The following is a 115,343-nucleotide window of genomic DNA, read 5'->3' on the forward strand; positions in this document are numbered from 1 at the left end:
AAATGCGGTAACAAGATCGTCTTGATACAACACATCGGCAGGAATTTCTTTACGAATAATTTTGCTAAAAATGGTTTCTTCAGCCATGAAGTTCTCCAATTACCAAACCAATAATACTGACACAGGATCGCCAGCACATACTTACTTTAGAAGTATGCACTAAGGTCTATAGAATCACAATTTAAAGCAAAGCCAACATAGCTTGTTGTTTTCATTATTGTTCGATTCTCAACCTATATCTCGCTAGAAGTACTTTTTTGAGATAACACTTCACGCCAAAACCTTGGCTTTTATTACATTTTTGACGAGTGCGTCATAAAACGTAGCACGACAAGTCATATATATTTCAGTTTTTGTTATTTGTAACGATAAAGAGACAAAAGCGCCAAACCTCAATTCCGACCTGATGTTACGAGTGGACGGATAGTGCAAGGTTTAGCGCAAAGCGTCCAGTTAAATTTTGTATGATTTTTGTATTGCTGCAACATTACTAGGGAGAGATATATGCAGGGTTCCGTTATACGGAGGATGTACGCTGGGTTCACGCTCATCGTCATTCTTTTTGTTATCACCATTATGATTATGCTCAGTGGCATGAACCAAATTCATCAGTATTTTGGCTCTGTTTCTAAGTCCTCTCTCCCACTAGTTTCTCTTTCGAATCAAACCAGTGTGCAATTGTTGTCTGCGGACAAATCCTTCAAAGATTTCCTCACTACGCAGAACGAAGAAAGAATGACTATCCGTCGCGAAGAGTTTTCCGCTTCAATGGAAGAGTTTGGTCGTGACTTAGAACAACTCGCTAGCGCTAGTGCCGGTTTCCCCGAACTAGAAAACCGAATTGGCGAACTGCGTGAGGTTCAAGCTCGCTATAGCGAAGAAGCTCAAGAAGCAATGGATAACTATCAATCCATGTTCTCAGCTCAAGAACAGGTTCAACTCTCCACACGACGATTCCAAAAACTCCACTCAGACCTCTCTGTTGGCATGAAAGAGTATGTAGATGACGCTTCGAGTATTTCTGTCAAAGTGATGGCAAAAAGTTACTTTATCAAACTAAAAGACGCCGAACTCATCACTTCAGATGCACTAGCCAGTAGCGATACCGTCTTCGTTCAAGAAGCCGTTAATAAAAACCGCAAAGCCGTCACTCACCTCAACTACGCTTACCGCGGCTTAGTTACACAAATGCCAGAGTTGAAGAAAGTGTTTGAGAGCTCTGTGGAACAATTTACCAAAGATGTCGGCCAGAAAGGCGGCGTGTTAGACCAACATAATAATTATTTGATCGCCAGAGCTGCTCTGTATCAAAACATCGAAAATCTAGCTCTGGAAGTAGACGGCGCGATGGCGACCCTTAACGGCTTCACCGAAACTGCGACAGCCAATCTAAACCAATCTCTTGAACAAGCTGGCACTATCTATGACGAAGGCGTAATAAAAGCCATTGGTATCGGTGTGGTCGTTGTCTTAATTGCAGTTGGTATTGGTTACCACATTGCGCAAAGTGTACGTCAACCACTAAACAGCACACTCAAAACACTAGAAAGCTTAACCGAAGGCGACATGACGCAGCGCATTGAAGTGAAATACAACAATGAGTTCCGCCGTCTAGGCAACCACATTAATACGCTTGCAGACAGCCTGCACAACGTGTTGGTCAAACTGAATGATGCATCGGACAACCTAACAGATACTGCAAGCAACAACCAAAGCACGTCTTTGAGTGCGCAAAGCCAACTTAGTGCGCAGCGTGAGCAAACCGCTAACGTCGCGACGGCAATGACCGAAATGTCTCATTCAGTACAGGAAGTGGCAAACAGTGCGCAAAACTCGTTAGAGAAGGTACATCAAGTCGAATCAGCCTCTGAATCTGGTCGTCAGATCATGAGTACCAATATCAGTACCATCAATCAGTTGGAGCTTCGTCTTAATGAATCGGTTGAAGCGGTTGGCGAACTTCAGAAGATGAGCAGCCAAATTGGCAGCATTTTAGATGTCATTCGCAACATCGCTGAGCAAACCAACCTACTCGCCCTCAATGCCGCTATTGAAGCAGCACGTGCAGGTGAGCAAGGACGTGGGTTTGCAGTGGTGGCAGACGAAGTTCGCGTACTGGCTCAGAAGACCACTGAATCTACCACTGAAATCGAAACCATGATCAGTAACTTACAAACCAGCTCTAAAAGTGCAGGACAAGTCATTGAAAGCTGTATGAAGGATATGGAACTGTCGGTTGAGCAAGCCTCTACCGCTAATGGAGCCATGGAAGAGATACAAGCGTTGATCATTGAAATCAGCCAAATGAGCACGCATATTTCTCAAGCCGCAGGCGAACAAAGTGAAACTACCGTAGATATCGCTAAAAACATCGAGGAAATCAATCATATTGCCGATGAAAGCTATCAAGCTATGTCGCAAATTGCGGCAACAAGTGAAAGCTTAACTAGCCTAGCTAATCAGCAAAGTGAACTAGTACACCGCTTCAAACTTTAGTTTTCGTGTAAGAAACGCGTAAATTCTCCCCCTAAGAGCAGGTTTCATTGAGACCCGCTCTTGTTTTTTACAAGTAACGGCATTATATCTGAATTATGGCTTGCTTCACTTTTCCATGACCTTTGATTTTGAAAGCCCAAGTTTCGATATCAATGACGAATGTCATGCTCTCATTTTCTTCAGCAAGCCAATAGTTGAAGGAAACTATAATGGCCGTTCACGTAGGCATAATTGATCAAGATCCCATTCGTTTGGTAACTCCTTTACTGGATGACCGAACCGTTAGTCGTCACATCATCTTTATTGGTGACGAATCCCAATTTGAAATGTATGAGCGTTTGAGCTCAGTATTGGCGGAGCGCGACATTACTGCAGAATTTTACGAAATTCCCAATATCGTCAATACGTCTGTTATCAAACAATCCATTCTCGGTTTAGCTAAGCAACTTAAAGAAAAGAATGTCGAAGTTAAATTGAATGCCAGTTGCGGCTTAAGACATCGACTGCTTTCTGTCTATGAAGTATTCCGTACCTTCCATTGGCCAATCTTCGTTGTTGAACCGAACAGCGATAAGATGTGCTGGTTATACCCGGAAGGCGCAACTGATGCGCAAGTACAAGATCATATCACCATCGGTGATTACCTAACGATTTTTGGTGCTCGTGGTGAATTTACTGACTACGATCTTCCCCCACAGCTTGACAGAAAACTTTATGAGCTGGGTGAAAAATGGGCGAGTAACGCACTGGAACTGGGTCCGGGTCTAGCGACGCTAAACTACTTGGCAACCACATGCCGAAAAGAACAGAAACTCGATGTTGAGCTTTCCGAAAAACAACAAGGTTATCGCGAACTCAATATGCTACTTAGCGATTTGGTAGAATCTGAAATAGCGACATATGACAACGGCATTTTGACCTTTATCAGTGAAGACGCACGTCGCTTTTCCAATGGGGAATGGTTAGAGAACCTAGTTCATAGCACAGTCAAACAAATCCAAGACGACTTACCGACCATTCAAGATCGTTCTTTGAATGTTCAAGTATACCGTCAGCTTGGTGAGCGAGAAGTTCGCAACGAACTGGATGTCGCATCCGTCGTAAACAATAAATTACACATTATTGAATGTAAGACCAAAGGCATGCGCGACGATGGTGACGACACTCTATACAAACTGGAATCGCTGCGTGACTTGTTAGGTGGCCTGCAAGCCCGTGCCATGTTGGTTAGTTTTAGACCACTACGTCACAACGATATTACTCGTGCAGAAGATCTTGGCTTAGCACTTATTGGACCGGATGAGTTGAAGGATCTAAAACTGCATCTAACCAAATGGTTTAAAGGTGCCGGCGGTATCGATGAGAAAGCTCACCTTTCTTAAGCAGATAGAAACAGAAAAAGCTTGGCCATCGCCAAGCTTTTTTACTTTGATTTTGCGTTTACGCTGCAGCTTGTTGCTGCTTATGCTTTACCGACGCTTTGTGTTTCGCGCCAACAATGACAATACATACATATGCAGCAATCGTCAGGGCTAAAATAGCAAATGGCAACGCTGCCCAACCAAACCCATCTACAGCAACACCACTGATAACGCTACCAGCAGCAAAACCTAATGAGATGAAGAACATCATTAAGCCTTGAGTCAGACCACCACCTACTACGGTCAAGCGAGCAGCAATCGCTGGTGAAATCATATCGGTGATAGTGATACCTTGCAGATAGATTAGGAACAAGCCTAGGGTAATAATGTAGTGCACACTCATTCCGGCTTCAGCTATCACATAAAGCAAACCAATCACGACGATAGACGCAATCGCTGACACTTTGAATAAGCTAAGATTGCCGTAGCGTGCCACAAAGCGCTCAGCCGCGATTAAGATAAACAGACCTACAACTGACGCCACCGAGAGATTCGCAGCTGATAGAGATTGCGCGACACCGTAAGCGTTTTCTAGTAGGTTCGGATATTGAGCCTGAAATGCCCCCTGTCCAGCACATAGCAAACCAACAGCCAGTAGGAACAAACCGAAGTTTGAGAATAGTGATTTTGCTAGACCAACGTCTTCTTTACCATCGACATCCGCTTCGGCACTCGCCTCAGCGTTATCCAGTACTCGTTGAGCTGCTGCTTTATTGGTAAACATGGTTATAACGAACAGTACAGCAACAATGGCCATCATAACGCCAAAACGTTGTTCGTAAGACCACCCTAAATCAGTGATATATGCCAAGGCTACACCAGATAGTAAAGCACCAATAATAAGGGTTTGAGCCATACGACCAAGCTTCATCGCTTCAGTTTTTGTATCGTAGCCCGCAAACGTAATAAAAACTGGGTTTAGCATAAGAAGAATAGCTGAGCCTACACCGAAACATGCAGCACCCACCAGCATCATTGGGAAGCTTTCGCCCGCGACGACGAAACTTGCTCCAGCAAGCAGATAACAGATCATACCGAAAAGCTGCGCATGTCGATGCGCTTTATACTTATCAGCTAGGCCCCCAATAATTGGAGCGGCAAGACCCGCCATACCAAATACAGCCATTGCCAGACCCGCTTGAGTCGCACTACCAGTGCGAGCTAGAATAAAGGAAGGCATTAACATAGGAATAAACACGATTTGCACAATGCCATATGCAAAGTGCGCCGCAAACCAGCCCTCTAAGCCAAGTTTTTTCAACATGATCACAGACCTCAATAGATCATTACCCTTAGTGTTGTGGGTAACAAATTAAACCACAGCAAAAAGATCCGTTTTCTACTGAGCGAATAGCCAGCCCACGCCAAATCTAGGTAAATAATCAACCGAGTAAACACTCTGTTTGACCCGTTGTTAACCATAAAAATACTGGGCTTATTTATAGTGATGATAATATCAGCCTACCTACAAAGTCGTAATAGCCTAAAGTCTCCAGTGTTAAGCCCACACTTCTCTCAGCGTCAAGTTTGTTATACTCTAAACATGCTGACAGAAAGAATAGTAGTCATCTACCCAGACGTGTTGGGTATATACTTTGCCGCTAATTATTAAGGTAGGAGTTTGCCTTATGAATCTCACCAAACTTAGAGTGTTTGCGTTAACTGCAGAGCATGGTTCATTGACCAAAGTTGCTAATATTATGGGTAAAACGCGCACCTCACTAAGTATGGCGCTATCCAGTTTAGAAGATGAATTGGGTGTTGAACTGTTTGAACGGACTCGTAATCGTCTGGTATTAAATGACGCGGGAAGTGCTTTACTGCCCGATTGTCGAAACATCCTCAATATGGCAGAAAGTCTGTACTCAAAAGCCGAGCAGTTTCGACAAGGTGACAGTGACAAAATACGCATCGCCTATGACGACACACTACCGTCTTCATTCTGGCGCAAACAACTTGTTGCTTTGTCTGACGAGTTTCCACATGTCTCCCTGACCGTAATCAAAGCCTCCAGTGCCGATATCCCGACACTCGTTCGTGAAAACCACGTAGATCTTGGCTATGGTTTGGTCTTTAGCTCAGGCGATGACCCACAAGTTAAGGTTCGTGCTCTGCATCGTATTCGAATGATGGCGGTATGTTCCCCTAAGCATGAATTGGCTAAACTCACCAACGTTACCAGTACCGACATTAGTGCCCATCGGCAAATCGTGCTGTCTCACTTGTTTGAAGAGATCCATCAAGACTTTCGCCCCATTTCAAGTAGCACAATGAGCTTTTCTAATTACCAAGAAGTATTGGATGCGGTTATCGATAATTTAGGTTGGGCGATCATTCCTGAGACATTGGTAAAACAAGAGTTACGCCAAGAACATTTAGTGGTCGTGAAGCATCCGAACGGCATGTATTTTGAGAGCTTTGGCGAGATGTCACGCCCGAACGATCATGCGGTAGAAACAAGACAAGCACTGATCGATGGCATCGAAGAAGGTATCTACGACTTGTTTTAACGATCCGCTTTCATAAACGAGAAAAGCCGAAGCAAATGCTTCGGCTTTTTCGTTTCTCGATTGGGGTAAATCGATTAAACGATGCGCAGACCGCCTTGAGCGATTGCGAAACGACGTGCACGAGTGAACGAGTACGCGTTTGTAATACCTTCACCAGTTGGACCAGCGATTGTGAACGTTGAAGTACCTTCAGCGTTGTAACCTACACCAGATAGTGTTGGACCGTTGTGTGCGAAGATAGTTGTGTTGATAGCACGACCGAACTTAGTTACGTTCTCGATGTTGCCAGAGTAGATACATGCAGAGTGCTTATTACCACGCTCAGCTGCAACAGCACGCTCGATAGCTTCGTCGATGTTCGCACAACGAACAACTGGAAGTACTGGCATCATTTGCTCTACGTGCACTAGTGGGTGATCGTTCTCAACAACCATAACCGCTAGACGAGTCTCAGACTCAACGCCGATAGACTTAAGGATCTCACCAGCATCTTGACCAACGTGTTGCTTAACTGGATGCCATACGCGAGCAATTTCTTGTGCAGTACATGGCTTAGCACCGTCGATTTCATCCATAGTTAGGATTTGTGCAGTTAGCTTCTCAGCTTCTTCTGCAGAAAGAACGTAAGCACCTGTTGCTTCTAGCTTAGCTAGGAACTCGTCAGCTACTGAATCTTCAACGAAGACTTCTTTCTCACCGATACATAGTAGGTTGTTATCGAAAGATGCACCGCCGTAAACGCCTGCCGCAGCTAGGTCTAGGTTAGCAGAAGCGTCAACGATTACAGGTGGGTTACCTGCGCCAGCGCCTACACCTTTTTTACCAGATTGTAGGATTGCTTTCACTAGACCTGGGCCACCAGTACCAACTAGCATGTTTACTAGTGGAGATTTAGCGATTTCGTTAAGAGTTTCTAGCGTAGGCTCTTTAACCATAGTAACTAGGTTAGCTGGGCCGCCTGCTTCAACAATAGTCTTGTTGATCATGTCGATCATTACCGCAGAAACAACTTTTGAAGATGGGTGAACGTTGAACGTTACCGCGTTACCAGACGCTAGCATAGAGATAGCGTTGTTAACGATAGTTTCAGTTGGGTTAGTTACAGGAGTAACAGCACCGATAACACCGTATGGTGCACGCTCTTCTAGAGAAATACCGTTGTCACCAGACCATACTTTAGTTTCTAGAACTTCAGTGCCCGGAGTCTTAGCAGCAGTTAGCTGGTGCTTAGCGATCTTGTCTTCAACACGACCTAGTTTAGTTTCTTCACGAACCATTTTCGCGAAGTCTTCAGCTTTAGCTAGAACCGCACCACGGATAGCAGTAAGGATAGCTTCACGGCCTTCTTTGGTAGAGTTAGCGTAGAATTCAACTTGAGCTTTGTGAGTTGCTTCGATTGCTGCTTCAACAGTTTCGAATACACCTTGTGCGTTATTGATATCGAATGACATTTTAATTACCTTCTGTAAAGTATTCAGTGGCGAGCCACTTCTACAGAGCAGGTTCATGACCTGCCCAAATCTTTAATTCATTAAGCGTATGTTTTCGCCGCTTCTTCGCCGTTAGCCACACGCAGTGTGCCTAGTACAAGTGCTTCTAGTTCAACTTCACCTGGGAACTTAGTTACCGGAGCAATGAACTCAACGCGCTTAGTGATTTCAGCTGTGATGTATTTGCTGTAAGCGATACCACCTGTTAGCAGGATTCCATCAACTTTCTCACCACCGAATACCGCGCCCATTGCCGCGATTTGCTTAGACACTTGGTAAGCCATTGCATCAGTGACTAGTTTGAACTCAGCGTCGCCCGCTTCCGCTTTCTCTTCGATTTCACGCATATCAATGCTACCTGTGTAGCTAAAGGCGCCGCCTTTACCTTGGATGAATGCTTTCATCTCAGCATGCGTGTACTCACCGCTGAAGCAGATGTCAATTAGCTCACGAGTTGGCAGGTCACCAGAGCGCTCAGGAGTGAAAGGGCCTTCAGAAACCGCGTCGTTTACGTCAACAGTACGACCGCCCATGTGAGCACCAACAGTGATACCGCCACCCATGTGACACACGATAACGTTCACGTCTTCGTATTTCTTACCTTGCTGTTCAGCAAACTGACGAGCGATCGCTTTCTGGTTAAGCGCATGGAAACGACCTTTGCGTTTAATGGCTTTGTGACCAGAGAAAGCCGCTAGCTCAGATAACTCATAAGTCACTGGTGCGTCAGTGAAGAACGCTTCAATACCGTTCTCGTCTGCAATCTCTTTACCGATGATGCCTGCGAGGCTTGCTGGGTGTTGAATTTGTGCTTCAAGAAGATCAGCGATGACTGCATCGTCAACTTTGTAAGTACCACCAGTGATTGGCTTAAGAACACCGCCACGACATGCAATAGCACCTAGTTCAGACGCTTTAACACCAGCTTCTTCTAGTGCCGCTAGGATCGCTTCTTTACGGAATGCTTTCTGGTGAGCAACAACCGCGCCAAACGGTGCCAACTCTTCAGCACTGTGACGTAATGTTTTCTCGAACAGCTCAGTAGTGCCTTCGAAAACACCGATTTTTGTAGAGGTAGAGCCAGGGTTGATAGCTAGAATTTTCATCACTTATAAACCTAATTTAGTTATTGCTATTTATGATTAAGCAGACGCTTCTGCGGCTGTTTTCTGTTGGCTCATTGCAGCAACAGAACAAGCAAGCGCGATAGAGACTGTCTTCTCTGCTTCGCCGTCAGCGCGAGACACAAGAACAACAGGAATACGAGCACCAAGTAGAACACCCGCCATGCTAAAGCCAGCCATGTACTGAAGTGCTTTCGCAAACACGTTGCCTACTTCGATGTTTGGAACCATTAGGATATCGGCGTTGCCCGCTACTGGAGACTCATAACCTTTTAGGTTTGCAGCGTACTGAGATACCGCGATATCTAGAGAGATAGGACCAGAAACGATACAACCTTCGATTTCACCGTTTTGGTTCATTTTTTGAAGCTCTGCCGCGTCCATCGTCGCTGGCATCTTGTCGTATGGCTTCTCTTTCGCACATAGATTAGCGACTTTAGGCTCTTCGATACCTACAGAGTGCGCTAGGCTTACAGCGTTTTTGATGATGCCCGCTTTTTGCTCAAGCGTAGGCATGATGTTCATCGCTGCGTCAGTAAATACGTGGAAGCTGTCGCCACCTTCTTTGAATAGAACGCCAGCATGGCTAAGCACATTGCCAGTGCGAAGGCCGTGCTCTTTCTTTAGGACTTCTTTAAGTAGAACAGAAGTGTCAATAAGACCCTTCATTAGTAGGTCGCCTTTACCTTCTGCAATAGCTGAAACTGATGCGGTTGCAATTGCTTCAAGACCGTCGGCTTCGATGATCTCAAAGTTGGCTAGGTCAACATTTGCTTTCGCCGCTGCTTCGTTAATTAACGCGCGCTCACCAACAAGAATGACGTCTGCCATGCCTTCTTGGAATGCATTGTTTGCTGCATCAAGCGTTGCATCATCGTGCGCTGCCGCAACAACCATACGTTGTTTCTTGCCGAATTTTTTAGCTTGCTGAATAAAGAAATCTTTATTGTACATAGGGGCGATACCTTTTAATTAAGAAGAAGGAAACAACCTTCTTTTTATTTTCGATAAATATTCATCAAAGGGAGTAATCAATTATTGTGGAGCAATAAATTGAGACTATTTTTAACCCTTTCAAAGGATGGAATTAATCTATCTCAGGTATCGTCGAAATAAACTTCACTCAGAGTCAGGTTTTTTGACCGTTTTACGGTAACAATGATTTGACGATGAATAATTGAAGCAATGAAGTATCAACCAGGGCTATAACTGGCGATCTTCATCACAAAAACAACTTATATTTTCGCGTAGAAAAATAGACTTTTTACTGTCCTAGCCTTAGGTAACACTACAAAGTAACCGAGTAATTTACTTTATAGCGAATAGGTAACAATTACTGGTTATTGCCTTTATTAGTGGAATTTATGGATTGTCACGCTCTAATAACCACTTCAACACCAAAGTCAGAAAGCCATATTCATTCATCAGAGGAATGATTTTGCTTCCTGATGCAAGTTGTTATTTTTCGCTAGCGTAAGTTTTTTTGACGCTGAGTGATGTGCTTGGGGACAACTTCCAAGAATATACTCAACAGCAACAAATCAATACCGCATTCGAGCCTTTGTAGAGTCCAAAACTCAGTAAATAAATCGAATGTAACTTCATGATAATCATTGACTAAATAGTAAGGGTCGAAGATGACAATTCAAAACCGCTTAGAAGAAAGTGTAAACAACCTTAGCGTTGTTCTTGAAGAACAAAAACAACTACTTGCAGAGCACAAAGCTAACCAAAACTACGCTGAACGTCTAAACAACCTATTGACTCCAACTGACGAGTTAACCACACAGGGCGACGATCTATTGATTGGTGGTTGTAAAGCGACTGACCTTATTGAACAATATGGCAGCCCGCTATTCGTTCTAAGCGAAGACACTCTGCGTGGTAACTTACGCCGTGTGAAAAACGCCTTCGGGAACTACTGGCCAAAACCAGTAAACGTTATGTTTGCTATCAAATCGAACACAAACTTTGCGGTTCGCGCTATCTGTAATGAGGAAGGTGTTGGTGGCGACTGTTTCGGTCCAGGTGAAGTTGAAGCAACTCACATTGCGGGCGCTGATCCAAAAACTATCGCACTAAACGGTACAGTGAAACCTGAGCTTGCCATCCGCAAAGCCATTGAATACGGCTACGCTATTCACCTAGATTCTTACGAAGAGATCGAGATTGTTGAGCGTATCGCTCGTGAAGTGAAGCCTGCTGAGAAAGTACGTATCGCGGTACGCCTAAAAGTCATCCCTGAAGATTTCTTCAACGACTTCGAACCAGACGCCTACCCGTTCCCTAACTTTATCGGTGCGATGAAGTGGATTAAATTCGGTCTACTTAAAGAAGAAGCGAAAAAAATCATCAACCGCGTTAAAGAAATCGATATCTTCGAATTCTACGGCTTCCATACTCACCTAGGTCGCTTCTCTAAGCAGCCTGAAGGTTGGGATGCGCTATACCGTGAGTATGCACGTAACGTAATCGAGATCTCTCGTGAATGTGGTGTACAACCTTTCCAAGTGGACCTAGGTGGTGGTTGGCCTCGTGAACGTGAGCCAGAGTGTCGTAGCAAAGAGCACATGATGAACTCCAACACTATCGAAGATTACGCAAAAATCGTCTGTGAAGGTATGCTAGAAGAGTTCACTAAAGAAGGCTTCGAAGTTCCACAATTATGGCTAGAACCTGGCCGTTACATTGCAGGTAACATTGGTACTCTACTGACATCTGTATACGTCGTAAAAGACGATCAAGAGATGGATTACACTTACACTATGGTTGATGCGTCAACCTATCTAGCAACGCTAGTAGAGTCTCAAGAGTCGAAGAACCCTGTACTACCAGCCAACAAGATGACACAACCTCTTGTTAAGAAAACAACAGAAATTGCGGGTCCAATTTGTATTCCGTCAATCTGGGAAAGCGGTGCAACAATGCCTGCATTAGAACCAAAAGACGTCCTAGCAATTATGGATGTGGGTCACTACGCTGAATCTCAAGCGAGTCAATTTAACTCACTGCCACGTCCAGCAACCGTGCTTGTTAAAGACGGTCAAGCTGAACTCATTAAGCGTGCAGAAACAGTTGAGGACGTATTCGCTACTCAAATCCTTCCAGAACGTTTTAAGAAGGCTAAAGCAGAAATCGCTAAAAAGAAAACCGCTAAAGCGTAAGCTTTAACGTATCGGGAATAGAAGCCTCTTAATTGTCATATGGGGTGTTCTATTTAAAAGGCTTAGCTTATTGCTAAGCCTTTTTATTATCTACACTTCCCCTCTACTAATTACATAAGCCTACATTACTTTTCTATTGGTTAGGTTTTTCCATTAATTATAACCAGCCGTTTCCATCCGATCATTTAATAGAACATACTTTAATCCAACTTAGTATTACATAGATAGAGCCAGTACCTAATATTGAAAGCAATTTATACAAATTAACATTTCAAAAACATCATAGTTAACAAATAAACAAAGCTATTTGCAATTAATTATCGATACTATTTTAGGAAAATAATATTGAGACATAGAGCAATATATAACACTACTTTGTACCTATTTAAGGTATATCCAAAAGGAGTATCTCTAGCTAACTTAAGTAACAGTTATCAAGTGAATGACTATCATCCTATTAGGTGTTTTTTGTTAATAATATTTTTAACAAAAGATTTTTATTAATTTTAATAATTCACTTCTTGAAAACTCATCAGTGTGATTGCAGCTACGATGGCTGAAATATTAATTAGAAGGATGCGGGTTGAAATTTTATCTTCTTTCGATTGAACGAGGGAAGCTAAATGGGAAACGCAGATTGATTATGCTAAAAAAACTATGTAATAAACTGGGTATTGAGCTTTGGTTCTCCGCTCACCTTGCCTATGGCTTTGTCCAACTTGTGTTTATCCCGATCGTAATGCCTGCGTTTGTCGCAGAGCGAACCGGCAGTTTTGCCAATGCAGGCTTAGCGATGGGATTCTTCGGTGTAGCGGGTCTTGCAGCTCCTATTATTGGCTTACTAGCAGACAAATATAAAGCACATCGATTAGCTCAGTTTTTAGGCATGGTGGCATATGTGATTGCCGGTTTCTGCTATATCGCTTCAGGCAGTGACTTTAAGATGATGGCGATTGGCTCTATTTTCTTTGGCCTAGGTTCTGCAACATTATTAATGTTAAACCCCGTCTTTATTGCTTTCGCCGGTTATGACAATAAAACGGAAGCTCTCAAGCTGGGTCGAATGGCACAAGCCGCTATTATCGGTACTTTGATTGGCGGTGGCGTGTTAGCAGCTTTAACCGATGGAGGGTTTGGCTATGAAACAAGCTTTTACACTATGATGGGCACCGTCGCTGTTTTAGCCTTGATCACCTTTATGACTAATAAACAGGCTGGTCAGCGAGTACTTGATACCGCAAAAGCTCGCGAAGAAGCAGCGAAAGCTGAGTCTCAACAAAAAGTGAATCTGTTGAGTGTGCTGTTTTCTAAATTCGGTCTATTCCTTTTTGCTGTCGCAGCGTTATGCGCAGGTCAAGGCGCGTTTCAAGCTCAATTCCCAAACTTAATGAAAAATGCGTTCTCGGTATCTGAAGCAATATCCGCCACCAGCCTATCAATTTCAGCAGTGCTTGGGTTAATCGTCGTCGTTATGGCCGAGCGCTTCTCAGCTAAATTTGGTCCAGCAGCACTATTTAGACTGTGTACGGTAGCGTCCATTGTGGTTGTTGCAGCACTTTACTTTATTGCTGAGTTCCAACTCATACCAACCATTGTTTTCCCAGTTGCGTTAGTCATCATTTATTTACAAGGTATTACTGTGACAGACATGTGCTCTCCAGCCGTCGCTTCCCGCTTAACAAGAGTTGGCGCAGGTTATACGCAAGGGCTAATGATGTTCTTCATTTCCATCGGTTTTGCAACTGGCAGCGCGATCAGCGGCTTTACTGTCGAATCGTTTAGCTGGAGCGCATTACCCGTCGCCATTGGTGTACTAACAACAGTTGCTTTTGTATGTATTTGGGCCGTCACTCGTGACAACAAAGAAGCAAAACACCAAGCCTCGACAAAACATGCTTAGAAAATTCGGCGATTTTTGACTAAAAAAAAGCCTCCATAACAGGAGGCTTTTCTAATTGAATCAATGCTTAAAGAAGCTTACGCGCAGCCTCTACAACCACTTTGATAGAGCGAGTTTCCGCTTGCTTCAACGTATCATGGTCAGGTGTTTCTTTCTGAGTACGGTTGATGATAACACCCGCAACACAGCCAGCTTTAAGACCAGAACTTGCACACATAGTCAGTAGCGTTGCCGACTCCATTTCAAAGTTCAGTACGCCCATTTGTTGCCACTCTTCCATAGAACCTTGGAAACGACGAACAACACGGCCTGAGAAGGTATCGTAGCGCTCTTGACCAGGGTAGAAAGTGTCGCTTGATGCCGTTACACCAGTATGCACTGTAGAACCCGCTTCAATTGCCGCTTCTTTCATTGCCGTTGCGACATCGAAATCGGCTACCGCAGGGAATTCCATAGGAGCAAAGTGCAAGCTTGCACCATCTAGACGAACAGAACCCGTCGTGACAATCATGTCGCCAACGCTTACGTCAGATTGAATCGCACCGGTCGTACCAACACGCAAGAAAGTGCGAACGCCCAATTGAGCCAGTTCTTCAACAGCAATAGAAGTTGATGGACCACCAATACCTGTCGAACAAACAACAACCGTCTTACCGTCTAGTTTTGCACGGTATACTGTGTATTCACGTTGGCTAGCCAAAAACTCTGGCTCATCCATTAACTCAGCGATCTTTTGAACTCGAGCTGGGTCACCTGGAATAATCGCTAGTGTAGCGCCTTGTAGATCTTCTTTATTTACTCCGAGATGGAAAACAGCTTGGGACATGGGGGACTCCTTTTGTCTCTTGGATATGTGATAAAGCTTATAAGATCACGCCCAACATAAACGTACACAGATCACACTTTGCCAATGTAACAATGCCAACATTTCAAATAAAAACGGTTTGCATCACACTTTATTGTCATATTGGTCTATAAATTACACGAATAACTCTTTGCTGTTCACAAAAAAACCGCCCTACAGAGGGGCGGTTTATTGATGGGATTATTTATAAATACAGCGAAGCTGAATACTACATTCAATCAAATTTAGATTTATGACGCAGTAATCTCAGTGCGTTGAGGGTCACGATGGCGGTAGCGCCACTATCTGCTAAGACAGCAACCCATAACCCTGTAATACCTAAAAGACTAGTGACTAAGAATATGCCTTTTAAACCTAATGCTAACGTAACATTTTGCTTAATGTTACTGAGTGTTGCTCTTGAGAGCTCGATCATCACAGGAAGCTCACTCAAGCGGTTATGAGTCAGAGCTGCATCAGCTGTTTCCAACGCAACATCAGTCCCCCCACCCATAGCAATACCAATATTCGCCGCTTTCATCGCAGGTGCATCGTTGATGCCATCGCCGACCATAGCGACGCGACGACCTTGAGCTAGCTCATTTACAAAGGTGACTTTATCTGCAGGCAACAAACTTGCTTTATAATCCATACCCAGTGGCGTTGCTATCGCATGTGCGCTTCGCTCATTATCACCCGTCAACATGATGGTATCGATACCGAGCTTAGCGAGTTTTTCCACCGCTTCTGCGGTATCCGCTCTCACTTCATCCTGCCATGCGATAATGCCTTTCACCGTGTTTTCTGTCGCCAGTACCACCACCGTTTTTCCGCCATTTTCCAGCTCAACCACTTTATCCATCACCTCGTCAGCAATGTCAAAAGTGACTTTAGATGGTGCGCTTAATATCCACTTACTACCATCAACAATACCTTCGATACCAACACCAACCAGTGCTTTTTTCTCTTGGGCTTCTGGAATAGTAATGCCACGCTGCTCTACGTACTTAATCAATGACGTTGCTAGAGGGTGATTTGAACCTTGTTCAATCGCGCCAGATAGCGCCAACACTTGCTCAGTATCCAAATCTGCTGTCACTACTACGTCAGTAACATGAGGTTTACCTAGCGTCAGTGTACCTGTTTTATCAAATGCAATGGCTTGAACGTTGCCTAACTGCTCTAACGCTGCGCCGCCTTTAATCAGTGCACCACGTCTTGTTGCCGCGGCAAGGCCTGACGTAATCGCTGCTGGTGTTGAGATCACAAGCGCACAAGGACAAGCGATCAGCAGTAACGCTAAACCACGATACACCCAGGTTTCCCATGGCTGTGCAAACATAAGAGGCGGCGTGATAATTACTAGTAGCGATACCAACATCATTAATGGTGTGTACCAACGACTAAATTTGTCCAAGAATCGTTCGATTGGCGCTTTTCTCGATTCCGCTTCTTCTATGAGGTGAAGAATGCGGTCAATAGCGTTTTCACCCTGTTTGGACGTTACCGTGAGTCGTACTACTTTGTCCGCCAGTACCGCGCCAGCCATAACAGTCTCACCGACATGGCGTTCGACAGGGAGCGATTCGCCTGTCAATGCACTTTCATCAAAGCTGGCGTTAGCATCCAATAACGAACCGTCGGCTGGCATACGATCACCAGGTGCAACTTCGATAATGTCACCGGGCACAAGTGCCGATGCACTCTTGGTTTGACGCACACCATCTACAATCACTGTAGCTTCTTCTGGAACCAGGGACATTAGCGCTTGGACACCACTGCGCGCTCTCGAAGCAGCAAACGCTTCCAATCGCTCACCGATAAGAAACAGTAACAGAACCATTGCTGCTTCTACCGTTTCACCGAGATACAGAGCACCAATCGCCGCCACACTCATTAGTGTTTCAATGGCAAAAGGAGTACCAGATTTGGCCAGTTTCAATGCCTTTGAGGCAATAGGGATAAGACCAAGAATACATGTAAGCGTGAATAGCCATTCGCTTAACTGCGGCAAGCTGCCTTTAAACGCAGCAGCGATCGCCATACCTGTAGAGATAGCAAGGATATGAAAGTTGTCTTTTAATGTTTTTTTCCAACCTGTTAGTTGGTCTTGCGGCGCTGTATTATTGCTGCCATCTAAAGCGTTCAGAGTAAAGCCAGCATCAACAACGGCTGCTTCAACTTGAGTAAATAACGCAACATCATTAACTCGAACCACCAACTTTTCAGTGGCAAACAGAACTTTAGAGCTCACCACACCAGCTAACTTATTGGTTGCTGATTCCACTTTTCTAGCGCATGCGGGACAGTCCATCCCGACAACTTTCCAAGATTTTAATAGTCCAGAATCAGGTTCACTTTTCCCACCGGAGGCGGCAGGTTCATCAGGTTCCGACGCACAGCAACTGCTCTCTGAGTCGCAACAATCCGCAGATTGCTCGCTAGAAATAGCCGTTACTTGTGCGATTTTTGGCGCGTTGCACGCATCACCCGCGGGACGAATGGCGTTGATAGATTGTGAGCTGCACGCTTTATGTTTTGTACACATGGGATTCTCCTTTGCTTATCCTACACCCCAAGTGTAAACCTTGGAGCTAGCTCCAAGGTCAAGAAGAATTTTACCCTGATAGTGTTGGCGACTCTAACTGCTCCTCAACTTTCGACACATCATTAATCATAACCGGGTCTGTTGTACTGAATGGTTGAGAGTTAACACAAACCAAACTTGGGTCTTCTTCTGTACTTTGACATTCGCCAGTCTTACGCAGTTCAGAGATATGGAATTTAAGAACAATGTAACCTAACACCCCAAACACGATATTACCCACCGCTTGTCCATACAAGACGCCCAACGCACCAAACCATAATGAGCCTAAGTACACAAATGGCAAAGTACCTAATGTCGCCTTACTCAGATTAAGTGCGGTAGAATACAGTGGCTTACCCAAATTATTGAACGACGTATTCGCAACAAACAGCACACCATTAAACACAAAGGTAATTGCTACATAAGTCGCAAATGCCGCCACGATCAGCGATGCATCACCGGTTAACGAGAACATGTTAATAATCGGCTGTTGGAGAAGATACAATAAAGCGCAAACCACTAATGTGTAGATGGTCGTCACGATGAGTGAGTTCTTTAGCGTTTCCTCCACACGATCAATTCTTACCGCTCCATAGTTTTGCCCCACGATAGGCCCAACAGCCCCAGACAGCGCAAAGATAAAGGCAAAACAAACTGGCGTCAGACGACCTATTACCGCAAACCCAGCAACAAAATCCTCACCATACTGGGCAATAGCAGTGGTCACAATCGCATTACCAATAGGCGTTGCGGTATTAGTAATAATGGCAGGAATAGCGATCGCCAACATCACTCTGGCATCACTAATGACATTCGAATATGTAGGTTTGGCTAGTAATTTGTGAACACGTAATAACGGTGCAAACGAGAAATAGAACACAGCAAATCGTGCGACCACCGAAGCGGCGGCGGCCCCTTCCACATTCCAGTTAAAACCGAAAATGAAAATAGGATCCAATATAGCGTTAACGATCCCACCCGCAAGCGTTGCCCACATCGACCGTTTAGCATCACCCGCAGCTCGCAAACCTGCACCACTAGCCATACCTAAAGCAATCAGAGGCGTACTCGGTAATAAGATCCAAAGGTAGGCTTCTGCCCTCTCGTGTGCTCTCCCTTCTGCACCGATGGCCGTCAGCAGTTCTGGAATGTAGGCACACATTATTGCCGTTACAATCGCGCTAATGATAAATGCGATGACAAGAACACTAGAGCCTATCTGCCTTGCATAATCTACGTTCTTAGCTCCAATCGCTTTGGACATTAATGCACCCATAGCGATGGAAGTTCCTATAGAAACGGAGGTTGCAAAAAAGGTTAACGTACCAGCGAACCCAACCGCAGCAGCCAGTTCGGCTTGACCCAACATACTGATGAAGAGCATATCGAGTAAATCGACAATGAATATCGCCATGATTCCGACAGTAGAGGTTCCTGACATCACCAGGATATGCCTCATGGTTGATCCTTCAACGAATTTAGCCGATTGGTCCGCCATATCAGTCCTTTTTATTTACACGCAACAAACAATAAAGGGCGCCGAAGCGCCCATAGGGGAATATTGTTTAGTTTACACAGGATGTTTGAAGCACGCTTCAATATTTTTGCCGATGGCTCGAAGTACATCGCGGCGAGTAATCGTTCCTACCAATCTTCCATTGTCGATAACAGGATAGACTTTCGGTTTACCGACCTTCATCATATCGGCAAGTTCAATGATTGACGTTTCTGGTGTCACTGACAACACCTCTTGATGCATACAATCCCCAACAGTATGCGTGTCTTGACAGTGATAGCTAACTTTAACCAACTTATCGAGCAAGTCTTGTTCCGAAATGAAGCCAATTACTTGTTCTCGTTCATCAATAACTGGACCACCAAGGTGGTTAGATTGCATGACTTTATCAAGCGCAGCGCTCAATGACATGTCTTGTGTAAAGGTCACCGTTCTTTGAGTCATGTAGTCTTTAACTTTTAGCGATTCCATGGCGATCTCCTTCAGCCCCAATAACTTAATCTTGATAAGTTTATTGTTGTCCAAATTTTCAATATTGCTAAATGGGATTCTACGATTCTTGTAATAGACATTACCTATCAATCCATGATGTTAGGTAAGAATTGTTTGTCCCGTTTAAATTAAGCGTAAGACGAATTTTCTTGTTTTGCCTATCTTATTGTTAAGATTTTTGTAACAATCGGTCGCCTTATTGTCTGTTAACTCAATGCACTGAGTCATTTTCATGCTAAAAAAACTTCTCAACTCTCTCGCGAATGCGGTCGAATTTCGCTCTCGCATTTGGGTAGTCCATGTTTCCGAGTCCATACTCAAAGACCAGTCATATGTGGTCAATGAAGATCAGTTCTCGTCTCCGCTATCTTGGATGAAAGGCAAAGGCTACGATCAAGAGATGCTGAGTAAAGTCGAGTGCATGAAGCGTTCACAAATCTTAGTGTTCGAACTCGGTCGCACTAAACACCAGCTTATGCGCGTCAAGTAAACAGCTATTGAATCAGTAACAGCATCAACTCGATGGCGGCTAATAATGCAAGCAACGCTGTCGCTCCCTTCCAAAAGAGCAATGGGTGCTTTTTAATGAACGGACTCGTCTCATATTGTTTCATTAACGTTTTATTCGGCTGACTCAAATCCAATAAGAACTCTCCCAACGCTTGATAACGATGTTGCGGATTGTGATGACAAGCCTTCTTTAAGGCCATGTCCAACCACAGCGGGAGTTCAGGATTGGTAATTTGAATACTCTGATACTTCCACTGTTGATGGCGTGCATTGTCGACACTGCGTGCGATCACCGCTTTATAGGGAAGCGTGCCAGACAGCATTTCATACGTCATTACCGCAACAGAAAATAAATCGGATACGGTTGTCGCTTCATTGCCATTCAAATACTCAGGGGCAATATAATTCGCCGCGCCTTTAGGCATTTGAACACCTTGTTCTTGTCTTGCTTCGTCTAAGCCCTTCACCGAAACAGACCCCAAATCAATCAAGGTCACTTGCAGCGACTCTGATATCATTACATTTTCCGGCTTTAAGTCGCGATGTACCATATCTAACCGTTGCAACACTCGCACCGCTTTCACTATCTCAGAAACAATGCTCCTCACAGAGTCTAAGCTCGGCGTTGGGTTATCAAGCATCCATTGCCTCAACGTGCTCCCTTCTATCGGTTCACATAGTAAGTAGAGAAAGGGAGAATTAGCAGGTCGTGGATAAGTACGCATGATTCGATGGCTATTCACATGCGTTCCCACCCAATACTCATTACTTATGTCGAGTAGAGCCTGTTTATCTTCCACATGCAGTAAAGAAGGCGCTTTGAGAATATACTTCCTATCAGTCTGTTCCTGCCTCACCTCATAAACATGACTTCGAGTTCCAGCATGAAGTACTTTTGTCACCGTGTAACTATCAATTCTGTTGTTCACTTTAAGCGGGGGTGGCACCACTTGGTTAAGTGATTGTTGTTGAAACTCATGCAATGTTAGGTTGGGAACATGATCGATGGAAACCAATAAGCTGGTGACATTGTCTTGGCTACCATTTTCTATGGCGAGATCCGTCAATGCTTGGCTTCGTGTCTCAAAGCCTTGGTGCTGATTTTGGATAACGTTGACCAACTGTTCATCAGTGGTGAAATCATGTACCCCGTCGGTTGAGAGCAAGAAAAGATCGCCAGTTTCAACGGCAAAGGTCTGAAAATCGACCTCCAATTTGCTATCCATGCCTAAAGCGCGAGTTAGGTACGTCGCTTTACCGATGTTGGTCCGCTGATGATCTCTAGTTAACAAACGGAGTTTGCCTTGTCTAAGCAAGTATATCCGGCTATCACCCACATGAAATAGATAAGCCGTATTGGATTTGACGACAATGGCACTAAAGGTAGTTACCAGTCCATTATGCTTCAGCGGTTGCTTCAGACTCTGCTCATATAGCCAAGTATTCAATGACGTCAATACCTGAATTGCTGAACGCCGAACACTCCAACTTTCTGGCGTTGCATAATAATCGGCGACAAACTGCATCACACTAGTGTGACTGGCTTTCTGCCCGTGTTCACTGCAGCTCACACCATCGGCAATGCAAGCAAGCATACCCTTGGTTTCCAACTCACTTTGCAGTCTTGGCTCTCGAACCACAAACGCGTCTTGGTTTTCGCTTCGAGTACCTGCAGAAGACACGCCGCCGTATGATGTCGTCAGAGCTTGTGGATGGTTAAGCGGTAAGCCCATAATCATTCCCTAATTAAACCTTCGGAGAACAAAAGCCCTGTGCAAGCAGAGCTTTTGAACGAGTGAGCACGCTAAGTGCTCACTCCCCGATTACCATTAATGAGATACGTTGATTAACGTTACGCTACCATCTTCGTTTACCTCAGCTATTTGACCACTGGGCTCTTCCATAAACATCAAGGTTGCAAAACCAAGAACCGCTGTACCCGCGATAACATAGAAGAAGGTTTGATAGTCCACGAACGACAGAACCGTCAGATAAACCACAGCACCGACATTCCCGTAAGCGCCTGTCATTCCAGCGATTTGACCTGTCATGCGGCGCTTGATTAATGGCACCGTCGCAAACACTGCACCCTCACCAGCTTGAACAAAGAACGAACAAACCATGGCAGCACATACTGCAAGCCACAACGGCCACTCACTGTTGACTTGACCCATCATAAAATAACCCACAGCCAAACCTGCTGTTAGAATTAACAATGTCGATTTACGACCAAATTTATCTGAGATCCAACCGCCGCCAGGACGCGACATTAAGTTCATAAAGGCATAAGCCGAAGCCACCATACCCGCTAAAACAGGCGTCAGTTCAAAAGTCTCAGAGAAGAACAGAGGTAACATCGAGACCACCGCCAACTCCGATCCGAACGTGGCAAAATATAAAACGTTCAACACCGCTACTTGCTTAAACTTATATTGATGCATCTCCGGAACTGGCTTAGAGAAGATAGATTTGTTGACCTTCCAGACTTGAGAAACTTCGTATCCGTATAGGACTACTAAGCCCACATAGAAGGCGTTAACCACAGTGTCACTCAACATGCCAATATTCGATGGAGCAAGTTTCCAAGCAAGTAGAGCAAGCGCGGCATACATTGGGATCTTCATGATCAACAGGAAGAAAAAGTCCCCTTTCGATGTCACTTCCATCGCTGCTAAATGTTTAGGTTTAAAGTAAGTCGATCCTTTTGGCGTATCTTGAACGTTACGATAAAAAATGACTGAGAACACCAAGCTCATTAGGCCCGTCACACCAACGGCATAGCGCCATCCGTCGTCACCACCAAACATCAGAGCCAAGGTTGGTAAAGTGAAAGCCGCCGCCGCTGAGCCAAAGTTGCCCCAACCACCATAAATACCTTCCGCAGTACCCAGTTCATCATGTGGGAACCACTCAGATACTAAACGAATACCAATAACAAACCCTGCACCAATAAAACCTAATAGGAAACGAGCGATAGCCGCTTGAATAAATGAATCTGACAACGCAAAAACAAAACATGGAATAGAACATATTGCCAACAGTGCGGAGTAGACCAGACGTGGACCATATTTGTCGGTCAACATACCAATGATTACCCTCGCTGGTATCGTCAGCGCCACGTTGAGGATAAGTAAGGTTTTGATCTCTTGCGTTGATAAGCCCAATGACGTTTTTACCATTTGAAGTAATGGTGCAAAGTTAAACCAAACCACAAAGGTAATAAAAAAGGCCATCCAGCTTAAGTGCAGTGTTTTCATCTTCCCTGAAAACGAAAACAAATTAAATTTAGTGCTTTCCATAACAAATTCCTTTTACTGATCAATGTGTTGATCAGGTTTCCTTGTACACGAAGAGTTAAGCTGCAAGTGGCAACTTGAGTTGAACATCATTACCACTGACTCGTACATCAAACCGAGTCAGTTGGACCTCTGGCTCTTCAATGCAGACACCCGTATGTAAGTTAAAGTGCTGCTTGTAAAGCGGTGAAGCCACACAAGGTTGGCCATCTAGCGAGCCCATAATGCCGCGAGACATCACATAGGCATGGCCAAAAGGATCATAATTGCAAAGCGCGTACAGTTGGTCGCTACGCTGACAATAGAAAATAGCGACCTGTTTATCTTCGACTTTAGCACACACTCCGGTATGTGGTACTAAGTCATCAGTTGAGCAAACAGTTAACCACTGACTCATATTCTTCTCCTTAACTATCAAATTTCATTCGCCTATAGCGAGGCAACGTCGTTAAACTTCAACAACATCAATACGTTGCTCCAAAATAAGCGCTTGTTTCTTATTATTAGTTGGGAATCTTTGTTGGCGAATATTGACAAACTGAAGGTTACCATCCAGTTCATCGGTATTAATAAAGTGTTGGAATCGTTTTAGTTTCTCTGGGTTTTCGAGTGTGGTTTTCCACTCACACTGATACTTGCCGACATTGGTAGCCATGTCCTCTTCCAGCTCATCGGCGAGTTGCAATTTGTCATCGACAATCACTTGTTTGAGGTATTCAATGCCGCCTTCTAGGTTTTCAAGCCACACAGAAGTTCGTTGTAAACGGTCTGCAGTGCGGACGTAAAACATCAATAGACGGTCGATATAACGAATCAGTGTGTGTTCATCAAGATCAGTGGCTAGCAAGTCGGCGTGACGAGGACGCATGCCACCATTACCACACACATACAAGTTCCAACCTTTGTCGGAGGCAATCACACCAATGTCTTTCGACTGAGCTTCTGCACATTCACGAGTACAGCCTGAGACAGCGAACTTCAGTTTGTGAGGCGATCTTAGCCCTTTGTAACGATTTTCAATGTCGATAGCTAAACCTACACTGTCACCGACACCATAGCGGCACCATGTGCTCCCGACACACGATTTCACCGTACGTACCGATTTTCCGTAGGCGTGTCCGGTTTCAAATCCTGCTTCCACCAATCGCTTCCAAATCAAAGGCAACTCATTGAGTTGTGCCCCAAACAAGTCAACGCGTTGACCTCCGGTAATCTTGGTATATAGGTCGAAATCTTTAGCTACCTGACCAAGTACAATCAATTTATCTGGTGTAATTTCACCACCAGCGATACGAGGAACCACCGAATATGTTCCATCTTTTTGCATGTTACCCAGATAGATATCGTTGGTATCTTGGAGCTCCACGTGTTGCTCTTCCAGAATATAGTCATTCCAAAACGACGCTAAAATTGAGCCCACTGTTGGCTTGCAAATCTCACAGCCCAACCCAGAGCCATGGCTAGATAGTAATTCATCGAACGTCTTAATTTGGTTAACGCGAATAATGTCGCTGAGTTCTTGACGGGAATAGGCAAAGTGCTCACAAATATCGTTGTTCACTTCAACGCCGAGGTTCATCAACTCACTATCGAGTACTTGTTTTGCTAACGCTGAACAGCCACCACAACCTGTCGATGCATTAGTGGTATCTTTTAGCGCAGCCATCGTGTTACAACCGCTCGCCACCGCTTGTTTGATATCACCCTTTGTCACATCAAAACAGGAGCAGATCACCGCAGAGTCAGGCAGAGCATCCACACCGAGTCCTGCTGAGCTATCGTCAGCCACGTTAGGCAGAATTAATACCGAAGGGCTGTCTGGGAGAGCTATGTCGTTTTGTTTGAGTTGCAATAAGCTGCCGTAGGCGTCAGCATCCCCTACCAAAACAGCACCTACAATTTTACTGCCATCCTCAGACACAATTAGCCGCTTGTAGACTTGCTCAATTTCGTCATTGTAGGTGTATGACTGCGCACCAACTGTCTTTCCGTGAACCTCACCGATACTCGCAACATCAACGCCCAACAATTTAAGTTTGGTGCTCATATCGGCACCAGTAAATGCCAGTGGCTCCAATGAATCGACAATTTGGCTAGCTGCGACTTTTGCCATTTGATAACCCGGAGCAACAAGCCCGAAGATCTGATTTTGCCACAAAGCACATTCGCCAATTGCATAGATATCCTCGACGCTGGTACGGCATTGGTCATCAATCACTATTCCGCCGCGCGGCCCTATCTCAATATCCGCTTGACGCGCTAACTCATCTTGAGGACGAATGCCAGCCGAGAAGACAATAAGGTCGGTCTCAAGGTAAGTACCATCAGCAAAATTCATTCGATAGCGAGCCTGCTCACCTGCAATAATTTCAGTAGTCGCTTTATCGGTGTGCACCGATACACCTAAATTTTCAATTTTCCTGCGCAGTAATGCGCCGCCACCTTCATCAAGCTGCACCGCCATAAGACGCGGGGCAAACTCCACCACATGTGTATCTAAACCAAGGTTTTTAATCGCGTTAGCGGCCTCCAAGCCGAGTAATCCACCTCCGACAACGACGCCTGTTTTACTGACTTTACTGCCCGACTCGATGGCATCTAGGTCTTCAATGGTGCGATAAACATAACAGTGTTCTTGGTCATTACCAGAAATGGGCGGTACAAAAGGAAATGAACCCGTGGCAAGTACCAACTTATCGTAACTCTCCTGACGCCCACTTTCGGTTGTCACCTGCTTTTGGTCTGTATCAATCGAGACAACTTTGTCATTTAAGACATAGTTAACCCCATGATTCTGATAGTAAGTTTCATCGGTTAGCGCAAGATACTCAGCACCTTTATCGTCATCAAAATAGCTGGTAAGCTGCACGCGGTCATAAGCAAGTCGCGACTCTTCTGAAAACGTGATAATTTGCGCAGACTCATCGTTTGCAGCAATCACGCTATCAATGAACTTGTGGCCTACCATCCCATTGCCGACCACCACAATCCTTTGTGTTTTCATAATGCTTCCTTTCATAATTACGCTGTCAGCTGTAATTTGTGTTGTTGATTTTGTTTTGGTGATTCCATCAATACTCGTTCGTTGAGCTGCGACAGCCACTGCATTTGCTCGGCCACTTTAACCACTTGGCCAATTACAATGAGAGCAGGCGACTGAATTTGATGACTATCTCTTAACTCGACAAGCTCATCCAAACTGCCCAGCACCGTTCTTTGTGCTGGGCAACAGCCGTTTTCAATTAACGCTACAGGGGTAGACGCCGATAAACCTGCGTCTATAAGAGAGCTCGCAATCATCTCCGCTTTGCTTAATCCCATGTAGATAACGAGAGTTTGATTCAGGTCAGCCAGTGCTTTCCAATGTATGTCCAATTCCTTTTCGGCATGGGCGGTGATAAAAGTACACCCTTGAGCTAAACCGCGATGAGTAAGCGGGATATCAGAGTATGTGGTGCACCCCGAAGCAGCCGTAATGCCAGGAATAACATCAACATCAAAGCCTTGTTTTTTGAGTAGTAGCATTTCTTCTCCGCCACGACCGAATATAAAGGCATCGCCCCCTTTAACTCGGCAAACTCGTCCACCTCGATGGGCATAGTCGATTAAGGTTTGGTTAATTTGCTGCTGGGTATAGCTATGGCAACCCTTAGCTTTGCCAACATAAACCTGCTCGCTGTTGGATGGAAAAAGTGCCTTGATCTCTTGGCTAACGAGATTGTCAAAGATAATGACATCAGCAGATTGGATTGCTCGAAGAGCCTTAACCGTGAGCAAATCAGGATCGCCCGGTCCAGCACCCACCAATGAGATATGATTACTTCTCATACTATTTCCTTGCATGGCATTTCTCCTTATAGACAGGCGAAATTTTTTTATTCGCTTGCCAACTTAGAGGCAATAAGGATGCCAGCGATGATAATAGTCTCGTTATTTTTTGAATAAACTCTTTAAAAACAATGAAATATAATTTCAGCCTTTGATTTAGAAACACAAAAACAACACCCACAAAAATCCAATTAGAGAAGATTTTGAGCATTTTTAGTGCGATAAATCCCAAAACAGTGCAAATAAACAATAAATAACTGATATTTTGTCAAAAAAGCCTATATACCACTTTAGTGGTATATAGGCTAACCATTTGTATTAATTGACTATATTAGGGATAAATACATATTTAACCCAACAACGCCCCAATGGCGCGCGTTTTGCTTTCAACAACAATTAACGGAAATTATCAGCAAGGATAAAGGTTATGACTAAAGAAGGCTGGATTAAGACAACATGTGCCTATTGCGGAGTCGGTTGCGGTGTTGAAGCGAGACCAAAAGCAAACGGTCTTCTGGAAATAAGAGGCGACAAACAGCATCCCTCCAATTATGGCAAACTGTGTACCAAAGGTATCGCACTTGGGGATACGGTCATTACCGACGGTCGCCTTTTATCACCGATCCATCGCACTCGCAGCATTGATTCTTTAGAGGAAAAGTCTATGACTTGGGATGAGGCGACGTCTCTTGTCGCTGAGCAATTCCAGAAGGCCATTCAACAACATGGTCCTGACTCTGTCGCATTCTATGTATCAGGTCAGTTGCTCACTGAGGATTACTATGTCGCCAACAAACTCATGAAGGGCTTTATTGGCAGCGGCAATATCGATAGTAATTCCAGGTTATGTATGGCCTCGAGCGTCGTAGGCCATAAACGTGCTTTCGGCAGCGATACTGTCCCCGTGGTCTATGAAGATGTCGAACTGGCTGACTTGGTTGTCATTACTGGTTCTAACTTGGCGTGGTGTCATCCGGTCCTTTTTCAACGCTTAAAGACTGCTAAGCAGAATAATCCAAATATGAAAGTGGTGGTAATTGACCCTCGTCAAACCGCAACTTGTGAGCTTGCCGATCTACACCTCGCCATTCAATCTGGCAGTGATGTTGCTCTGTTCAACGGACTATTGAATCATCTCTCACTGACGGGACAGCTCAACGCAAACTACATAGAACACCATACGCAAGGGTTTGATGACGCGTTGGCCGTTGCGAAGCAGACGGTCGACGTTGGTTCCATCACAGGGCTAACTCAATCGCAACTTGAAGAGTTTTACACTCTATTTGCTAACACCCCAAAAACCGTCACCATCTATTCGCAAGGCATTAATCAATCCAGCAGTGGCTCGAACAAAGTCAACAGCATTCTAAATTGCCATCTAGCTACAGGTAGAGTTGGACAGCCAGGAATGGGGCCCTTCTCTGTCACTGGGCAACCTAATGCAATGGGAGGAAGAGAGGTAGGTGCACTGGCAAACACATTAGCAAGTCATATGGAGTTTGATAATCCACAGCATCACTCATTAATTAGTGAGTTTTGGCAAACCTCCACTCTTGCCACTAAGCCTGGTCTTAAAGCGATCGACCTATTTGACGCAGTCGAAGCAGGAAAAATCAAAGCGATTTGGATCATGGCAACTAACCCCATGGTGAGTCTACCTAACTCAGAAAAAATAAAATCAGCGCTACAAAAATGCCCGTTTGTGGTGGTCTCAGATTGCATTAAGGAAACCGAAACAGCCCAACTAGCTGACGTGCTTTTACCCGCACAAGGTTGGAGCGAGAAATCGGGCACAGTCACCAATTCTGAGCGCCGTATTTCAAGACAACGTCGATTGCTTCCCAGCCCTGGCATGGCTAAACCTGATTGGTGGATAGTAAGCAAAGTGGCAATGAAAATGGGTTTCACCAACGCTTTTAATTATTTACATGAGGGGCAAATCTTCAACGAGTATGCTCGCATGACGACCTTAGGTAATGAGGGCGGTCAACAGCGTGATCTGACATTAAGTGGGTTAGCTCAGTTGGATGACAAAGGCTATAACACGCTGGTTCCGCAACAATGGCCAGTGTTAACGTTACAAACCGATATCGTCAACCAGCGGCTGTTTAACCAACATCAGTTTTATACTGCTGACCAAAAAGCACACTTTGTCACCACGGGTTATGAAGCCCCGCAACAAACAGCAAGCAATGCGCTGCCTATCTTGCTTAACACTGGCCGGACGCGAGATCATTGGCACACCATGAGCCGCACTGGATTGTCACCTAATCTGGCCTCTCATACTCCAGAACCGTTTGTAAACCTGCACCCTGATACGGCGCTCATGTGGGGACTTAAATCCGGAGACATCGCAGAGCTCTCCAACCCACACGCCAATATTCACATGCGGGTGGCGGTAGATTCCGGCGTGACTGCTGAGCACGCCTTTGTACCCATTCACTGGAACTTGGCAACCGCCAGTAATGCCAAAGCGTGTCAACTTATCTCGCCCAATACTGACCCTTTTTCTGGCCAACCCGAATTCAAACATACCCCAGTATCAATAGAGCTTTGGCCAAAACAGTGTGAAGCGCTGCTCATCAGCCGCACCCCGTTAAGCCTCATTGACATGGATTACTGGGTGAAACAGAAGGTTGAATCCGGCTACTTGTATCGTATCGCCTCGAAATGTGATGCCATGTCGCTCATCGTACAGCTCACAAACATCATTGCTGTAAAGAACAACAAAACGCTGTCATTTGATGGAGGTATTACGGATTTGGAACATCGCAAAGCAGTCATTAGCGCCAATGTTATGCAACGAGCCTTTATCGTAAAAACCTCGATACAAGAACATGACCTAGACTGGTTGACATCTTTGTTTGAGCAATCAGTCAACGACCATCTGGAAAGCCAGTTTATGAGTCGAGCCTAATCTCCTCAACATAGCCGAATCGAATAGAGCATTGACCTGTCTACGTTTTAGGCGCTTAATGTATATTTACGTGAACCGCTGTTATTGTCAGATAACACTGAAATTTTTATCCGATAATTAATACTATATTTAAACAACAGCCACCTAGCGTTAAGCTCCGAATGCATAAAAACAAAGTAAGCAGGTAGATATTATGAAAGCAGTGACCAAACAATACGCCGTGATTGGTTTAGGGCGTTTTGGAATGAGTATCTGTAAAGAGTTATCTGAAGCCGGTGCTCAAGTTCTTGCTATCGACATCAATGAAGATCGTGTAAAGGAAGTGTCTAAAATCGTCGCACAAGGCATTATTGCCAACTGTACGATAGAAGAAACCGTTGAAGAGCTCAGACTGAATGAGTTCGACATGGTGATGGTATCCATAGGTAATGACATCAATGCCAGTATTCTCACCACACTGGTGCTTAAAGAAGCCAAAGTGAAGAAAGTGTGGGTTAAGGCGAATGACAAGTTCCAGTACAAAATCTTGCAAAAGATAGGCGCAGATAAAATCATCATGCCTGAAAGAGATATGGGTATCCGAGTAGCGCAGCGTATGCTTGATAACCGAGTGATTGCTTTCAATGAACTAGGAAGTGGCTTAGCGCTAACCGAAATCGTCGTTGGCAATAAGTTAATGGGCAAAACTTTGGCTGACGTCGCTATTTGCCAAGCTAGCAATATTAAAGTGCTGGGATTCAAGCGCGGTCCTGAGCTAGACGCCAACCCTAAAATGAGCCAAACACTTGAAATTGGTGACATGATCATTGTTGCTGGCCCAGAAAAAGACCTGCACGAAAAGATCAGATTGTCATGAATCGTCGTTTCCAGAAAGGTCTGATTTACCCAATTAAACTCAATAAGAAATCAGCGGTACCGTCAGAGCCTTACCTTATTGTAGCGAGTTTTCTGGCAGTTTTAGTGCCCTCTGCTTTGCTACTGACACTGCCCGTATTTTCGGTTACTGGATTGAGCTTTAGCGACGCATTCTTTACGGCGACATCCGCTATCAGCGTGACTGGACTTGGCGTGGTCGATACTGGCCAGCATTTCACGACTTCAGGAAAAGTGTTGCTGATGCTATTGATGCAAATTGGCGGCCTTGGGCAAATGACGCTTTCAGCGGTTTTACTCTACATGTTTGGTGTTAGATTAAGTCTGAAACAGCAAGCCTTGGCTCAAGAGGCGCTTGGCCAAGATCGCCGTGTCAATATTAAAGGGTTAGTAAAGAAAATCATCATTTTTGCCTTCATTGCGGAAGCTATTGGTGCGGCTGTCTTAGCAATGCGCTGGGTCCCCGAAATGGGCTGGTCACAAGGGGTGTTTTATTCGATTTTTCACGCGATTTCCGCCTTTAATAACGCCGGCTTCGCTTTATTCTCAGACAGTATGATGAGTTTCGCGTCAGAACCAATCGTCCTGCTGGTTTTGTCTGGGTTATTCATCTTCGGTGGGTTGGGCTTTACCGTGGTCAGTGATCTTGCCATCAACGGTAAGAAAGGCTTTTCTCGACTGGGGCTACATACAAAAATCATGCTCACTGCAACACCCATCTTGTTGTTGGGCGGCACACTCTTTTTCTTCTTACTGGAACGCACCAACCCAGACACTTTAGGGGCTTTACCTCTTGGTGGACAATGGCTCTCCGCATTCTTCCAGTCGGCAAGTGCTCGTACTGCTGGCTTTAATAGCGTTGATATCGCTCAGTTTGGGCAACCTGCACTACTGATTATGATTATCTTAATGCTGATAGGTGCAGGCTCTACATCGACAGGTGGTGGTATTAAGGTATCGACATTCGCAGTTGCCTTCTATGCCACATGGGCATTCTTAAGGCAGAAACAATACGTGGAGATCTTTAATCGCACTGTTAGTTGGCAGACCGTCACTAAGTCGCTAGCAATCATAGTGGTGAGCGGCGCTATTTTGACTATCGCCATGTTCTTACTTATGGTCACCCAACAGGCAAAATTTGAACAAGTGTTGTTTGAAACCATATCGGCATTTGCTACCGTCGGACTAACAGCAGGTTTAACTGCTCAGCTCAATACCGAAGGTAAGTGGATTATGATTGTCGTGATGATTATTGGTCGTGTTGGACCACTAACCTTAGCCTACATGCTAGCCAGACCAAAACCGACATTACTAAAATACCCTGAAGACAACGTCCTGACAGGTTAATAACGGTAAACTAAAACAGGCGCGGTCAATGGCTGCGCCTGTTTATTACTTAACAACTTGAGTGTGGAGTCTCGCAATAACCATTCCAGTATTGGTTTGCTTTCTCGGATGCTTGTTGCCAATCCCCTGAAATTGAAAACAGCGCTGCCGTCAATGTGGATACAACGGTATTTGCCATCAACTGCATTTCTTCTTGCGGTGTCTGTAATGGACAGTGTTGTGGAAGCGCTAGCTCGGCCATACTTTCTTCAACGTACTCAGAATGAATCGTATCGGATTCGACCCACCACACAGTTTGGCTTACTTTCGGATTGTATTCCGTTTCACCACCTTGTCCCTTGAACGATAGCATTCGTTGATAGTCATTGTTGTCTCTTCCATGTCGAGCGAGAAGATGTTCGACTTTGGCGTGCAGTTCTTGGAAACCCGGGTGAAAACTTCCTCGCATACCAAAAGGTGCATTCGCTGGATTCAGGGCTCGAATAACGGTATTGATCGGTGTTCTTAAACCGTAGCGATGCTTCCAATCCAACATTTTCTTGGCGAGTGGACAAAAGTGGTTCAGCGGTAAATAGGCAATATTATCGCGGTCAAGAAGTTGCTGTGCATGCGCTAAATCCTCCGCTTTGGAAATATTCAGTGTACCCAAACAGTCTTTTGCATGTAAGCGATCACTTTCTTTATCCAAGTCGCCATGCAACACCACCCGTACACCATGTTCCGCCAAAATGCTCGCAGCAATAAGATGCCAAGGTTTTCCCGATGACTGCCCTACTCTTTTACCCGCATATAATGGCCAATCGAAATCAGCGCTAATATCTGGGTAATGAGGTTTCAAACCTTCCACGAAGCCCGCGATTTCCTCTGGGGTTTCGTCGCGGACGCGGATAAGCATCATCAACATAGCCATTTGATCATCACCGATCTGTCCATCGATAAACTCTTCCATCACTTGCTTAGCTTGTTCCTGAGTTAACGGACCACGTCCACGAGACCCACGGCCAACCGTGCGAATACACTCTTTAATAATCGACAAACTTAATCCTTTTTATATGTACTGACTCACCCATTGTAATCCAAGAATTAGCCATCGCCACAACATATCCCTTACTCAATAGAAAAAAGGTGCGCCTCGAATGAATGAGAACGCACCGTCGCCAACTGATTATTAGTGAGACACTTTATGTCACGCTTCTTATTTAGAAGTCTTCATGTCACTGCAAGAACATTGCCAGTTATTAAAGTCACTAAATATCAACAATTTGTATCTATTTCTTTGTATTTACCACGTCTTACTGTGATCTATCATCATGCAGTTGCACCAATAGTGTGATTCTTAACTTTGTTGTTTCTCAAAACTGTTACAACGCTCTGATGGATTGTCAGTCGTCCACAACTACTATAAAGAGCGGGCCATAACAGCGATTTCAGCCCGAGGTGAAAGCTCTAAGCCAATGAAAGGACTCGATAATGAAAACAACGACTACAACACTTGCCATGGTGTGTCTTGCCACTTCTGCCGAGGCTGGGAAAGCATTTGACGACCCGCTGATCTCATTAGACACCAATCGTTGGTTTATCGCCGACGGGTGGGAGAACGGTTATCCGTTTTTAAATCGATGGCAGCACGACCACGCAGAATTTAGTCCACAGGGGTTGGCACTCAACTTATCCAATATCATCGACAATCATGGCTATCCAGATATCGTATCAGGAGAGATACGCACTCAAGGCTTTTATGGGAACGGCTGTTTTGAGGTAGAGATGAAGCCTGTCAAAGCAGAAGGTGTCGTCAGCGCGTTCTTCCTGTTTGCAGGTCCCTACGATCAGTCTGAAGGTGGCAATGGAACCCATAACGAAATTGACATTGAATTTATTGGCCTGAACACCAACTTGGTACAGTTTAATTTTTGGAGTAACGACGATAGCTACGAGCAGCGTAATGAATATATTCACTACCTAGATTTTGACGCCGCAGATGAGTTTCATAAGTACGCCATAGAATGGAATAAAAACACCATAAAATGGTACATCGACGATGAACTGGTATACAAAGTGCGCAATACTAAAACACAACCTATTCCTAGCCAAACCGACACGAAACTAAGAGCGATGATGAATATCTGGGCCACCGCGCCAGAGTTCTCAAACTGGGCTGGGTTGTATGATCAAAGTACTGGCGCTCACCATTCGGCCCACTATCGAAATTTCCGTTTCACACGTTCGAAATGCAATAACTAGCTATCTCTTAAGGTGATTTTGAGTGTGATAAGAACCCATTCACCCAACAACTAAACCGTCTGTCGTCAACGTGACTAAGTCATTAACTAAGATTCCAGTTATTTACTTCACCATCGCGTCGATTTACGTATACTGCACACGTCTCTTACCATTTGAACAGCGATAATATATGCACAGTACAATCAAGTTTATAGCAACGGACATGGATGGCACACTGCTAGACCCAAACGGTCAACTGACTCCAGATTTTTTCCCTCTCTACGAGCGTATTAAAGAGCAAGGTATTCACTTTGCACCAGCTTCCGGCCGTCAGTACTACAGCCTTAAAGACATGTTTTCTTCTATTCAAGATGAGCTGATTTTTATCGCCGAAAATGGCACGCTGGTCATGCAAAACGATGAGGAGCTTTACAGCTGCACATTAGATACGGCGGCCGTAAAAGAGATCATCAAAACAGCCCGATCTATAGATAGCACTTATATGGTTCTATGCGGTAAGCACTCAGCCTATATTGAAACTCAGGATCCTAGAGCGCTTGAGGAAATCCGTAAATACTATCATCGATGCGAATATGTCGAAGACCTACTCTCTGTCGAAGACGATTTTATCAAGGTCGCTATCTGCAACTTTGACGGCGCTGAGCAACATGTCTTCCCAACCATCAATGATCATTTTGGCAATGAATATCAAGTGGTGGTAAGCGCAAAAATATGGTTGGATGTCATGAATAAAGAAGCCTCAAAAGGGGCTGCTATTCGTTTCTTGCAACAGCATTTAGGGTTTAAGTTTGAGGAAACGATGAGCTTCGGTGACTACTTCAATGACGTTGAAATGTTAAAAGAGAGCTACCACTCTTACGCTATGGACAATGCACATCCTGAGATAAAGAAACTGAGTCGCTTTATTGCTCCAAGCAACAATAAAGCAGGTGTATTGAAAGTGGTAGACAAGTACTTAGCCACCATAGAGTGATACAAAAAGAGCATATCATCGACATGCTCTTTTGATTTAGATTATTTTTCTTGCCAGCGTGCCGCCGCTTCAGCGTCGGAGTCTCGTGACTCAACCCAACGCGTCGACTCTGTGGTTCGCTCTTTCTTCCAAAACGGAGCTTTGGTTTTAAGGTAATCCATTATGAATTCGCAAGCTTCAAACGCAGATCCACGATGAGCACTAGATACTCCAACGAATACGATTTGGTCACCGGCATCCATATCACCCACGCGATGAATTACACGAATACCATTTAACATCCAACGCTCTTCTGCTTCATCACAGATCTTTTCCAACGAACGTTCTGTCATTCCCGGATAGTGTTCTAGTGATAAACCGGTAACATTGTCGCCTAAGTTCATATCGCGAACTTTGCCGGTAAACGTGACAATTGCACCCGACGCTGTACCTTCAGCTAACGCATCGTATTCAGCGCCCACTGAAAAGTCTTCGTGTTGAACGGATACTCTTAAGGTCATGTTAACCTCCCGTTACCGGTGGAAAGAAAGCCACTTCATCGCCGTCTTGAACTTTCTCATCCAGAGCAACAATATTTTGATTAAGAGCAGCAAGCAACTTACCACTTTCAAGAGCTAGTTCCCACTTACCTTGCTGAGCGGCAAGATGGGCTCGAATATCTTCGATTGTGGCAAACTCAGCAGCAAGCTCCACACTGTCTTGACCAATCAGCTCACGAGTTTGTGCAAAGAAAAGTACTTTAATCATGATTCCACCTTGAAGTGTCCTGATTTTCCACCCGTTTTTTCGAGTAGACGAACGTTTTCAATAACCATGTCTTTTTGTACCGCTTTACACATATCGTAAATAGTCAAAGCCGCCACAGACGCAGCTGTTAACGCTTCCATTTCTACGCCAGTTTTACCTGCTAGCTTACAAACAGACTCGATACGTACTTTGTTTTCCGCTTCGATAGCTTCCAGCTGTACTTCCACTTTAGACAGTAACAACGGATGGCACAAAGGAATAAGATCCCATGTTTTCTTAGCCGCTTGAATACCTGCGATACGTGCAGTAGCAAACACATCACCTTTGTGATGGTTGCCTGAAGTAATCATCTGCAGAGTTTCTGGTGCCATGTGAACAAAAGCTTCGGCCCTTGCTTCACGCACCGTCTCGGCTTTAGCCGACACATCGACCATGTTTGCTTCGCCAGAGGCGTTGATATGGGTAAATTCGGACATGACTTTCCCTAGATGATTACTTACTTAGATGAGGCATGAAGTTACATGGGCGGTGGCTAGCATCAAGTTGCTGCTTGATGATCTTTGTCCAACCTGTGCGACATGCTCCAGTCGAGCCTGGCATCGCAAAGATAACCGTGTGGTTTGCAAAACCTGCGATTGCACGAGATTGGATAGTTGATGTGCCAATTTCCTCGTAAGAAACTGCACGGAATAGCTCACCAAAGCCTTCCACTTGTTTGTCGAATAGTGGAACGAGTGCTTCAGGCGTGCTGTCACGAGAAGTAAACCCCGTACCGCCAGTGATCATTACCGCTTGCACACTCTCATCAGCGATCCATTTCGACACCACTGCGCGAATTTGATAGATATCGTCAATAACGATTTGCTTATCCGCCAGTGTGTGGCCTGCTTCTTGTAGATTCTCGACTAAAAAGCGACCTGACGTGTCATTTTCTTCGGTACGTGTATCCGATACGGTTAGCACTGCGATATTTGCAGGCACGAACTTGCTTTCTGCGTGACCCATGATTATTCACCCTATAAAATTTTTACGTATTTTTTCGCGGTCTATTAGCCGCCGATAGATGCCAAATGCGGCGTCATCCCTGAATTACCGTCATGCAGGAAATGACTGACTGATTTGGTCTGTAATTGTGCTTGAATTCGTTCGATCAGAGCGCTCTCTTGAGCGTCTTCTTGAAGTAAGTCGCGTAGCTCTACACCATGGTCACCAAATAGACAGAGGTGCAGTTTGCCCATTGCCGACACACGTAGACGATTACAACTTTCACAGAAGTTTTTCTCGTATGGCATGATAAGGCCGATCTCACCTTGGTAGTCCGCATGAACAAAAACTTGAGCTGGGCCATCATTTTGACTTCGAGCTTTCAAGATCCAACCGTTGGCAATCAGTTGATTACGAATGTCAGTGCCGGAGACATGATGCTTGTTAAATAGCTCGTCCATTTCACCAGTTTGCATCAACTCGATGAAACGCAATTGAATCGGACGATCTTTGATCCAGTTAAGGAAGGCAGGAAGCTCTTTGGCATTGAGATCTTTCATCAATACCACGTTGACTTTGACCTGCTCATAGCCGACTTCAAACGCTCGGTCGATGCCAGACATCACTTCAGTAAATTTGTTTTCACCGGTGATCTGGTGGAACATTCTTGGATCGAGACTATCTACACTTACATTGATATTGGTAAGGCCAGCTTGACGCCATGTATCAACTTGTTTAGCCATTCGATAACCATTGGTCGTCGTTGCTACCTTCGTAATACCCGGTGTATTCGCTACCGTTTCAATGATCTGAGGGAAATCTTTGCGCAAGCTCGGCTCACCACCAGTGATTCGTACTTTGGAAGTACCACAATCTGCAAACGCGGTAACCACGCGTTTGATTTCTGGAAGCGTCAAAAAGGCTGGTCTTTTGTGACCAGGCGGTTTGTAGCCATCAGGGAGGCAATATGTACACTTGAAGTTACAGACATCTGTAACCGAAAGACGCAAGTAATAGAACTTGCGATTAAATTTATCTTCGAATTGTTGCGCCACGGAACACCTTTCCAAACACGGGAGGCACAATCATTTCCAATTATGCCCTTGTGACAAATTGTCACTGGCTCTAGAAGCTTATCTTTGGTTCGACTTAGCGCGTAGAGCTCGGAGTTATGGCAGTTACCGCATAATGAGTCGGTAACAGCTTTTGAGTAAAATACTCAATAACGGTATGGTTTTCCAGCCTTCATGTCAAAAAACCTTACATATTCGTCATTTTTATTATAGTTGAGTATCTCAAATGAACAATTTAACCTATGTTACAAAGTTCAGATAACTCAAAAGAAGTATAAGATGAGCATATATTCATCAAAGAAAGTCGTGGCCATTGGTGGTGGTCATGGGCTAGGTCGTATGTTGGCGGCTTTGAAGGAATTTGGCGGGAATGCTACAGGTATCGTAGCTACTACAGATAATGGTGGATCTACTGGGCGCATCCGAGAATGTCAAGGCGGCATCGCTTGGGGTGATACTCGTAACTGTATTAATCAGCTTATTACCGACCCGTCTATTGGCTCCATGATGTTTGAGTACCGCTTTAAAGGTTCCGGCGATCTCAACGGTCACAACCTTGGCAACTTAATGCTCACTGCGCTAGATAACTTGTCCGTTCGTCCACTTGAAGCCATACATTTAATCCGCAAGCTTCTCGCGGTTGATGTCAATATCATTCCAATGTCAGAGCATCCATCTGACCTAACAGCACTTTCAGTCGATGGTAAGTGGGTGACTGGTGAGACATCCGTTGATGAGATGGAACAAGATTTACAAAGATTGGATCTCGACCCCGTCGTGCCCGCCACCAAAGAGGCGGTAGAGGCGATTACTCAAGCCGATTGTATTATTCTCGGACCGGGCAGTTTCTTAACCAGTATTATGCCACCGCTGCTTCTCGCTGATTTGAGCCAAGCTATCTGCCAGAATCAAACTGCTAAAGTCGTATTTGTCGAAAACTTATCACCCGAATATGGCCCAGCCGGCCGCATGACATTAGAGCAGAAGCTGGTGTGGTGTGAACGTGCACTTCAAGGCAGAAAACTGGACGTTGTTTTAGGTGAAGAAGCACACTCTGATATTTGCAGTCAATGGAACTGCGTTACCCTTCCTCTGGCATCGCCAAATAGAGATTGGCGTCATGACCGAGTAAAACTAAAGCATGCTATCGAGTCACTGCTTTAATAATTGATGCAAAAGAAACGGGGGCGCCAAATGGTGCCCCCGTTTTGCAACTCGGTGATGACATTATTTAATCGACTCTAAGAATTCTATATAGCAAGAGTGTGTTTCCGAAAGATTCGCCAGCATACTGTCGACCTGGGCTTGATCTTCTCGTAATTTGCCACCTTTCACTTGAGCGTCGATATCAATAGCAAACTCACACAGTGACTCAGCTCCGAAGCTAGCTGCACTGCTCTTAAGCGCATGGCAGATTTCCTTCATGTGCGACATTTTTTCGGTTAAGTCACCTTCACTTAACTGCGCCTGATAAGTCACCAACTCTCCGGTGAAAATCCCTAGAAGAATAGGAATGTTATCTTGACCAATCTCGCGAGTGAGCTGCTCTACTTTTTCTCGATTCATAAACTTCATGCTTTCTTCTCGCTTGCATTCCATGCCTGTATTTTGCGGTAGATTGTCGAGGGACTCACGTCCAAGTGTTTCGCTGCTTGTGGAATGTTACCGTCACACGCTTCTATCGCTTGCTCTATGGTGGTTTTTTCAGTTTTCCACAAAGGTTGGATGTCCTGTGGCCCAAATGATACTGATACCACATTACTTGAGTTTGCGGGCTTAACCGCTGGCTCATTCAAAGGCGGCGGCAACATACTTAACTCTATTTCTTTACCCTGATTCAATACCACCACATTGCGCAATACATTCTGCAATTGGCGAACATTACCTGGCCACTCGTACTGAATGAAGCGGTCAATGACGTCTTGAGCAAAGCGCACAAAACTCTTACCTTCTTCATGCGACATAAAGCCTAATAACGAGTAGGCAATTTCAATCACATCTTCTTCACGCTCTCGAAGCGGTGGCAAATGAAGAGGGATAACATAAAGTCGGTAGTATAAATCTTCTCTAAATCGCCCTTCTTGTACTTCTTTCCAAGGATCTCGGTTGGTCGCACATACGAAACGTACATCCACTTTCTTCATACGTGAAGACCCCACTTTTTGGAAGGTACCCGTTTGAATAAAGCGCAGTAGTTTAGTTTGTAGATCAAGATCCATTTCACAGAGTTCATCAAGAAACAGCGTGCCGCCATCAGCGAGTTCTGCCGCACCTTGTCGGTCACTTGCCGCCCCCGTAAAGGCACCTTTGACATGTCCAAACAGCTCACTCTCAATAAGATCTTTTGGTATGGCGGCACAGTTGATCGCAATAAATGGCTTATCGCCTCGTTTACTCGCAGCGTGGATCGCCTCTGCGCACACTTCCTTACCTGTACCACTTTCTCCAGTAATAAAGATACTGGCCTTACTGGAAGCGGCAGAGTCAATAGTGCGGTAAACCGCCTGCATGGGTTGGCTGCTGCCAATGAATCCTTGGTAGTTTTGGCTACTAGAATCATTAATCTCATTACGTAGCTTAGAAGCTTTGCGGATGGCGTTGGTTACCGTCACGCGAAGTCGATCGGCTTCGCACGGTTTGATTAAAAAGTCCTGCGCGCCATGCTGCATAGCGTCTACCGCAATGTCGATAGAACCATGAGCTGTCATAAAGATGACTGGAACATCGGGATTGAACTCTTTTACAGCGTCCAATACATCCATACCCGTCATGTCGGGAAGTCGTAAATCCAGTAGAATGAGGTCAGGCGTCCGGTGCGCTAAACTTTGAATTGCATCTCTACCGTTTCCAACGATATTGATATCTATACCCAATGGAGATAGATATGAGCGATACAGCGCAGCAACGGAAGCCGTGTCTTCTACCATAAGTAGATAGCGAGACTTGGGCTCGTCGAATAGTTGTTGCATAGTTCCTAGCTAACTGTTGATTATAATTTGGTCTTTATCAGAATATTCGCATTTTGCAATTTTTATCCAATAAAGACCATTTTTATTTTGCTGTTTATATTTGAAACAGCCTATCAAACTCAACCAAAACTTTTAACTATTAGCAATAAAATGCTGTCTAAGTTTTTCTATTTCATCACGTTTTTCTGCGGCTAGTTCAAATTCTAGGTTCTGAGCATGCTGGTACATCTCTGCTTCTAATTTTAGAATTTGTTTTTCTAGATCTTGAGGTGATAGTGCCACATACGCTTGAGAAGGCTCAGCCACTTTCGATAACGGTACTTGTTTTCCTTTCTTGGGCTTACCACCCTTGGCCACGCTGCCAATCTCCATAATATCTTTGATATTACGTTTCAAGGCCATCGGGACCATACCGTTTTCAACGTTATAAGCATGCTGCTTTTCACGACGGCGGTTGGTTTCATTGATGGCTTTTTGCATGGAATTGGTAATGCGGTCACCGTAAAGAATCGCCTTACCTTTTAGGTTACGTGCAGCTCGACCTATGGTCTGAATCAGGGAGCGCTCAGAGCGCAAGAAACCTTCTTTGTCAGCGTCAAGTATAGCTACCAATGACACCTCAGGCATATCCAGACCTTCTCGTAGTAAGTTAATACCTACTAACACGTCAAATTCACCCAATCGTAAGTCGCGTATGATTTCAGTCCGCTCCACGGTATCAATATCTGAGTGCAAGTAACGTACTTTGACGCCATGTTCACTCAAATACTCAGTAAGGTCCTCGGCCATACGTTTGGTTAGTGTAGTTACTAACACACGCTCATCTATCGCGGCTCGAGCGCGTACTTCAGATAGCAGATCATCAACCTGAGTTGCTACAGGACGTACTTCAATTTCTGGGTCAAGCAAACCAGTCGGACGAACAACTTGGTCAGCGACATCGCCATCCGATTTTTCCAGCTCATAAGTACTAGGTGTTGCCGAAACAAAAATAGTCTGTGGTGCAATCATCTCAAATTCATCAAACTTGAGGGGGCGATTGTCTAACGCTGAAGGTAATCGGAATCCATACTCCACCAGCGTCTCTTTTCTTGAACGGTCCCCTTTGTACATGGCTCCAATTTGAGGCACGGTGACGTGAGATTCATCGATAATCAATAAACCGTCAGCAGGGAGATAGTCAAACAGTGTCGGTGGCGGCTCTCCCTCACTTCTTCCGCTGAGATAACGTGAGTAGTTTTCGATACCAGAACAGAAGCCAAGTTCGTTCATCATCTCAATATCAAATTGAGTCCGTTGCGAAATACGCTGTTCTTCAAGTAGCTTGTTATTATCTTTTAAATACGTCTGTCTAGCTGCTAACTCTACTTTGATATTCTCAATAGCATCTAAAATACGAGCTCTAGGCGTCACATAGTGAGTTTTTGGGTAAATCGTATAGCGAGCAATATCTCGCTCAGTAATCACTCCGGTAAGAGGATCAAAGAGACTGATGCAGTCGATTTCATCGTCAAACATTTCCAATCGAACCGCTTCTTGATCGGATTCCGCTGGGAAGATATCAATGACCTCCCCTCTAACTCGGAACTGACCACGCTCAAAGGCCACATCATTTCGAGAATATTGCAGTTCGGCCAGACGCAATAGAATATCTCGCTGGTCAATAACCGCACCTCGAGTAACATGCAACATCATCTTCAGGTAAGAGTCTGGGTCACCCAAACCATAAATCGCTGATACTGAAGCCACAATGATGGCATCCTTTCTCTCTAGTAATGCCTTAGTCGCAGATAAACGCATTTGCTCAATATGTGCATTGACTGACGCATCTTTCTCAATGAAGGTATCGGTGGTAGGTACATAAGCTTCAGGCTGGTAGTAGTCATAATAAGAGACAAAATACTCAACCGCATTATTTGGAAAGAAGCCTTTCATTTCACCATACAGCTGAGCCGCAAGAGTTTTGTTTGGTGCTAACAGAATCGCTGGTCGCTGAGATTGCGCAATCACATTGGCAAGCGTGAACGTCTTACCTGACCCGGTCACGCCGAGCAATGTTTGGTGTGCTAAACCAGAATCCAGCCCATCGACTAGCTGCGCGATGGCGGTAGGTTGATCTCCAGAAGGTTGATAATCCGAAACCAATTCGAAGTGTTTTGCCATAATGCGATTCCTTTGTTAACGAACCTAGTATTTCACCCCTAGCCGACAGAATTTGCAACCTAAAGCTCGCTATCGGGCAGACTTTTTGATATTGTATTCGCCCTGCTCGGCGTCACAGCCTAATAATTATTGTTAATTAATCCACGACTTTTCCCCAATCAATCGATAAAAGTGTCTTATTCACACAATTCTCAATTCTGACATTAATTTTACCTTTCCGTTTAACTCCAGAAAATTCAACAATTTACCATCAAAGCTTAAAACTTATTCACAACCTCTTGTTCTAGCATTTCACCTACTTCTAATTTGATACAGTGTAATTAACACATTTATCCACAAATTTGGTGGATAAGTAAAATAGCCTTATACCCAGCAAGGCATACAGAAAAGTAAAGTTTTTTCTTCGGATTTTTTTCTGCTTTTTTTCTCAGAAAAATATTGACTCTAACAGGTGGGATAGCTAATATTCGCCCCGCTTAAAGCAATTCCCCCTTAGTTCAGTTGGTAGAACGGCGGACTGTTAATCCGTATGTCGCAGGTTCGAGTCCCGCAGGGGGAGCCAAATTCCAAAAAGCCGTGTCGAAAGACGCGGCTTTTTACGTTTCAATGCGACGAAACTCGTACCGAGCTTTATGTCGCATAGCTCGCCGCCCGCGTCCGAGTTCCGCAGAGGCGCTTAACTCCAAAAGAGCCATGTCCTAATATGCGGCTTTTTGCGTTTCAGAAACCCAAAACTTCCCTTTCCTGATTTTAGGCTTAATACCTATACTTTTCGTACAAACAGACAAAACCTTATGTTTCACTGGTTGTTATTCGCTACGCAAAGCAGGATAATAACGGGATCGGAGCTCTTTACACTTATTATTATGACCGAATATTTCTTATTGTTGGTGGGAACTGTCCTCGTCAACAATTTCGTACTGGTAAAATTCCTTGGGTTGTGCCCTTTCATGGGTGTTTCAAAAAAACTCGAGACCGCAATTGGCATGGGGTTGGCCACGACATTCGTGCTGACACTTGCATCCGTGTGCGCGTACTTAGTGGAAACTTACGTATTAGTGCCTCTAGGCATTCAATATTTGCGAACCATGAGTTTTATCTTGGTTATCGCCGTTGTCGTACAGTTCACTGAGATGGTGGTTCATAAAACCAGCCCAACGCTTTATCGTTTGCTAGGTATTTTCCTACCCTTGATCACCACTAACTGTGCAGTTTTGGGCGTGGCGTTACTTAACATCAACGAAAACCACAACTTTATCGAATCCATTATCTATGGCTTCGGAGCGGCGGTGGGTTTCTCTTTAGTTCTTATCTTGTTTGCTTCAATGCGTGAACGTATTGCCGCTGCTGATGTGCCAGCTCCCTTTAAAGGAGCTTCAATTGCCATGATCACAGCGGGGCTAATGTCTCTAGCATTTATGGGCTTCACTGGGTTGGTGAAACTGTAATGACGACAATTCTTATCGCAATTATTGCTCTTGTTATCTTAGCGGCCGTTTTTGGGGCCGTTCTCGGTTTTGCTTCGATTAAGTTTAAAGTGGAAGCTGACCCAATTGTCGACCAAATTGACGGTATTCTGCCTCAAACACAATGTGGACAATGTGGCTACCCTGGCTGCCGCCCTTATGCGGAAGCTATCGCAAACGGAGACGCTATTAACAAGTGTCCTCCCGGTGGCCAAGCAACTATTGAGAAGCTTGCTGACTTAATGGGTGTTGAAGTCGAAGACTCGGCTCATGACGCAGAAAAGTCGATAAAGAAAGTGGCTTTTATCCATGAAGATATGTGTATTGGTTGTACGAAATGCATCCAAGCCTGCCCAGTAGACGCTATCGTTGGCGGAACAAAAGCACTACACACTGTTATCAAAGACGAATGTACTGGCTGTGACCTATGCGTTGCCCCATGCCCTACTGACTGTATTGAAATGATTCCTGTAAAAACAACCGCTGATACATGGAAATGGCAGCTAGATGCTATTCCTGTTGTCAATATTTCCGAAACTCAAACACAAGCTAGCGGTGAGTAGGGAGCGTCATGTTATCACTTATTGAACAAATCAAATCTGGTTCTCTTTGGGATTTCCCCGGTGGCGTACACCCACAAGAAAACAAGAAACAATCCAACCAAAGCTCTATCGCCAAGGCAAATATTCCAAATGAGTTAGTGATTCCACTCAAACAGCATATAGGTAAATCAGGCGATATATTAGTAACTGTGGGTGAGCGTGTCTTGAAAGGACAACCTCTCAGCCAAGTCAATGCAGCATTTATGCTGCCGATTCACGCGCCAACATCTGGAATGATAAAGGCCATTGAACCGCGCACTATTGCACATCCTTCAGGTTTGAGCGACCTATGCATTGTTATCGAAGCTGATCAACAAGACGAATGGTTCGATCTCAACCCATGTGATAGTTATCTTGATGAGCTACCAGAGTCCTTGATAGAGCGAATCCGCTTAGCGGGTATTTCTGGTATGGGCGGCGCAGGTTTTCCAACTGCAAGAAAAATCCAGTCTGGCTTACAACGCACTGAGATTCTAATTCTCAACGCGGCCGAATGTGAGCCCTATATCACTGCTGATGACCGCTTGATGCAAGATAAGACGCAGGAAGTCATTGAAGGTATTAAGATCCTCAATCACATTCTCAAACCAAAGCTGACAATCATTGGTATTGAAGACAATAAGCCTGAAGCCATTAAAGCTCTGGAGCAAGCAGCGACAGATGAAGATATCGTCATTCGAGTCATTCCAACTAAATATCCATCTGGTGGCGAAAAGCAGCTCATTAAAATACTTACCAACCTGGAAGTCCCTGTAGGCGGTATTCCTGCTGATATTGGTTTGATGGTGCAAAATGTTGGCTCGGCTTACGCAATCAAACGTGCTGTTTGCGATGGTGAGCCTTTGATTGAGCGCGTTGTTACTTTAACAGGGAAAACCTTTAAACAACCACGTAATGTTTGGGCATTGATCGGCACTCCTGTGCAATCTTTATTGGATCAATTTGGTTACAAAGCCGATAAAAAATCTCCACGCTTAATTATGGGCGGCCCTATGATGGGCTTCACATTGCCTCATGCGAATGTGCCAATTACTAAAACAGCGAACTGTATTCTAGCTCCGACTTATCGAGAGATTGATCCTCGTTCACATGAAATGTCATGCATTCGTTGTAGTCAATGCGCAGAAGCTTGTCCTGCGTCCTTGTTACCTCAGCAGTTACAGTGGTACGCGAAATCTCAAGAATACGATAAGTGTGAAGAGTTAAACCTCAAAGATTGTATCGAATGTGGAGCGTGTGCTTTTGTTTGTCCAAGTGAGATCCCTTTAGTTCATTACTATCGCCAAGCTAAAGCCGAAATTCGTACTCGAAAACAAGAGTCTGAGGCAGCAGAACGAGCCAAAGTTCGATTTGAAGAGAAGAAAGCACGTCTAGAGCGTGATAAAGCTGATCGAGAAAACCGCTTCAAGAAAGCCGCTGACGACCGCCGCAAACAAATGAAATCATCTGGCGGCGATGATGCCATCGCTGCTGCGATTGAACGCGTAAAAGCACAGAAGTCCACTTCTGCAACGAATGAAGTTAAGCCTGCAGTTGCCGCAGCCATAGCTCGAGCCAAGGCTAAACAAGCGGAAGCCGCTAAACAAGGACAAACAGGTCCAGACAATTCCGAAATGGCCAAGTTGCGAGAAGAGCGTAAACGCTTGGCTAGAGAGCGAAAAGCAAATAAGCCAGCTGAAGCGGATAATGTACAAAACTTAGACAACACTGAGCAAGACCCTAAAAAAGCGGCTATTGCCGCTGCATTAGCAAGAGCAAAAGCGAAGAAAGCTGCTCAACAGTTACAAGCTGAAGAATCATCAGGTGAAGAGTCTCAGACGTCGAAAAAAGACGCTGTTGCCGCTGCAATTGCACGTGCTAAAGCAAGGAAGCAAGCCGCAACTGAAGCCGAGCCGGAAACTCAAGATACCGATGCACCTGCTAAAGAAGATCCGAAGAAAGCAGCCGTCGCTGCCGCTATCGCTCGTGCTAAAGCGCGTAAGCAAGCCGCTGTCGAAACCGAGTCGGAAACTCAAGACACCGATGCGCCTGCTGAAGACGATCCGAAGAAAGCAGCCGTCGCTGCCGCTATCGCTCGTGCTAAAGCGCGTAAGCAAGCCGCTGTCGAAACCGAGTCGGAAACTCAAGACACCGATGCGCCTGCTGAAGAAGATCCAAAAAAAGCTGCCGTTGCTGCCGCTATTGCTCGTGCTAAAGCGCGTAAGCAAGCCGCTGTCGAAACCGAGCCAGAAACTCAAAACACCGATGCGCCTGCTGAAGACGATCCGAAAAAAGCTGCCGTTGCTGCCGCTATTGCTCGTGCTAAAGCGCGTAAGCAAGCCGCTGTCGAAACCAAGCCAGAGATTCAAGACTCCGAAGCTCCTGCTGAAGACGATCCGAAAAAAGCTGCCGTTGCTGCCGCTATTGCTCGTGCTAAAGCGCGTAAGCAAGCCTCTGTCGAAACCGAGCCGGAAACTCAAGACACCGATGCGCCTGCTGAAGACGATCCGAAAAAAGCTGCCGTTGCTGCCGCTATTGCTCGTGCTAAAGCGCGTAAGCAAGCCGCTGTCGAAACCGAGCCAGAGATTCAAGACTCCGACGTTCCTGCTGAAGACGATCCGAAAAAAGCGGCAGTTGCAGCCGCAATTGCACGCGCAAAAGCGAGAAAAATTGAAAAAGAACAAAATAACAAGGAGAACAACTAGTGTCTTTCTTTATTGCTAGCTCTCCACATGCGCACAGTCGTAAACGCACTCCAGATCTAATGAAAGGTGTGGCGCTTTGTGCGTTGCCAGGTCTGATAGCGCAAACATACTTTTTTGGTTGGGGCACCGCTATTCAACTGTGTTTAGCGATCATAGTCGGCTTGATACTCGAAGCGATCGTAATGCTGTTTCGTAAGCGCTCTCCAATCTCTGCTCTTCGTGACTATAGCGCGCTCGTCACGGCTTGGTTATTGGCAATTGCTATACCGCCACTCTCTCCTTGGTGGGTATTAGTCATCGGCTTAGTATTTGCAATCATCATTGCTAAGCATTTATATGGCGGCCTAGGACAAAACCCGTTCAACCCAGCGATGGTAGCCTATGTTGTTCTGCTGATTTCCTTCCCGGTTGAAATGACCAGTTGGATTACGCCTCATTCACTCTCCAGTGAGCCTGTTACTTTCACCGATGCATTCTCGCTCATTTTCTCGGGTTTTGATGCTGACGGGTATTCATTACAGCAAATTCGTACTGGTATTGATGGTATTACCATGGCGACACCACTTGATGCTTTCAAAACGGGTATTAAAAATGGCAACACTATTGCGGAAGTCGTTCAACAGCCTATATTTGGCGGTCTAGCAGGTATTGGTTGGGAGTGGGTGAACCTTGCTTATTTGGCGGGTGGCCTTATCTTACTTAAGCTACGAATCATTCAGTGGCACATTCCTGTTGCGATTCTTGCCTCGTTAACCGTAATTAGTGGTCTATTCATGCTGTTTACACCAGGCGCGACGGCATCACCAATATTACACCTGTTATCTGGTGCAACAATGCTTGGGGCATTCTTTATTGCTACTGACCCAGTATCAGCCTCAACAACAGTAAAAGGCCGATTGATATTTGGTGCATTTATCGGCGTGATGGTCTTCGTGATCCGTACTTGGGGCGGCTTCCCTGACGGTGTCGCCTTCGCTGTTCTGCTAGCGAATATGTGCGTTCCCCTCATTGACTATTACACTAAACCAAGAACATATGGACATTAATCACCATGTTGAATGCAATTAGAAAAAATGGCTTAACTTTGGCTATCTTTGCCTGTGCTTCAACAGGGGTAGTCGCTGTTACGCAGTATCTAACCAAAGATCAGATCGTTCGCCAAGAGCGAGCACAACTTCAAGCGACGCTTAATGAAGTTATCCCGCATGAACTGCATGATAATGAACTTTACGCATCTTGTACTTTGGTGAGTGATCCAGCTCTTGGAACAACACAGCCACAGCCGGTCTATATCGCGACCATTAATAATGAACCCAAAGCCATGGCTATAGAGTCAATAGCACCTGATGGCTACAATGGCGCAATTAAGATCATTGTTGGTATGGATATCGAAGGCACGATCTTAGGTACTCGGGTTCTGGCCCACCAAGAAACACCTGGACTAGGCGATAAAATCGACCTAAGAATTACTGACTGGGTGCTTGGCTTTACAGGCAAGCAAGTCACAGAAGATAATCAGTCACAGTGGGCCGTGCGAAAAGACGGTGGTCAATTTGATTCTTTCACTGGCGCCACAATTACACCACGTGCCGTCGTTAAGGCCGTGAGGAATACAGTAAACTACGTGAACACCCATCGCGATAAGATATTAAACCAACCACTAAATTGTGGAGGTGAAGAGTGAGTACTTCTAAAGAGTTGTTAAAAAATGGCCTATGGAATAATAACCCCGCGCTAGTTCAGCTTCTTGGCCTATGCCCTCTCCTTGCAGTGTCATCCACAGTGACGAATGCGTTGGGTCTTGGCCTTGCGACTTTAGCGGTGTTAGTCGGTTCCAACGTGACCGTTTCTCTTATCAGAGACTACGTCCCCAAAGAAGTTCGAATCCCTGTCTTTGTAATGATCATTGCCGCGCTAGTTACCTGCGTTCAGTTATTAATGAATGCGTACGCTTATGGACTGTATTTATCCCTCGGTATTTTCATCCCTCTTATTGTGACCAACTGCATTATTATTGGGCGAGCAGAAGCGTTTGCCTCCAAAAATGCGGTGCTACCAGCGGCACTTGACGGTTTGTGGATGGGGCTAGGCATGACTTCAGTACTGGTCGTTCTTGGTGCCATGCGCGAACTTATCGGCAACGGTACTCTATTTGATGGTGCTGATTTGTTATTGGGGCCGTGGGCGGCGGCACTTCGTATCGAAGTATTCCAATTTGATAGCCAGTTCTTACTCGCCTTGCTACCACCAGGCGCATTTATCGGGGTTGGCTTTCTCATCGCTCTGAAAAATGTTATTGATAAGCAAATAGAGCTTCGTCAACCGAAACAAGAAAAACAGCAGATAGAACGCGCTCGTGTAACGAACTAATCACCATCTATAACAAGCCCAAGACTTTGCTAATCTTGGGCTTTTAATCACCGGAAGAACCCACTACTTTTTGGGAAGAGCTAAGTCAGCCAATGAACAATATAAAAAGAAAAGAAATCCTCGAACGACTTCGAGAAAACAACCCAAAGCCAGAGACTGAGCTCAACTGGAACTCCCCATTTGAGCTACTTATCGCCGTTTTACTCTCTGCTCAAGCAACCGATGTTAGCGTCAATAAAGCGACCGATAAGCTCTATCCCGTCGCTAATACACCTGAAGCAATGCTCGAATTGGGTGTAGATGGCGTAAAGGAGTACATTAAAACTATCGGCTTGTTTAACTCTAAAGCAGAGAATGTCATCAAGACTTGCCAAATCATAGTTGACCAACACAATAGCGAAGTCCCAGAAAACCGCGAAGCATTAGAAGCTCTGCCCGGTGTTGGGCGTAAGACCGCTAATGTAGTGCTAAACACTGCGTTTGGCTGGCCTACCATTGCTGTAGACACCCACATTTATCGTGTCTCAAATCGAACCAAATTTGCGATGGGCAAAACGGTGGATGATGTAGAACACAAATTACTAAAAGTTGTACCGAAAGAGTTTAAACTAGACGTTCACCACTGGCTGATCCTTCACGGACGTTACACATGTGTCGCTCGAAAACCGAGATGTGGTAGCTGCATTATTGAAGATCTTTGTGAGTTTAAAGAAAAAGTCTATCCAGAGAATTAAAAACAAAGGAGCAATGTTATGTCTAACGGTCGTATCCTTCACACCATGCTACGCGTGGGTGATTTAGACAAGTCAATTTCTTTCTATACCGACGTTATTGGAATGAAGTTGCTACGTAAAAACGAAAATACTGAATACAAATACACGTTAGCGTTTTTAGGGTTTGGTGACGAGTCAGAAGGCGCAGTAATTGAGTTAACCTACAACTGGGGCGTGACTGAATACGATCTAGGCAGCGCTTACGGTCATATCGCTATTGGTGTCGATGATATCTACAGTACTTGTGATGCGATTAAAGCAGCAGGCGGTAACGTCACTCGAGAGCCAGGTCCTGTGAAAGGTGGTACCACTCAAATTGCATTTGTAAAAGACCCTGATGGCTACATGATTGAGCTTATTCAAAACAAACAAGCAAGTGCAGGTTTAGAGGGGTAACCTCTACTCTTTCACCATGCCTCTAGTAAAACGCCAGCTTAGTTCGCTGGCGTTTTTTTCCTATCAAAACTAAACTTCGGTACGCCCGAAAGAAATCACCACGCGCTGATTCTTCGCTTTACCTATTGGGGAAGAATTGTCTGCAACAGGACGACGTTTCCCATAGCCTTGAACTTGAATACGGTCTTTAGGTAGTCCCAGTGACTGGAAATAGTCTTGCAGAATCGATGCGCGTTTATCAGAAAGTTGTTGGCTCTCACCTTTGGAATCCGAAGAATCCGTATAGGTCGAGACAAGAACCAAATCGATATCTTGATTGTATCGAACGTACTCGGCGATTTGCTCAAGCCTATGTTGGGAAGTCTTATTCAGCTGTTCACTATTACGGTCATAATGTAAAATCGTGAATGAAATGTCTTCGAAGCTGTAAGGTAATAGATTGGCGATACAGTCACTAAAGACATTGTATTTGGCTTGGAATAAAACCGAAGACAACGAGACCTCGATTCGCTCATCTCTACTTTGCCAATCTTGATAACTGAAAGTTGGATAGCGTCCTTTTTCTAGCTCACTCAATATACTCCAAGCAGCCTGTCCACCGACATACCCATCAAACTGCTTAAAGAACTGTAGGTTAGTAATTCTGTCGGCACTGTCACCCGGTCTCCATGGAGGCGGTAAAGACACCAAACTCACATTTCGAGTTTCGCCCATAGAGCGGCGCATTTTTAATTCAAAATCCAGATTCATCTTCTTGCTTGCACGCGCGATGAACTCAGCGTCACCGAAATTAGGAATCGGATGAACAAGTCGGCATTCTAGTGGAGAATTACTGACCATTTCCCATTGTGACTGTGTTGGTGTTGCCACATAACGTTTCTCAATTGCCGCATTGGCCGCAGTAGCAGTCATAATAGGCAACAGTGATAGTGTTAGTAAGGCTTTTAATTTCATACAGTTAAGTAACTCTTTTGCAATATACGCGACGGCACAGTTTTGCCGCTCTACGTGCTAGATGGATCTCCATATCAGTTACTGCAAAAACCTCGCCATGTTATCGGCTCAATTCACCAACATACGTTTCCTCTGCGTCTTTGTTCAACTTGTTCCCTTTAATGTTTTGATAAATAGTCATGAATCATAGCCAAGCATGATTTTTCAAACTTTGTCTGCGAAAATTAAATGGCTCGTCTGGTTTTTTATAGTTGGATAATCTGCAATAATGTTGCCTTCGTCACACTAGAAAACTCTGAAATGACCGTAGAAAACGAAGCACTCACCCTAAAAAAGCGATTCCGTGGCTATTTTCCCGTCGTCGTTGACGTTGAGACCGCAGGTTTCAATGCTAAGACCGATGCGTTATTGGAGATTTGCGCAATCACTTTAACCATGGACGACCAAGGAAATTTGCAGCCAGCTTCCGTCTTGCACTTTCACATAGAGCCATTTGAAGGCGCTAACCTAGAGAAAGAAGCACTGGAATTTACAGGGATTCGCGACCCATTTAGTCCGCTTCGAGGTGCTGTGCCCGAACAGGAAGCACTTAAAGAAATCTACAAAGTCATTCGCAAAGAGCAAAAGCAACATGATTGCAGCCGAGCTATCATGGTGGCTCACAATGCTAATTTTGATCATAGTTTTGTTAGTGCAGCGAATGAGCGCGCTAAACTTAAGCGTGTTCCCTTCCACCCGTTTGCCACTTTCGATACAGCCACTCTAAGTGGTTTAGCTTATGGTCAAACGGTATTGGCAAAAGCTTGTAAAGCCGCAGGTATGGAGTTTGACAATAGAGAGGCTCACTCTGCCCTTTATGACACTCAAAAGACGGCTGAGTTATTTTGTCGAATCGTCAACAAATGGAAAGCGCTTGGTGGCTGGCCTATTGTTGATGAACAAGCCCAAGAATAAATAAACACAACTTTTAGAGATTAATATGAATCCTGTCGTTATTTCCGTTTGCATCATGCTGGTTTTGGCCTTGATGCGAGTTAACGTTGTCGTTGCGTTAACATTCAGTGCCATTGTTGGTGGCGTCGTGTCTGGTATGTCATTGACTGAAGCTGTGAGCGCCTTTGAAGGTGGCTTAGGTGGTGGTGCAACCATCGCGCTAAGCTACGCAATGCTTGGTACCTTTGCGGTGGCAATTTCAAAATCTGGCATCACTGACCTGTTAGCTCAAAGTGTTATTAAGCGTATTCATGGCAAAGAAAGCTCTGCTTCAACTACTGGCCTAAAATATGCGGTACTTGCAGCGCTCATTCTCGTGACTATGTCTTCGCAGAACATTATTCCTGTTCACATCGCCTTTATCCCAATTTTAATTCCACCTCTATTGGGCGTTTTTGCTAAGTTAAAGCTCGACCGTCGACTGGTAGCATGTGTGTTAACTTTTGGTTTGGTGACTCCTTATATGGTGTTACCTGTTGGTTTCGGTGGCATTTTCCTAAACAACATTTTGCTAAAGAACCTTCATGACAACGGTTTGGAATCAGTGACAGCGGCACAAGTACCAATGGCAATGCTTCTTCCTGCTGCCGGTATGATCACTGGCCTTCTATTTGCTATTTTCTTTAGTTATAGAAAACCTCGTGAGTATGCTGAAACAGAGATGACTCAAATCGATGAAGAGCCAACACATATTAATAAGAAAAACATAGCTGTAGCCATTGCTGGTATCGTCGCAGCGCTTGCTGTTCAGTTAACGTCTGGTTCTATGATCATTGGTGCACTTGCAGGTTTCATGGTGTTCACGTTTGGTGGTGTTATCGCTTGGAAAGAAACCCAAGATGTGTTCACTAAGGGTGTTCACATGATGGCAATGATTGGCTTCATCATGATTTCAGCTGCTGGATTTGCCGCAGTAATGAAACAAACGGGCGGCGTAGAATCTTTAGTGGCAGCGCTATCAACAAGTATTGGCGACAATAAGCCACTAGCTGCATTGCTTATGCTTATCGTCGGTTTGCTAGTTACTATGGGTATCGGTTCTTCATTCTCAACCATCCCAATTATCGCTACTATCTATGTGCCTCTGGCACTGGCATTTGGCTTCTCACCAATGGCAACAATTGCTCTAGTTGGTACCGCTGCGGCCCTTGGTGATGCAGGCTCTCCAGCTTCTGACTCAACCCTAGGTCCAACCTCTGGATTGAATGCCGACGGCCAACACGAACACATTTGGGAAACTGTTGTTCCAACCTTTATTCACTACAACATCCCACTGATTATTTTCGGTTGGATTGCAGCCATGGTTCTGTAACAACATCAGATACGAAAAAGGCTTGGTCATTGACCAAGCCTTTTTTATTTCTCTCATCACTCAATAAAGAGAAATGATTGAAAACAACGCGTTACGCTTCTTCTTCACCAGCGTTACGTGCAGCCGCTTCTTTGATTAGAGGTTGTAGTTCACCCTTTTGGAACATTTCCATAATGATGTCACAGCCACCAATTAGCTCACCTTCAACCCATAGTTGTGGGAACGTTGGCCATTGTGCGTACTTAGGCAGTTCAGCGCGAATATCTGGGTTTTGTAGAATGTCTACGTAGGCAAATTTTTCACCACAACCCATTAGTGCTTGAGCAGCTTGAGAAGAAAAGCCACAGCTAGGCAATTTAGGTGAACCCTTCATGTAAAGAAGAATTGCGTTTTCTTCAATTTGCTGTTTGATTTTATCGATAGTTTCCATTGCTTCCTCGAAATGCTTTTACTGCGGATATGGTCACATTCTAGCGAATCGCCACAGAATAAAAAGCACAATAATTATGTGGTTATACTATTGTAGCTAAGATGTGATGCAACCGACTCTAATCTTAGCTACCTGAGTTTGGTTTTTAATAAGTCATAACAATAAATTTTCTTGAGAACTCTTTTAATAAAGTAAAAACTTGCTAAAATAGCAAGCAGTCAGTCAACACCCGACTCAATAATAAATATCTTGGAAGCAATCAGGGTAAAAACCCGCTAATAATCAATGGAGAAGCGAGCAATGGCATTCGAACTACCAGCACTTCCTTACGCAAAAGATGCTCTAGAACCACATATCTCAGCAGAAACTCTGGACTACCATCACGGTAAGCACCACAACACTTACGTTGTTAAACTAAACGGCCTAATTCCAGGTACTGAGTTTGAAGGTAAAACACTAGAAGAGATCGTTAAGACTTCAACTGGCGGTGTTTTCAACAACGCAGCTCAGATTTGGAACCACACGTTCTACTGGCACTGTCTAGCGCCAAACGCTGGCGGCGAACCAACAGGTGCGGTTGCTGATGCAATCAACGCTGCATTCGGCTCGTTCGAAGAGTTCAAAGCTAAGTTCACTGATTCTGCAATCAACAACTTCGGTTCTTCATGGACTTGGTTAGTTAAGAAAGCTGACGGTTCTCTAGATATCGTGAACACTTCAAACGCAGCGACTCCACTAACAGAAGAAGGTGTGACTCCACTACTAACTGTAGACCTGTGGGAACACGCTTACTACATCGATTACCGTAACCTTCGTCCAGACTACATGAATGGTTTCTGGGCTCTAGTTAACTGGGCATTCGTAGAAGAAAACCTAGCTAAATAATCGGATCGATAACTGATTACTCTAAAGGCCTGCTTTCGCAGGTCTTTTTTTATGGTAACCGCCAATTATTGCTAAAGCCCCCTGTTCTCATGCCGATAAAGAAAGAGTCATGAGGGGTATATATGCAAATTCATAGCTTAGACAAAGCGAATTTAATCAACGAACTACAATGTGGTACGTCGCTTTGCCGTGCCGTAGAACAAGGTAGACGCGCTGACTTCGCATTAATGCTATCTATGTTTAGTGATGACTGTCGTGAAACCAGCTTTATTGAGGATATCGATACTGCTATAACGGACGAAACAGTATTGCGCCAACGCTTCAATGTTCCTACTGCTCAGAAACTTCAGGGAGAGTTGGATGACTATCAAACCTCGGCAGCAATTGCTAATCATTTCCACCGAGGTGGTCTGGCAAGCGCAAAACTTCAGCATTACAGCACACCTGAACCTCTAAACTACCAACCAACAGATACCATAGGTCTCAGTGAAGAAGTCTATCAAAATCTGTCAGGACATACGCGCCGACAGTTGGCTCAGGGGTCTGTTAATACTCCAAATATAGATTACTTATATAACCACCTTTCCACCGCCTACCGTAAAGATACGTTAGCCATCCAAGCTTAACCACAATTTATAAGTGGTTACTAATGTAATCTTGTCCACTTTTTCCGTACACAATGTGATATGTGGCAGAAATAACCCTTTCGTTTAGCACTTTTCTAGAAAAGTTTGAAGTTATTCACATTTGATTCACAGTTTTTCTACCAAGTTATTAATTCAGGGGAATGCCGTTTTGGCTAAATCTATCCGAAACCAACACTTTCGGGGTAACTATGATCATTAAAAATTCAGTTGTACTTATTACATCCGCAGGGACTAGCTTGGGAGCAATGATTGCGTTGCACTTTGCTAAACTTGGTGCCCGTATTGTTCTGTGCGATGTGAACCCATCTTCACTGCTGGCTACTTATCGTCGCTGCCTCGAACTCACCGAGCTTGTCGATATGGTGGAGATTGAGGACATATCGTTAGATTCTGTAGAATCTCTGTTCAATGTAATTGAGTCAAAAACTGGTCGATCTCTTGATGTTCTGGTTAACCATTGGACGTCACTCCCGCAACAATCCTTAACAGGCAGTTCATCGAACTCAAGCTTTATTCAAAAATTCTCTATGCTCGCCTCTAGCCTATTTATGTTTGGACAAGTGGCAGCGGAGCGCATGGCTATTCACCAATCCGGGGTGATCGTCAATGTGGTCGCGCAAGAGCCAGATCAGCATCATAGTGATTTGGATAACACGACTTCGATGGTGACCGGGTTTACCAAAAGTTGGGCGAAAGAACTAAAAGCACACAATGTACGTGTTGGTGGAGTGATTCCGGTGACAACGCATAACTATCACATTGCTACAAATTGGTCAGAAGTGCAGGACGAACTAACAAGAACGACGGAATACATAGTGAGCAACGATTATTTTAGTGGTCGAGTTGTGAGCACTGAAGCATAGCTATGCACAGGTCTGAGTAGCGCCATAGGCAGTTACTCTTTGAAAGCCGGATAAAAAAAGCCCCTTCATTTCTGAAGGGGCTTTATCATTTTTCCCGATTTAGATTTCGTGCTAGCGAAAATCTACAACTGAATTAAGCTTCAGCTTTCTCTTTTTTAGCTTTAGCTGCTGGCTTAGCTTCTTGGTCTGCTTTCTTCTTGATAACCGTCGTACCTTCGAAAGTTTCACCTTCAACGAATGCTTTACCGTAGTATGCAGCTTTCAGAACTTCTTTAAGCTCAGAGATTAGAGGGTAGCGTGGGTTTGCACCAGTACATTGGTCATCGAACGCTTCAACCGCTAGCTCGTCAAGCTTCGCTAGGAAGTCAGACTCAGCTACACCTGCAGCTTGGATAGAAGCTGGGATGTCTAGATCTTGCTTAAGCTCTTCCATCCATGCTAGTAGACGTTCAATCTTCTGAGCAGTACGGTCACCAGCTTGGCTTAGGCCTAGGTGGTCAGCTACTTCAGCGTAACGACGACGTGCTTGTGGACGGTCGTACTGAGAGAACGCAGTTTGCTTAGTTGGGTTGTCGTTAGCGTTGTAACGAACAACGTTAGAGATTAGTAGTGCGTTCGCCAGACCGTGTGGTAGGTGGAACTCAGCACCAATCTTGTGAGCCATTGAGTGACAAACACCTAGGAAAGCGTTCGCAAATGCTACACCAGCGATAGTTGCCGCGTTGTGTACTTTTTCACGAGCGATTGGGTCATTTGCACCGTTCGCATAGCTTGAAGGTAGGTACTCTTTAAGCATCTTAAGTGCTTGTAGAGCCTGACCGTCAGAGTATTCGTTCGCTAGAACTGATACGTAAGCTTCTAGAGCGTGAGTTACTGCGTCGTAACCACCGAATGCTGTTAGAGACTTAGGCATGTTCATAACAAGGTTCGCGTCAACGATAGCCATGTTAGGAGTTAGTTCGTAGTCAGCTAGTGGGTACTTAGCACCAGTCTCGTCGTCAGTAACAACTGCGAATGGAGTAACTTCAGAACCAGTACCAGATGTTGTAGTGATACATACAAGCTCAGCTTTTTGACCCATTTTAGGGAACTTGTAGATACGTTTACGGATGTCCATAAAGCGCATTGCAAGCTCTTCGAAGTGAGTTTCTGGGTGCTCGTACATAACCCACATGATCTTAGCAGCATCCATCGGAGAACCACCACCTAGAGCGATGATTACGTCTGGTTGGAAGCTTTGCATTGCTTCAGCACCTTTCTTAACAACAGATAGCGTTGGATCCGCTTCTACGTCGAAGAAAGTTTGAACTTCCATGCCTTGAGCTTTAAGTAGCTTCACTACTTCGTCACTGTAACCGTTGTTGAATAGGAAACGGTCAGTTACTAGGAATACGCGCTTCTTACCTTCTAGGTCGCTAAGAGCGATTGGAAGGCTACCACGACGGAAGTAGATAGACTTAGGTAGTTTGTGCCACAACATGTTTTCAGCTCGCTTCGCTACAGTTTTCTTGTTGATTAGGTGTTTAGGACCTACGTTCTCAGAGATAGAGTTACCACCCCAAGAACCACAACCTAGAGTTAGAGAAGGCGCAACGTTGAAGTTGTAAAGGTCACCGATACCACCGTGAGTAGTTGGGATGTTTACAAGGATACGTGCAGTCTTCATCTTGTCACCGAAGTAACGGATGCGGTCAGCGTTAACGTCTTGGTTTGTGTACAGACCAGATGTGTGACCGATACCACCGATTTCAACCATAGTTACTGCTTGAGCAACAGCATCTTCGAAATCGTCAGCGCGGAATAGACCTAGAGTTGGAGATAGTTTCTCGTGAGCAAATGCGTCGTCGTAAGAAACTTTACCTAGACCTTCACCAACTAGAACTTTAGTGTCAGCTGGAACTTTAACGCCTGCCATTTCAGCGATAGCTGGAGCTGGTTGACCTACGATCTTAGCGTTAAGGTTACCGTCGATTAGAAGTACTTTACGTACTTTCTCAGCTTCAGCTTTGCTTAGAACGTATGCTTTGTGAGAAGCGAAACGCTCTTTAACTTCGTCGTATACAGAGTCAACAACGATTGCAGCCTGCTCAGAAGCACAAACTACGCCGTTATCGAACGTTTTAGACATAAGGATAGAAGCAACTGCACGTTTAACGTCAGCAGTTTCGTCGATAACTACAGGAACGTTACCTGCACCTACACCGATTGCTGGCTTACCAGAAGAGTAAGCTGCTTTAACCATGCCTGGACCACCAGTTGCAAGGATAAGAGCGATGTCGTCGTGCTTCATAAGAGCGTTAGAAAGCTCTACAGATGGTTGGTCGATCCAACCGATGATGTCTTTTGGTGCACCTGCTGCTACTGCTGCATCTAGAACCAGTTTAGCTGCGTCGTTAGTAGAGTTCTTCGCACGTGGGTGTGGTGAGAAGATGATACCGTTACGAGTCTTCAAAGAGATTAGAGATTTGAAGATTGCAGTAGAAGTAGGGTTAGTTGTTGGTACGATACCGCAGATGATGCCTACAGGCTCAGCGATAGTCATAGTGCCTAGGTTGTCGTCTTCTTCAAGAATGCCACAAGTTTTCTCGTCTTTGTATTTGTTGTAGATGAACTCAGACGCAAAGTGGTTCTTGATAACTTTATCTTCAACGATACCCATACCAGACTCTTCTACCGCTTGTTGTGCAAGAGGGATACGAGCTTGGTTAGCTGCTAAAGATGCTGCGCGGAAAATCTTGTCAACTTGCTCTTGAGAGTAAGTTGCAAATTCTGCTTGTGCCGCTTTAACGCGTGCAACCATTGCATCTAGTTCAGCCATATTTGTTACAGGCATAATGAATCTCCTAAAATAAAAAAACTAAAAACTTTTTAGTAAGTTAGCTGTTTGCCATCAATAGTTACTCTTCGGTAACTCAACTCTACTTAGTAAATTGCTTTCATGGCTGAGTATAATATTTCAGGACGTGAAAAAAATTGACTCAGATCAGTTCTGAAAAGTAATTTACCTACTTAGTAGTAACCATTAAGGGTAATGCAAGGTAAGTGGTTGTTTTATAATAATTATATTGAGTAAAATACTTAGCTCAAAATTACAGCAATCGAATGATTTTTTTAAATAAACTACAAATTTCTGTAAAAAAGTTTCATTTTTGTACAGATAAATCAAGTAAACCACCCTGCACGTGCTACAGCAAGTATATCCGCAGCCACCTCTAAAACCACCGACATCACATTTTTTTATCAAAAACGTGCTCGCGATAACAAATACGAAACAAGCTTCAATTCAGTTTGCTACTGGTATTGAAATTTATTTTCACATTCTATTCATAAATGCGACCAGCATCATTTGCCATTAGATTTTTTGTGGTTATTGAGTGACATATCGTTAGATTTTTTCATTCGCTTATCAGTAAAGGTTAGCGTACATTAGCGTCCTAAATTTGTGCCCAGCAGGCCATGTTATCCATTAGTTTCGCTAAGAGTATCGAGAAATGAGTAGTATCGAATTCGCTATTTATTTACAGTTTTTTTTGGGACTCGTTGCAGCAGTCAACCCCGTAGGGATTATGCCGGTCTTTGTGTCCTTAACCGGACACATGTCACCAGAAGATAAAAATAAGACCGCAGCCACAGCCAACATTGCTGTCGCGGTCATACTGATTACCTCCTTATTAGCAGGCCAGGTTCTGCTAGACATGTTCAGTATTTCCTTGGATTCGTTCCGAGTTGCAGGTGGCCTACTTTTATTAAGCATCGCCTTCTCAATGATGTCTGGCAAACTTGGTGAAGATAAGCAGAACAAACAAGAAAAGTCCGAGTATGTGAGTAAGGAGCAAATTGGAGTGGTTCCGCTTGCTATGCCATTAATGGCAGGCCCAGGTGCGATAAGCTCGACCATTGTCTATGGTGCTCGCTATCCAAATATGGTCGAAACTATCGGTATCATCATAACTATTGTCACTTTTGCACTGTGCTCTTGGTTACTTTATCGTTCTGCGCCTTTAATTGTTCGTTTCCTAGGGCAAACCGGGATCAACGTAATAACTCGTATTATGGGGTTGATATTGGGTGCATTAGGTATAGAGTTCATGGCTAATGGGTTGAAAGCTCTGTTTCCGGGCCTTGCATAAGCTACTATCACTAAACCAGCCTCCCATATAAGCTTACTAAGATAGATTTATATGGGAATCCCTTCTTTAGCCATCTAAGTAATTCGCCATCTGCTCGCAACATAAGCTTACACCGTTATATTCCACCCTTTATAAAACAAGAATTGTAACACTTCACACCGATATGCAACCTTGTTAGTATCAAGAGTTACCTTACCGATACAGAATTACCAAAATGCGTACTCATCCTATCTTGATGGTCATAGCAATTAGCTATTCATCAGCAGTTCAAGCAAAATGGTGTTACCAAAATCCCGAGGGGCTTTGTATTCAAACTGTCCAAGAAGACGACAGCTCTATTAGAGCGCGATTTAGTCAAGACGATTACTTTAGAACATTGGCCATCGGCTACGACCTAAGAAGCAGTCGCTCTTGGTTTCACATAACTAAAGAATTTGGCAATCAAGCAGTTTTTGAAGTAAGCCGTTATTCTGATTACAACAATGAGAAAAATGAAAGTTTATGGTTTACAGCGTATCAAGCCAAAGGAGCATCGTGTTGGCGGCGAACAGAGGTTCTATACTTTTACGATAACTGGGCGGGTACTAATTTTATTCAGTCACCTAATGACTGGCCCAAATCAAACGCAGCAGAAGTTACAACGCTGGAGATAATAGAAAGAATAAACAACCTAGGGGTCATGTTTGATGACCAAGGACACCTTATTTTGTTTTGTCCTGGAGTGATTCAGGTCTCGCATAGACAATAATTTCGATTTAATTAGCGTCAAGAGAGCGCTAGCCGATACTCATCAATTTTAAAGGAGAGATGCCTGGCTGTTACCATTTAAACCGCCAGGCACTGCCTATCAACCGCTAGTTACTTATCAAAAATATCTCAAAAGAAAAAGTTAGACGATTCTGGCATCCTCACTAATTGTCGTTTCAGGCCAAAAGAACCCCTGCATCAAATCTGCACCAGACGATATCGCCTTTTCAAGCAATTCGAAAGTTTGAACCCCTTCAACAATTACTTTAATATTCTGATCCTGATATGCACGAACTAGGTTTTTAATATCAGGTGCAAACCAGAATACTAGCTTATCTAACTTAACTCCAAACACGTTCAATTTCTCTGCTAGTAAAAGATGCTCTGCACCCACATCATCAAGCCAAACATTTACATTCGTTGCTTGTAGCATTGAAATGTTATTGCTTAGAACATTGAATTCAGCCTCTGTTAGTTGCCTAATATCGTATGAATCTTGAATTTCGATATTGAGACCAGAACCCATAAGTTTTTTCACTACCCAATCACTATCATGGTTAGCAATAATCGATAGCGGAACATTGATAAAATAATTACCCCTAAGACCCTTAAATAAATCCAGTTGCTTAATCAGTAGTTCTGTAAACTGTTTGACACTACATATTTCAAAAAATGACTCGATGTCATTATTCTCGACACCTTTGGGTAAAGTTAACACTTCTCGACCATATTCAGCCAAATTAGATGCTTGATTGAAAATTTCAACCACTGATTGTAACTTATAGATGTCGACGGATATTTTTTCGTTTTGACTGCTGTAAGATTGCATTTTATTTGATTCAATTTTTTAGATAGAAAACGAAACTTCCCTGTCCAAAACCAGCTCAAACCTTAACGGTCTACCCATGAGCACCGTAATTAAACTTTGTAATTTAGACTATTAAAAACAAACACCACTATTCTACAAAACCTTTTTTTGGATGATCATCAAAATCAGATTTAAAAATAGCACCTCTTGGTATCTCCACCATTGAATAGGTATTTTCATCATTACTCCGAGAAAATGCACTCCAAATTTTGGATAAATGATAAATGGACAAACCACTATTTTCCACATCTAAATCCACATCACTTAATGTTACTTTCGTACCAAGATCAATATTATAAGTGTACCCACCCCAATATCCGTAAAGCGATTTTTTTATATACTTCTCTCCCGTTTCTTTATCCCAAACATCATTATAAATCACTCCCTTTTTGCATGTAAGCGAATAGTTAATACGCTCATTGTAGTCGTATAACTCAAAATTACATCCTAGGCCATTTAGAAATGGCTTGATTATATATAGCGTAAGAAAAACACTAAAAAGTATTGCTATCCAATTAGTGTATTTTAATAAAACGCTTAGTATTGTCTTCATCATAGGTGTAACCATAGAAATAATAGCCTTCAGTTAAATTATTAAAGTCACGCACTGGTATTGGCAATACAGAACACGCTTCAACATCTTTATTTTTAATGCAGTTTACATCAGGTTTTCCTGACTCCAGAGCTATATATAGCAAGAGCTGCATCATGTTATATACAATAATAAATATCCAAAAGTATTTACGACTTTTCCTAAACGCCTCTTTGCCATTCAATGCATCTCTCTCGAAGTGAGATTGTCGATCTTTAAGTACCTTTCCAGATTCGCTGTTCGTTATAGCTTCCTCAACTCCCAGTTCATCAGAAGCGGTAGATTGGAACAAAACAGATTTTACGTTCTTAGTCTCTCTTTGATAGATATGTATGTTACTATCAATCAGGACATAACCCTTTCTTGGAACTGTTTTGATATCAATTCCAGCTATCCGTAATCGACGAATAGCCATAGTTAAAGCATTCTCCACTACAATCATTCCTGGCCATCCTTTGGCAAACATATCATCTCTTGAAACGCAATCGCCTCTATTCTCGATTAATAGCTCAAGAACAGCGCTTTCTGCGGCACTGAGTTTAGCGTGTTCCCTATCAGTGCTATCTAGGATCAAGCCTGTGCTTTTCTCTAAAAAATAATCCAACTTCATCCCACCTCTTATTGTCCCTCTATAACATTAGCACTACATGGTTAAAGACTAACAATAATAACTGTATTCAATCTAACTGCGTTACTAACAGAGCCAAGTTAACCTAGGTTCTCAGGGCTACCTCCTCCGTTCTTAACCATATTAACAATAAAGTTTGGCGTATTGTAAAGTCACTTTCAAACTCTACCACTAAATAAAGGTAACAACATATAACCTAGTACTTTCAATAATATAGGTACTGATTATCTAAGCCCGACAAAGAATAACCCCACTACAACCAGGTCTACCTAATCTTATTTTTTGCTATTGAAGATTAATTCTGGGTTACTCTCTTACGTGACGATATTATCTTGTGCTTTTTCTAATGAACCATTCAAAATTCATGTATTAAGTTGCCAATGATTATCTCTACACGACGATTTCGCTTTCTTCCTTCTTTCGTTTCATTATCCGCTCTTGGATGTTGTTCACCCTTACCGACATAGCTGATACGTTCAGAACCTATACCGTGTTGAATAAAATACTCAGCAACGCGAGCTGCCCGGCGATCGGAAAGCCATTGATTATAGGTTGTCGCTCCCGTTTTATCCGTATGCGCAACAATTCGCACATTAAGTTTTGATTTACTTCGAAGTCTCGCGAGAGGTGCTTCTAAAGCTTTGGTTGACAAGAGTGTGCTCGAGTTGGTAGCGAATAGCAGTTCATGATGGGTGACCTTTGAAGTATTCTCACTTGGTGCTGGTAATCTTGTCTCCACATATTCAAGCGGGCTCGAACTCACAGACTGTGTACCTGAAACACGCTGCATTGAGTTATCAAAATAGTAGTTAAACCCCCAATAAAATTGGGTAACATTACTCTTTACTCGCTGTCCACTACCTAAGGCATTAAAATAGTCAACACCTAATTTTGTAGAAAGTCGACAGGTCAAGCGATATTCCGCACCAATGCCTAATGAACCACTAGGTCCATTGCTATTATTATTGCCCAAAAGATAACTGGCACCCACCTTGCCATATAAAGACAATTCATCCGTAATCGGCTCACCGCTCAGCAAACCTAATGATAAGATGTTTAAATTGGCATTTGTTTGTGGGCTCTTAATGACACTAAAGTTCGAATATGTACTGACATAGCGAGTGATATCAAATCCAACGTCGACACTAAAACTAGGAGATGTATTGACCGCGCGCCCCTTACTTTCTCTTACTTGCTCGACGATACCGAAGCCAAGCGCATTACCGAGCCAAAATTTGTTGGAGTCAACCCTCTCCTGGGCAAAAGAAACGCGAGACAGTATAATTAAAATGATGGATATAATATTTTTCATGTTATTGAAAATTCGATTATATGAGCACAAACTTATAATTAACAGAGCGTTATAAAAACACCGCTCGCTATATAAATCAGGAGCGAGCGGTATTTAACTCACAGACATTTTATCAATGCCTTAATTCCATGTCACACTTACGTTGGTGGTAGCTTCCCACGGGCCGTCTCGTAATTGTGATGATTCAGGTTTATCTTCTGCAATAAATTCGACCTTTTGGAATCCTACACCAATAGCTGCCGCAATGTTTTGTTGATCAGTATGGGTACCCTCGAGTAATTGATTAAACCAAGTATAATTAGAATCGCGAATACTCGTATAATCATAATCTTTAGCATAATCCATACTCAAAAGCCATTCGGAAGCATAATTTTTTGCGGCTCGGTTAGTATGTAATAATGATTCATTTACTGTTTTAGACAATACTGCATACTCTCCATTAACTGTTATTTCTAGCACCCCAATTTGCGTTCCGCTCTCAGTGTTTATGGCATCAATAGTGAGTTTACTTTCACACCCCCCTGTACCTTCAAAACACCAGCCCTCCAATACCATATTCTGACCTTCGTTGTTTTGAAAGGACACCTGAGGAGCTAGATTTGACTGACCTGTTGCCGCGGGACCCTTCATAACAGCCTTTAGAACAGTTAGGTCGTCTTCCCTATTAAACAATGTATATCTGCGAGTATCACCCGACTTAGTAAAGCTACTCATGTCAATTTGTATATTATTGAGCTTATCTTTAAATCCTCCGACAAGACTTACCTCCCATTCTGGTGCTGTATCTTTTATCATACCTGTAAATTTAATATCTTCACTAAAATTATTATTAGCATTTGCTAAGCCAGATATTAGCAGACCCGACATAATAATACTCGTGATTAGTTTCTTTTTCATCATAACATTTATCATCCTTTATAATTTAAATTAGCTATTTGCAAATTGATTTTATTTTGCACTTGATATAATACATACAGTTACCTGGATGCACTGGTTTAGCACACATCACGTATGCTAAATTTAGAACACCTTTATATTAATAAAGCCTTCTATTAGAAATGTTGCTAACTAATCGCAACATTTCTTAAAACCAAAAATTATCGTCTATTTATACTTCTTCATCATTTGAAAAATGACTTTTATTGTATGCTGACACTTATTGGTAACGTAGCCTTCCAAGGCCCCTGTATATCAAAGACACGGATGTAGGATGACTTTAACGTAATGAGCCTAGACTGAGATATTTCCTCCCAACTAGTGGAATTAAGAACATCATCAAGCCATTGAATAGTTGGCGCGACTACAGTATCTAAAGATCGTGCACCTTTATAAACTTCGCTATAATTCTCTTGGTTAAGGCTTAGGATACTTGCTGCATTAATTGATTGTGCTGCTAAATCCGATTGTGTTTCATATACCACACCTTCTTTTTTAGCAGCTAGGGCTGCGCTCGCGGTGTATTTAACTCTAAGCCAACCATCTCTTTTACCACCCCGAAAAACCGCCACGTCAGAAAAACACTCTTGTTCATAACAGCGACTATCGACCATAGTTTCGCCAATGGTAATTGAGGGAACTAACCCCAATTGGCCAATAGTAGCAGGTACTGTCATAAAACCTTCAAGAAGAGGTAAGTCATAGATACCAATGTCAAAGTTAGCGAGTATGCCATCTTTATCGGTCCCAGTACTTCTTAACGTTTTTGCTCCAGTTAATTTTTGCCTTGTTGTATCAGGAATTCTCCATACCCAAGTGGGGTTTTGATCAATAATAACGCCGGACAACTCTACGTTTGAAGTGAATAAGTTATTACTCATATCCGAGAAATTAGCGTTTGCAGAACTTATAAATGTCATACTCGAGGATATCATGATAGCCATCAATGTTTTTTTCATTGTACTTCCTTATTATGTTTTTACCGCTATTACCACCCTAAGATTGACATATTTCAAATGCTTAGCCATTGATAACAACAGTGATACTTTATTGTTATCCCTTACAACAAAATAACGATAACAACGAGAGCTAAATCTGAGCTGAATACATTACCAGTTATCCAACCCCTTCAACTTCTATTGCAAACTCAATCCCTCCTCTATAGCTTTTAGGCATGGTTATTTTTATTGCTTGATTAATTTTAAGTTTGATATTTTTAAAGCGAGGCAATGCTGTAATTTCCACAGTATCCCCTACTTGCTTCCCATTGATACTTACTTTTCTTTCGTCAGCTATTAGCTCTACATTAGCAAATGTGGCTACATCGCTACCAGTTGATGATGTCACTTTTACTAGGACTTCACCTCGATGGTTTTTTAGCAGTGTAGCATTAGCAATTCTCAAATATTTTAATTTCCCATCTAAGTCCGCATCATTTACTGATAATAACACTGGATCTTCTAATGTTTTTTCTATTTGCAATCTATCATTATTCACAACTCCATTAACCAAACCTAGAGATTGGTTTCTTACGTATTTTGTTGTACCCTCAGCAGCTGCTGTATAAGAAAATAGATAACCTACTAATATCATTAATAGCAAGAAAAATAGTCGCATATTAGTCATCCCCTGGACCATCAAGGATATATGTATTCACACTTCCAAAATCATTTAATGCTGAGACGGAGTGTATCTGATTACCAGTTACATTAATCCTGTCTCCTGGTTTAAACATTTTTAGGCCACTATTAGCTTCTTTGCTAAATTCAATAGCTTCCCCCTTAGCATTCTGAACACTCGCGATTGTGAATATATAAGGTGTCGTATTAACTAACCACTGCTCACCAGGTAAATGTTCTACTGTTAAGTTTTTTTCTGCACCAAGACGACCTTCTGCAATGGCTTCGGGTCTGTATATCAACTTAACCCGTGTACGAATTGCGATTGCAAGTCCACTTCCTTTTCCAGCGGGAGGAATTTCTTGCAAATTCAACCAATAAATTGATTCTTTATCATTCGGCATATGGTCGGATACTTTCATTATCCTAAACACCTGTGTACGACCCTTATTTATTTTGAAAAATGACGGAGTCGCGATAAAGGACGGGCGCGTATCATTCTCCACAATATTTTCAACCCAAATTTGCGCGCCATAATCTTCCTTAGAGCGATTATCTACTGTTGCTGAAATAAACTGACCGTCTCCTTTATAGATATAACGTGTAGCGTCTAACGCCAACGAAGCGATGGCCTCATTCGTGAATAATATTGAGCTCAAGGCAAACGTTAATATAAGTTTAATTTTCACACATAACCTCTTGTAATTGTGTTGTTTGTTTGATGGACGAGGTGGGGATTTCGCAATCTCCGACACGAAAACTCTTTAATTCATCGATAGAGTTAACAAATAAAATACCGTTTTGAGTAACGAAACCTAACGGAGTGCCGTCGTTCGATTCTGCCCACGTACCACTCTGCACAAAAGCGCCTTGTTTATTCTTTATTTGAAACAGATATCTAAGTACTTTTACCGATTCAAATGGTAAAAACACTACTGCACCACCGGTCGGTACAACGCGTTTTTCAGTCTCTAATAACTCAATATCCGTAGGCAACGTATCACCAGACAACCTAATACGGTTTTCTCGATAGGCACTCGCAGGAACTACCGCATTACCTTTAGACGTCGAGCGATATGGAGACGAGGAAAACTTGACTCCTTCAGTATCCGCAACATTCGCAACAATGAGAGTGTCTGCTCTCGTTCCGGTAAATATCATGTCGCGCTCTGTAGGCAACAGAATCACCGAACCACTTGTCGACGCTGAACCTGTCGTTTGCCCATTCGATTGAGATAATCTTCCCCGTAATGAAGCACGTTCTGCTTGATATCCCGTACTCACTGAATAGGTTTTGCTATCACTGTCACCTGACCAGTTGATATTTGCGGAGTAATTTGCTTTCTCTCCAATTGACGAAGATACCCCGGTTGAGTAATTGCTACTCCCATTATCATTCGTCGTCACCGTGCTATAAGTTGAGTAATTTGAACCACCTATACTAAAAGGTACCGACAGTGATAACGAACCACTGAGTTCCGAGCCGTTGCCTGATTGGCTATATGATGTCACAAGTGACACATTGAACTTCGGAAATTGTAATGATGCTCTGGCATTAATTCCGGAATTGTCCGCAACATCCTCCCAATAAGAACGCTTCCAACCACGGAACCCTACACTTAGGTTAGTGGTGATTCGGTGGGAAAGTCCTAAGTTATATTGTGACTTCAAGCTGCTGCCATAACGAGCTCCCTCTGCATCAGGAGCAAAGTTTGAAAACTCCGTGTATCCCTGAGACAAGTATTGTGCGCTAGTTACTTGTAACGACGTACTTTTGTTCAATTTCTTACCGTAAGTCATCGATACTCTACCCCCAGTCGCGCTGCTGTTGTCATCATATATCGCATGGGAGTAAGCACTTTGGGCTCCTAAAGTCCCCCAGTGACCAAGCCCTCTTACCAGGCCGGCGCCAAAAGCTACGTATTTGGCATGAAGTAGAACGCTCGTTTTAAGCGTGAAGTTCTCAAAGCCATAACCAACATTACCCGCCCAAAAAAGACCATTTAGGTCGTTGGTACCACTTTGGCGTAACCCTGAGTAAACACTGTATTCGTAGTCTCCAGAGCTAAGCATGTTTGGAATAACCGTTAGTGGGTAGACTTGAGTTAGTACTGAACCATCTTCTTCCGTAATAGTCATCGTTACGTCTCCACTGCTTAATAGACGCACGTCGCGAATTTCAAAAGGGCCTGCTGGAACCGATTCGATATAAATCGTGCTCCCGCTCTGACTTAATACGACTTTGGCGTTACTTTTTGCAATACCCGAAAAAACAGGCGAATATCCGATTTCATTGGCACGCATGTTACTATTGCTGACCAAACCAACACCCATCAAGCTCGCTCCACCAATTAGCGAGTTAGAGGTAAATGTTCTACCTATGGTCAAGTCCGATTTCCAATCATAAAGTGCACGTCTCGCACTGCCTGTTGAAATATTCACATCACTTTCACTGATACTTATGAACGAGTCACCCACCCATTTTCCTGCGTTTGCTAATAGACCCAGAGACCCATAACTGCTTGTTCCAACTTTATTTACATTGGTACTAGCTGAGTAATTCATTCTTAAGGCGGGGATACCATAATCCCATTCCAATACTGCCTTTTGTTTTTTATCAAGCCCTTTTTGTGGTATTTTAAAGTTTATATTCTGGGTCGAAAAGTCCATATTTACCGTTGTATTTATATCATTAGCAATAACATAACATTGACGTTCTTTATTTATATTCTTAGCGTAGAAGTCAGTATTTATATTTATGCCAGCGTCCCTAAGCCACTGCTCGCTTAAACATAAGTCACTCTTGTCCTCAGGTAAAATATTGAGTATGCGTTTGCCGATATGTTTATCGTTCAATTCCACGTCAACCAGAAATCGACCGGGCATAAATTTATTGGTAGAATCATCCCAAGCCTTCATATCAGCTCTATTTCCGCCCCGAACAAACCCCCAATTGAGCTCACCAGCATGAGGGTATGATGTCGTCAGAATAAACAATACACCGCACATCAACCCGCTAAAACAGTTATTCATAGGACACCACCAATGACAAAGAACCGCTATAGGTTCCAGACGTAGCGCTATCTAAGCCCTCGACACGAGCTTTGAAGTTAAATACACCTTGGGTTGCGAAGCTTGACGGATAAGATAGTACATTGTTATCAGCTGTTATTTTTGCAACACTACTCACGTGTCCGGAATCGACAGAAGAGATGGCTATGCGAACACCATCACCAGCTCCACGGGTAACAACACCTCTCGAATCTAACTGGTCAGCCCCTTCATCTCCGAACTTAAACTTCACCAGACCAGAACTTCCAGCTTTAAAGGCGCTGCATCCTGGCTGCTCCGCGCCTGGTTCAAACAAGTTAATAACAATAGATTTCTCTGGCATGCCAGTTCTTGTCGACTTGTTGTACACACCAAAATCAATAACACCTTCAGAAAGACTTCGAGCGCTACCGTCGCTGATTGTTATCGTACATACAGATGCGACAACGTTCCCACTGATGTTAGTTTTTACGCTGATTAGAGAAGCAGCAAAGCAATTACTAGATAAAATAACAAACAGAATAGGTAACATATTTTTCATAGCAGTTTGATACCTCGGGCAGTTAAAAAACTTGGGATTTCGAATTTAAAAAAACGAAAAAAACTAAACTTGCAAACAATTAAACCGGGAAACACCAATTAATTAAAGTAAGCAAAAATAATAATTTATTTTTATATCAATAATAAAAATAAGCTCAGGAGAGCCTTGATCAGATTGATAAAACCTCAACTCTATTAAAGTTAGCCGCGCAACTAAAGGCGCCAATCAGAACATACAAGCCATAGATAAATCGGAATTTTGAGGAATTAATTAATAGATATATAATCCATCCATAAAAATTACATATCACATTACCAAACTGGTTATAAACTTTTACTACTCTCCTAACGCTAGCAAGAAAAAATAATGACATAAGTTAGATATTTTAGAACAATCACATTGCCTATTACGGCTGTTACGATTTATTTTTGATCTCGACACTAATACGAAAAGAGAGCTATTAAGTTAACAGAGGGTATGTCTAGCGTTGTAAGTTTGATATTCTTATCATGTTTTTAGGGGTTATGTTTTAGGTCAGCTACTCTAGTAATAGTAGAACCATTTACATAATGCAGTCTTGAGACTCTGATTTTTGTTTCGCTCGCTGGCTATTCTTAGGGATTAAAAAACGCAATGGATAATAATCGCTTACAACATCAACTTTACGTCATCATTTTTGGGCACTCCACTCGAGCCGGGCGTGCTTTTGATATCACACTGATCATTGCAATTCTTCTCTCGCTCACCGTACTGATTCTTCATTCAATAGAAGGCTTCGCATCGGATTGGGACAATGAGTTCGTAATAATTGAATACATCTTCACTGGACTATTCACTGTTGAATACCTTTTAAGACTCTATTGCTCGCCCAAACCTAAAGCCTACGCAACAAGCTTTTATGGTGTGGTGGATTTATTGGCGATCTTGCCAACCTATCTGGCACTGCTCTTCCCTTCAGCTTCTTTTATGGGTGTCATAAGGTTGCTACGTATCATGCGGATCTTCCGGATCCTAAAGTTGGTTCGCTACCTTCAGGATTCCAATATACTGCTACGTTCTTTACTACTGTCACGCCGAAAGATAATTGTGTTTTTTAGTACGGTCGCCATTTTAGTGACGATTTTTGGTGCCCTGATATTTGTTATTGAAGGTCCCGAGAATGGCTTCACAAGTATTCCACAAAGTATCTATTGGGCTATTGTCACTATTACTACGGTTGGATACGGCGATTTGATTCCCAGCACCCCACTTGGGAAAGCGCTAGCGTCGCTGACTATGTTACTCGGCTACTCCATACTTGCCGTACCGACCGGAATCATCACGGCCGAACTGAATCAGGAGATGAATGCTCACCGTAGCCTAGTTAAGTGCCCAAACTGTTCGAAAGCAGGTCATGAAAGTGATGCTTTGTATTGCAAGTACTGTGGTAGTGAGCTCGCCGAGCCCGATGAACGTGTCGTTATAAAATCAGATTAAAAGAATGATATGTCGCTGAGTAACCGCAAAAAGCAGATACAAAAAAGCCCTCTTTCAAGGGCTTTAGTCTTATCTAATAGATAACAATTAACACGTCTTTTCCGCCAAGATTATGCGCAGCGTACGACGCAATGGCTCCGCCGCGCCCCACAGCAATTGGTCACCCACAGTAAATGCATTGAGAAAATCATCACCCATCGCCATCTTTCTTAGACGACCAACAGGGATAGACATCGTGCCGGTGACTTTCGCCGGAGTCAGTTCTTGAGCGGTAATGTCACGCTCATTCGGGATAACTTTAACCCAGTCATTGTGAGTGGCGATGATCTCTTCGATTTCATCCATTGGTACATCTTGCTTAAGCTTGATTGTGAGTGCTTGAGCATGACAACGCATCGCGCCGATACGAACACAAGTACCATCGATAGCAATTGGGTTGCCATCCGTACCAAGAATCTTGTTGGCTTCAACGCCAGCTTTCCACTCTTCTTTACTTTGACCGTTATCGCGTTTTACGTCGATCCATGGAATGAGAGAGCCTGCCAAAGGCACACCAAATTGATCCGTAGGGAAAGAAGACGAACGAATAGTCTCAGCCACTTTACGGTCGATATCTAGAATCGAACTAGCAGGGTTTGCAAGCTCTGAAGAGACCGCATCATTGACCACACCCATTTGTGAAATTAGCTCACGCATGTTTTTGGCACCAGCACCAGAAGCAGCTTGATACGTCATGGCACTCATCCATTCGACCATGCCTTTTTCATACAGGCCACCTAAACCGAGCAACATCAAGCTCACGGTACAGTTACCACCAACAAAGGTGTTTGTGCCTTTAACTAGACCATCTTGAATCTGACCTAAGTTCACTGGATCTAAAGTGATGATGGAGTCTTTGTCCATACGGAGAGTAGAAGCTGCATCAATCCAATAGCCTTTCCAACCAGCTTGACGTAATGCAGGATAAACTTTTTCGGTGTAGCTACCACCTTGACAGGTAATGACTGCATCAAGTTGTTTCAAGCTTTCGATATCAAAAGCATCTTGAAGCATACCGGCATCTTTGCCGAAGTTAGGGGCTGGGATACCTACTTGAGAGGTACTGTAGAATACTGGTTCGATAACGTCGAAGTCTTTTTCTTCGACCATACGCTGCATCAATACCGAACCAACCATGCCGCGCCAACCAACTAAACCTACTCTCATTGAATTACTCTCCGTGTGAATTTAAAAAAGGCTCCTCCATCTATAAAATTTTCCGAGCCATAACACAAGAGTAAAGTAACAATAAGTGTGTCTTTTTTTAACTAACCCTACCAGTTTTGCTAATTTGAGAAGATTAAGTTGTAAAAAAAGCCCCAATACGGGGCTTCTATAAATTTATGCGCTTGTTTTACTCTCTTTTCTTGCTTGAACCTTCTTACCAAGGATGTAGCCAAGTCCAAGAGGTGCAAAAAAGATCACCAAAATAAACAAGATAAAGTAAACAATAGTGCTTTTAATCAGTTGGATAAGTTTTTCTACAGCTAACGTTACGACATCTTGAGAAATCTTGTCGAGGTCCTGAGCAAACAATTCTCGCTCTTGATTTACGATAAGCGCGATTTCCTTACGTTCACGCTCAACCATTTTAATCAGCTCTTCACGCTCTCTCGCCACCATGTCGTCAAGGGCTTGTCTTTCCGCGCTTAGCTGCGTCAACTTATCTTGAGTCTTGGCATCCAGATCATTGAGTAGTGGCTGCAATTCAATCGCCATCTTCTGCGCAAGGTCTCTCATGTATTCGGGATTATTGTTAACGAAGTCCTGAAACGCGTCTGCACTCAATTGGAAACTTTGGATAGCTCCTCGAATATCATCACCATTTACGTTGCTGTTTAAAGCAATCAGCTGCGCTTTCCACGTCATTAGCTTTGGTGTTTGTTCCGACATAAGAGATAAACGATCCGAGACATCCGATAGAGCTTCTGGCATGGTTCCAAGCGTTGTTGTAACTTCACTTTCGTCGATCCCCTGCGCTTTTAACCACTCACGATAAGCCGGTGTTCTGGAAAAAGTTAGATTTTCAAAAGGGTGTAATGCAGCGAATTTCTCGACAAACTCTTTGCTAGTAGCGTAGTTATCACCTTTGAACAAGGATTTTGCTAACTTATCAATTTCGTTGCTAAGCTGCTGAGACACTTGTTTAGCATCATCACTTGTAAACAGAGCTTGACCATTGCCTTGGTTGAAAAAGTTATTCATCTGGATCGTAAACACCCACGAATCGATCAAACCCGCAGTTGGCGAAACTTGATAAGCAGCTTGCTGTAGACCCTCTTCGGCATGGATTTTCCAAAGTAACACGTACGATTGGTTCATCACGTCATTTTCAGGATACTGAGCTGCAAGTGAGTCCGCTGTTGATTCAACTTGGCTAAAAAACTCACGACTGTATTCTCGCGTCATCAAGCGCATATTCAATTCTTGCTTCGTCAGCGGGGTCGTTTGACTATCGAGCTGTACCTCGAGAAGTGAGCAGCCTGAGAGAGCTACCATGAGCAGTAGCAAAAGAAAATTGCGAGTGGCGCGCAATGCGTTCATCAAAAAAGCCTCTGATCGTGAATAAATGTACAACACATTCATTATACTTATAAAACACAAAGTTCTCGCTAAGTGTCAGTATTTTTGAGTGATTTTGACAAACTCTTTTCTTGGTGCACGTTCAGCCTTAAACCTAAATGCGTGAAAGCCTTAGGCTGTTTTCGCTAATTCAAAGTGCTAGGTCGTCGATTGCGCAATGTAGGCCTGCGCTGACACTATCGCTTGCTGTAAATTATTATCCAGCTCAGCGAGCACGGTTTGAGATAGCGTTTGACTCTCTTTCAAGCTTTTTTCCGCTACTGTCGCAACATTGCGAAGTTCATCAGCAAAAATACTTCCAGAAACGCCTTTCAACGTATGAGCAATTCGCGTGGCTTGTTCAATGTCGTCGGTTAAATGTTGTTGTAATCTTTCTGCGTCTTGCGCGTGCTCTGAAACAAATACTCCCAACAGCAACAACATAGACTCTCGGTCACCGTCAAGAGTGTTCAACATCTTTGAGAAATCTATCGCCTCGGAACTCTCCCGCCTTTGAGCTGGAGCTTGCTGTTCAGTTTCTACCTCAGTCTCCACATTCGGCGCGGTTTTGAGTTGATTAGGCACGGCTTGCGATTCAATTTCCACAGCGAGTGCTAATTCAGGCTCTGAGATGTGCTGCTCCTGCTCAACCGAACTTTCCGTCGCGAATGACTGGGTAGTTGGCTGCAATTGACTATCCTGAGCAACACGCATGGTCCGAATCGCAGTTAGGATGATTAGAGCCATCGCGACAATACTAAGCACTACTATCATTAATATTTGATGATTAACGATAAGCTTAGATTGATCCGTTCTTTGAGAAAGCTCACGCATCACCGGGTGATTTACAACTCGTTCGACTAGGAACTCAGTATTCGCAGATTGTGAGAGTAGAACCGATGCTTGAGAGTTCAGAGCTAATAGCTCCAACCTATCCTCTTCTGGTAGTTGATACGCCGCACGCTGAATTTCTTCTAGACGCAGATAGACTTGTCTTGGCTCGATAGATTCATTAAACAATGTGTCCAATACTACATAAGACAATTGATTACTTAGCGCTTTTGCACTTGCACTAAATGTTGGCGTTTGCTCGCTGACTCGCGCGATAAACTCATCAAGTCGAGTTTCATCAGTTGCAAGCAGTTCCGCTTGCTCAACAAATCGTTCGAGCAAATATACAGTGTGTGATACGTCGGAAAGTAGATCTGAGCTTGTCAGGGATTTTAATTGAATCGTTTGCGCGTGTATCAACTGAATATCAAGCTCTATCTGTTCCGAAAACTTGGAGCGATAAGGTTGAGGGAGGAAGAGAGTCTGCTGCAGCTTATTGATGCTAATGGATATCTCATCCATTAAATGGTTAGTTTGATCTTCTTTAGAAGTCAGATAAACGACAGCCGAAATGGCCAGCGCCCACATCATGCCAATGATGGCAACGACAGTAAAAAGACGTTTATAAGAATTCAACAACCGTTCCCCTTCCTTGGTTCTTGCGATCTAAAAAGCGCTACACAAGGCAGCGCTTTCATTATTTTATCGGTTCCGAGTCAACTGGTCTCTGAGATTAGGAGGAGTTCCCTTGATCGTCAATGTATCAGTTTCTGGATCGTAAAATACGCGCTCACCCAGTAATAGACTATCAAAGCTTAAGTTCAGTCCACCACCCGCACCAACAAATTTTGTTAGCTTGCGAACTGTGGAGCGATCTGCTGGAAAACTGTCTTCAAGATCATAGCCTTGTTCTTGAGTGTAATCTAAAAAGCTCGAGCCTTCATTACTAGGTAGCTCTCCGGACAGTTCTTTTATTTGAACTTCATCACCAGTCTTCAACTGATCACTGCAGTAATCAAAGACCTGTTTCTTGTAACTAACGGTTTCATCTTTATCAAGCTGAGCATCCGCACAATAATCCTCTACCGCTTGCATCAAAATGGTATTTTGCTGTTTAGTGTCCAGCCCCACCTGTGCCTGCAAAAAGTCGAGGAAGAAGTCTGCTACTTTGCGACCTACCCTACCTTTGATGTAGGTAAGATAACGGTTAGAGCTTTTATCTAAGTCATAGCTGGTTAGGTCAATACGTGCAGCAATGTCCATTTTAGCGATATCGAGATAATCAATTGAACCGATGTTCAATCCTTCTGTGATTTGCAAGCTATTGTAAGAAGGCAACAAACCGATGAACAAATAGTCGGTTGCTAAAGACTGATACTGTGCCATTACCAAAGTGCCCGCTTCAGCAAATGGGTATTTAGCCAACTCAGTTTTTAGTCGCTCGGCGCTGTCTTGCGAGAATGCGTAAAAGTCTTTCTCACCTTTTAGCAGCTCACCCAACCAAACTTGGAAGTCACTTTCTTGAGTAAAGGAACCAAATCCTTTTCCTGCTTTCGAATTAAATACGCGATGAAGCTCAGCAACAAGGCTTTCGGTTGAATTATCGTTTGGTAAAAGGGCCTCACGGTAATGAACAACCAGTTCTTCCTGCTCATTTATCGCCAACTGGTGTAAAATAACGTTAGATAGGTTCAAACTCATAGTGAAATTATTATCGTTGCTGTTTCGTTTGTGATGCAGAGTAGGGTATCATAAGCCGCTTTCATTATCATTAGCAGAGTCTTTATGCCAATTACATCTAAATATACCGATCAACAAGTTGAAGATATCCTTTCTGAAGTTGCAGCAGTGCTTGATAAGCATGGCGCAAGTGCAGAACTTTCACTTATGATTGCAGGCAATATCGCAACCAATGTCTTAAATCAGAACGTTGCTCCTTCACAACGCCAAGCAATTGCGGAAAAATTCTCTAAGGCTCTGATTTCTTCTCTAGAAACTAAAGACCAACACTAATCAACTACGGACAGAAATAACGGCAGATGGTAGATAGCGAAAATTCATATGGTGAACGAGTCTCACGACTAGTTGGTTGGGGACACTGGTTTGCGTTCTTCAATATTATCGCAGCTATGTTGGTTGGCACGCGTTATATCGCCGCGTCACCATGGCCAGATACACTGTTGGGGCAGATCTATCTGCTGACCTCGTGGATTGGGCATTTTGGCTTTTTAGTATTTGCCTTGTACCTTTTAGTGCTATTTCCGCTAACGTTTATTGTTCCCTCGCGCAAGCTGTTTAGGCTGCTTGCCGTTTGTTTCGCAACGTTCGGACTCACTGTCCTACTTATTGATACCCAAGCTTACCAATCAATTAACTTACACCTTTCCCCGGTGGTATGGGAACTACTGTTCAATGACGAAAGTAGCCCGGTAAGTTCGGACCTACAACATCTATTTATTGTGCTGCCGCCAATATTCCTAGCGCAGTTGGCACTTTCAGAGTGGGTTTGGAAGAAACAACGCAAACTTTCCCACAAACATGTTGGACGCCCACTCACGGCGGTGTTCTTCTTATGCTTTATTTCTAGCCATCTGATCTTTATCTGGGCTGATGCTTATTTCTATAACCCAATTACCATTCAAAAAGCGAACTTCCCGCTTTCTTACCCAATGACAGCTAAGTCATTCATGGAAAAGCATGGTCTATTGGATAGAGAAGAATACCTTCAAAAATTGAAAGAGAATGAAGGTGCGGTTGACCTTGTTAGCTACCCATTAACAGAGATAGAGTTCAATCGTCGCTCAGAAAATTTAAACGTACTTGTCGTAAGCATTAATAACTTACGCAGTGATATGTTAACTGCGGACACCATGCCAGTCAGTTATGGCTTCGCGCTAAACAACCAAAATTTCACTAATCACTATAGTTCTAGTAACGATGACTTTGGTGTATTTGGTTTGATGTATGGTCTGCCAAGCAGCTATGCAAGTAGCATCAAAGCTCAAGGGACTGCGCCTCTGTTTATGTCAATCCTTCGCGACCAAGGCTACAGCTTCAAACTCTATAGTGGTGATAATTTTGAAGATGATATCTATAGAGATACCATATTCCGCAAATTCCCTATGGTAGATCTAACCGTTCAGCAAGAAGGTGAAACGAACCCACCTATCGTCTCTGACCTCACTGCCATTAAACGTTGGCAAGCTGATATTGAATCAGGGACTGGAAAACCTTGGTTCAGCTACATAGAACTTACCACCGTTGATAACTTCGACGCTTATCAACCACAAGGCACTGACCTATCGCCGGAACAGCAGTTTATTGCTGCTTATTCTGCTGCAGCGACAGCAGCGGATGGTGAGTTTGCTAAAATATTGCAAACAATCGCTGACCAAGGGTTGATGAACAACACCTTGATTATTCTTACGTCTAATCATGGCACTGAATTCAACGAAACAAAGACGCGCAGTTGGGGCTCTAATACCAACTACAGTCAATATCAACTCCGCGTACCTATGGTGGTTCATTGGCCTGGAAAACTGGCTGCAGATTATACCCATATGACGAGTCACCTTGATCTCTCAGCAACCATTATGCAAGACCTAAGTGGCGTCTCCACGAGTGTGAAAAACTACAGCAGCGGTCGTAACTTGTTTGATGAACGTAAACGCAAATGGATTATTGCAGGGGACACGAGAGAGCTTGCATTAATTACGCCGACAGATACTACTGTTGTCGATAAATTTGGTAACTACAGCTTATACGATCACAACTATCGCAAACTCGACGATAAGAATCCGAAGCTGCCGATACTGATGCAAGGCTTCACAGAACTACAACGTTTCTACGCAAAAAGTCAGTAAATCAAGGATTTAATAACTCTGGACTCTTGACCTAGAAAATCCTCTGGTTTAGATTAATCCCATCGGACTGTAGCGCAGCTTGGTAGCGCACCGTCATGGGGTGTCGGGGGTCGCTGGTTCAAATCCAGTCAGTCCGACCATATTCAAGCCCCTAGTGAAAGCTAGGGGCTTTTTACTAAAGAAATGTTTAGTTTATAGACACCCAAACCTATTTTTTAATTCAAGCGCTTATAATTGCAGCAAACAGTTAAAATAAGGGTTTACAAACAGTAAGATGCCTATTATTATGCGCATCAACAACGGAGAGATGGCTGAGTGGTTGAAAGCACCGGTCTTGAAAACCGGCATACGTTAATAGCGTATCTAGGGTTCAAATCCCTATCTCTCCGCCACATTAAGAAAAAGCCGCTACTAAGTAGCGGCTTTTTTGCATTTAGCCTTTCTATATATTTAGTTAACGACACTTCCCAAATATCCGCAGTATGCTTATCTACACCTATAAAGACGTGATGGTTTATACCGGACTCATGGCGTACAGCTAGTATTAATAAAATATGCAGGTCGATTGATGATTCCTATTTCTAAAAACGCACACATAATGTTGTGTGTCTTATTTAAGGAATCTTGGCTTAAGAGTTTCTGGTGATACTTTTTGCACTACGCAGTATTTGAGTTGAAGCTAGAGTTGAATTAATTGATATGGTTGGGGTTGAGCGGTTTTAAACTGCTCAACCAGACTTGCTAAACATTATGATGTTGCCTGTTCAGGCGCATCTAACATTTCATTATTATTTTGTGCTTCTTGCTCCGCTTCCATCTTCGCACGTTCGGCTTTAGATATGTAACGCGGTTTATTCTTCCCTGCGCCATTCTTTTTAGCGTTCGCTTTTTTCATTCGCGCTTTATGAATCTGGTTGATTTTTTTCTTACGGTTCATCGCAGGTACTCATTGGTTCTGTGTTGGTCGTGCATCATACAGAGGTTATTGCCGTTAATCTAGGTGGTTCACATCGTCATTCTCTCCTTGGACATAACTTCCTAAATGGGTCGCAAACTGCTTGGCTTGAATCAGTGGAAGTACCGTAGACACAATGTCAGCTGGAAAGACTTTGTATTGATTGAGATCTTCAACATCAACCCAAGCTACTTGTTGAATGTACTCAGAGTCATTAAGTCCCTCTAGGTTAACTAGAGAAAGCTCTCCTCTCCATGACTCAACTAAATAAAACAACTCAACGTGGTAGCGATCGGATGAGGTCTCATGAAACTCCCGTACACACAATAACGGCCCGACGGTCACATCAAGCCCAGTCTCTTCACGAAACTCTCGCACTAACGCTTGCTTGGAAGACACATCCGAATCCTCAAGGCCACCACCCGGTGGAATCCAGTATTCTCCTGAGTATTGGTCGCGCACACGAAGCATTAGTATCTTATTATTTTGTAACGCGATACCTGCCGCTCTTATTCTGTGCTTCATTTGCCGCTCCTTTGCTGGTATGCCGCATCGATAAGTGACATGTGAATAGGAATTAAATCGCTATGCTCTGTTCGATAACCACCACCAACGACACAAGCGACAGGGATACCTTTATTTCGACAGTAGTCCAGCATCCATAAATCACGCTGGCATACTCCGTCCAAGGTCACTTGTAGATAGCCTAGTTCATCGTCCTCGTGAATATCTACACCCGCGTCATAAATAATCAGATCGGGTTGATGCAGTCGTATTGCTAGTTCAACCACCTGCTTGAAGCTTGCCAAGAACTCTTTGTCACTCGCACCTCGACTTAAAGGCACATCCATATCAGATAACGGCTTTCTCGCGGGAAAGTTCTTTTCGCAATGAAGTGATAGAGTCACTATTTGATCAGTACCTGCGGCAAGGGTCGCACTTCCATCGCCATGATGTACATCACTATCAACAATCAGTACTTTCTCTATCCCATGCTCTATTGCATTTTGCGCGGCGATAATAAGGTCATTGAACAAGCAGAAACCACTACCAAAATCGTAATGGGCGTGATGATAACCGCCACTTAAGTGAATCGCTAAACCATACTCCATCGCTTGTTGTGCTGCTAAACACGTCCCACCAGCTGAGATCAGTGTTCGTTGAATAAGCTGCTCTGTCCAAGGAAAGCCTATTCTTCTTATCTTCGCTGCAGGTAAGCTTCCTGTGACCAAACCCTCTACATAGTCTTTACAGTGAACCTGCTGCACTTGCTCTACCTTCAACGGGCTAGGTGTTTTTATGACAAAAGGAGATTCGGCCAAGCGTAAGTACTTTCGCTCAACCTCTTCATACAGCAAACGGTATTTGTTGATAGGATAACGATGTCCTTCTGGCAATGGTAAATCAGAATAGATAGGGTGATAAATCAAAGGAACAACGTTGTTGTGCATCAGACGCTCTAGATTTCATTTATAATGGGAGCATCTTATCGTTAGGGAGCACATATGAAAACCGTATTCATTACAGGGGCAAATCGAGGTATTGGTCTTGCTCTTACCAAAAGATACCTTCAATCTGGCTACCAAGTACACGCCACTTATCGCAGTGCATGCAGCGCTAAGGAGCTGCTGTCTCTGGAGGTAAGTGAGTCAAACCTGTCTACATACTGCTTTGACGTCACCGATTATCCAACCTATCCGCAACTTCTCGCACAGTTACCCAACCTCGATATTGTAATCAATAATGCAGGCTATTATGGCCCCAAAGGCTACGGTTTCGGCAATACAGACATCGATGAATGGCGCAAGGTATTGGAAATAAACACCATCGCTCCACTTAAATTGGTGGAAGCACTCTACCCCAAAATCCAAAAATCCACGATTAGGAAAATTGCTTGCTTATCTTCTAAAGTTGGTAGCATGACAGAAAACACATCGGGTGGCGGGTACATTTATCGCTCCTCAAAAGCCGCACTTAACTCAGTAGTTAAGAGTTTGAGTAACGATTTAAGCCAAGAAGGTATTACCGTTCTGGCATTACATCCGGGTTGGGTTCAAACCGAGATGGGCGGTCCAAATGCTCTTATCTCAACCACAGAATCAGCATCTGGCTTGTTCAAGGTCATCGAAAACGCTAACTCCAACCATTCAGGCCAATTTATTAACTTCGACGGTCAACCACTTCCTTGGTAGGCCATTAGTCGTTCGATATTAGCTGCGGCTCTTGGTCTTACTAGGCGCTTTTTTTCCCTTACTAAAACGTCGTTTCTTAAATGCCGGTCTCTCAACTTTGGGCAAATTTTTGAGAGAATCCGGCACAGGGCCTGACTTCACTTGTTGCATAAGCTGTTCAAGGCGGTTATTGAGCTCAGCCATAAATGGCGTATAGGACTGCGTTTTCTCAGCCATGCCTTGCAGCTGAAACTCCCAGTGGGCTGTCATATCAGGATAGGTCGATTCATCAGGTAGCGCATGAATTAAACCTCTTCCTGCAGAAGTGCTAATAACTGACTTGCCCTGACGATTAAGCAACTTGCGTTTAAAAAGTGTATCAAGAATACCCGCACGCGTTGCTTCTGTTCCGATACCATCGGTATCACGTAGGATTTTCTTCAGCGATTTGTCTTCAACGAATCGGCTGATCCCAGTCATAGCCTGAAGTAATGTTGCCTCGGTGAAATGTCTTGGTGGCTCGGTTTTCTTCTCTGCGATCACACCTTCGCGACAGATGAGTTCGGTACCAACTTCCAAAGGCGGAACGGCATCTACGCCATCCTCTTGCTCATTAGCAGAGTTCCCTAATAAGACTCGCCACCCTGGCTGCTGCAAGCGCTTACCTTTAGCAATGAAACAGCCACCTTGAATATCGAACTCTAACATGGCTTCGGCGTAAACCGCGGCTGGATAAAACTGCATTAAATACTGACGCGCGATCAACCCATAGATTTTCTCTTCAAACCCAGATAGCACACTGCTGGTTTTCTTTGGTGTCGGAATAATAGCGTGGTGTGCATCCACTTTGCTGTCGTTCCACGCTTTGGACTTACGACTGCTGTCCGCGTCATCGACCGCCTGAGCATGCTCTCTGCTATTGTTCTTTATTGCACTTAGGACATCATTCGCTTGGTAAAAATGATCTTTAGGTAGATATCGGTTATCAGAACGTGGATAGGTAATAAGTTTGTGCTTCTCGTACAGAGCCTGACAAACATCCAACACTTGTTGCGCGCTCATATTAAAACGCTTGGCCGCATCAATCTGTAAAGCAGACAAAGAGTACGGTAAAGGCGCATTCTGTTTTGTCGACTTATGCTCTGACTTAGTGACTTTTGCTGGCTGTCCTTGAATACGACTCGCGACATTTTCCACCAGCTTTTTATTCAGCACTCTTCCTTCTTCATCTTGCCATGGTTGGCAGGCTTCACTTGGTTTCCATTTGGCACGAATGTCAAAGGCCGCGTGCGAATCTTGGTATGGAATCAAGGCGTGTAAAGTGTAATAGTCTTTGGGAACAAAGTTCTCGATTTCTTCATCACGGCGAACCACCAATCCCAACACGGGTGTTTGTACTCGCCCAACAGATAACACACCTTGATAACCCGCCTTTTGTCCGAGAAGCGTATAGGCCCGAGACATATTCATCCCATAAAGCCAATCCGCTCGTGAACGTGCTAATGCCGATACCGAAAGTGGAATAAACTCTTGGTTCATGCGCATAGAATTGAGCGCTTTTTTTACCGCCGGAAGGTTTAAATCGCTAATCAACAAACGCTGAGCAGTATCTTTCTTGGCTTTCGGAACCTTACAGTAGTCGATCACCTCATCAACCAGAAGTTGCCCTTCCCTATCTGGGTCTCCCGCGTTAACAATACTGGTCGCCGTTTTTAGAAGTTTCTTTACCGCAGTGAGTTGTTTTGAAGCACTTTTTCGAGGTCTGAGTTGCCACTGATTTGGCACGATAGGCAGATCATTCAGATTCCACTTTTTATAACGCTCGTCGTAGGCGTCAGGCTCTACCTGCTCAAGCAAATGACCAATACACCATGTGACCACATCACCATTTCCACATTGGATGTATCCTTCGCCTTTTTTTTGAGGGTTTGGCAAAGCGGCGGCAATAGCACGCCCTAAGCTGGGTTTTTCGGCAATAAAGAGACGAGTCATAGAGAAGGGTCACAGGTATCTGAAAAAATAAAGGTAAGCTTAACTAAGCTTACCTTTAAGAATCAAGAAAAACTGTATAAATAGCCAGTTAAATATTCCGTTATAGGAACTTAACGTATTTATTTAAATCACGCTCTGGCGCTTTCATTGGTGTACATCCAGGCGTACCGACGTAGAGAAAACCAACGATTTGATCATCACCCTCAACGCCAAACGCTTGACGAACGTGTTCATCAAACATCCATTTTCCCGAACGCCAAAATGCTTGGAAGCCTTGAGCCACAGCTGCCATTTGCATTGCTTGAACTGCACAGCCAGCAGAAAGATGCTGCTCGATTGCGGGTACCTTGTCATGTTGCGTCACTTTCGCAATGACGGTGATGACTAGAGGAGCACGAAAAGGGGCTTTCTTAGCTTTTTCAATCACCGTCTCCTCACTGCCCGCCTGAGCAGCAGCATCACTTAAGATATCAGCCAGTTTCTGTCTGCCATCACCTTGCGCCAGCACAAACTGCCAAGGAGTCAGTCCTGCATGATCGGGAGCACGCAAGCCCGCTCTAATAATATTTTCTAACGCTTCTCCTTCAGGAGCCGGTTCTGATAGTCGAGCAATCGAACGCCTATTGAGTAACAGTTCTAGGGCATCCATAACACTTCCCTTTTTGTTTGTTGTAATAACGCTCATTATAACAAAACGTTAACGTCATGACAGCAAAAGTGAGAACTGTTCTCAATCTACTCTATAGCTTGGCAGCTAATTCGACACCTTGGCGAATCGCTCTAACCGCGTCCAGTTCACCAGCATAGTCAGCACCACCAATAACATGCAATTTTTCACCAAAGCTTTGCCACTGGTCTTCGAATGGTTTTACAGACTCTTGCCCGGCACAGATGACCACTTTATCTGCGGGTATCAACTGCTCTTCACCTTTGACAGTAATGTGCAGACCTTGATCATCAATCTTGTTATAAGTCACGCCACCTAAAAGATGTACACCTCTCTTTTCAAGGGTTTTCTTGTGGATCCAGCCTGTCGTTTTACCCGGGCCTTTACCTACTCTGCCTTCTTTACGCTGCATTACCCAGACATTGGTATCGGTCACTTCTTCCGGGAATGGGAATAGACCTCCTGGATGCTCGATGGTTTTGTCGATGCCCCATTCGTGTAACCAGTCATCTAACGTCTGACCATGAGGTTCAGTAATCATGCTCGCAACATCGACCCCAATACCGCCTGCTCCCATGATCGCCACGTTGTCACCTACTGGTGTCTTATCGCGAATCAATGTTTGATAGTCGATGACTTTATCTTGGTTATCGATACCTTCAAGCTTGGGCATTCTTGGCTGAACACCGGACGCCATCACTACTTCATCATATTCGCGTAGCAGGTCAGCCGTCGCTTCGGTGTCAAGATGTAGCTTGACGCCGGTCTCTTCAATACGGTTGGCAAAGTAACGGATAGTTTCTCTGAATTCTTCTTTACCTGGGATTTGCATCGCTAAACGGAACTGGCCACCAATGCGATCACTCTTCTCGAAAAGATCCACAGAATGGCCTTTTTCCGCCAACATGGTCGCACACGCTAACCCGGCAGGCCCTGCACCTACAACGGCAATGGTCTTACTATTTACGGCCTTCTTGACGATTAAGTCCGTTTCATAACACGCTTGAGGGTTGACCAAACAAGTGGCGCGCTTGCCTTTGAATGCATTATCCAAGCACGCTTGGTTACAACCTATACACGTATTGATTAGTTGTGACTTGCCTTGCTCTGCCTTCGCGATAAAGTTTGGGTCGGCCAAGAAAGGTCTCGCCATCGAGACCATATCAGCGTGCCCTGATGAAAGTATCCGCTCGGCTTCTTCCGGTGTATTTATTCGGTTAGTCGTGATAACAGGCACATTGAGATAAGGACGGATTTTTTCGGTTACCCAGGTGAAAGCACCGCGAGGAACTTGAGTGGCAATCGTCGGTACTTTCGCTTCGTGCCAACCAATACCAGTATTGATTATCGTTACGCCAGCCTGCTCAAGCGCTTGGCCAAGCTGTACCACTTCTTCAAAAGTACTGCCTTGCTCGACCAGATCCAGCATCGAGAGTCGGAAAATGATAATAAACTCTTTACCCACAGCCGCTCTTACTGCTTTAACGATTTCTAACGGCAAGCGGATACGGTTTTCATAACTACCACCCCACTCATCGTAGCGAACATTGGTGCGCTTACAGATGAACTGGTTGATGAAGTAACCTTCTGAACCCATGATTTCAACACCGTCATACCCTGCTTCTTGCGCCAGTGATGCACTGTTTGCATAAGCGTCGATAGTCTTCCAGATTTGACGGCTGCTCATTTCACTAGGTGCAAAAGGAGAAATAGGTGATTTTATTTTCGATGCGCTTTGTGAAAACGGGTGGTAACCATAACGACCAGCGTGAAGAATTTGCAATGCGATTTTACCGCCATGCTTATGCACAGCCTCAGTAACAACTTTATGCGCTTTGGCATGTTTTGGCTTACTAAATTCAGCAGCAAAAGGGGCAAGACGTCCGCGAAGGTTTGGCGCAAATCCGCCAGTGACAATCAGGCCTACTCCTCCTTTGGCTCGCTCTTCATAAAATGCAGCAAGCTTATGCAGTCCTTCCTTGTGTTCTTCAAGACCTGTGTGCATCGATCCCATCAGCACACGATTACGTAGTTGGGTAAATCCTAAATCCAGAGGCTTAAGTAAGTTCGGGTACATAGCAGACTTCACTTCCGTTGTTATAGTTGTGGTCTGACCAGAATATTATGTAAAGGTTAAAAAATCAAACTAGCGTTTACATTTTCTCAACATTATTAAAAATTTTTTCCTGAATATTTGAACTTAATCTAGTATGTTAAGTCTTTAATTTTTATTCACTTAAAACCTTGATTGAGTGATAGTGGCAACAAGCACGTACAATTACATTATTCATACAGCGAATCTGCCATGCCAACGCTACACTAGTAATTGATGTTTAGGGACAAAAACACTCACCAATTGGTGATGTGGAGAGATGATGAAAAAAGTATTTCGATTTATCGGTTTGATCTTCAAAGGGTTCTGGAAAGTCATTAACTTTACCAGACTTGCCATTATTAACCTGCTATTCTTTGCTGTGATTGCAATGATCTATTTTGCTTTCACTCAAGTCGAACCTGCGCCAGCTACCGTCAAAAAAGAGTCAGCGTTAGTCCTGAACATTTCTGGGCCTATCGTCGAGCAAAGCAGTTATGTGAATCCTATGGATTCTGTCACTGGATCACTGTTCGGGCGCGACCTTCCAAAAGAAAACGTTCTGTTTGATATAGTAGATTCAATCCGCCACGCATCGACTGATGATTCTGTAAAAGGATTAGTGCTATCGTTGAGAGACATGCCGGAAACTAGCTTAACCAAACTTCGCTACATTGCCAAAGCGTTGAATGAGTTTAAGGCGACAGGCAAGCCTATCTATGCCTACGGTGCTTTCTACAATCAAAGTCAATACTATCTAGCCAGCTATGCCGACAAAGTCTACCTTGCTCCTGATGGTGCGGTACTTATCAAAGGCTACAGCGCGTACTCAATGTACTACAAGACGTTACTCGAAAAACTCGATGTGACAACTCACGTATTCAGAGTCGGGACTTACAAATCCGCGGTCGAGCCATTCCTTCGTGATGACATGTCTGATGCAGCGAAAGAATCTGCCACTCGCTGGGTTTCACAGCTATGGGGCGCTTACGTAGATGATGTTGCCTCTAACCGTCAAATCGAAACCAGCGTACTAACGCCAACCATGGATGAGTTTCTTAAAGAACTAGAAGCTGCTGACGGCGATTTAGCCGCGTTATCTAAGCAACTAGGATTGGTCGACGAACTTGTTACCAAACAGCAAGTCAATCAGGCTATGGTCGAGGCATTTGGTAGCGACGGCGATGGTGGCTTTAACGCTGTGGGTTATTACGAGTACTTGGCATCCATGCCATACGACCTACCTGAGCAGCCAGACAACCAAGTTGCCGTCATCGTAGCGAGCGGCACCATCATGGACGGTGAGCAACCACGTGGTACTGTCGGCGGTGATACAACAGCAGCCCTTCTCAAACAGGCTCGTGAAGACGACTCTGTTAAGTCAGTGGTATTGCGTGTTGATAGCCCAGGTGGAAGTGCGTTTGCTTCAGAAGTGATTCGCAACGAGGTTCAAGCGCTACGCGATGCTGGTAAGCCTGTCGTAGTGTCCATGTCGAGTGTTGCTGCCTCCGGTGGTTATTGGATTTCTATGAACGCTAATAAGATCATGGCACAGCCAACAACCATCACTGGTTCAATCGGTATCTTTAGTGTGGTAACAACCTTCGAGAAAGGGTTAAACAATATTGGGATTAACACCGATGGCGTTGGTACATCACCCTTCTCAGGCGTTGGTGTAACCACAGGCATCAGTGAAGGCGCGTCAAAAGCATTCCAAATGGGCATCGAGAATGGCTATAAGCGCTTCATTACGTTAGTCGCGAATAACCGCAACATGTCTGTCACGGATGTCGACTCTGTCGCGCAAGGTCGAGTATGGACCGGTAAAGACGCATTAGATCGCGGCTTAGTTGACCAGATTGGCGATTTTGATGATGCTGTCGCTCTCGCTGCTGAACTCGGCGGTATGGAGAAGTACGATATCTATTGGGTCGAAGAACCGCTAAGCCCAGCGCAACAGTTCGTCCAAGATATTATGCAGCAGGTAAAAGTGAGTCTTGGACTCGACATATCAGCTTGGGTCCCACAAAGCTTACTGCCTGTCGCAACTCAGTTGCAACAACAAGCCAGTTTGCTGGAAAGCTTTAACGACCCAAAAGGCCAGTACGTACTGTGCTTGACCTGTAATATCCAGTAGGCATGCAGAGCTAACAAATTCATTTATCTAGAGCCACCAATCGGTGGCTCTTTTATTTGTTTTGGTTATAATCGCCTGCATCTGTTCCCCTTGATAATAAAGCGATCCCTGGCATGACAAGAAAACACATCTATATTGCGTACACTGGCGGCACCATCGGCATGCAAAAGTCCGATCACGGCTATATTCCCGTCGCCGGTTTTATGGAAAAGCAACTGGCTAGTATGCCGGAATTCCATCGCCCTGAAATGCCAGAGTTTACTATTCACGAATACGAGCCGTTGATTGACTCTTCAGACATGACACCTGCAGATTGGCAGCAGATTGCTGACGATATTCGTGATAACTACGACAACTATGATGGCTTCGTTATTCTGCATGGCACCGATACGATGGCGTATACCGCATCGGCACTATCGTTTATGCTAGAAAATCTAGGTAAGCCAGTCATTGTCACCGGATCACAAATTCCTTTAGCGGAGCTACGTTCTGATGGACAAGCTAATCTTCTGAATGCACTGCACATTGCGGCTAACTATCCGATTAACGAAGTCACACTGTTCTTCAATAATCAACTTATGCGTGGTAACCGCAGTACCAAATCTCACGCCGATGGTTTCAACGCGTTTACGTCTCCAAACATGCCGCCGATTTTAGAAGCGGGTATCAATATTCAGTTAGGTAGTGGTGTAGAACTGAACAAAATGCCTGAGGGCAAGTTTAAAGTACACGACATTACACCACAGCCTATTGGGGTCATTACTATGTACCCAGGCATCTCACATGAAGTGATTCGTAACACGCTACTTCAACCTGTTAACGCTATGATATTGCTCACTTTCGGTGTTGGTAATGCGCCACAAAACCCTGAGCTTCTCGCACACCTAAAAGAAGCTTCTGAACGTGGAGTGATTGTGGTTAACCTTACCCAATGTCTAGCAGGTAAAGTCAATATGGGCGGTTATGCCACTGGTTGTGCCCTAGCCGATGCCGGAGTTATCAGTGGTTTTGACATGACCCCAGAAGCGGCTCTAGCCAAGCTACACTATCTACTTAGCCAAAACTTGGGCTACGAAGAAGTCAAAGCCCAAATGTTAGAAGTGCTACGTGGCGAAATGAGCAAATAAATCCTTACTATTGATCATTCTAAAAACGCAGCTAAGCTGCGTTTTTTTGCCATTAGACTTTAGCTAACACTGCATCGGCCGCTTCTTCAATCAGATCCAACACCAACTCAAAGCCCTGCTCCCCTCCATAGTAAGGGTCTGGGATCTCACTATAGGATGAAGAGCCATGGCTAAGAAACAACGAAAGTTTGTACTTGAGATGTTGAGGACAACGTTGTTTAAGGTCGGCCAAGTTATCCTTATCTGCGGCTAGAATCATGTCAAAGATCTCAAAGTCTTCATCCTTCACTTGTCGCGCTTTTATTCCCGAAAACGAGTAACCACGAGCTTCGCAAGCGGCTTGCGCTCGCTTATCAGGGGCGTCACCGTGATGGTAGCCAATCGTCCCTGCTGAATCGATAAGGACCTCAATCCCTTGATTCGCTGATCTAGAGCGTAATACCGCTTCGCCCGTTGGCGAGCGACAAATATTGCCCATGCATACCACCAATATCTTTTTCATCCTATTACCCCTGAACTTTGTCTTGTTTTTTTCTGTTTCTATTTCATTATCATATACCGAACACAGAGGACTAGCAGCTAAACATAAGGAATCACCATGTCACTCTCCGAAGAGCAAAAACAAGATCGTCATAAAGCACGACAACAGAAAGTAAAAGAAAACGTTGATAAAAAGATCGCCAACGCTCAAGAAGAAAAAGGTTTGTTGTTAGTCATCACCGGAAACGGTAAGGGCAAGTCAACAGCTGGCTTTGGTACCATTGCTCGTGCCGTTGGTCATGGAAAGCAGTGCGCGGTTGCTCAGTTTATCAAAGGAACATGGGATAACGGCGAACGTAACCTACTCGAGAAGTTAGGTGTTGAGTTTCAAGTGATGGCAACAGGCTTTACTTGGGAGACCCAAAACAAAACCGCTGACACGGAAGCAGCTCAGTTAGTTTGGCAAGAATGTAAACGCATGCTTAAAGACGAATCACTTGATGTGGTTCTATTTGACGAACTGACCTACATGGTTAGCTACGGCTATATCGATTTGGAAGAAGTGGTAGAAGCGTTAACCAACAGACCAAAAATGCAGTCTGTCATTATCACAGGTCGCGGTGCTCACCGAACGCTCATAGACATTGCAGATACCGTTTCAGAGGTTAAAAATGTCAAACACGCCTTCGAATCAGGCGTAAAAGCGCTAAAAGGTGTCGATTGGTGATGTTCTAGCCAATCAAACCAAAAGAGTAAAAAATGAGATGTAAGTCTCATTTTTTACTGTATACTGCCCTCCCGTTTGTTAGGGCACTTCGCATTGTTGCGTAATCTTCTAGCTATACACCAATACAAGCCGTCACCAAGGAACTGTGAACGACCCAAGGATTTGGACCAGCTGCAATCTCCACGCTTGTAAAGGGTATAAAAATGGGCAAATTTATCTTCAGTTACCACAATCAGTGGTTTCCTCAGCTTTCCGCTGTTTCCTCTTGGTCATCGTATTCCATGCTTAACTGTCTAAGCTACGGTGAGGTGACCCAATGTTAATGACTATCCTGTTTGGTTTTGTAGGCATTATCTCGCTGTTAACTATCGGTTTTATTTTCTCCGAAAACCGTAAAGCAATTAACTGGAATACCGTATTACGCGCACTCCTCCTTCAAACATTGTTTGCTGCTTTTGTTCTTTACATTCCTTTTGGTCAACATGTTCTTGGCGCAATGAGTTCTGGTGTTGCCAAAGTACTGAGCTTCTCCGACGTTGGTATTCAATTTCTATTTGGTGATTTAGCTTCTGAAGGCTTTATTTTTGCCATCCGTGTTCTTCCTATCATCATCGTTATTAGCGCTCTTATTTCGGCACTTTACTACCTTGGCATCATGCAAGCGGTAATCCGCGTACTCGGTGGTTTAATTCAGAAGTTCTTGGGAACAAGCAAAGCGGAATCGTTGGTGGCAACCGGCAACATATTCCTATCACAAGGTGAGTCCCCACTGCTTATTCGTCCTTTCCTTGCAACTATGACACGCTCGGAACTGTTCGCAGTCATGGCGGGCGGAATGGCGTCTGTGGCAGGGAGTGTTCTTGGTGGTTACGCCGGGTTAGGCGTAGAGCTAAAGTACTTAATCGCGGCAAGCTTTATGGCTGCGCCAGGATCCCTAATGATGGCTAAGCTTATCGTACCTGAGCAACAAACTCCGGTAGCTCATGACTCTGTCGACTTAGATACTGGCGATCAAAGTAATGTGATTGATGCCTTAGCAGCGGGGGCAATGAACGGAGTAAAAGTTGCGGTTGCAGTGGGTACGATGCTTATCGCTTTTGTCAGTGTTATTGCGATGGCTAACGCCGCTATTGAATCCATAGCGGAGCTGTTTGGTGCGCAAGGAATCACATTACAACTGCTATTCGGTTACCTCTTCGCTCCAGTAGCTTGGCTTATTGGTGTCGATCAAAGTGAGATGCTGATGGCAGGGTCATTTATCGGCCAAAAGGTAGTCATGAACGAATTTGTTGCTTTCATCGACTTCATTCAGCATCAAGCTAGCTTATCGGAACACAGCCAAGTTATCGTAATTTTCGCTCTTTGTGGCTTCGCCAACATTGGCTCTATTGCCATTCAGCTAGGGTCTATCGGTGTAATGTCGCCGGAGCGCCGCTCTGACGTGGCAAGCCTGGGCCTTAAAGCCGTGCTGGCCGGTACGTTAGCCAACCTGATGAGTGCTTGTTTAGCGGGCATTTTCATTGCGCTTTAACGCAAGGTAAAACTACCTTCAGGGTAGCAGTTTAAAGTGTCAGCTTGTTAGTACTTTAAATCTGCTATCCTCGCCTTAATTCTTACTGACTCCTCTCCCAGTAACAACACTCTGTCACCCCATTTAGGTACAATCAGACAATCAACTTGGCGTGAAACTGTCGTCACAATTGGTTAAATTAACACAAACACAACATCATGATAACAAGGAGAGTTTCATGGAAAGTGGTCGTTTGATCCTATGGATTGGTAGTAATGAGCACCGATTTATACTTGGCCAAAGTTCAACTCAACCTATCAAACAGTTAAAGCAAGACTGGGAGAATATCGAAAAGAGCCGACATAAGAGTAGCTATTCGATTACTCTGCAACATGACGGCTTGCCTACCCATGCTACTCACAACTTATACAAAAACATCACAATGGTCGCTGCCACAGCGCTTATAGAATCATGGCAGCTTCTAGCAGTTGAGGAGCTCGAAGAAGAGCAAGATCTTGACTACCATTGGTAGCAACATCTCTAACGTAATTTGTTCCGCCAATACGAAAAATGCCAGCGTGAAACACGCTGGCATTGGCTTTACTTGTAGCTGGCTAGTTTAGTTAAACAGCCCTTTTAGTAGCCCATCGACGGCTTTCTTGGTCTTTTCATCTTTAATACCAAGACGCTCAGTCGCGCGTTCTACTTCTTTTTGAGCTTTCTGTTTCAACACATCATCAAACACAAGAGCGAACTTAGGATCAGTCCAAGCGCCGGTCACCTTGATTGGAATCGTAACATCACGCAGCTCCGTAATGCTTTGACCACCTTGCCCTTCCAATGTCCCTACGATAGAAGTGCGCACCAAAAAGTCGACCGTCTCATTAATGTAATTCGCAGATCCTTCACCTTGAATACGCAATAGCGGCGATTCTGCTGACATATCTTTGGTGGATACGACACCTTTGGCTAGCTTGAGTGTAGCTTTCATCGCGCTAAAGTCGGTTTTCTTAGGCCCTTTTTCAGCTTCAACAGACTGACCTTTAAAGCGAGCGTAATTTTCTCTGATAATCTGTGCAACGTTGATACCATTGACGGCACCATCAGCAAAATTGATCTTCACCGTACCCGCTAGATTTTTCTTAATACCCGTTGGGGTTAAGCTCCTACCTGTAACATTCACATCGATATTACCGGTACCTTCGAGCATGTCGTTGTTAGCAACATCTTTTAGAAGCGGTTGTACTTTTACGCCTTTAATGCGCTTCACGGCACTATAAGATGCTGGTGATTTACGCGCATCCAGTTTTGCTTTTGCTGTAATTGAGCCGCTATACAGCTGAGAACTAAATGACGTGAGTTCTGCTACGCCACGATTAACATAAAAGTCGGCTTTTACTTTCTGCATGTGGGCATTAGCCGCTTTGAACTTATCAATCGTTACACTGCCTTTTACATCCAAGCCTTTAAGTGCACTTAAGTCAGGTTCTACCTCTTTCACAGGCGCCGAGTTGTCTGAAGAAGCGCTTGGCTGGCCACCAGTCTTGGCTGTTTTGTTGCCGGTCTGAGTTTGGTTTAGTCCTAAAAACTCATCAAGGTCAATATTAGAGCTATGCAGTGAGAAGCGGACTTTCGGAATATCAGCCAATTGAACCGTCGCCTTCCCATCTAGCTCCATTTTGTTGAGTGATAGTTTTTGAAGCACAAAGTTCAAGAAGTTCTTCTTAAGATCAAAGCTAAGATCTGATGACATTCCCACTTTCATTGGAGACTGAGGTAGTGGTTTACCCTCTAAGGTAGAGTCAAGTGTCAACGCGCTTAGTTTAAGCATGGTCATCGCTTTATCAATTTCAAATGATGTACCACCTTTGGCATCGAAACTAAGATCTGGCGTTTTACCTTTAACCGCAAACTCAATACTGTTTGGTTTATCAAATTCGAATGTCGCTACCGTAAGTTGAGCTTGCTCAACATTATTAACCGTATCTTGATATGTAGCATCGAACTTGATGTTTTTCAGTGCGTACTCAGCAAAGTCCTTGCTCAACTTAAAGTCTGCAGTACCTTTAGCAGTAAAACTCTGGTCGTTGTTTTGACCTTTCAAATCAAAGTCGGCTGTAGTCCATTGGTCTGCTGCGAACTGAGAGACATTTAAACCGACATCATAAAGCTTGGTGAATGACCCTGTTTCTTCGTTAGAAATCTCAAGTAACGCATTGGACACCGTCACACCAGAAAGTGAAATGCTCCAACCTTGTGCGGCAGACGCGGACGACGTAGTCTCAGGCTCGGTCGCTGCCTTATCGGCTGGGGTTGCAGATTCAGCCTCTTTGCTAGCCGCAGTCAACGCGTCCAAGTTAGACGTTCCGTCTTTTAATGTTTCTAAATGAACTTGCGCACCATCAAGCGTCACAGAACCAATTTCTAGGGTTTTATCGAGTAGAGGCATCACCCCAACACTCACGCCCACTTGGCTGACACTGAATAGATTGGGATTCTTAAAGCCCTGAGGATTCTTAAGATTTGTTTGACCAAGTTCAAATCCAAGTGAAGGGAAGAACTGCCAACTGATGTCACCGCTTATTTCAAGTTCTAGACCAGTTTGTGCCTGAACCTGCTCAGTTATCATAGGTTTGAACTGATTAGGGTTTACAAACATCACCAAGGCGGCGATAGCGACGACGATAAGCACAATCGGGATCGCCAAGATAAGGAGTAGTTTTTTCATTCGCATCTTCCTTGCAAAGCGGAAAACAAAAAGTGGCACATAAAGTGCCACTAATCTATTAAAAAATAAAGCAATTTAAACGTTATACGTGCACCCGTTCAGTATAGAACAGTTTGGTTACTTATAACGTAAGAATTCAATCCGAATATTGTAAGGATTACGCTTTTAACAGCTTTGCGATGTGTGCTTTGAGTACATCGATCGCAATACGGTTTTTACCGCCACGTGGAACGATAATATCAGCGTACTGTTTTGACGGCTCAATAAACTGCATAAACATAGGACGAACCGTTTTTTGGTACTGCTGAAGAACGGATTCCATGGTACGTCCGCGCTCTTCAACATCACGTTTAACGCGACGCAGTAGGCAGATATCAAGCGGAGTATCCATAAATACCGTCGCATGCATTAGCTTGCGAAGACGAGGATCAGTCAGAAGAAGAATACCTTCAAGGATGATGACTTTCTTTGGTGTCATCGACGTAGTGTTATCAGTGCGAGTGTGTTCGGAGTAGCTATATTCTGGCACTTCTACCGCTTCGCCTTGAATCAGCTTTTCAAGATGGTCGCAAAGCAAGTCATGATCCAGTGCACTTGGGTGGTCGTAGTTCGTTTTTACACGCTCTTCCATACTCAAATGACCTTGGTCATTGTAGTAACAATCTTCCGTGATCACTCCGATTTGATGGTCGCCTACCTTCTCACGAAGTTCGTTATAGATTGTGCTCGCAATGAGGCTTTTTCCGGAAGCAGAAGCGCCAGCGATACCTACGATGACACATTGATTATTATCAGACATTCTTTGCACCTAGTACATATATGGTGGTGAGGACAAAACCGGGTAATTATATGGACATCAACCCTTAGATACTAGTCGAGATCTCACTTATTTGATGCCCAATTTTGCCCTCGCTCAAGAAATAGGAAATTGCAATCGATTACTTCATTTTACAAAGTAGAAGGCAATAAGAAACCGAGCTCACAACTAGCTCGGTTTCTCCGTTATTCCACCATTTTAAACAAGATGGATTCCGGTTTCGCTTTTCCATTCCAATACAGGTCTGCACATACTCTTTCAGCCAATTGTGTGTAGATCTGAGCATGCTCTCCCTCTGGATTGGACACCACAGTTGGCGCACCATTATCAATGGATTCTCGAATATCAATATGAAGCGGAACTTGGCCCAGCAGGTTAAGACCGAATTTCGAAGCCATCCATTCAGCACCACCTGCGCCAAAAATATGTTCTTTCGAGCCACATTGGCTACAAATGTGATAACTCATATTTTCGACGATACCCACCACAGGAACAGACACTTTTTCAAACATAGCGGCACCTTTGATAGCATCTGCTAGCGCTAAATCTTGTGGGGTGGTGACAATCAATGCGCCAGTCACCGGGATCTGTTGAGACAGGGTGAGTTGGATATCGCCAGTCCCTGGCGGCATATCAATCACCAGATAATCAAGTTCTGGCCATTCGGTTTCATTAAGCAGCTGAGCTAACGCTTTGGATGCCATCGGACCGCGCCAAATCGCCGCATCATCAGAGCTAATAAGGTAACCGATAGATTGAGTATAGATGCCGTGCGCCGCAATTGGTTGCATCCACTTTCCGTCACGGACTTCGGGATGCGCATTGATTTGCCCAAACATCATCGGAATAGATGGCCCGTAGACGTCGGCATCGAGAATACCTACCTTCGCCCCAAGCTTGCTGATGGCAAGCGCTAGGTTGACCGCTGTTGTCGATTTCCCGACCCCTCCTTTTGCGGACGTGACCGCTATGACGTTCTTCACGCCTTTGATTTCTGACGCCACCGTAGTTTCTAGTGCTTTCACTTGGCTTGATACAGAAAACTCAAATGCTGCCACTTGGTTTGATTGTTGCTGCGTTTTAATCCAAGTCGTCAGCTCTGAAATCAGTGATTGATTAGCGAAAGGTAACGTAATCTGAAATTCACCAGATGCCGATACAGACACTACATCCGGTGACTCGCTCCAACCCAGTTTTAGGTTTTCCCCGTGAAACTCCCCGAGCCACTGGCAAAAATCTTGTTTTGATTCGAACGTGCGCATCTTGCTTTCCTTATTATTTTTTAGTCCTGTTAAGATTAGCATTACGTCGCCAGAACCAGAACCCCAAAAAAGTTATGGGGATTGACTCTGGATACCTTGGAGTCATGGCAGTCATCATGTAGTATTAGCGAATATTTTACTCTGAATAAAGAAAGCGAAACTAAAGTATGGCAACCGATCCAAGAAACCTTAACTCAAGGAAACTGTTGGTCACTTGCGCGCTACCGTACGCTAACGGTTCTATTCACTTAGGACATATGCTTGAGCATATCCAAGCGGATATCTGGGTGCGCTACCAACGTCTACGTGGCAACGTAGTAAACTTCATTTGTGCTGATGACGCTCACGGCACACCAATCATGCTGAAAGCTCAGCAGATGGGGATCTCGCCAGAAGAAATGATCGCAGCAGTTAGCGAAGAGCACCAAAAAGATTTCGCTGGCTTCGATATCAGTTTTGATAACTACCACAGCACGCACTCAGAAGAGAACCGCGAGCTTGCATCTCACATCTATCTGGAATTGAAAAAGAACGGCTTTATTTCTAGCCGCACTATTTCTCAATTGTTTGACCCAGAGAAAGAGATGTTCCTTCCAGACCGTTTTGTTAAAGGTACTTGCCCTAAGTGTAAGTCTGAAGACCAATACGGTGACAACTGTGACAACTGTGGTGAAACATATAGCCCAACAGAACTTATCAATCCTAAGTCTGCGGTATCCGGTGCAACACCAATCATGAAGGATTCAGAGCACTTCTTCTTCGACTTGCCTCAATTTGAAAGCATGTTGAAAGAGTGGACTCGATCTGGCTCACTTCAAACTGAAACTGCAAACAAGATGCAAGAGTGGTTTGAATCTGGTCTACAACAGTGGGACATCTCTCGTGATGCACCGTATTTCGGTTTCGAAATCCCTGGCGAAAAAGACAAGTTCTTCTACGTGTGGCTAGATGCACCTATCGGTTATATGGGTTCATTCAAAAACCTATGTGACAAGCGCGACGACTTAGACTTTGAAGAGTACTGGAACAAAGACAGTAGCACTGAGCTTTACCACTTCATTGGTAAAGATATTGTTTACTTCCACAGCTTGTTCTGGCCTGCAATGCTTGAAGGTTCTGGTTTCCGCAAACCAAACAACGTATTCGTTCACGGCTACGTAACGGTTAACGGCGCGAAAATGTCTAAGTCTAAAGGTACATTTGTGAAAGCAAGCACTTACCTTGACCACCTAGACCCAGAATGTCTACGTTACTACTACGCTGCAAAACTGAACAGCCGTATCGACGATCTTGACCTTAACCTTGAAGACTTTACGCAACGTGTAAATGCCGATGTGGTGAATAAGATTGTTAACTTGGCTTCACGTAATGCAGGTTTCATTACTAAGCGTTTCGAAGGCAAACTTTCTGAAAACTTCGCTGAGCCAGAGCTATACAATGAATTTGTAGCCGCTGCTGATCGCATTGCTGAGTTGTATGAAGCTCGCGAATTTGGTCGTGCAATTCGTGAAATCACCGCACTTGCTGACAAAGCAAACCAATATGTTGATGAAAAAGCACCATGGGTTGTCGCGAAAGAAGAAGGCAAAGACCAAGAGCTACAAGATATCTGCTCTGTTGGTATAAACTTGTTCCGTGTGCTGATGACTTATCTCAAGCCTGTAATGCCTGCTCTTGCTGCTCGCACTGAAGCTTTCCTAAACGAAGAGCTATCATGGGATGGCATTGCGCAGCCACTCACTGCTCATGAGATCACTAAGTTCAAGGCTCTGTTCAACCGTATTGATCCTAAGAAAGTAGAAGCAATGATCGAAGCGTCTAAAGAAGACGCAGCGGCAGAGCAAGCTGCGAAGGAAAAAGCGGAAGCAGCTAAGACTGAAACTGAACTAAGCAAAGACCCAATTGCAGAAGAGATCGAGTTTGATGCTTTTGCTAAAGTTGACATGCGCATTGCTCGTATCATCTCCTGCGAAGAAGTGCCAAAAGCAAACAAGCTATTGAAATTCCAGCTTGATATTGGTGGTGAAACGCGTCAAGTATTCTCAGGAATTAAGTCCGCGTATAAGCCAGAAGAGCTTGAGGGTAAGCTAACCGTGATGGTTGCAAACCTAAAACCTCGCAAGATGAAGTTTGGCATGTCTGAAGGCATGATCTTGGCTGCAGGACCAGGTGGCAGCGATCTTTGGATACTTGAACCGCATGAAGGCGCACAGCCAGGTATGCGAGTGATGTAACCGACTCTTTTATGACTAAAAGCCAGCCTTCGCGCTGGCTTTTTTTGTGACAGAATTCACACAAAATGTGCATTTGCACCAATTAGTCGCACTCCCATTGACTGACTGATATATAACTCATTGTTTTTAAATGAATAATCAATTGGCATTGAGCTTGCTGAGACATAGACAGTAAATATTGTTCGACAAAGGAGGTCGTTATGTTTGTATTACTGTCTCTACTTCTATCTTTAGCCATTCTTGCAGCTATCTATCGATATGCCAAAGTCACCGAGGCAAAAACTGAGCGTAAATATCAACTCATCGTTCATTTACGTGAGTTAGTCACATTAGTCAGACAGCACCGCACCGCTACTCACTACACATTGATGTTTGAGCAAAAGAAGAATAAGCAGCTGGAGAAAATTGAAGTCGCAATGGAAGAGTGCTGCCTTGCATTGACTGACATTGCTCACTTCGACAACAAACCTATGTATCGTGTGCTGCACAGCAATATTAAGCTGTTAAGTCGTTCTTGGAAGAAGCACAGCGTCAACAAAAACCAAATTGTGCATGGCAAGCTCATCCGCCAGACATTACTGCTGATCGATGACATTCTAGTCGCTTGGTTGATAGCTGTGGAAAGAGAGGACTTAGAACAAGAGTATCGTACTCTATGGCAAAGTGTTATTGACTCGCTTGATTGCCTAACTCAGTTAAGACTTTGTATTGATAGCATTGACTCTGAGCTCGGCAAACAACGCGCCTTGCATTACTGCAATCAAATCCATCGCAAGGTTAACCAACTTAGCTTAGTAGGTCCGCTGTCTATTCCCTCTCCTATGTACAGCACTGCCATAGGTAAAATAGAGGCGTTGATTGACCATCCTAAAGCTGAGCTCGATAGAGAATTTATGTATCAGCTCACGTCGGAGCTCTCTGAACTTATATTCACCAACTACGATGGCATTATTAAAGAGCTAGCAGAAGAACTATACCAGCCGATTCCCAATTCGGTCATCGTCTGAAGCCAGACTTGCACTCACAAAAAAGGCCACGATTGTGGCCTTTTCATTTTTAACTGTCGTCTTCGGTAAAGTCCGTCGGAAGAGTGGTCTTCATCTGATTCCAGATCTGACTACTCTCAATACCATAGTGACGAATAACCAATGGTAATTTGTCTCTATTACCCGTTTGGCAAACATCTAGAAGCTCTTTATAGAAGTTCAGAGCCAACGCACGTGCTTCTGGATTCGAGAAGTAGTAGCTACCTACACGATCATAAAGCTTCTTAAGACCGTTAAAGATCAAACCATAGATCTGGTTCCCAGAATGGAATGCGAGGCGTTGGAAAAGCATGTAATCATAGAAGTTGAAAGTGCGAGCCACCAGCATAGCTTGGCGCTTAGCTTCATCTTTCTCACCTTCATCTTTTACGTTCTGTTTGATCTTGTCAGCGTATGGGGAAGAAGCGACAAACTCGTCCCACGACTCCGCTTTCAACAGGCTCTCACAAGAATCAATCACACCTTCAATCGTGCGCTCAGAATTCTCTTTATTAGCTTTAAACGCATAGCGCATGAAGATTGGACTGATGTTCGCTCTCGCTGCTAACAAATCTTCTACGATAGAAGTCGCGTTATCCGCATCAAGAGTCATCAGCGTATCTAGGATATGAAGACCAGACGTCTCCATAAATTGATTCACTTTTGTTGGCTTGCCATGTTGGATCGTCAACCAACCATCTCTTGCTAGGCGCTGTAGCACTTCTCGAAGCGTGGTTCTTGTTACCCCAATTAGTTCAGATAGCTCTCGTTCAGCTGGAAGAATGGAGCCAGGAGGAAAACGGCCATTCCAGATGCTCTCAATAATATACTTTTCAGCGAACCCTGCTGGGCTCTTCGCCTTAATTACCATTATGGGGTGTATCCAATCATTTTATTTATTCGTGTATAGAACTCATCATACCACTACTTCGAGAATTTGGTAAACCTACACTACTTATATCTGTAACAATACCAAAATAGAGCAAATACTCCATTTTAACAATTTTCTCAGCATAACCATTTATAGGTACGAGGCATAAGTATTACATATTTATTAATGTTCTATTAACCTCAAACCCCTTATAGATTATGGTTATTCAATCTATCATAGCCAAAACTAATCAATACGTTTTTATCGAGTATTAGGCGCAAATCACGCTAAAAAACATACTTTTTTGAAGGCTATGTTTCGAATACTATCCATGAGTCATGTTTTAGGTGGTCAGCCACCTAGAGGCTAAAAACGCAACTATTGTATAGGTCTATGTTTTGCTTATTACACATAGATCGCGTTTTTAACAAAAAGTAGAAATTTACCAATCTGAATTTGTAATTTTTGTTGACTATATCTTACCGAAGAGTAGAGTTTCGGGCGAAGCAAGGAGTGCTTAGCAACTGAGGGACTTGGCAAGTGAACAATGATCTCCACTCCATGTAAGCATTGTTCGTTTACTAAGTTTTTTAAGTTAGATATTTTGGAAGCCCTCTCAAATACTCTCGTACCCTTGCATTTGTCGATTAATAACAACATAAGAGTATTACTATGCCGATGTCTTTAGGAAATGCTTTTATCAAGAACTTTCTTGGTAAGGCTCCCGATTGGTATAAAGTAGCGATCATCGCTTTCCTAATTATCAACCCTATCGTTTTCTTCTTCATTGACCCGTTTACCGCTGGTTGGCTGTTGGTCATTGAGTTCATTTTCACGCTTGCTATGGCGCTAAAATGCTACCCATTACAGCCTGGTGGCCTACTTGCAATCGAAGCCGTTGCAATTGGGATGACCAGCCCGGGTATGGTGAAGCATGAAATCGTCAACAACATTGAAGTTCTATTGCTTTTAGTGTTTATGGTTGCCGGTATTTACTTTATGAAGCAGCTTTTGCTGTTCATCTTTACCAAAATACTTCTCGGTATCCGCTCTAAAACAATGTTGTCTCTCGCATTCTGTTTCGCAGCCGCTTTTCTGTCTGCGTTCCTAGATGCTCTGACCGTTATCGCTGTTGTTATCAGCGTAGCTGTAGGTTTCTACTCGATTTATCACAAAGTCGCGTCTGGTCAACCTAGCAGTTCTTCTCATGACCATACTCAAGATGAACACTTATCTGAACTAACTCGTGATGACTTAGAAGATTACCGCGCGTTCTTACGCTCGCTACTTATGCACGCTGGTGTTGGTACCGCACTGGGTGGCGTAATGACCATGGTTGGTGAGCCACAGAACCTGATTATTGCCGATCAAGCAGGTTGGCTGTTCGGTGAGTTCATCATGCGAATGCTGCCAGTTACTGCGCCAGTATTCGTTTGTGGCCTTATTACTTGTGCACTTGTTGAGAAATTCAAGGTATTTGGCTATGGAGCCAAGCTACCAGACAACGTTCGTCAAATCCTTGTTGATTTCGACCGCGAAGAACGTAAAACACGTACTAAACAAGATGTTGCTAAACTTTGGATTCAAGGCGCTATCGCAGTTTGGTTGATTGTTGCTCTTGCAATGCACTTGGCCGCTGTCGGTCTTATTGGCCTGTCTGTGATTATTCTTGCCACGTCTTTTACCGGTGTTATTGAAGAGCACTCAATGGGTAAAGCGTTTGAAGAGGCACTACCATTCACGGCACTACTTGCAGTGTTCTTCTCAATTGTTGCTGTAATTATTGACCAAGGGCTATTCAAGCCAATCATTGATGCTGTGCTGCATATCGAAGACAAAGGTACTCAGTTGGCGCTGTTCTATGTTGCGAACGGTCTGTTGTCGATGGTATCTGATAACGTCTTCGTTGGTACGGTATATATTAACGAAGTGAAAACAGCATTGGTCGAGGGTGTCATTGACCGAGCGCAGTTTGACTTATTGGCCGTCGCTATCAACACAGGTACTAACCTACCTTCAGTAGCAACACCGAACGGACAAGCAGCCTTCTTATTCCTGCTTACGTCTGCTTTGGCACCACTTATTCGTTTGTCTTATGGCAAGATGGTAGTCATGGCCCTGCCATACACTATCGTTCTCGCTTTGGTCGGCTTATTTGGTATTGTTTATCTCTTAGAGCCAATGACCGCGATATTCTACGATCTAGGCTGGATTACCGAAGCCACAGGCAAGGTAATTGAGGCGAGTGTCTCATCTGGGCACTAATTTTTAGTTGATTGTGAAACTAATCCGCGTTAAAAAGCTCTGAGTATTCAGAGCTTTTTTATTTCAACAAGGACGTATCAGTGACGGTTCTTTCCAACATCAAAGCATTTTCCAAAACTCGTTTGTCTTGGGGCCTGCTTTTTATCTGCACCATTTTCTTCGAGCTTTGTGCCTTATTCTTCCAACATGTTATGCAGCTTGGTCCATGCGTGATGTGTATTTATGAACGGGTTGCCATGTTTGGTATTACCGGTGCTGCGCTAATAGGTATGATCAATCCGAAAAATACGGTAATGCGTTGGATTGGATTTGGTGCTTGGGGTGCTTCGGCAATCAAAGGATTAACATTGGCGCTTGAACACGTGGACTATCAGTTCAATCCATCACCATTCAAGACCTGTGATTTGTTCGTCACCTTCCCAGATTGGGCACCTTTAAATCAATGGGCTCCTTGGTTATTTGAAGCCTACGGTGACTGTTCTAAAGTCGTATGGCAGTTCCTGACACTATCAATGCCACAATGGCTGGTGATTATCTTTGCAGGTAACTTAGTTGCACTGGCCATCATCATTATCTCCCAAAGCGCGAAACTGTCTGGCTCCAGAGCACGCGGTTTTCAGTAACGCTTTTCGGTAACTAATTGATAAAACAAAGCCTCCAAATTGGAGGCTTTGTTTCTTATGGTTGTAAGCGATTACTGACCACAGCACTTCTTGAACTTTTTGCCACTACCACAAGGACAAGTGTCATTACGGCCCACGTCTTTAAACGGGTTAACTGTTTGAGATTGATGTCCAATCATCATTTCATCAGCCGCCATACCTACTTCGTGTATCATCGCATCTAACTGTGGTAGAAATTCCGTTAGTTGTGGTAGCTGTTCATACCCTGCTTGATGCATTTCGTTATGCGTCTGTTCTTCATCAATAGCCAGCATAAACGTAGTTAACAGCGCTTGAAGCATGCGCTGCGTGCCATCTGCAAACTGCTTGTTAATCCATTGCTGTTCAACAATAGGCCACACAGTCATAAACCCTTCGGCTACGTCTGCTAACTGCTCAGTATTACTGCCAATAAAATCCGTAAGATGGTATTGAGCGGTCTTCAATTGGGCGTATTGAGCATTTAGATGCTCTACAATCCACGCTTCTTGCTCAGCCGAATAGTCGCCGACCACATTAGCTAACCAGCTTTCCGGCTTTAATGGTTCGACAGCAAAGTTTGCCGCCAAGATTGCGCCTTCAATAAATGCACTAGACTCACCTGTCCAATCAGCAGGTAGCTCGATGAATTTCATACGTTGATCTTTTATCTTAAAAATTTGCAGCAAGTATATTTGGCTACGTCGCTGAACTCAATGGTCGATTCTTTACCCTATAACAGGTAGAATCCTCGCTCCCTGAGTATAGTGAGAACTGGTATGCGTGTTGTTTTGGGCCCAATGGAGGGCGTTTTAGATCATCTAATGCGAGAGATTCTTACAGAGATCAACGATTACGACCTCTGTGTGACTGAGTTTGTTCGTGTCGTTGACCAAACCCTACCCGATCACGTATTCCACCGATTGTGCCCTGAGTTAGCGCAAGGTTCAATGACCAAATCCGGTACACCCGTTCATATTCAATTACTGGGTCAAGACCCTCGCTGGATGGCAGAAAATGCGGTAAGAGCGGCTAGCCTTGGCGCTAAAGGTATCGACCTTAATTTTGGTTGCCCCGCAAAACTGGTTAACAAAAGCAAAGGGGGCGCTGCCCTACTGCAACATCCCGAGCTTATTCATAACGTCGTTAAAGCGTGTCGTGAAGCTGTTGACCGCAATATCCCGGTGACAGCGAAAATCCGCCTAGGTTGGGAAAACCCGGATGATTGCTTTGAAATTGTCGATGCGATAGAGCAAGCTGGAGCCAACGAGTTAACCGTTCATGCTAGAACCAAAACTGGTGGCTATAAGGCAAGCGAGATCAAGTGGGAATATATCAATGAGATCCGCAAGAAAACATCCGTTCCCTTAATTGCCAACGGTGAAATCTGGAACTTCGAAGATGGTCAACGCTGTATAGAAACTACCGGTGTTGATTCACTCATGGTCTGTCGTGGCGCGTTTAATGTCCCTAACCTCGGCAATGTAGTGAAACATAACCACACCGTGATGCCATGGCAAGACGTGGTTGATTTGTTGCTGGTCTATTCGACTTATGAAATCAAAGGCGACAAAGGACTGTACTACCCTAACCGAGTAAAACAATGGTTCTCATATCTTCGTCAACAATATCCTCAAGCGAACGAGTTGTTCCGAGAAATACGCACTTTCAATAAGGCTGCACCTATCGTTGAGCATATACAGAACTACCGTGACAATGTACTTGAGACATTGCCACAGTAGTTTACTCAGGCTAAAGGGTTAGAAGCAGTGAATGTTCGCCTTCTATCGAGACGGTGAGCATTCCTTTGTTAGCAGAGATCATCTTTTCGGTAATTGGACAACAAAACGCTCCCTGTTCAATCCCCAGCTTCCATACGGGCAATTCTACTTGGTTAGATTGTTTTCCTAGATTGAATCCACTTAGCACCACTTCGCTATCGAGTTGGCGAGCGAATACCAAACAAGCGTCATCAACATACAAAGGCATAAAGCTACCTTTTTGCAGTGCCTTCGAGCGCCGACGAATGGCAATCATCTTTTTAAAGTACGGTAGCCATTCACTGTGCTCAATCTGTTCCCAAGGGAAGCAACGACGGTTGTCTGGGTCGTGAGAGCCTTCTAGAGCAATCTCGGCACCGTAATACAAACAAGGTGCCCCCACAAAAGACATCAATAGCTGGTTCGCGATAGCAAACTTCGCTTTGTCTCCACTAAGTGTTGTAATAAAGCGTTCAGTATCATGGCTATCTAACTGGTTGAGCTGTGACAGCTGGTTGTTCCATGGAACCTTTGCACTTGCTTCCTGAAGCCACTCAAGAAAGTCATGGCAGTCAATGTTAATTGGATCAAATTGAATGTCCTTGCTTGCTAGCAAAGCCCTAACTGGATGCGCGAATCCATAATAGTTCATCGCCCCATCTTCTTGATCACCCTGTAGCCACTGAGTCGCCTCAAAGAAATGCTCTCCGAGCATATAAGAATCTGGGTTCACCGACTTCATCGAATCACGGAATGCTTTCACATAATGCGCATTATTGGTTGCTCCCTCTCCTTCACCTAACATATGAATCACATCAAAACGCCAGCCATCGATATTATATGGGGGCTTTAGCCAGTACTTGATGACTGAGCTTTCATCCAGATAGATCTGGTTGCATACTTCTTGGTTGTGGAAATTCAATACTGGTAACGTGTCAATCCCTTTCCAGCCAACGTACCTATCTGAGTCAGCTTCAAAAAAGTAGTAATCACGATATGGGCTATCTTGCGATGTATAAGCTCCATTGCCGTGACTAAGGATATCGAACCATGAATGTGAGGTGGATGTGTGATTGAGTACTGCATCTAGCACTACTTTCAAGCCTCGTTGATGAAGCTTATCCGTCAATTGGGCAAATTGTTCATTAGTGCCAAATTTTGGATCAATTGAGTAGTAATCAACGGTATCGTATTTATGGTTAGAGTATGACGTGAATATTGGGTTCAGATAAAGCGTAGTGATACCTAAATCTTGAAGATAGTCGAGTTTACTTTCGATGCCCGCAAGGTCACCACCGAAGAACTCTACTGCACCAGTATCACCATGAGTACCAACACTTTCTCCCCACTGTTTTTTCACAGACTGTCTATTCCGAGCAAGGTATTGATATTCACCCGTTTCCACCGCTAAGTCTGGGTCACCGTTGCAAAAACGTTCAGGGAAGATTTGGTAGAAAACTTGCTCTGCTACCCAACTTGGGGGCTGATGACAGCGATTGTACTTAAAATGGTACTCTCGCCCGGGCATACGTTTTTGAACACCGCGGGCATCTAACCAGTACTGCTCCGTTTGCGTTAGAGCTTTAAACACGTAGTAAGTAACATCTTTATCTTCGCTAAGAGGAAGCGTCGCCTGCCAAATATCAAGTCGTCCTTTCGTGCCTACTTTAGACATAGGGACTATGTACTCTTCATTGTCAGGCTCATGACGAAGACTTACCGACTCATAATCTTTTGCTTCAGCAAACAAAGTAATGGTTAGCTTATCTTCGACGCGCACCACCCCATCATGAGTCTGTGGATGAAATAAAAAAGGCTGTGTCATTGTTATTCTTCTTACATAGAGGGAACGAGATCACGTTATCTTAGTTGAATAACCGCAATAAAAGATCCCCCTTCATATTGAAGAGGGATCACAGTCTGTAGGCGTAGCACTGAGGCTTAGAAACCGCTCGGTTAAAGATGTTTAAAAATAGATTGTTAACTCAATAGCAAACTGTCATCCGCCAGCTCTTCACCACGAACTTTTGAGAACATTTCTAATAGATCTGGAACTTGCATATTTGCGCGCTGTTCCCCTTCTACGTCCAAGACGATTTCTCCTTGGTGTAGCATTACGGTCCGATCACCGCAGGCCAGCGCATCTTTCATCGAGTGCGTTACCATCATTACCGTAAGGTTAAACTCCTTGATCACCTTTTTAGTTAAGTCGATAACAAAAGCTGCCATACGTGGGTCAAGTGCCGCGGTATGCTCGTCAAGCAGTAACAGCTTACTATCTGACAGCGTTGCCATCACTAAACTTACCGCTTGGCGCTGACCACCTGAAAGTAACCCAATGTTGTCACTCAATCGGTCTTCAAGGCCCAAACCAAGAATGCTAATGCGCTCTTGGAATAGCTTGCGACGCTTTGACGATAGCGACAAACTCCAGCCCCGTTTTTTACCACGCATATATGCCAGGGCCATGTTTTCTTCAATAGAAAGGTCACCACACGTTCCTGCTAAGGGGTCCTGGAATACACGAGCACATTGGTTTGCTCGCTGATCTACCGTTTGTCTGGTCACGTCCATTTCGTCAATGAGCACTCGACCGCCAATCATAGGTGTTTCACCAGTAACAGCGCCAAGTAACGTAGATTTACCCGCTCCATTTGAACCAATCACCGTTAGAAACTGATGTTCCGGAACCTCTAGATTAACGCCTTTCAATGCTTGGTTTTCTAGGATAGTACCTGGGTTGAAGGTAACTTGAATATCTTCTAAACGAATCATGCTACTTTCCCCGCTTTGCCTGAATTAGATACTGCTTGACTCTTTACAGGCTTAACGCCCTTTTTTGCTTTGAGGTTTCCTTTTAGTTTCGGAGCAATCAGTGCGATGGCTACCAAGACCGCCGTCACCAAGTTAAGGTCCGATGCTTGCAATCCAAACATGCCAGAACTTAATGCGAACGCCACAGCTAGACGATACAAGACGGAACCGACAATCACCGCGGTCACCGCTACCCAAATCTTTTTACCCGGAATCAAGGTCTGACCCAGAATAACAGCAGCAAGGCCAACCACGATCGTACCCACACCAGAAGTCACATCCGCAAAGCTATTGGTTTGAGCGAACAGCGCACCAGCGAAACCTACGAAACCGTTGGATAAAGCAAGACAAAAATAGGTATAAAACGATGTGCTTGCACCTTGAGCCTTAACCATGCGCGCATTGACACCAGTCGCTCGTAGCCCCAAACCGAAGTCACTATTAAGAAGGCGGACAACAAACCATGCCGACACCAGAACGAGTACACCCACCACTAAAGGCCTGATGTACATGGCATCACCCATCATTTCAAATGGCGTTAAAATGGTATCTTCACCAAGTAGTGCAATATTTGGGCGTCCCATGATTCGAATGTTGATCGAAAACGCCGCGATCATAGTCAAGATAGATGCAAGAAGATGAAGAATGCCACACCTAACGGCTAAGAATGCTGTCACCCAACCCGTTGCTGCACCAGCAACGATAGCCATCCCCGTTGCTATCCAAGGGTCGATTCCAGCCACAATAGCGGTCGCTGCAACGGCCGCTCCCATAGGGAAACTGCCATCAACACTAAGATCTGGAAAATCAAGAACTCGGAAGGTGAGATAGACACCCAACGCGACCAGTCCATAGATAAGACCGATTTCTAGAGCGCCGAAAAAAGCGAAAGCAGACATAACAACTCCTCTTCTGCTTAATAAAAAAGCTGGGCCTTAAATCATAAAGCCCAGCCACCATCACTCGTGCGTTACTTTACGCTTGTTGCACGATCCATCACTGATTTAGGAATCGCTAAACCCAATTTTTTAGCTGCTGTTGCGTTGATAACCAAGTCAGAGCCTTTCGCAACTTTGACATCCATTTTGCCTGGATCTTTACCATCTAGGATATCGGCTACGTAGTCTGCGGTTTGAACACCAATTTGGTAGTAGTCGAACCCAAGACTTGCTACCGCACCACGCTCAACATAAGACGTTGCTGCACCAAATACCGGTTTCTTCGCTTGGTTTGCAGAAACAATCATGCCTTCAATCGCACTAGCAACCGTGTTATCGATAAGTGCGTAGATGATGTCTGATTTGGCAGCAATTGCTTGAGTCGCAGTTTGTACATCAGCACTTTTAAGTGCCGTCGCTTCTACCAATTCAATACCGCGCTTATCAGTGCTCTCTTTAAGCAGCTTCATAAGGCTAACCGCGTTAGCTTCACCCGGGTTATAAACCACACCAATACTTTTCACATCTGGCATAATTTCTTGAATTAATTCAATGTGTTGATCAACAGGAGAAAGGTCAGACAGACCCGTTACATTTTTACCTGGTTGCTCAAGCTGCTTCACTAACTTCGCTCCCACTGGATCAGTAACGGCAGTGAAAACAACCGGTATATCGCGCGTCGCTGATACCAGAGCCTGAGCCGTTGGAGTTGCTATACCAACAAGAACATCAGGGCGCTCACCTACATATTGGCGTGCAATCTGTACCGCAATAGCTGGATTGCCCTGCGCCGTTTTATAGTCAAATTCTAGATTCTTTCCTTGCTCATACCCTTTCGCTTTTAAACCATCCACTAAGCCTTGGCGAGTCGCATCAAGCGCTGGGTGTTCAACGATTTGGGATACTGCCACTTTTGCCGTCTTTGCCATAATGCTCGTAGACGATAATAGAGCCACGCCAGTTAGTGCTGCTGTGACAAGTAACTTGCTTGCTTTCATCTTCACTCCTTGATTCAGCAATTTTTCCTTGTGAGGCAGAAAGCTCTCACTCGAGAGGAAATTAGGTGTAATTATTGTTTTACATTAAGTGTCGAATATTTATTTAATTTTCGACTTACTGCTATTTCTACCAGTAAGCTTACCAAATTGAAAGATAATATTAACAATCCGACCAGATAAACGTGCTGAAAGATTGATTTAATGACGTACATTTTAATCAGGATGTACACTCTGCGATACATGCGACTAATATTTAGCCAAATCTTAGCGTAATGCATTTTTGACAAAAGTGAAGGATTGTGAGTGATTTTTTGTGAAAGGTGTCTATATTCATACAGATAGCGTTCTGCTTCATATATGCTCGCTCCCGATAGATACCAAGGAAGACCTTCATGAACCTACATATTCAAAAAGCTTTATTTATATCTCTAATTTGTGTGTTCTCTGCGTTCGGGTTTGCGAGGGAATTGGAAAGCAGCAAGCTTGATAAAGTTGCCGTCATTGATGGCGTACCGTGGTCAATAGAGCCAATTGATAATAAACATTTTTTGATAGCTTTACGCCAAGGCAGCCTTGTTATCCTTGATGGGGAAACCGGAAAGGTATCTGCTGTCTCCGGTGTACCAAATGTGTATTCGTCGGGTCAAGGCGGTTTAATGGACATCATCGCTAGTCCTAAAGACAAAAATGTTTTTTATTTCACTTATGCCAAACCCGATGGTAAAGGTGGCACCCCGACACTTGCCAAAGCGCGTTTAAACGGGTCAACCATAGAGTCATGGCAGGACTTGTTCTCCAGCAACGTTGTCGTCACCTCGGGGCGACATTTTGGCAGTCGTCTTGCTTTTGATGATGAAGGCTATATCTACATGACCATCGGAGACGCAGGGGAACGGGATAATGCACAGCAAACCGACAATCACGCGGGCACTATAATTCGGCTTAATCAAGATGGCAGCGTGCCTAAAGACAATCCATTCATTGATAACAAGCGCTTTGCGCCTGAGATATACTCGTATGGTCACCGAAACCCACAAGGCATAATCTACGACAGTAAAAGAAAACAGCTTTGGGCCATTGAACACGGACCACGAGGCGGAGATGAGCTCAACCTAATCAAAGCTGGGGCCAACTATGGCTGGCCAATTACTTCTCATGGAAAGGAATATTGGGGGCCGATTAATGCGGGTGAAGCTCAAGAAAAAGATGGAATAGAGTCGCCGAAGAAAGTGTACATCCCCTCTATCGCACCTGGTTCACTACATCTTTATCAAGGCGATAAGTTCCCTCGATTAAACGGCATACTTCTGATCGGCGCATTAAAGCTCACTCATATGAACGTCCTCGATGTCAATGAAGCTGGCCAAGTACTCGAAGAACGCCGTTATTATGAAGAGCTGGACGAACGTATCCGCGATATCACTTCTGATGCCACGGGTAACGTATGGTTTACGACAGACAGTGGCACCGTCTACAAGATCCGTCGAGCCTATGAATAGCGGTAACAAAACAAGCCTCTATAAAACAAAACCCCGCATTAATGCGGGGTCTTGTTTTGAAACCAATTAGATTAGAACCAACGGTCAAAATCGCTGCGATCGAGCTGTCTAAACGCTCTATTTAGAGTGACAGCGAGTTCTTTATATTTGGGCTTGGCCTTAACTGGCTCCATCGCACAGCCGGTCTCAATGATTTTTTGATGCAGCTCTCGATACCAAGACGCAAGTGCTGGAGGTAGTTGTGTGTTGTAGCGGTTTCCAAGCCACCACATACCTTGAACTGGTAAGCTGATAGCAAACAACGCGATAACAATAGATTGTGGCATGGCTTGAGCATTGCTAAATGCCATTTGCGTTAACACGCTAATAGCTGCAACCGCAGGCATGACTTTGATACCAAACTTTGTTGCTTTGATTATGCGCTGCTCTGGGAACAATGGTGTGAGTTCCTTTCTCATTGGCCATAGTTCCATGTACTTTTGGCCATTTTTTATACTCTGAGTCAGACTTACTCGCTCGCTCATAGGCAACCTCACTAAAAAAAAGTTGAACTCTTCAACTAAATCAGCAAAATATTGACTGAAGTTAATATTCTTTC

Annotated in this window: 99 protein-coding genes, 3 tRNA genes and 1 riboswitch (1 of these 103 cut by a window edge); of the genes, 45 read left to right on the forward strand and 57 right to left on the reverse strand. The window is 44.0% G+C overall.

The features are described from left to right. Nucleotides 1–87 carry the 5' portion of a purine nucleoside phosphoramidase gene (gene hinT / locus VME0621_RS07945; RefSeq protein WP_006072981.1) on the reverse strand. The gene continues 264 nt to the left of window position 1, outside the view, so only the first 87 of its 351 coding nucleotides appear in the window; it begins with the start codon at nt 85–87; the stop codon falls past the left edge of the window. Nucleotides 88–504: 417 nt separating this feature from the next. Here hinT and VME0621_RS07950 point away from each other — a divergent pair, with 417 nt between their 5' ends. Both VME0621_RS07950 and VME0621_RS07955 read left to right on the forward strand, forming a co-directional pair. Further along, entirely contained in the window at nt 505–2,496 is a 1,992-nt protein-coding gene (locus VME0621_RS07950; RefSeq protein ID WP_038229553.1) for a methyl-accepting chemotaxis protein, read from the forward strand. A gap of 209 nt (nt 2,497–2,705) precedes the next feature. Continuing rightward, entirely contained in the window at nt 2,706–3,878 is a 1,173-nt protein-coding gene (locus tag VME0621_RS07955; protein WP_006072978.1) for a DUF1887 family protein, read from the forward strand. A gap of 58 nt (nt 3,879–3,936) precedes the next feature. On the opposite strand, the gene VME0621_RS07960 is transcribed toward VME0621_RS07955, so the two are convergent. Further along, on the reverse strand, nt 3,937–5,181 hold the full coding sequence (locus VME0621_RS07960; RefSeq protein ID WP_062462855.1) for an MFS transporter: 1,245 nt from the start codon (nt 5,179–5,181) through the stop codon (nt 3,937–3,939). Between the two features lie 364 nt (nt 5,182–5,545). Between VME0621_RS07960 and VME0621_RS07965 the strand changes: the two genes are divergently transcribed. Continuing rightward, complete coding sequence (locus tag VME0621_RS07965) at nt 5,546–6,427, forward strand: LysR family transcriptional regulator (protein WP_006072976.1); 882 nt, start codon at nt 5,546–5,548, stop codon at nt 6,425–6,427. Between the two features lie 74 nt (nt 6,428–6,501). On the opposite strand, the gene VME0621_RS07970 is transcribed toward VME0621_RS07965, so the two are convergent. The 3 genes from VME0621_RS07970 to VME0621_RS07980 all read right to left on the reverse strand — a co-directional run bounded on the left by VME0621_RS07970 (nt 6,502) and on the right by VME0621_RS07980 (nt 9,995). Further along, a complete protein-coding gene (locus VME0621_RS07970) occupies nt 6,502–7,878 on the reverse strand; it encodes an aldehyde dehydrogenase (protein WP_038229549.1) in 1,377 nt (458 codons plus the stop codon). Nucleotides 7,879–7,958: 80 nt separating this feature from the next. Continuing rightward, nucleotides 7,959–9,023, reverse strand: a complete 1,065-nt coding sequence (gene buk, locus VME0621_RS07975; RefSeq protein ID WP_099046335.1) for a butyrate kinase — start codon at nt 9,021–9,023, stop codon at nt 7,959–7,961. A gap of 36 nt (nt 9,024–9,059) precedes the next feature. Beyond that, a complete protein-coding gene (locus VME0621_RS07980) occupies nt 9,060–9,995 on the reverse strand; it encodes a bifunctional enoyl-CoA hydratase/phosphate acetyltransferase (protein ID WP_031494278.1) in 936 nt (311 codons plus the stop codon). Between the two features lie 683 nt (nt 9,996–10,678). On the opposite strand from VME0621_RS07980, the gene VME0621_RS07985 reads away from it, so the two are divergent. Beyond that, nucleotides 10,679–12,205, forward strand: a complete 1,527-nt coding sequence (locus VME0621_RS07985) for a diaminopimelate decarboxylase family protein (RefSeq protein WP_062462850.1) — start codon at nt 10,679–10,681, stop codon at nt 12,203–12,205. Between the two features lie 643 nt (nt 12,206–12,848). After that, the gene (locus VME0621_RS07990; RefSeq protein WP_062462847.1) at nt 12,849–14,105 is read left to right on the forward strand and encodes an MFS transporter; all 1,257 of its coding nucleotides are present in this window, start codon (nt 12,849–12,851) and stop codon (nt 14,103–14,105) included. A gap of 67 nt (nt 14,106–14,172) precedes the next feature. On the opposite strand, the gene udp is transcribed toward VME0621_RS07990, so the two are convergent. From udp to VME0621_RS08010, 4 genes are all read right to left on the reverse strand, one after another. Next, on the reverse strand, nt 14,173–14,931 hold the full coding sequence (gene udp / locus VME0621_RS07995) for a uridine phosphorylase (RefSeq protein WP_062462844.1): 759 nt from the start codon (nt 14,929–14,931) through the stop codon (nt 14,173–14,175). A gap of 253 nt (nt 14,932–15,184) precedes the next feature. Beyond that, nucleotides 15,185–17,497 (reverse strand): zinc/cadmium/mercury/lead-transporting ATPase, encoded by a 2,313-nt coding sequence (locus VME0621_RS08000; protein WP_062462841.1) that lies wholly within the window; start codon nt 17,495–17,497, stop codon nt 15,185–15,187. A gap of 70 nt (nt 17,498–17,567) precedes the next feature. Then, nucleotides 17,568–19,034: an MATE family efflux transporter gene (locus tag VME0621_RS08005; RefSeq protein ID WP_006072968.1), complete on the reverse strand. Its 1,467-nt coding sequence runs from the start codon at nt 19,032–19,034 to the stop codon at nt 17,568–17,570. Nucleotides 19,035–19,106: 72 nt separating this feature from the next. Further along, a complete protein-coding gene (locus tag VME0621_RS08010; protein ID WP_062462838.1) occupies nt 19,107–19,523 on the reverse strand; it encodes a CBS domain-containing protein in 417 nt (138 codons plus the stop codon). Between the two features lie 253 nt (nt 19,524–19,776). On the opposite strand from VME0621_RS08010, the gene VME0621_RS08015 reads away from it, so the two are divergent. Then, nucleotides 19,777–20,034 (forward strand): hypothetical protein, encoded by a 258-nt coding sequence (locus tag VME0621_RS08015; protein ID WP_062462835.1) that lies wholly within the window; start codon nt 19,777–19,779, stop codon nt 20,032–20,034. Between the two features lie 4 nt (nt 20,035–20,038). Here the strand turns inward: VME0621_RS08015 and VME0621_RS08020 are convergent, their stop codons facing one another. The 5 genes from VME0621_RS08020 to cobA form a co-directional block, all read right to left on the reverse strand. Further along, nucleotides 20,039–21,787: a bifunctional protein-serine/threonine kinase/phosphatase gene (locus VME0621_RS08020; protein ID WP_062462834.1), complete on the reverse strand. Its 1,749-nt coding sequence runs from the start codon at nt 21,785–21,787 to the stop codon at nt 20,039–20,041. A gap of 96 nt (nt 21,788–21,883) precedes the next feature. Then, the gene (locus VME0621_RS08025; protein WP_038229538.1) at nt 21,884–23,353 is read right to left on the reverse strand and encodes a NarK family nitrate/nitrite MFS transporter; all 1,470 of its coding nucleotides are present in this window, start codon (nt 23,351–23,353) and stop codon (nt 21,884–21,886) included. Nucleotides 23,354–23,408: 55 nt separating this feature from the next. After that, a complete protein-coding gene (gene nirD, locus VME0621_RS08030) occupies nt 23,409–23,747 on the reverse strand; it encodes a nitrite reductase small subunit NirD (protein ID WP_062462830.1) in 339 nt (112 codons plus the stop codon). 51 nt (nt 23,748–23,798) lie between these two features. Continuing rightward, nucleotides 23,799–26,354 (reverse strand): nitrite reductase large subunit NirB, encoded by a 2,556-nt coding sequence (gene nirB / locus VME0621_RS08035; protein WP_062462827.1) that lies wholly within the window; start codon nt 26,352–26,354, stop codon nt 23,799–23,801. A gap of 17 nt (nt 26,355–26,371) precedes the next feature. Continuing rightward, on the reverse strand, nt 26,372–27,178 hold the full coding sequence (gene cobA / locus VME0621_RS08040; protein WP_231892929.1) for a uroporphyrinogen-III C-methyltransferase: 807 nt from the start codon (nt 27,176–27,178) through the stop codon (nt 26,372–26,374). Between the two features lie 427 nt (nt 27,179–27,605). On the opposite strand from cobA, the gene VME0621_RS08050 reads away from it, so the two are divergent. From VME0621_RS08050 to VME0621_RS08060, 3 genes are all read left to right on the forward strand, one after another. Continuing rightward, entirely contained in the window at nt 27,606–30,095 is a 2,490-nt protein-coding gene (locus tag VME0621_RS08050) for a molybdopterin oxidoreductase family protein (RefSeq protein WP_062462821.1), read from the forward strand. A gap of 193 nt (nt 30,096–30,288) precedes the next feature. Beyond that, nucleotides 30,289–30,951, forward strand: coding sequence for a potassium channel family protein (locus tag VME0621_RS08055; RefSeq protein ID WP_062462818.1), 663 nt, complete (start codon nt 30,289–30,291; stop codon nt 30,949–30,951). Then, a complete protein-coding gene (locus VME0621_RS08060) occupies nt 30,948–32,315 on the forward strand; it encodes a TrkH family potassium uptake protein (RefSeq protein ID WP_062462816.1) in 1,368 nt (455 codons plus the stop codon). Before VME0621_RS08055 ends, VME0621_RS08060 begins: the two co-directional genes overlap by 4 nt. A gap of 49 nt (nt 32,316–32,364) precedes the next feature. Here VME0621_RS08060 and VME0621_RS08065 read toward each other — a convergent pair whose 3' ends face one another. Continuing rightward, complete coding sequence (locus VME0621_RS08065) at nt 32,365–33,351, reverse strand: glycosyl transferase family protein (protein ID WP_006072956.1); 987 nt, start codon at nt 33,349–33,351, stop codon at nt 32,365–32,367. A 434-nt stretch (nt 33,352–33,785) separates the two neighbouring features. Here VME0621_RS08065 and VME0621_RS08070 point away from each other — a divergent pair, with 434 nt between their 5' ends. Then, nucleotides 33,786–34,556, forward strand: a complete 771-nt coding sequence (locus VME0621_RS08070; RefSeq protein ID WP_062462813.1) for a glycoside hydrolase family 16 protein — start codon at nt 33,786–33,788, stop codon at nt 34,554–34,556. A 169-nt stretch (nt 34,557–34,725) separates the two neighbouring features. After that, the gene (locus VME0621_RS08075; RefSeq protein ID WP_062462811.1) at nt 34,726–35,529 is read left to right on the forward strand and encodes a Cof-type HAD-IIB family hydrolase; all 804 of its coding nucleotides are present in this window, start codon (nt 34,726–34,728) and stop codon (nt 35,527–35,529) included. A gap of 41 nt (nt 35,530–35,570) precedes the next feature. On the opposite strand, the gene moaE is transcribed toward VME0621_RS08075, so the two are convergent. The 5 genes from moaE to moaA form a co-directional block, all read right to left on the reverse strand. Beyond that, entirely contained in the window at nt 35,571–36,029 is a 459-nt protein-coding gene (gene moaE, locus VME0621_RS08080) for a molybdopterin synthase catalytic subunit MoaE (protein WP_006072953.1), read from the reverse strand. 1 nt (nt 36,030) lies between these two features. After that, nucleotides 36,031–36,276, reverse strand: a complete 246-nt coding sequence (gene moaD / locus VME0621_RS08085) for a molybdopterin synthase sulfur carrier subunit (protein ID WP_006072952.1) — start codon at nt 36,274–36,276, stop codon at nt 36,031–36,033. Further along, the gene (gene moaC, locus VME0621_RS08090; RefSeq protein ID WP_006072951.1) at nt 36,273–36,752 is read right to left on the reverse strand and encodes a cyclic pyranopterin monophosphate synthase MoaC; all 480 of its coding nucleotides are present in this window, start codon (nt 36,750–36,752) and stop codon (nt 36,273–36,275) included. The genes moaD and moaC overlap by 4 nt, the downstream gene beginning before the upstream one ends. 16 nt (nt 36,753–36,768) lie before the next feature. Beyond that, nucleotides 36,769–37,281 carry a molybdenum cofactor biosynthesis protein B gene (moaB, locus tag VME0621_RS08095; protein ID WP_006072950.1) on the reverse strand — a complete coding sequence of 171 codons (513 nt, stop codon included), beginning with the start codon at nt 37,279–37,281 and terminating at the stop codon, nt 36,769–36,771. Between the two features lie 44 nt (nt 37,282–37,325). Continuing rightward, nucleotides 37,326–38,315, reverse strand: a complete 990-nt coding sequence (gene moaA, locus VME0621_RS08100; RefSeq protein WP_031494455.1) for a GTP 3',8-cyclase MoaA — start codon at nt 38,313–38,315, stop codon at nt 37,326–37,328. Then, a riboswitch (molybdenum cofactor riboswitch) is annotated at nt 38,304–38,441 on the reverse strand. It overlaps the preceding gene by 12 nt. Before the next feature lie 171 nt (nt 38,442–38,612). On the opposite strand from moaA, the gene VME0621_RS08105 reads away from it, so the two are divergent. Beyond that, nucleotides 38,613–39,497, forward strand: coding sequence for a YvcK family protein (locus VME0621_RS08105; RefSeq protein ID WP_038229524.1), 885 nt, complete (start codon nt 38,613–38,615; stop codon nt 39,495–39,497). Nucleotides 39,498–39,560: 63 nt separating this feature from the next. Here the strand turns inward: VME0621_RS08105 and luxU are convergent, their stop codons facing one another. From luxU to uvrB, 3 genes are all read right to left on the reverse strand, one after another. Continuing rightward, nucleotides 39,561–39,908, reverse strand: a complete 348-nt coding sequence (gene luxU, locus VME0621_RS08110; RefSeq protein ID WP_006072947.1) for a quorum-sensing phosphorelay protein LuxU — start codon at nt 39,906–39,908, stop codon at nt 39,561–39,563. Then, a complete protein-coding gene (gene luxO / locus VME0621_RS08115; protein WP_062462808.1) occupies nt 39,905–41,302 on the reverse strand; it encodes a quorum-sensing sigma-54 dependent transcriptional regulator LuxO in 1,398 nt (465 codons plus the stop codon). The genes luxU and luxO overlap by 4 nt, the downstream gene beginning before the upstream one ends. Before the next feature lie 132 nt (nt 41,303–41,434). Beyond that, a complete protein-coding gene (gene uvrB, locus VME0621_RS08120) occupies nt 41,435–43,465 on the reverse strand; it encodes an excinuclease ABC subunit UvrB (RefSeq protein WP_062462805.1) in 2,031 nt (676 codons plus the stop codon). 486 nt (nt 43,466–43,951) lie between these two features. On the opposite strand from uvrB, the gene VME0621_RS08125 reads away from it, so the two are divergent. The 9 genes from VME0621_RS08125 to gloA all read left to right on the forward strand — a co-directional run bounded on the left by VME0621_RS08125 (nt 43,952) and on the right by gloA (nt 51,756). Continuing rightward, a tRNA-Asn gene (locus tag VME0621_RS08125) sits at nt 43,952–44,027 on the forward strand. Nucleotides 44,028–44,331: 304 nt separating this feature from the next. Beyond that, entirely contained in the window at nt 44,332–44,913 is a 582-nt protein-coding gene (gene rsxA / locus VME0621_RS08130) for an electron transport complex subunit RsxA (protein WP_006072943.1), read from the forward strand. Beyond that, a complete protein-coding gene (rsxB, locus tag VME0621_RS08135; protein ID WP_006072942.1) occupies nt 44,913–45,494 on the forward strand; it encodes an electron transport complex subunit RsxB in 582 nt (193 codons plus the stop codon). The genes rsxA and rsxB overlap by 1 nt, the downstream gene beginning before the upstream one ends. A gap of 8 nt (nt 45,495–45,502) precedes the next feature. After that, the gene (rsxC, locus tag VME0621_RS08140) at nt 45,503–48,217 is read left to right on the forward strand and encodes an electron transport complex subunit RsxC (RefSeq protein ID WP_065311674.1); all 2,715 of its coding nucleotides are present in this window, start codon (nt 45,503–45,505) and stop codon (nt 48,215–48,217) included. Next, entirely contained in the window at nt 48,217–49,263 is a 1,047-nt protein-coding gene (gene rsxD, locus VME0621_RS08145; RefSeq protein WP_062457749.1) for an electron transport complex subunit RsxD, read from the forward strand. The genes rsxC and rsxD overlap by 1 nt, the downstream gene beginning before the upstream one ends. A 5-nt stretch (nt 49,264–49,268) precedes the next feature. Next, entirely contained in the window at nt 49,269–49,901 is a 633-nt protein-coding gene (gene rsxG, locus VME0621_RS08150) for an electron transport complex subunit RsxG (protein WP_062457752.1), read from the forward strand. Continuing rightward, nucleotides 49,898–50,587: an electron transport complex subunit E gene (locus VME0621_RS08155; protein ID WP_006072938.1), complete on the forward strand. Its 690-nt coding sequence runs from the start codon at nt 49,898–49,900 to the stop codon at nt 50,585–50,587. The genes rsxG and VME0621_RS08155 overlap by 4 nt, the downstream gene beginning before the upstream one ends. Nucleotides 50,588–50,679: 92 nt before the next feature. Continuing rightward, a complete protein-coding gene (nth, locus tag VME0621_RS08160; protein ID WP_062457755.1) occupies nt 50,680–51,321 on the forward strand; it encodes an endonuclease III in 642 nt (213 codons plus the stop codon). Between the two features lie 18 nt (nt 51,322–51,339). After that, nucleotides 51,340–51,756, forward strand: coding sequence for a lactoylglutathione lyase (gene gloA, locus VME0621_RS08165; protein WP_038229500.1), 417 nt, complete (start codon nt 51,340–51,342; stop codon nt 51,754–51,756). A 69-nt stretch (nt 51,757–51,825) separates the two neighbouring features. Here the strand turns inward: gloA and motY are convergent, their stop codons facing one another. Next, nucleotides 51,826–52,668: a flagellar protein MotY gene (gene motY / locus VME0621_RS08170; protein WP_370736765.1), complete on the reverse strand. Its 843-nt coding sequence runs from the start codon at nt 52,666–52,668 to the stop codon at nt 51,826–51,828. A 342-nt stretch (nt 52,669–53,010) separates the two neighbouring features. On the opposite strand from motY, the gene rnt reads away from it, so the two are divergent. Both rnt and VME0621_RS08180 read left to right on the forward strand, forming a co-directional pair. Beyond that, complete coding sequence (gene rnt, locus VME0621_RS08175) at nt 53,011–53,664, forward strand: ribonuclease T (protein WP_062458260.1); 654 nt, start codon at nt 53,011–53,013, stop codon at nt 53,662–53,664. 25 nt (nt 53,665–53,689) lie between these two features. Continuing rightward, nucleotides 53,690–55,015, forward strand: coding sequence for a Na+/H+ antiporter family protein (locus VME0621_RS08180; protein WP_038229495.1), 1,326 nt, complete (start codon nt 53,690–53,692; stop codon nt 55,013–55,015). 91 nt (nt 55,016–55,106) lie between these two features. Here VME0621_RS08180 and VME0621_RS08185 read toward each other — a convergent pair whose 3' ends face one another. After that, the gene (locus tag VME0621_RS08185) at nt 55,107–55,445 is read right to left on the reverse strand and encodes a Grx4 family monothiol glutaredoxin (RefSeq protein WP_031493434.1); all 339 of its coding nucleotides are present in this window, start codon (nt 55,443–55,445) and stop codon (nt 55,107–55,109) included. Nucleotides 55,446–55,745: 300 nt separating this feature from the next. Here VME0621_RS08185 and sodB point away from each other — a divergent pair, with 300 nt between their 5' ends. The 3 genes from sodB (at nt 55,746) to VME0621_RS08200 (ending at nt 57,840) form a co-directional block, all read left to right on the forward strand. Beyond that, nucleotides 55,746–56,330, forward strand: a complete 585-nt coding sequence (gene sodB / locus VME0621_RS08190; RefSeq protein WP_031493433.1) for a superoxide dismutase [Fe] — start codon at nt 55,746–55,748, stop codon at nt 56,328–56,330. 122 nt (nt 56,331–56,452) lie between these two features. Then, entirely contained in the window at nt 56,453–56,956 is a 504-nt protein-coding gene (locus tag VME0621_RS08195) for a VC2046/SO_2500 family protein (RefSeq protein ID WP_062457758.1), read from the forward strand. 209 nt (nt 56,957–57,165) lie between these two features. Beyond that, a complete protein-coding gene (locus tag VME0621_RS08200; protein WP_062457761.1) occupies nt 57,166–57,840 on the forward strand; it encodes an SDR family oxidoreductase in 675 nt (224 codons plus the stop codon). 133 nt (nt 57,841–57,973) lie between these two features. On the opposite strand, the gene adhE is transcribed toward VME0621_RS08200, so the two are convergent. Beyond that, nucleotides 57,974–60,673: a bifunctional acetaldehyde-CoA/alcohol dehydrogenase gene (adhE, locus tag VME0621_RS08205; RefSeq protein WP_062457764.1), complete on the reverse strand. Its 2,700-nt coding sequence runs from the start codon at nt 60,671–60,673 to the stop codon at nt 57,974–57,976. Between the two features lie 658 nt (nt 60,674–61,331). Between adhE and VME0621_RS08210 the strand changes: the two genes are divergently transcribed. Next, on the forward strand, nt 61,332–61,970 hold the full coding sequence (locus VME0621_RS08210; RefSeq protein WP_062457767.1) for a YchE family NAAT transporter: 639 nt from the start codon (nt 61,332–61,334) through the stop codon (nt 61,968–61,970). 214 nt (nt 61,971–62,184) lie between these two features. Continuing rightward, nucleotides 62,185–62,718 carry a hypothetical protein gene (locus tag VME0621_RS08215; protein ID WP_062457770.1) on the forward strand — a complete coding sequence of 178 codons (534 nt, stop codon included), beginning with the start codon at nt 62,185–62,187 and terminating at the stop codon, nt 62,716–62,718. 141 nt (nt 62,719–62,859) lie between these two features. On the opposite strand, the gene VME0621_RS08220 is transcribed toward VME0621_RS08215, so the two are convergent. From VME0621_RS08220 to VME0621_RS08265, 10 genes are all read right to left on the reverse strand, one after another. Then, nucleotides 62,860–63,546: an EAL domain-containing protein gene (locus VME0621_RS08220; RefSeq protein WP_062457773.1), complete on the reverse strand. Its 687-nt coding sequence runs from the start codon at nt 63,544–63,546 to the stop codon at nt 62,860–62,862. A 127-nt stretch (nt 63,547–63,673) separates the two neighbouring features. After that, on the reverse strand, nt 63,674–64,141 hold the full coding sequence (locus VME0621_RS08225; RefSeq protein WP_062457776.1) for a hypothetical protein: 468 nt from the start codon (nt 64,139–64,141) through the stop codon (nt 63,674–63,676). Then, entirely contained in the window at nt 64,101–64,787 is a 687-nt protein-coding gene (locus tag VME0621_RS08230; protein WP_062457779.1) for a winged helix-turn-helix domain-containing protein, read from the reverse strand. Before VME0621_RS08230 ends, VME0621_RS08225 begins: the two co-directional genes overlap by 41 nt. A 373-nt stretch (nt 64,788–65,160) precedes the next feature. Beyond that, nucleotides 65,161–66,117 (reverse strand): OmpA family protein, encoded by a 957-nt coding sequence (locus VME0621_RS08235; RefSeq protein ID WP_062457782.1) that lies wholly within the window; start codon nt 66,115–66,117, stop codon nt 65,161–65,163. Nucleotides 66,118–66,237: 120 nt separating this feature from the next. Beyond that, entirely contained in the window at nt 66,238–67,017 is a 780-nt protein-coding gene (locus tag VME0621_RS08240; RefSeq protein ID WP_062457784.1) for a F4 family fimbrial subunit, read from the reverse strand. A 239-nt stretch (nt 67,018–67,256) separates the two neighbouring features. Further along, on the reverse strand, nt 67,257–68,012 hold the full coding sequence (locus VME0621_RS08245; RefSeq protein ID WP_062457787.1) for a F4 family fimbrial subunit: 756 nt from the start codon (nt 68,010–68,012) through the stop codon (nt 67,257–67,259). Between the two features lie 157 nt (nt 68,013–68,169). Then, a complete protein-coding gene (locus VME0621_RS08250) occupies nt 68,170–68,679 on the reverse strand; it encodes a DUF5462 family protein (RefSeq protein ID WP_062457789.1) in 510 nt (169 codons plus the stop codon). Beyond that, nucleotides 68,672–69,361, reverse strand: coding sequence for a fimbria/pilus periplasmic chaperone (locus VME0621_RS08255; RefSeq protein WP_157769572.1), 690 nt, complete (start codon nt 69,359–69,361; stop codon nt 68,672–68,674). The genes VME0621_RS08250 and VME0621_RS08255 overlap by 8 nt, the downstream gene beginning before the upstream one ends. Beyond that, on the reverse strand, nt 69,351–71,705 hold the full coding sequence (locus tag VME0621_RS08260; protein ID WP_062457792.1) for a fimbria/pilus outer membrane usher protein: 2,355 nt from the start codon (nt 71,703–71,705) through the stop codon (nt 69,351–69,353). The genes VME0621_RS08255 and VME0621_RS08260 overlap by 11 nt, the downstream gene beginning before the upstream one ends. After that, the gene (locus tag VME0621_RS08265) at nt 71,698–72,264 is read right to left on the reverse strand and encodes a fimbrial protein (RefSeq protein ID WP_065311675.1); all 567 of its coding nucleotides are present in this window, start codon (nt 72,262–72,264) and stop codon (nt 71,698–71,700) included. The genes VME0621_RS08260 and VME0621_RS08265 overlap by 8 nt, the downstream gene beginning before the upstream one ends. A 633-nt stretch (nt 72,265–72,897) precedes the next feature. Here VME0621_RS08265 and VME0621_RS08270 point away from each other — a divergent pair. Beyond that, the gene (locus tag VME0621_RS08270; RefSeq protein WP_062457798.1) at nt 72,898–73,740 is read left to right on the forward strand and encodes an ion transporter; all 843 of its coding nucleotides are present in this window, start codon (nt 72,898–72,900) and stop codon (nt 73,738–73,740) included. Nucleotides 73,741–73,827: 87 nt separating this feature from the next. Here VME0621_RS08270 and asd read toward each other — a convergent pair whose 3' ends face one another. From asd to yejK, 4 genes are all read right to left on the reverse strand, one after another. Further along, a complete protein-coding gene (asd, locus tag VME0621_RS08275) occupies nt 73,828–74,946 on the reverse strand; it encodes an aspartate-semialdehyde dehydrogenase (RefSeq protein WP_062457801.1) in 1,119 nt (372 codons plus the stop codon). 174 nt (nt 74,947–75,120) lie between these two features. Continuing rightward, the gene (locus tag VME0621_RS08280; RefSeq protein WP_038229482.1) at nt 75,121–76,323 is read right to left on the reverse strand and encodes a chemotaxis protein; all 1,203 of its coding nucleotides are present in this window, start codon (nt 76,321–76,323) and stop codon (nt 75,121–75,123) included. Between the two features lie 177 nt (nt 76,324–76,500). Continuing rightward, nucleotides 76,501–77,808 carry an Hpt domain-containing protein gene (locus VME0621_RS08285; protein ID WP_143696315.1) on the reverse strand — a complete coding sequence of 436 codons (1,308 nt, stop codon included), beginning with the start codon at nt 77,806–77,808 and terminating at the stop codon, nt 76,501–76,503. Between the two features lie 66 nt (nt 77,809–77,874). Beyond that, nucleotides 77,875–78,873 carry a nucleoid-associated protein YejK gene (gene yejK / locus VME0621_RS08290; protein WP_062457808.1) on the reverse strand — a complete coding sequence of 333 codons (999 nt, stop codon included), beginning with the start codon at nt 78,871–78,873 and terminating at the stop codon, nt 77,875–77,877. A gap of 84 nt (nt 78,874–78,957) precedes the next feature. On the opposite strand from yejK, the gene VME0621_RS08295 reads away from it, so the two are divergent. The 4 genes from VME0621_RS08295 to VME0621_RS08310 all read left to right on the forward strand — a co-directional run bounded on the left by VME0621_RS08295 (nt 78,958) and on the right by VME0621_RS08310 (nt 81,427). Beyond that, nucleotides 78,958–79,185, forward strand: a complete 228-nt coding sequence (locus VME0621_RS08295) for a YejL family protein (protein ID WP_006070060.1) — start codon at nt 78,958–78,960, stop codon at nt 79,183–79,185. Between the two features lie 26 nt (nt 79,186–79,211). Then, nucleotides 79,212–81,035, forward strand: a complete 1,824-nt coding sequence (locus tag VME0621_RS08300; RefSeq protein WP_062457811.1) for a DUF3413 domain-containing protein — start codon at nt 79,212–79,214, stop codon at nt 81,033–81,035. A 63-nt stretch (nt 81,036–81,098) separates the two neighbouring features. Then, a tRNA-Pro gene (locus VME0621_RS08305) sits at nt 81,099–81,175 on the forward strand. 161 nt (nt 81,176–81,336) lie between these two features. Next, nucleotides 81,337–81,427: transfer RNA gene (locus tag VME0621_RS08310), tRNA-Ser, on the forward strand. A gap of 356 nt (nt 81,428–81,783) precedes the next feature. Here the strand turns inward: VME0621_RS08310 and VME0621_RS08315 are convergent. The 3 genes from VME0621_RS08315 to VME0621_RS08325 are packed head-to-tail and all read right to left on the reverse strand — an operon-like array spanning nt 81,784 to nt 83,441. Continuing rightward, complete coding sequence (locus VME0621_RS08315; RefSeq protein ID WP_038229479.1) at nt 81,784–81,972, reverse strand: DUF2986 domain-containing protein; 189 nt, start codon at nt 81,970–81,972, stop codon at nt 81,784–81,786. A gap of 54 nt (nt 81,973–82,026) precedes the next feature. Continuing rightward, nucleotides 82,027–82,515, reverse strand: a complete 489-nt coding sequence (locus VME0621_RS08320) for an NUDIX domain-containing protein (RefSeq protein ID WP_006070057.1) — start codon at nt 82,513–82,515, stop codon at nt 82,027–82,029. Beyond that, entirely contained in the window at nt 82,512–83,441 is a 930-nt protein-coding gene (locus VME0621_RS08325) for a histone deacetylase family protein (RefSeq protein WP_062457814.1), read from the reverse strand. The genes VME0621_RS08320 and VME0621_RS08325 overlap by 4 nt, the downstream gene beginning before the upstream one ends. A 54-nt stretch (nt 83,442–83,495) precedes the next feature. On the opposite strand from VME0621_RS08325, the gene VME0621_RS08330 reads away from it, so the two are divergent. Continuing rightward, nucleotides 83,496–84,182: an SDR family oxidoreductase gene (locus VME0621_RS08330; RefSeq protein WP_062457816.1), complete on the forward strand. Its 687-nt coding sequence runs from the start codon at nt 83,496–83,498 to the stop codon at nt 84,180–84,182. Between the two features lie 18 nt (nt 84,183–84,200). On the opposite strand, the gene VME0621_RS08335 is transcribed toward VME0621_RS08330, so the two are convergent. The 3 genes from VME0621_RS08335 to VME0621_RS08345 all read right to left on the reverse strand — a co-directional run bounded on the left by VME0621_RS08335 (nt 84,201) and on the right by VME0621_RS08345 (nt 88,897). Beyond that, on the reverse strand, nt 84,201–86,153 hold the full coding sequence (locus VME0621_RS08335) for a DNA topoisomerase III (RefSeq protein WP_062457819.1): 1,953 nt from the start codon (nt 86,151–86,153) through the stop codon (nt 84,201–84,203). Between the two features lie 100 nt (nt 86,154–86,253). After that, on the reverse strand, nt 86,254–86,802 hold the full coding sequence (locus tag VME0621_RS08340) for an NAD(P)H nitroreductase (protein WP_062457822.1): 549 nt from the start codon (nt 86,800–86,802) through the stop codon (nt 86,254–86,256). Between the two features lie 91 nt (nt 86,803–86,893). Further along, the gene (locus VME0621_RS08345; protein ID WP_062457826.1) at nt 86,894–88,897 is read right to left on the reverse strand and encodes an NADPH-dependent 2,4-dienoyl-CoA reductase; all 2,004 of its coding nucleotides are present in this window, start codon (nt 88,895–88,897) and stop codon (nt 86,894–86,896) included. Nucleotides 88,898–89,195: 298 nt separating this feature from the next. Here VME0621_RS08345 and sppA point away from each other — a divergent pair, with 298 nt between their 5' ends. Both sppA and ansA read left to right on the forward strand, forming a co-directional pair. Then, nucleotides 89,196–91,049 carry a signal peptide peptidase SppA gene (gene sppA / locus VME0621_RS08350; RefSeq protein ID WP_062457828.1) on the forward strand — a complete coding sequence of 618 codons (1,854 nt, stop codon included), beginning with the start codon at nt 89,196–89,198 and terminating at the stop codon, nt 91,047–91,049. A gap of 113 nt (nt 91,050–91,162) precedes the next feature. After that, complete coding sequence (gene ansA, locus VME0621_RS08355) at nt 91,163–92,176, forward strand: asparaginase (protein ID WP_031493949.1); 1,014 nt, start codon at nt 91,163–91,165, stop codon at nt 92,174–92,176. Nucleotides 92,177–92,228: 52 nt separating this feature from the next. Here ansA and VME0621_RS08360 read toward each other — a convergent pair whose 3' ends face one another. Further along, nucleotides 92,229–92,678 (reverse strand): low molecular weight protein-tyrosine-phosphatase, encoded by a 450-nt coding sequence (locus VME0621_RS08360; protein WP_062457832.1) that lies wholly within the window; start codon nt 92,676–92,678, stop codon nt 92,229–92,231. Between the two features lie 96 nt (nt 92,679–92,774). On the opposite strand from VME0621_RS08360, the gene cobO reads away from it, so the two are divergent. The 3 genes from cobO to VME0621_RS08375 all read left to right on the forward strand — a co-directional run bounded on the left by cobO (nt 92,775) and on the right by VME0621_RS08375 (nt 95,425). Then, entirely contained in the window at nt 92,775–93,383 is a 609-nt protein-coding gene (cobO, locus tag VME0621_RS08365; RefSeq protein WP_062457835.1) for a cob(I)yrinic acid a,c-diamide adenosyltransferase, read from the forward strand. A 322-nt stretch (nt 93,384–93,705) separates the two neighbouring features. Continuing rightward, the gene (locus VME0621_RS08370; protein ID WP_038229686.1) at nt 93,706–94,914 is read left to right on the forward strand and encodes a NupC/NupG family nucleoside CNT transporter; all 1,209 of its coding nucleotides are present in this window, start codon (nt 93,706–93,708) and stop codon (nt 94,912–94,914) included. Nucleotides 94,915–95,131: 217 nt separating this feature from the next. Continuing rightward, a complete protein-coding gene (locus VME0621_RS08375) occupies nt 95,132–95,425 on the forward strand; it encodes a hypothetical protein (protein ID WP_062457839.1) in 294 nt (97 codons plus the stop codon). Between the two features lie 87 nt (nt 95,426–95,512). Here the strand turns inward: VME0621_RS08375 and VME0621_RS08380 are convergent, their stop codons facing one another. From VME0621_RS08380 to apbC, 3 genes are all read right to left on the reverse strand, one after another. After that, nucleotides 95,513–97,621, reverse strand: coding sequence for an AsmA family protein (locus tag VME0621_RS08380; protein ID WP_062457842.1), 2,109 nt, complete (start codon nt 97,619–97,621; stop codon nt 95,513–95,515). 157 nt (nt 97,622–97,778) lie between these two features. Further along, nucleotides 97,779–98,420, reverse strand: coding sequence for a uridine kinase (gene udk, locus VME0621_RS08385; protein WP_006070044.1), 642 nt, complete (start codon nt 98,418–98,420; stop codon nt 97,779–97,781). Between the two features lie 203 nt (nt 98,421–98,623). Next, on the reverse strand, nt 98,624–99,700 hold the full coding sequence (gene apbC, locus VME0621_RS08390) for an iron-sulfur cluster carrier protein ApbC (protein ID WP_006070043.1): 1,077 nt from the start codon (nt 99,698–99,700) through the stop codon (nt 98,624–98,626). A gap of 167 nt (nt 99,701–99,867) precedes the next feature. Here apbC and metG point away from each other — a divergent pair, with 167 nt between their 5' ends. Beyond that, nucleotides 99,868–101,934: a methionine--tRNA ligase gene (gene metG / locus VME0621_RS08395; RefSeq protein WP_062457845.1), complete on the forward strand. Its 2,067-nt coding sequence runs from the start codon at nt 99,868–99,870 to the stop codon at nt 101,932–101,934. Between the two features lie 200 nt (nt 101,935–102,134). Further along, complete coding sequence (locus VME0621_RS08400; RefSeq protein WP_062457848.1) at nt 102,135–102,941, forward strand: hypothetical protein; 807 nt, start codon at nt 102,135–102,137, stop codon at nt 102,939–102,941. A 49-nt stretch (nt 102,942–102,990) separates the two neighbouring features. Here the strand turns inward: VME0621_RS08400 and fadR are convergent, their stop codons facing one another. Then, a complete protein-coding gene (fadR, locus tag VME0621_RS08405; protein ID WP_062457850.1) occupies nt 102,991–103,830 on the reverse strand; it encodes a fatty acid metabolism transcriptional regulator FadR in 840 nt (279 codons plus the stop codon). Nucleotides 103,831–104,502: 672 nt separating this feature from the next. Here fadR and nhaB point away from each other — a divergent pair. Together nhaB and dsbB are read left to right on the forward strand one after the other, a co-directional pair. Then, nucleotides 104,503–106,095, forward strand: coding sequence for a Na(+)/H(+) antiporter NhaB (gene nhaB, locus VME0621_RS08410; protein ID WP_038229448.1), 1,593 nt, complete (start codon nt 104,503–104,505; stop codon nt 106,093–106,095). A gap of 80 nt (nt 106,096–106,175) precedes the next feature. Beyond that, a complete protein-coding gene (gene dsbB, locus VME0621_RS08415; protein ID WP_006070038.1) occupies nt 106,176–106,718 on the forward strand; it encodes a disulfide bond formation protein DsbB in 543 nt (180 codons plus the stop codon). 71 nt (nt 106,719–106,789) lie between these two features. Here dsbB and VME0621_RS08420 read toward each other — a convergent pair whose 3' ends face one another. Continuing rightward, nucleotides 106,790–107,392 (reverse strand): SEC-C metal-binding domain-containing protein, encoded by a 603-nt coding sequence (locus VME0621_RS08420; RefSeq protein WP_062457854.1) that lies wholly within the window; start codon nt 107,390–107,392, stop codon nt 106,790–106,792. A 123-nt stretch (nt 107,393–107,515) separates the two neighbouring features. On the opposite strand from VME0621_RS08420, the gene dusC reads away from it, so the two are divergent. Then, on the forward strand, nt 107,516–108,478 hold the full coding sequence (gene dusC, locus VME0621_RS08425) for a tRNA dihydrouridine(16) synthase DusC (protein WP_062457857.1): 963 nt from the start codon (nt 107,516–107,518) through the stop codon (nt 108,476–108,478). Between the two features lie 10 nt (nt 108,479–108,488). Here the strand turns inward: dusC and malZ are convergent, their stop codons facing one another. From malZ to VME0621_RS08445, 4 genes are all read right to left on the reverse strand, one after another. Continuing rightward, complete coding sequence (gene malZ / locus VME0621_RS08430; RefSeq protein WP_062457860.1) at nt 108,489–110,321, reverse strand: maltodextrin glucosidase; 1,833 nt, start codon at nt 110,319–110,321, stop codon at nt 108,489–108,491. A 155-nt stretch (nt 110,322–110,476) separates the two neighbouring features. Then, nucleotides 110,477–111,271, reverse strand: a complete 795-nt coding sequence (locus VME0621_RS08435) for an ABC transporter ATP-binding protein (RefSeq protein WP_006070034.1) — start codon at nt 111,269–111,271, stop codon at nt 110,477–110,479. After that, nucleotides 111,268–112,209 (reverse strand): ABC transporter permease, encoded by a 942-nt coding sequence (locus VME0621_RS08440; protein ID WP_006070033.1) that lies wholly within the window; start codon nt 112,207–112,209, stop codon nt 111,268–111,270. The genes VME0621_RS08435 and VME0621_RS08440 overlap by 4 nt, the downstream gene beginning before the upstream one ends. A 71-nt stretch (nt 112,210–112,280) precedes the next feature. After that, nucleotides 112,281–113,246, reverse strand: coding sequence for an ABC transporter substrate-binding protein (locus VME0621_RS08445; RefSeq protein WP_038229439.1), 966 nt, complete (start codon nt 113,244–113,246; stop codon nt 112,281–112,283). Between the two features lie 392 nt (nt 113,247–113,638). On the opposite strand from VME0621_RS08445, the gene VME0621_RS08450 reads away from it, so the two are divergent. Continuing rightward, nucleotides 113,639–114,745 carry a PQQ-dependent sugar dehydrogenase gene (locus VME0621_RS08450; RefSeq protein ID WP_062457863.1) on the forward strand — a complete coding sequence of 369 codons (1,107 nt, stop codon included), beginning with the start codon at nt 113,639–113,641 and terminating at the stop codon, nt 114,743–114,745. Nucleotides 114,746–114,816: 71 nt separating this feature from the next. Here VME0621_RS08450 and yfbV read toward each other — a convergent pair whose 3' ends face one another. After that, the gene (gene yfbV, locus VME0621_RS08455) at nt 114,817–115,269 is read right to left on the reverse strand and encodes a terminus macrodomain insulation protein YfbV (protein ID WP_006070030.1); all 453 of its coding nucleotides are present in this window, start codon (nt 115,267–115,269) and stop codon (nt 114,817–114,819) included. Nucleotides 115,270–115,343 lie beyond the last annotated feature (74 nt).

Origin of the sequence: Vibrio mediterranei (assembly GCF_900088415.1) — a bacterium.
Classification (GTDB): domain Bacteria; phylum Pseudomonadota; class Gammaproteobacteria; order Enterobacterales; family Vibrionaceae; genus Vibrio; species Vibrio mediterranei.

Coding starts and splice junctions, on each gene's coding strand:
- VME0621_RS07950 (WP_038229553.1), top strand. CDS start 505: ATGCAGGGTTCCGTTATACGGAGGATGTACGCTGGGTTCACGCTCATC.
- VME0621_RS07955 (WP_006072978.1), top strand. CDS start 2,706: ATGGCCGTTCACGTAGGCATAATTGATCAAGATCCCATTCGTTTGGTA.
- VME0621_RS07960 (WP_062462855.1), bottom strand. CDS start 5,181: ATGTTGAAAAAACTTGGCTTAGAGGGCTGGTTTGCGGCGCACTTTGCA.
- VME0621_RS07965 (WP_006072976.1), top strand. CDS start 5,546: ATGAATCTCACCAAACTTAGAGTGTTTGCGTTAACTGCAGAGCATGGT.
- VME0621_RS07970 (WP_038229549.1), bottom strand. CDS start 7,878: ATGTCATTCGATATCAATAACGCACAAGGTGTATTCGAAACTGTTGAA.
- buk (WP_099046335.1), bottom strand. CDS start 9,023: ATGAAAATTCTAGCTATCAACCCTGGCTCTACCTCTACAAAAATCGGT.
- VME0621_RS07980 (WP_031494278.1), bottom strand. CDS start 9,995: ATGTACAATAAAGATTTCTTTATTCAGCAAGCTAAAAAATTCGGCAAG.
- VME0621_RS07985 (WP_062462850.1), top strand. CDS start 10,679: ATGACAATTCAAAACCGCTTAGAAGAAAGTGTAAACAACCTTAGCGTT.
- VME0621_RS07990 (WP_062462847.1), top strand. CDS start 12,849: ATGCTAAAAAAACTATGTAATAAACTGGGTATTGAGCTTTGGTTCTCC.
- udp (WP_062462844.1), bottom strand. CDS start 14,931: ATGTCCCAAGCTGTTTTCCATCTCGGAGTAAATAAAGAAGATCTACAA.
- VME0621_RS08000 (WP_062462841.1), bottom strand. CDS start 17,497: ATGTGTACAAAACATAAAGCGTGCAGCTCACAATCTATCAACGCCATT.
- VME0621_RS08005 (WP_006072968.1), bottom strand. CDS start 19,034: ATGGCGGACCAATCGGCTAAATTCGTTGAAGGATCAACCATGAGGCAT.
- VME0621_RS08010 (WP_062462838.1), bottom strand. CDS start 19,523: ATGGAATCGCTAAAAGTTAAAGACTACATGACTCAAAGAACGGTGACC.
- VME0621_RS08015 (WP_062462835.1), top strand. CDS start 19,777: ATGCTAAAAAAACTTCTCAACTCTCTCGCGAATGCGGTCGAATTTCGC.
- VME0621_RS08020 (WP_062462834.1), bottom strand. CDS start 21,787: ATGGGCTTACCGCTTAACCATCCACAAGCTCTGACGACATCATACGGC.
- VME0621_RS08025 (WP_038229538.1), bottom strand. CDS start 23,353: ATGGAAAGCACTAAATTTAATTTGTTTTCGTTTTCAGGGAAGATGAAA.
- nirD (WP_062462830.1), bottom strand. CDS start 23,747: ATGAGTCAGTGGTTAACTGTTTGCTCAACTGATGACTTAGTACCACAT.
- nirB (WP_062462827.1), bottom strand. CDS start 26,354: ATGAAAACACAAAGGATTGTGGTGGTCGGCAATGGGATGGTAGGCCAC.
- cobA (WP_231892929.1), bottom strand. CDS start 27,178: ATGAGAAGTAATCATATCTCATTGGTGGGTGCTGGACCGGGCGATCCT.
- VME0621_RS08050 (WP_062462821.1), top strand. CDS start 27,606: ATGACTAAAGAAGGCTGGATTAAGACAACATGTGCCTATTGCGGAGTC.
- VME0621_RS08055 (WP_062462818.1), top strand. CDS start 30,289: ATGAAAGCAGTGACCAAACAATACGCCGTGATTGGTTTAGGGCGTTTT.
- VME0621_RS08060 (WP_062462816.1), top strand. CDS start 30,948: ATGAATCGTCGTTTCCAGAAAGGTCTGATTTACCCAATTAAACTCAAT.
- VME0621_RS08070 (WP_062462813.1), top strand. CDS start 33,786: ATGAAAACAACGACTACAACACTTGCCATGGTGTGTCTTGCCACTTCT.
- VME0621_RS08075 (WP_062462811.1), top strand. CDS start 34,726: ATGCACAGTACAATCAAGTTTATAGCAACGGACATGGATGGCACACTG.
- moaE (WP_006072953.1), bottom strand. CDS start 36,029: ATGACCTTAAGAGTATCCGTTCAACACGAAGACTTTTCAGTGGGCGCT.
- moaD (WP_006072952.1), bottom strand. CDS start 36,276: ATGATTAAAGTACTTTTCTTTGCACAAACTCGTGAGCTGATTGGTCAA.
- moaC (WP_006072951.1), bottom strand. CDS start 36,752: ATGTCCGAATTTACCCATATCAACGCCTCTGGCGAAGCAAACATGGTC.
- moaB (WP_006072950.1), bottom strand. CDS start 37,281: ATGGGTCACGCAGAAAGCAAGTTCGTGCCTGCAAATATCGCAGTGCTA.
- VME0621_RS08105 (WP_038229524.1), top strand. CDS start 38,613: ATGAGCATATATTCATCAAAGAAAGTCGTGGCCATTGGTGGTGGTCAT.
- luxU (WP_006072947.1), bottom strand. CDS start 39,908: ATGAAGTTTATGAATCGAGAAAAAGTAGAGCAGCTCACTCGCGAGATT.
- luxO (WP_062462808.1), bottom strand. CDS start 41,302: ATGCAACAACTATTCGACGAGCCCAAGTCTCGCTATCTACTTATGGTA.
- uvrB (WP_062462805.1), bottom strand. CDS start 43,465: ATGGCAAAACACTTCGAATTGGTTTCGGATTATCAACCTTCTGGAGAT.
- rsxA (WP_006072943.1), top strand. CDS start 44,332: ATGACCGAATATTTCTTATTGTTGGTGGGAACTGTCCTCGTCAACAAT.
- rsxB (WP_006072942.1), top strand. CDS start 44,913: ATGACGACAATTCTTATCGCAATTATTGCTCTTGTTATCTTAGCGGCC.
- rsxC (WP_065311674.1), top strand. CDS start 45,503: ATGTTATCACTTATTGAACAAATCAAATCTGGTTCTCTTTGGGATTTC.
- rsxG (WP_062457752.1), top strand. CDS start 49,269: ATGTTGAATGCAATTAGAAAAAATGGCTTAACTTTGGCTATCTTTGCC.
- nth (WP_062457755.1), top strand. CDS start 50,680: ATGAACAATATAAAAAGAAAAGAAATCCTCGAACGACTTCGAGAAAAC.
- gloA (WP_038229500.1), top strand. CDS start 51,340: ATGTCTAACGGTCGTATCCTTCACACCATGCTACGCGTGGGTGATTTA.
- motY (WP_370736765.1), bottom strand. CDS start 52,668: ATGACTGCTACTGCGGCCAATGCGGCAATTGAGAAACGTTATGTGGCA.
- rnt (WP_062458260.1), top strand. CDS start 53,011: ATGACCGTAGAAAACGAAGCACTCACCCTAAAAAAGCGATTCCGTGGC.
- VME0621_RS08180 (WP_038229495.1), top strand. CDS start 53,690: ATGAATCCTGTCGTTATTTCCGTTTGCATCATGCTGGTTTTGGCCTTG.
- VME0621_RS08185 (WP_031493434.1), bottom strand. CDS start 55,445: ATGGAAACTATCGATAAAATCAAACAGCAAATTGAAGAAAACGCAATT.
- sodB (WP_031493433.1), top strand. CDS start 55,746: ATGGCATTCGAACTACCAGCACTTCCTTACGCAAAAGATGCTCTAGAA.
- VME0621_RS08195 (WP_062457758.1), top strand. CDS start 56,453: ATGCAAATTCATAGCTTAGACAAAGCGAATTTAATCAACGAACTACAA.
- VME0621_RS08200 (WP_062457761.1), top strand. CDS start 57,166: ATGATCATTAAAAATTCAGTTGTACTTATTACATCCGCAGGGACTAGC.
- adhE (WP_062457764.1), bottom strand. CDS start 60,673: ATGCCTGTAACAAATATGGCTGAACTAGATGCAATGGTTGCACGCGTT.
- VME0621_RS08210 (WP_062457767.1), top strand. CDS start 61,332: ATGAGTAGTATCGAATTCGCTATTTATTTACAGTTTTTTTTGGGACTC.
- VME0621_RS08215 (WP_062457770.1), top strand. CDS start 62,185: ATGCGTACTCATCCTATCTTGATGGTCATAGCAATTAGCTATTCATCA.
- VME0621_RS08220 (WP_062457773.1), bottom strand. CDS start 63,546: ATGCAATCTTACAGCAGTCAAAACGAAAAAATATCCGTCGACATCTAT.
- VME0621_RS08225 (WP_062457776.1), bottom strand. CDS start 64,141: ATGATGAAGACAATACTAAGCGTTTTATTAAAATACACTAATTGGATA.
- VME0621_RS08230 (WP_062457779.1), bottom strand. CDS start 64,787: ATGAAGTTGGATTATTTTTTAGAGAAAAGCACAGGCTTGATCCTAGAT.
- VME0621_RS08235 (WP_062457782.1), bottom strand. CDS start 66,117: ATGAAAAATATTATATCCATCATTTTAATTATACTGTCTCGCGTTTCT.
- VME0621_RS08240 (WP_062457784.1), bottom strand. CDS start 67,017: ATGATGAAAAAGAAACTAATCACGAGTATTATTATGTCGGGTCTGCTA.
- VME0621_RS08245 (WP_062457787.1), bottom strand. CDS start 68,012: ATGAAAAAAACATTGATGGCTATCATGATATCCTCGAGTATGACATTT.
- VME0621_RS08250 (WP_062457789.1), bottom strand. CDS start 68,679: ATGACTAATATGCGACTATTTTTCTTGCTATTAATGATATTAGTAGGT.
- VME0621_RS08260 (WP_062457792.1), bottom strand. CDS start 71,705: ATGAATAACTGTTTTAGCGGGTTGATGTGCGGTGTATTGTTTATTCTG.
- VME0621_RS08265 (WP_065311675.1), bottom strand. CDS start 72,264: ATGAAAAATATGTTACCTATTCTGTTTGTTATTTTATCTAGTAATTGC.
- VME0621_RS08270 (WP_062457798.1), top strand. CDS start 72,898: ATGGATAATAATCGCTTACAACATCAACTTTACGTCATCATTTTTGGG.
- asd (WP_062457801.1), bottom strand. CDS start 74,946: ATGAGAGTAGGTTTAGTTGGTTGGCGCGGCATGGTTGGTTCGGTATTG.
- VME0621_RS08280 (WP_038229482.1), bottom strand. CDS start 76,323: ATGAACGCATTGCGCGCCACTCGCAATTTTCTTTTGCTACTGCTCATG.
- yejK (WP_062457808.1), bottom strand. CDS start 78,873: ATGAGTTTGAACCTATCTAACGTTATTTTACACCAGTTGGCGATAAAT.
- VME0621_RS08295 (WP_006070060.1), top strand. CDS start 78,958: ATGCCAATTACATCTAAATATACCGATCAACAAGTTGAAGATATCCTT.
- VME0621_RS08300 (WP_062457811.1), top strand. CDS start 79,212: ATGGTAGATAGCGAAAATTCATATGGTGAACGAGTCTCACGACTAGTT.
- VME0621_RS08315 (WP_038229479.1), bottom strand. CDS start 81,972: ATGAACCGTAAGAAAAAAATCAACCAGATTCATAAAGCGCGAATGAAA.
- VME0621_RS08320 (WP_006070057.1), bottom strand. CDS start 82,515: ATGAAGCACAGAATAAGAGCGGCAGGTATCGCGTTACAAAATAATAAG.
- VME0621_RS08325 (WP_062457814.1), bottom strand. CDS start 83,441: ATGCACAACAACGTTGTTCCTTTGATTTATCACCCTATCTATTCTGAT.
- VME0621_RS08330 (WP_062457816.1), top strand. CDS start 83,496: ATGAAAACCGTATTCATTACAGGGGCAAATCGAGGTATTGGTCTTGCT.
- VME0621_RS08335 (WP_062457819.1), bottom strand. CDS start 86,153: ATGACTCGTCTCTTTATTGCCGAAAAACCCAGCTTAGGGCGTGCTATT.
- VME0621_RS08340 (WP_062457822.1), bottom strand. CDS start 86,802: ATGGATGCCCTAGAACTGTTACTCAATAGGCGTTCGATTGCTCGACTA.
- VME0621_RS08345 (WP_062457826.1), bottom strand. CDS start 88,897: ATGTACCCGAACTTACTTAAGCCTCTGGATTTAGGATTTACCCAACTA.
- sppA (WP_062457828.1), top strand. CDS start 89,196: ATGAAAAAAGTATTTCGATTTATCGGTTTGATCTTCAAAGGGTTCTGG.
- ansA (WP_031493949.1), top strand. CDS start 91,163: ATGACAAGAAAACACATCTATATTGCGTACACTGGCGGCACCATCGGC.
- VME0621_RS08360 (WP_062457832.1), bottom strand. CDS start 92,678: ATGAAAAAGATATTGGTGGTATGCATGGGCAATATTTGTCGCTCGCCA.
- cobO (WP_062457835.1), top strand. CDS start 92,775: ATGTCACTCTCCGAAGAGCAAAAACAAGATCGTCATAAAGCACGACAA.
- VME0621_RS08370 (WP_038229686.1), top strand. CDS start 93,706: ATGACTATCCTGTTTGGTTTTGTAGGCATTATCTCGCTGTTAACTATC.
- VME0621_RS08375 (WP_062457839.1), top strand. CDS start 95,132: ATGGAAAGTGGTCGTTTGATCCTATGGATTGGTAGTAATGAGCACCGA.
- VME0621_RS08380 (WP_062457842.1), bottom strand. CDS start 97,621: ATGAAAAAACTACTCCTTATCTTGGCGATCCCGATTGTGCTTATCGTC.
- udk (WP_006070044.1), bottom strand. CDS start 98,420: ATGTCTGATAATAATCAATGTGTCATCGTAGGTATCGCTGGCGCTTCT.
- apbC (WP_006070043.1), bottom strand. CDS start 99,700: ATGCGCACGTTCGAATCAAAACAAGATTTTTGCCAGTGGCTCGGGGAG.
- metG (WP_062457845.1), top strand. CDS start 99,868: ATGGCAACCGATCCAAGAAACCTTAACTCAAGGAAACTGTTGGTCACT.
- VME0621_RS08400 (WP_062457848.1), top strand. CDS start 102,135: ATGTTTGTATTACTGTCTCTACTTCTATCTTTAGCCATTCTTGCAGCT.
- fadR (WP_062457850.1), bottom strand. CDS start 103,830: ATGGTAATTAAGGCGAAGAGCCCAGCAGGGTTCGCTGAAAAGTATATT.
- nhaB (WP_038229448.1), top strand. CDS start 104,503: ATGCCGATGTCTTTAGGAAATGCTTTTATCAAGAACTTTCTTGGTAAG.
- VME0621_RS08420 (WP_062457854.1), bottom strand. CDS start 107,392: ATGAAATTCATCGAGCTACCTGCTGATTGGACAGGTGAGTCTAGTGCA.
- dusC (WP_062457857.1), top strand. CDS start 107,516: ATGCGTGTTGTTTTGGGCCCAATGGAGGGCGTTTTAGATCATCTAATG.
- malZ (WP_062457860.1), bottom strand. CDS start 110,321: ATGACACAGCCTTTTTTATTTCATCCACAGACTCATGATGGGGTGGTG.
- VME0621_RS08435 (WP_006070034.1), bottom strand. CDS start 111,271: ATGATTCGTTTAGAAGATATTCAAGTTACCTTCAACCCAGGTACTATC.
- VME0621_RS08440 (WP_006070033.1), bottom strand. CDS start 112,209: ATGTCTGCTTTCGCTTTTTTCGGCGCTCTAGAAATCGGTCTTATCTAT.
- VME0621_RS08445 (WP_038229439.1), bottom strand. CDS start 113,246: ATGAAAGCAAGCAAGTTACTTGTCACAGCAGCACTAACTGGCGTGGCT.
- VME0621_RS08450 (WP_062457863.1), top strand. CDS start 113,639: ATGAACCTACATATTCAAAAAGCTTTATTTATATCTCTAATTTGTGTG.
- yfbV (WP_006070030.1), bottom strand. CDS start 115,269: ATGAGCGAGCGAGTAAGTCTGACTCAGAGTATAAAAAATGGCCAAAAG.